127 protein-coding genes, 1 other RNA gene, 5 riboswitches and 1 other annotated feature (1 of these 134 cut by a window edge) are annotated in these 113,032 nt (G+C 42.2%); of the genes, 90 read left to right on the top strand and 38 right to left on the bottom strand.

Annotation, left to right across the window (positions count from 1 at the left end; genetic code table 11):
• Nucleotides 1-243, bottom strand: the beginning of a protein-coding gene (locus HFA01_RS12795; RefSeq protein ID WP_146816810.1) for a GNAT family N-acetyltransferase. The gene continues 624 nt to the left of window position 1, outside the view; only the first 243 of its 867 coding nucleotides appear in the window; it begins with the start codon at nt 241-243; its stop codon lies beyond the left edge, outside the window.
• A gap of 157 nt (nt 244-400) precedes the next feature.
• On the opposite strand from HFA01_RS12795, the gene smpB reads away from it, so the two are divergent.
• From smpB to HFA01_RS12780, 3 genes are all read left to right on the top strand, one after another.
• Nucleotides 401-865 carry an SsrA-binding protein SmpB gene (gene smpB, locus HFA01_RS12790; protein ID WP_089651385.1) on the top strand — a complete coding sequence of 155 codons (465 nt, stop codon included), beginning with the start codon at nt 401-403 and terminating at the stop codon, nt 863-865.
• A gap of 97 nt (nt 866-962) precedes the next feature.
• Nucleotides 963-1,325, top strand: a transfer-messenger RNA (tmRNA) gene (gene ssrA, locus HFA01_RS12785).
• Between the two features lie 237 nt (nt 1,326-1,562).
• Complete coding sequence (locus HFA01_RS12780) at nt 1,563-1,988, top strand: universal stress protein (RefSeq protein ID WP_146816808.1); 426 nt, start codon at nt 1,563-1,565, stop codon at nt 1,986-1,988.
• Nucleotides 1,989-2,130: 142 nt separating this feature from the next.
• Here the strand turns inward: HFA01_RS12780 and HFA01_RS12775 are convergent, their stop codons facing one another.
• Entirely contained in the window at nt 2,131-3,072 is a 942-nt protein-coding gene (locus HFA01_RS12775; protein ID WP_146816806.1) for an arginine deiminase family protein, read from the bottom strand.
• A 118-nt stretch (nt 3,073-3,190) separates the two neighbouring features.
• Between HFA01_RS12775 and HFA01_RS12770 the strand changes: the two genes are divergently transcribed.
• Nucleotides 3,191-4,507 (top strand): amino acid permease, encoded by a 1,317-nt coding sequence (locus HFA01_RS12770; RefSeq protein WP_146816804.1) that lies wholly within the window; start codon nt 3,191-3,193, stop codon nt 4,505-4,507.
• Here HFA01_RS12770 and HFA01_RS12765 read toward each other — a convergent pair.
• The 3 genes from HFA01_RS12765 to HFA01_RS12755 form a co-directional block, all read right to left on the bottom strand.
• Nucleotides 4,496-5,251 (bottom strand): YqcI/YcgG family protein, encoded by a 756-nt coding sequence (locus HFA01_RS12765; protein WP_146816801.1) that lies wholly within the window; start codon nt 5,249-5,251, stop codon nt 4,496-4,498. The genes HFA01_RS12770 and HFA01_RS12765 overlap by 12 nt on opposite strands.
• 62 nt (nt 5,252-5,313) lie before the next feature.
• Nucleotides 5,314-5,931 (bottom strand): LysE family translocator, encoded by a 618-nt coding sequence (locus HFA01_RS12760; RefSeq protein WP_146816799.1) that lies wholly within the window; start codon nt 5,929-5,931, stop codon nt 5,314-5,316.
• A gap of 128 nt (nt 5,932-6,059) precedes the next feature.
• A complete protein-coding gene (locus HFA01_RS12755; RefSeq protein WP_146816797.1) occupies nt 6,060-6,686 on the bottom strand; it encodes a spore coat protein in 627 nt (208 codons plus the stop codon).
• A 328-nt stretch (nt 6,687-7,014) separates the two neighbouring features.
• Between HFA01_RS12755 and HFA01_RS12750 the strand changes: the two genes are divergently transcribed.
• Nucleotides 7,015-7,617 carry a YpjP family protein gene (locus HFA01_RS12750; protein ID WP_146816795.1) on the top strand — a complete coding sequence of 201 codons (603 nt, stop codon included), beginning with the start codon at nt 7,015-7,017 and terminating at the stop codon, nt 7,615-7,617.
• Between the two features lie 14 nt (nt 7,618-7,631).
• On the opposite strand, the gene HFA01_RS12745 is transcribed toward HFA01_RS12750, so the two are convergent.
• Nucleotides 7,632-8,018, bottom strand: coding sequence for a winged helix-turn-helix transcriptional regulator (locus HFA01_RS12745; protein ID WP_146816793.1), 387 nt, complete (start codon nt 8,016-8,018; stop codon nt 7,632-7,634).
• 152 nt (nt 8,019-8,170) lie between these two features.
• Between HFA01_RS12745 and HFA01_RS12740 the strand changes: the two genes are divergently transcribed.
• Nucleotides 8,171-9,151, top strand: coding sequence for a zinc-binding dehydrogenase (locus HFA01_RS12740; protein ID WP_146816791.1), 981 nt, complete (start codon nt 8,171-8,173; stop codon nt 9,149-9,151).
• Between the two features lie 17 nt (nt 9,152-9,168).
• The gene (locus tag HFA01_RS12735) at nt 9,169-9,663 is read left to right on the top strand and encodes a lactoylglutathione lyase family protein (RefSeq protein ID WP_146816789.1); all 495 of its coding nucleotides are present in this window, start codon (nt 9,169-9,171) and stop codon (nt 9,661-9,663) included.
• A gap of 68 nt (nt 9,664-9,731) precedes the next feature.
• Here HFA01_RS12735 and murB read toward each other — a convergent pair whose 3' ends face one another.
• Nucleotides 9,732-10,652, bottom strand: a complete 921-nt coding sequence (gene murB / locus HFA01_RS12730; RefSeq protein ID WP_146816787.1) for a UDP-N-acetylmuramate dehydrogenase — start codon at nt 10,650-10,652, stop codon at nt 9,732-9,734.
• A 256-nt stretch (nt 10,653-10,908) separates the two neighbouring features.
• Here murB and HFA01_RS12725 point away from each other — a divergent pair, with 256 nt between their 5' ends.
• The 3 genes from HFA01_RS12725 to HFA01_RS12715 all read left to right on the top strand — a co-directional run bounded on the left by HFA01_RS12725 (nt 10,909) and on the right by HFA01_RS12715 (nt 13,966).
• Nucleotides 10,909-11,067: a DUF1540 domain-containing protein gene (locus HFA01_RS12725; RefSeq protein WP_089651397.1), complete on the top strand. Its 159-nt coding sequence runs from the start codon at nt 10,909-10,911 to the stop codon at nt 11,065-11,067.
• A 198-nt stretch (nt 11,068-11,265) separates the two neighbouring features.
• Nucleotides 11,266-12,966 carry a dihydroxy-acid dehydratase gene (gene ilvD / locus HFA01_RS12720; protein WP_146816785.1) on the top strand — a complete coding sequence of 567 codons (1,701 nt, stop codon included), beginning with the start codon at nt 11,266-11,268 and terminating at the stop codon, nt 12,964-12,966.
• 427 nt (nt 12,967-13,393) lie between these two features.
• Nucleotides 13,394-13,966 (top strand): histidine phosphatase family protein, encoded by a 573-nt coding sequence (locus HFA01_RS12715; protein ID WP_146816783.1) that lies wholly within the window; start codon nt 13,394-13,396, stop codon nt 13,964-13,966.
• A gap of 30 nt (nt 13,967-13,996) precedes the next feature.
• On the opposite strand, the gene HFA01_RS12710 is transcribed toward HFA01_RS12715, so the two are convergent.
• Both HFA01_RS12710 and HFA01_RS12705 read right to left on the bottom strand, forming a co-directional pair.
• Complete coding sequence (locus HFA01_RS12710) at nt 13,997-14,410, bottom strand: VOC family protein (protein ID WP_146816781.1); 414 nt, start codon at nt 14,408-14,410, stop codon at nt 13,997-13,999.
• An 86-nt stretch (nt 14,411-14,496) separates the two neighbouring features.
• Nucleotides 14,497-15,030: a flavodoxin family protein gene (locus HFA01_RS12705; protein WP_174787829.1), complete on the bottom strand. Its 534-nt coding sequence runs from the start codon at nt 15,028-15,030 to the stop codon at nt 14,497-14,499.
• Nucleotides 15,031-15,144: 114 nt separating this feature from the next.
• Between HFA01_RS12705 and HFA01_RS12700 the strand changes: the two genes are divergently transcribed.
• The 5 genes from HFA01_RS12700 to hpaB all read left to right on the top strand — a co-directional run bounded on the left by HFA01_RS12700 (nt 15,145) and on the right by hpaB (nt 20,946).
• On the top strand, nt 15,145-16,026 hold the full coding sequence (locus tag HFA01_RS12700; protein ID WP_146816777.1) for a LysR family transcriptional regulator: 882 nt from the start codon (nt 15,145-15,147) through the stop codon (nt 16,024-16,026).
• A 251-nt stretch (nt 16,027-16,277) separates the two neighbouring features.
• Nucleotides 16,278-16,388, top strand: coding sequence for a YhfH family protein (locus tag HFA01_RS12695; protein WP_115822687.1), 111 nt, complete (start codon nt 16,278-16,280; stop codon nt 16,386-16,388).
• A gap of 70 nt (nt 16,389-16,458) precedes the next feature.
• Nucleotides 16,459-18,051, top strand: a complete 1,593-nt coding sequence (aceB, locus tag HFA01_RS12690; RefSeq protein WP_146816775.1) for a malate synthase A — start codon at nt 16,459-16,461, stop codon at nt 18,049-18,051.
• A 13-nt stretch (nt 18,052-18,064) separates the two neighbouring features.
• Nucleotides 18,065-19,360, top strand: coding sequence for an isocitrate lyase (gene aceA, locus HFA01_RS12685; protein WP_371860336.1), 1,296 nt, complete (start codon nt 18,065-18,067; stop codon nt 19,358-19,360).
• Between the two features lie 146 nt (nt 19,361-19,506).
• Nucleotides 19,507-20,946 carry a 4-hydroxyphenylacetate 3-monooxygenase, oxygenase component gene (gene hpaB, locus HFA01_RS12680; RefSeq protein WP_146816770.1) on the top strand — a complete coding sequence of 480 codons (1,440 nt, stop codon included), beginning with the start codon at nt 19,507-19,509 and terminating at the stop codon, nt 20,944-20,946.
• Between the two features lie 11 nt (nt 20,947-20,957).
• Here the strand turns inward: hpaB and HFA01_RS18930 are convergent, their stop codons facing one another.
• Nucleotides 20,958-21,095, bottom strand: coding sequence for a hypothetical protein (locus HFA01_RS18930; RefSeq protein ID WP_167356006.1), 138 nt, complete (start codon nt 21,093-21,095; stop codon nt 20,958-20,960).
• Nucleotides 21,096-21,221: 126 nt separating this feature from the next.
• Between HFA01_RS18930 and HFA01_RS12675 the strand changes: the two genes are divergently transcribed.
• Nucleotides 21,222-21,428, top strand: coding sequence for a YozQ family protein (locus tag HFA01_RS12675; RefSeq protein ID WP_146816768.1), 207 nt, complete (start codon nt 21,222-21,224; stop codon nt 21,426-21,428).
• Between the two features lie 2 nt (nt 21,429-21,430).
• Nucleotides 21,431-21,688 (top strand): alpha/beta-type small acid-soluble spore protein, encoded by a 258-nt coding sequence (locus tag HFA01_RS12670; RefSeq protein ID WP_146816766.1) that lies wholly within the window; start codon nt 21,431-21,433, stop codon nt 21,686-21,688.
• A 54-nt stretch (nt 21,689-21,742) separates the two neighbouring features.
• Here HFA01_RS12670 and HFA01_RS12665 read toward each other — a convergent pair whose 3' ends face one another.
• A complete protein-coding gene (locus HFA01_RS12665) occupies nt 21,743-22,129 on the bottom strand; it encodes a hypothetical protein (RefSeq protein ID WP_146816764.1) in 387 nt (128 codons plus the stop codon).
• Between the two features lie 137 nt (nt 22,130-22,266).
• Here HFA01_RS12665 and HFA01_RS12660 point away from each other — a divergent pair, with 137 nt between their 5' ends.
• Complete coding sequence (locus tag HFA01_RS12660) at nt 22,267-22,863, top strand: serine/threonine-protein kinase (protein ID WP_146816762.1); 597 nt, start codon at nt 22,267-22,269, stop codon at nt 22,861-22,863.
• A 66-nt stretch (nt 22,864-22,929) separates the two neighbouring features.
• Nucleotides 22,930-23,169: a hypothetical protein gene (locus HFA01_RS12655; protein WP_146816760.1), complete on the top strand. Its 240-nt coding sequence runs from the start codon at nt 22,930-22,932 to the stop codon at nt 23,167-23,169.
• Nucleotides 23,170-23,210: 41 nt separating this feature from the next.
• Here HFA01_RS12655 and HFA01_RS12650 read toward each other — a convergent pair whose 3' ends face one another.
• A complete protein-coding gene (locus HFA01_RS12650) occupies nt 23,211-23,969 on the bottom strand; it encodes a TrmB family transcriptional regulator (protein ID WP_146816901.1) in 759 nt (252 codons plus the stop codon).
• A gap of 389 nt (nt 23,970-24,358) precedes the next feature.
• Here HFA01_RS12650 and HFA01_RS12645 point away from each other — a divergent pair, with 389 nt between their 5' ends.
• From HFA01_RS12645 to copZ, 12 genes are all read left to right on the top strand, one after another.
• On the top strand, nt 24,359-25,528 hold the full coding sequence (locus HFA01_RS12645) for an MFS transporter (protein WP_146816758.1): 1,170 nt from the start codon (nt 24,359-24,361) through the stop codon (nt 25,526-25,528).
• A 430-nt stretch (nt 25,529-25,958) separates the two neighbouring features.
• Complete coding sequence (locus HFA01_RS12640; RefSeq protein WP_089654190.1) at nt 25,959-26,135, top strand: YfhD family protein; 177 nt, start codon at nt 25,959-25,961, stop codon at nt 26,133-26,135.
• Nucleotides 26,136-26,321: 186 nt separating this feature from the next.
• Complete coding sequence (locus HFA01_RS12635; protein ID WP_146816756.1) at nt 26,322-27,233, top strand: glycine betaine ABC transporter substrate-binding protein; 912 nt, start codon at nt 26,322-26,324, stop codon at nt 27,231-27,233.
• Between the two features lie 309 nt (nt 27,234-27,542).
• On the top strand, nt 27,543-28,490 hold the full coding sequence (locus tag HFA01_RS12630) for an AAA family ATPase (RefSeq protein ID WP_146816754.1): 948 nt from the start codon (nt 27,543-27,545) through the stop codon (nt 28,488-28,490).
• The gene (locus HFA01_RS12625) at nt 28,487-29,695 is read left to right on the top strand and encodes a DUF58 domain-containing protein (protein WP_146816752.1); all 1,209 of its coding nucleotides are present in this window, start codon (nt 28,487-28,489) and stop codon (nt 29,693-29,695) included. The genes HFA01_RS12630 and HFA01_RS12625 overlap by 4 nt, the downstream gene beginning before the upstream one ends.
• A 2-nt stretch (nt 29,696-29,697) precedes the next feature.
• Nucleotides 29,698-30,921: a hypothetical protein gene (locus HFA01_RS12620; RefSeq protein WP_146816750.1), complete on the top strand. Its 1,224-nt coding sequence runs from the start codon at nt 29,698-29,700 to the stop codon at nt 30,919-30,921.
• An 86-nt stretch (nt 30,922-31,007) separates the two neighbouring features.
• The gene (locus tag HFA01_RS12615) at nt 31,008-31,814 is read left to right on the top strand and encodes a VLRF1 family aeRF1-type release factor (protein WP_146816748.1); all 807 of its coding nucleotides are present in this window, start codon (nt 31,008-31,010) and stop codon (nt 31,812-31,814) included.
• 259 nt (nt 31,815-32,073) lie between these two features.
• Complete coding sequence (locus HFA01_RS12610; protein WP_146816746.1) at nt 32,074-32,379, top strand: antibiotic biosynthesis monooxygenase family protein; 306 nt, start codon at nt 32,074-32,076, stop codon at nt 32,377-32,379.
• Complete coding sequence (locus HFA01_RS12605) at nt 32,376-32,744, top strand: hypothetical protein (RefSeq protein WP_146816744.1); 369 nt, start codon at nt 32,376-32,378, stop codon at nt 32,742-32,744. Before HFA01_RS12610 ends, HFA01_RS12605 begins: the two co-directional genes overlap by 4 nt.
• An 11-nt stretch (nt 32,745-32,755) precedes the next feature.
• Complete coding sequence (locus tag HFA01_RS12600; protein WP_246139331.1) at nt 32,756-33,409, top strand: cobalamin B12-binding domain-containing protein; 654 nt, start codon at nt 32,756-32,758, stop codon at nt 33,407-33,409.
• Nucleotides 33,396-34,160 (top strand): STAS domain-containing protein, encoded by a 765-nt coding sequence (locus HFA01_RS12595; protein ID WP_146816740.1) that lies wholly within the window; start codon nt 33,396-33,398, stop codon nt 34,158-34,160. Before HFA01_RS12600 ends, HFA01_RS12595 begins: the two co-directional genes overlap by 14 nt.
• A 130-nt stretch (nt 34,161-34,290) precedes the next feature.
• Entirely contained in the window at nt 34,291-34,497 is a 207-nt protein-coding gene (copZ, locus tag HFA01_RS12590; protein WP_146816738.1) for a copper chaperone CopZ, read from the top strand.
• A gap of 55 nt (nt 34,498-34,552) precedes the next feature.
• Here the strand turns inward: copZ and HFA01_RS12585 are convergent, their stop codons facing one another.
• Both HFA01_RS12585 and HFA01_RS12580 read right to left on the bottom strand, forming a co-directional pair.
• Nucleotides 34,553-34,882 carry a spore coat protein gene (locus HFA01_RS12585; RefSeq protein ID WP_146816736.1) on the bottom strand — a complete coding sequence of 110 codons (330 nt, stop codon included), beginning with the start codon at nt 34,880-34,882 and terminating at the stop codon, nt 34,553-34,555.
• Nucleotides 34,883-34,893: 11 nt separating this feature from the next.
• Entirely contained in the window at nt 34,894-35,151 is a 258-nt protein-coding gene (locus HFA01_RS12580; protein ID WP_146816734.1) for a hypothetical protein, read from the bottom strand.
• A gap of 242 nt (nt 35,152-35,393) precedes the next feature.
• On the opposite strand from HFA01_RS12580, the gene HFA01_RS12575 reads away from it, so the two are divergent.
• The 8 genes from HFA01_RS12575 (at nt 35,394) to HFA01_RS12540 (ending at nt 43,771) form a co-directional block, all read left to right on the top strand.
• Nucleotides 35,394-36,311: a proline dehydrogenase family protein gene (locus HFA01_RS12575; RefSeq protein ID WP_146816732.1), complete on the top strand. Its 918-nt coding sequence runs from the start codon at nt 35,394-35,396 to the stop codon at nt 36,309-36,311.
• 219 nt (nt 36,312-36,530) lie between these two features.
• The gene (locus tag HFA01_RS12570; protein WP_146816729.1) at nt 36,531-38,930 is read left to right on the top strand and encodes a 3-hydroxyacyl-CoA dehydrogenase/enoyl-CoA hydratase family protein; all 2,400 of its coding nucleotides are present in this window, start codon (nt 36,531-36,533) and stop codon (nt 38,928-38,930) included.
• 25 nt (nt 38,931-38,955) lie between these two features.
• Nucleotides 38,956-40,131, top strand: coding sequence for an acetyl-CoA C-acetyltransferase (locus HFA01_RS12565; RefSeq protein WP_146816727.1), 1,176 nt, complete (start codon nt 38,956-38,958; stop codon nt 40,129-40,131).
• Between the two features lie 19 nt (nt 40,132-40,150).
• The gene (locus HFA01_RS12560) at nt 40,151-41,932 is read left to right on the top strand and encodes an acyl-CoA dehydrogenase FadE (protein ID WP_146816725.1); all 1,782 of its coding nucleotides are present in this window, start codon (nt 40,151-40,153) and stop codon (nt 41,930-41,932) included.
• Between the two features lie 220 nt (nt 41,933-42,152).
• Complete coding sequence (locus tag HFA01_RS12555; RefSeq protein ID WP_146816723.1) at nt 42,153-42,512, top strand: arsenate reductase family protein; 360 nt, start codon at nt 42,153-42,155, stop codon at nt 42,510-42,512.
• An 83-nt stretch (nt 42,513-42,595) separates the two neighbouring features.
• The gene (gene gcvH / locus HFA01_RS12550) at nt 42,596-42,979 is read left to right on the top strand and encodes a glycine cleavage system protein GcvH (protein WP_146816721.1); all 384 of its coding nucleotides are present in this window, start codon (nt 42,596-42,598) and stop codon (nt 42,977-42,979) included.
• 122 nt (nt 42,980-43,101) lie between these two features.
• Complete coding sequence (locus tag HFA01_RS12545) at nt 43,102-43,449, top strand: toprim domain-containing protein (RefSeq protein ID WP_146816719.1); 348 nt, start codon at nt 43,102-43,104, stop codon at nt 43,447-43,449.
• A gap of 4 nt (nt 43,450-43,453) precedes the next feature.
• Nucleotides 43,454-43,771, top strand: coding sequence for a thioredoxin family protein (locus HFA01_RS12540; RefSeq protein ID WP_146816717.1), 318 nt, complete (start codon nt 43,454-43,456; stop codon nt 43,769-43,771).
• A gap of 136 nt (nt 43,772-43,907) precedes the next feature.
• Here the strand turns inward: HFA01_RS12540 and HFA01_RS12535 are convergent, their stop codons facing one another.
• Entirely contained in the window at nt 43,908-44,330 is a 423-nt protein-coding gene (locus HFA01_RS12535) for a TlpA family protein disulfide reductase (protein ID WP_371860334.1), read from the bottom strand.
• Between the two features lie 90 nt (nt 44,331-44,420).
• Nucleotides 44,421-44,526: riboswitch (SAM riboswitch) on the top strand.
• A gap of 225 nt (nt 44,527-44,751) precedes the next feature.
• Nucleotides 44,752-44,860, top strand: a riboswitch (SAM riboswitch).
• An 81-nt stretch (nt 44,861-44,941) separates the two neighbouring features.
• Here HFA01_RS12535 and HFA01_RS12530 point away from each other — a divergent pair.
• The 17 genes from HFA01_RS12530 to HFA01_RS12455 all read left to right on the top strand — a co-directional run bounded on the left by HFA01_RS12530 (nt 44,942) and on the right by HFA01_RS12455 (nt 62,118).
• Entirely contained in the window at nt 44,942-45,967 is a 1,026-nt protein-coding gene (locus tag HFA01_RS12530; RefSeq protein ID WP_146816712.1) for a methionine ABC transporter ATP-binding protein, read from the top strand.
• On the top strand, nt 45,960-46,628 hold the full coding sequence (locus HFA01_RS12525; RefSeq protein ID WP_146816710.1) for a methionine ABC transporter permease: 669 nt from the start codon (nt 45,960-45,962) through the stop codon (nt 46,626-46,628). Before HFA01_RS12530 ends, HFA01_RS12525 begins: the two co-directional genes overlap by 8 nt.
• 26 nt (nt 46,629-46,654) lie before the next feature.
• Nucleotides 46,655-47,512 (top strand): MetQ/NlpA family ABC transporter substrate-binding protein, encoded by an 858-nt coding sequence (locus HFA01_RS12520; RefSeq protein WP_146816708.1) that lies wholly within the window; start codon nt 46,655-46,657, stop codon nt 47,510-47,512.
• Between the two features lie 66 nt (nt 47,513-47,578).
• On the top strand, nt 47,579-47,944 hold the full coding sequence (locus tag HFA01_RS12515; RefSeq protein ID WP_089654166.1) for a carboxymuconolactone decarboxylase family protein: 366 nt from the start codon (nt 47,579-47,581) through the stop codon (nt 47,942-47,944).
• Nucleotides 47,945-48,140: 196 nt separating this feature from the next.
• Nucleotides 48,141-48,311: a YuzK family famiily protein gene (locus HFA01_RS18925; protein WP_167506230.1), complete on the top strand. Its 171-nt coding sequence runs from the start codon at nt 48,141-48,143 to the stop codon at nt 48,309-48,311.
• A 243-nt stretch (nt 48,312-48,554) separates the two neighbouring features.
• Entirely contained in the window at nt 48,555-49,334 is a 780-nt protein-coding gene (gene sufC / locus HFA01_RS12510; RefSeq protein ID WP_146816706.1) for a Fe-S cluster assembly ATPase SufC, read from the top strand.
• A gap of 19 nt (nt 49,335-49,353) precedes the next feature.
• On the top strand, nt 49,354-50,661 hold the full coding sequence (sufD, locus tag HFA01_RS12505) for a Fe-S cluster assembly protein SufD (protein ID WP_146816704.1): 1,308 nt from the start codon (nt 49,354-49,356) through the stop codon (nt 50,659-50,661).
• On the top strand, nt 50,661-51,881 hold the full coding sequence (locus HFA01_RS12500; RefSeq protein ID WP_146816702.1) for a cysteine desulfurase: 1,221 nt from the start codon (nt 50,661-50,663) through the stop codon (nt 51,879-51,881). The genes sufD and HFA01_RS12500 overlap by 1 nt, the downstream gene beginning before the upstream one ends.
• The gene (gene sufU, locus HFA01_RS12495; RefSeq protein WP_146816700.1) at nt 51,871-52,314 is read left to right on the top strand and encodes a Fe-S cluster assembly sulfur transfer protein SufU; all 444 of its coding nucleotides are present in this window, start codon (nt 51,871-51,873) and stop codon (nt 52,312-52,314) included. The genes HFA01_RS12500 and sufU overlap by 11 nt, the downstream gene beginning before the upstream one ends.
• Nucleotides 52,315-52,344: 30 nt before the next feature.
• Nucleotides 52,345-53,742: a Fe-S cluster assembly protein SufB gene (gene sufB / locus HFA01_RS12490; RefSeq protein WP_146816698.1), complete on the top strand. Its 1,398-nt coding sequence runs from the start codon at nt 52,345-52,347 to the stop codon at nt 53,740-53,742.
• Between the two features lie 357 nt (nt 53,743-54,099).
• Nucleotides 54,100-54,912 (top strand): sulfite exporter TauE/SafE family protein, encoded by an 813-nt coding sequence (locus HFA01_RS12485; RefSeq protein WP_146816696.1) that lies wholly within the window; start codon nt 54,100-54,102, stop codon nt 54,910-54,912.
• Nucleotides 54,913-54,923: 11 nt separating this feature from the next.
• Nucleotides 54,924-56,309 carry a bifunctional metallophosphatase/5'-nucleotidase gene (locus tag HFA01_RS12480; protein WP_167506231.1) on the top strand — a complete coding sequence of 462 codons (1,386 nt, stop codon included), beginning with the start codon at nt 54,924-54,926 and terminating at the stop codon, nt 56,307-56,309.
• Nucleotides 56,310-56,359: 50 nt separating this feature from the next.
• Nucleotides 56,360-57,445: an HD-GYP domain-containing protein gene (locus HFA01_RS12475; RefSeq protein ID WP_146816692.1), complete on the top strand. Its 1,086-nt coding sequence runs from the start codon at nt 56,360-56,362 to the stop codon at nt 57,443-57,445.
• A 50-nt stretch (nt 57,446-57,495) separates the two neighbouring features.
• Nucleotides 57,496-58,266 (top strand): sporulation protein YunB, encoded by a 771-nt coding sequence (gene yunB, locus HFA01_RS12470; protein ID WP_146816690.1) that lies wholly within the window; start codon nt 57,496-57,498, stop codon nt 58,264-58,266.
• Nucleotides 58,267-58,320: 54 nt separating this feature from the next.
• Nucleotides 58,321-58,504, top strand: a riboswitch (Lysine riboswitch).
• Nucleotides 58,505-58,641: 137 nt separating this feature from the next.
• On the top strand, nt 58,642-60,198 hold the full coding sequence (locus tag HFA01_RS12465) for a Na+/H+ antiporter NhaC family protein (RefSeq protein ID WP_146816688.1): 1,557 nt from the start codon (nt 58,642-58,644) through the stop codon (nt 60,196-60,198).
• Nucleotides 60,199-60,491: 293 nt separating this feature from the next.
• A complete protein-coding gene (locus HFA01_RS12460; protein WP_146816686.1) occupies nt 60,492-62,018 on the top strand; it encodes a sodium-dependent transporter in 1,527 nt (508 codons plus the stop codon).
• 1 nt (nt 62,019) lies between these two features.
• Nucleotides 62,020-62,118, top strand: coding sequence for a methionine/alanine import family NSS transporter small subunit (locus HFA01_RS12455; protein WP_146816684.1), 99 nt, complete (start codon nt 62,020-62,022; stop codon nt 62,116-62,118).
• Between the two features lie 34 nt (nt 62,119-62,152).
• On the opposite strand, the gene HFA01_RS12450 is transcribed toward HFA01_RS12455, so the two are convergent.
• Nucleotides 62,153-63,091, bottom strand: a complete 939-nt coding sequence (locus HFA01_RS12450) for a M23 family metallopeptidase (protein WP_146816682.1) — start codon at nt 63,089-63,091, stop codon at nt 62,153-62,155.
• Nucleotides 63,092-63,169: 78 nt separating this feature from the next.
• Nucleotides 63,170-63,802 (bottom strand): YhcN/YlaJ family sporulation lipoprotein, encoded by a 633-nt coding sequence (locus tag HFA01_RS12445; RefSeq protein WP_146816680.1) that lies wholly within the window; start codon nt 63,800-63,802, stop codon nt 63,170-63,172.
• A gap of 132 nt (nt 63,803-63,934) precedes the next feature.
• Between HFA01_RS12445 and HFA01_RS12440 the strand changes: the two genes are divergently transcribed.
• Nucleotides 63,935-64,210, top strand: coding sequence for a YutD family protein (locus HFA01_RS12440; RefSeq protein ID WP_146816678.1), 276 nt, complete (start codon nt 63,935-63,937; stop codon nt 64,208-64,210).
• Nucleotides 64,211-64,251: 41 nt separating this feature from the next.
• On the opposite strand, the gene HFA01_RS12435 is transcribed toward HFA01_RS12440, so the two are convergent.
• The gene (locus HFA01_RS12435) at nt 64,252-64,539 is read right to left on the bottom strand and encodes a cytosolic protein (RefSeq protein ID WP_146816677.1); all 288 of its coding nucleotides are present in this window, start codon (nt 64,537-64,539) and stop codon (nt 64,252-64,254) included.
• A gap of 55 nt (nt 64,540-64,594) precedes the next feature.
• The gene (locus tag HFA01_RS12430) at nt 64,595-64,861 is read right to left on the bottom strand and encodes a DUF3055 domain-containing protein (protein WP_146816675.1); all 267 of its coding nucleotides are present in this window, start codon (nt 64,859-64,861) and stop codon (nt 64,595-64,597) included.
• Between the two features lie 165 nt (nt 64,862-65,026).
• On the opposite strand from HFA01_RS12430, the gene HFA01_RS12425 reads away from it, so the two are divergent.
• Nucleotides 65,027-65,464, top strand: coding sequence for a DUF86 domain-containing protein (locus HFA01_RS12425; protein ID WP_146816674.1), 438 nt, complete (start codon nt 65,027-65,029; stop codon nt 65,462-65,464).
• A gap of 21 nt (nt 65,465-65,485) precedes the next feature.
• Complete coding sequence (gene nucF / locus HFA01_RS12420; RefSeq protein WP_146816899.1) at nt 65,486-66,277, top strand: 5' nucleotidase NucF; 792 nt, start codon at nt 65,486-65,488, stop codon at nt 66,275-66,277.
• A gap of 34 nt (nt 66,278-66,311) precedes the next feature.
• On the opposite strand, the gene HFA01_RS12415 is transcribed toward nucF, so the two are convergent.
• Both HFA01_RS12415 and HFA01_RS12410 read right to left on the bottom strand, forming a co-directional pair.
• Nucleotides 66,312-67,871 (bottom strand): hypothetical protein, encoded by a 1,560-nt coding sequence (locus HFA01_RS12415; RefSeq protein ID WP_146816673.1) that lies wholly within the window; start codon nt 67,869-67,871, stop codon nt 66,312-66,314.
• Between the two features lie 238 nt (nt 67,872-68,109).
• Nucleotides 68,110-68,616 (bottom strand): phosphatidylglycerophosphatase A family protein, encoded by a 507-nt coding sequence (locus HFA01_RS12410; RefSeq protein ID WP_146816672.1) that lies wholly within the window; start codon nt 68,614-68,616, stop codon nt 68,110-68,112.
• 188 nt (nt 68,617-68,804) lie between these two features.
• On the opposite strand from HFA01_RS12410, the gene HFA01_RS12405 reads away from it, so the two are divergent.
• Nucleotides 68,805-69,770 carry a 2-hydroxyacid dehydrogenase gene (locus HFA01_RS12405; RefSeq protein ID WP_146816671.1) on the top strand — a complete coding sequence of 322 codons (966 nt, stop codon included), beginning with the start codon at nt 68,805-68,807 and terminating at the stop codon, nt 69,768-69,770.
• Between the two features lie 563 nt (nt 69,771-70,333).
• Here the strand turns inward: HFA01_RS12405 and HFA01_RS12400 are convergent.
• Nucleotides 70,334-70,555, bottom strand: a complete 222-nt coding sequence (locus HFA01_RS12400) for a NifU family protein (protein ID WP_035511544.1) — start codon at nt 70,553-70,555, stop codon at nt 70,334-70,336.
• Nucleotides 70,556-70,718: 163 nt separating this feature from the next.
• Here HFA01_RS12400 and HFA01_RS12395 point away from each other — a divergent pair, with 163 nt between their 5' ends.
• The 3 genes from HFA01_RS12395 to HFA01_RS12385 all read left to right on the top strand — a co-directional run bounded on the left by HFA01_RS12395 (nt 70,719) and on the right by HFA01_RS12385 (nt 71,847).
• Entirely contained in the window at nt 70,719-71,057 is a 339-nt protein-coding gene (locus HFA01_RS12395) for a YuzD family protein (protein WP_146816670.1), read from the top strand.
• Between the two features lie 68 nt (nt 71,058-71,125).
• Complete coding sequence (locus HFA01_RS12390) at nt 71,126-71,356, top strand: YuzB family protein (protein WP_146816669.1); 231 nt, start codon at nt 71,126-71,128, stop codon at nt 71,354-71,356.
• A gap of 131 nt (nt 71,357-71,487) precedes the next feature.
• Nucleotides 71,488-71,847 (top strand): HesB/IscA family protein, encoded by a 360-nt coding sequence (locus HFA01_RS12385; RefSeq protein WP_146816668.1) that lies wholly within the window; start codon nt 71,488-71,490, stop codon nt 71,845-71,847.
• A 92-nt stretch (nt 71,848-71,939) separates the two neighbouring features.
• On the opposite strand, the gene HFA01_RS12380 is transcribed toward HFA01_RS12385, so the two are convergent.
• Nucleotides 71,940-72,926, bottom strand: a complete 987-nt coding sequence (locus HFA01_RS12380; protein ID WP_146816667.1) for an NAD(P)/FAD-dependent oxidoreductase — start codon at nt 72,924-72,926, stop codon at nt 71,940-71,942.
• A 295-nt stretch (nt 72,927-73,221) separates the two neighbouring features.
• Here HFA01_RS12380 and HFA01_RS12375 point away from each other — a divergent pair, with 295 nt between their 5' ends.
• The 3 genes from HFA01_RS12375 (at nt 73,222) to spsC (ending at nt 75,877) form a co-directional block, all read left to right on the top strand.
• A complete protein-coding gene (locus HFA01_RS12375; RefSeq protein ID WP_146816666.1) occupies nt 73,222-74,442 on the top strand; it encodes an NAD(P)/FAD-dependent oxidoreductase in 1,221 nt (406 codons plus the stop codon).
• Nucleotides 74,443-74,762: 320 nt separating this feature from the next.
• Nucleotides 74,763-75,080, top strand: a complete 318-nt coding sequence (locus HFA01_RS12370; RefSeq protein ID WP_246139328.1) for a YuiB family protein — start codon at nt 74,763-74,765, stop codon at nt 75,078-75,080.
• Between the two features lie 95 nt (nt 75,081-75,175).
• Nucleotides 75,176-75,877, top strand: a complete 702-nt coding sequence (gene spsC, locus HFA01_RS12365) for a stationary phase survival protein SpsC (protein WP_246139327.1) — start codon at nt 75,176-75,178, stop codon at nt 75,875-75,877.
• Between the two features lie 37 nt (nt 75,878-75,914).
• Here spsC and HFA01_RS12360 read toward each other — a convergent pair whose 3' ends face one another.
• Nucleotides 75,915-76,397, bottom strand: a complete 483-nt coding sequence (locus HFA01_RS12360) for a divergent PAP2 family protein (protein WP_089654136.1) — start codon at nt 76,395-76,397, stop codon at nt 75,915-75,917.
• 270 nt (nt 76,398-76,667) lie between these two features.
• On the opposite strand from HFA01_RS12360, the gene HFA01_RS12355 reads away from it, so the two are divergent.
• Nucleotides 76,668-78,143: a leucyl aminopeptidase gene (locus HFA01_RS12355; protein ID WP_146816665.1), complete on the top strand. Its 1,476-nt coding sequence runs from the start codon at nt 76,668-76,670 to the stop codon at nt 78,141-78,143.
• A gap of 116 nt (nt 78,144-78,259) precedes the next feature.
• Nucleotides 78,260-78,487, top strand: a complete 228-nt coding sequence (locus HFA01_RS12350) for a hypothetical protein (RefSeq protein WP_146816664.1) — start codon at nt 78,260-78,262, stop codon at nt 78,485-78,487.
• A gap of 34 nt (nt 78,488-78,521) precedes the next feature.
• Here HFA01_RS12350 and deoD read toward each other — a convergent pair whose 3' ends face one another.
• Nucleotides 78,522-79,232 carry a purine-nucleoside phosphorylase gene (gene deoD, locus HFA01_RS12345; RefSeq protein ID WP_089654133.1) on the bottom strand — a complete coding sequence of 237 codons (711 nt, stop codon included), beginning with the start codon at nt 79,230-79,232 and terminating at the stop codon, nt 78,522-78,524.
• 92 nt (nt 79,233-79,324) lie between these two features.
• On the bottom strand, nt 79,325-79,705 hold the full coding sequence (gene kapB / locus HFA01_RS12340; protein ID WP_146816662.1) for a kinase-associated lipoprotein KapB: 381 nt from the start codon (nt 79,703-79,705) through the stop codon (nt 79,325-79,327).
• A 124-nt stretch (nt 79,706-79,829) separates the two neighbouring features.
• On the opposite strand from kapB, the gene HFA01_RS12335 reads away from it, so the two are divergent.
• A complete protein-coding gene (locus HFA01_RS12335; RefSeq protein WP_146816660.1) occupies nt 79,830-80,024 on the top strand; it encodes a hypothetical protein in 195 nt (64 codons plus the stop codon).
• An 87-nt stretch (nt 80,025-80,111) separates the two neighbouring features.
• Nucleotides 80,112-80,687, top strand: a complete 576-nt coding sequence (locus tag HFA01_RS12330) for a superoxide dismutase family protein (RefSeq protein WP_146816893.1) — start codon at nt 80,112-80,114, stop codon at nt 80,685-80,687.
• Between the two features lie 27 nt (nt 80,688-80,714).
• On the opposite strand, the gene HFA01_RS12325 is transcribed toward HFA01_RS12330, so the two are convergent.
• Both HFA01_RS12325 and HFA01_RS12320 read right to left on the bottom strand, forming a co-directional pair.
• Nucleotides 80,715-81,893, bottom strand: a complete 1,179-nt coding sequence (locus tag HFA01_RS12325) for a MalY/PatB family protein (RefSeq protein ID WP_146816658.1) — start codon at nt 81,891-81,893, stop codon at nt 80,715-80,717.
• 291 nt (nt 81,894-82,184) lie between these two features.
• Entirely contained in the window at nt 82,185-82,541 is a 357-nt protein-coding gene (locus tag HFA01_RS12320) for a helix-turn-helix domain-containing protein (RefSeq protein WP_146816656.1), read from the bottom strand.
• Nucleotides 82,542-82,706: 165 nt separating this feature from the next.
• Between HFA01_RS12320 and yugI the strand changes: the two genes are divergently transcribed.
• The gene (yugI, locus tag HFA01_RS12315) at nt 82,707-83,090 is read left to right on the top strand and encodes a S1 domain-containing post-transcriptional regulator GSP13 (RefSeq protein WP_146816654.1); all 384 of its coding nucleotides are present in this window, start codon (nt 82,707-82,709) and stop codon (nt 83,088-83,090) included.
• A gap of 70 nt (nt 83,091-83,160) precedes the next feature.
• Here yugI and HFA01_RS12310 read toward each other — a convergent pair whose 3' ends face one another.
• Nucleotides 83,161-83,400 (bottom strand): DUF378 domain-containing protein, encoded by a 240-nt coding sequence (locus HFA01_RS12310; protein ID WP_146816652.1) that lies wholly within the window; start codon nt 83,398-83,400, stop codon nt 83,161-83,163.
• Between the two features lie 138 nt (nt 83,401-83,538).
• On the opposite strand from HFA01_RS12310, the gene HFA01_RS12305 reads away from it, so the two are divergent.
• From HFA01_RS12305 to HFA01_RS12295, 3 genes are all read left to right on the top strand, one after another.
• Nucleotides 83,539-84,705 (top strand): iron-containing alcohol dehydrogenase, encoded by a 1,167-nt coding sequence (locus HFA01_RS12305; RefSeq protein ID WP_146816650.1) that lies wholly within the window; start codon nt 83,539-83,541, stop codon nt 84,703-84,705.
• 395 nt (nt 84,706-85,100) lie between these two features.
• Nucleotides 85,101-86,450 carry a glucose-6-phosphate isomerase gene (locus HFA01_RS12300; RefSeq protein WP_146816648.1) on the top strand — a complete coding sequence of 450 codons (1,350 nt, stop codon included), beginning with the start codon at nt 85,101-85,103 and terminating at the stop codon, nt 86,448-86,450.
• Nucleotides 86,451-86,532: 82 nt separating this feature from the next.
• Entirely contained in the window at nt 86,533-86,949 is a 417-nt protein-coding gene (locus tag HFA01_RS12295) for a YugN-like family protein (RefSeq protein WP_174787828.1), read from the top strand.
• On the opposite strand, the gene HFA01_RS12290 is transcribed toward HFA01_RS12295, so the two are convergent.
• Both HFA01_RS12290 and HFA01_RS12285 read right to left on the bottom strand, forming a co-directional pair.
• Entirely contained in the window at nt 86,932-87,981 is a 1,050-nt protein-coding gene (locus tag HFA01_RS12290) for a potassium channel family protein (RefSeq protein ID WP_246139325.1), read from the bottom strand. The genes HFA01_RS12295 and HFA01_RS12290 overlap by 18 nt on opposite strands.
• 47 nt (nt 87,982-88,028) lie before the next feature.
• Nucleotides 88,029-88,580 (bottom strand): thioredoxin family protein, encoded by a 552-nt coding sequence (locus tag HFA01_RS12285; RefSeq protein WP_146816646.1) that lies wholly within the window; start codon nt 88,578-88,580, stop codon nt 88,029-88,031.
• A 119-nt stretch (nt 88,581-88,699) separates the two neighbouring features.
• Here HFA01_RS12285 and HFA01_RS12280 point away from each other — a divergent pair, with 119 nt between their 5' ends.
• The 3 genes from HFA01_RS12280 to HFA01_RS12270 all read left to right on the top strand — a co-directional run bounded on the left by HFA01_RS12280 (nt 88,700) and on the right by HFA01_RS12270 (nt 91,185).
• A complete protein-coding gene (locus tag HFA01_RS12280) occupies nt 88,700-89,758 on the top strand; it encodes a M20/M25/M40 family metallo-hydrolase (RefSeq protein ID WP_146816644.1) in 1,059 nt (352 codons plus the stop codon).
• Nucleotides 89,759-89,855: 97 nt separating this feature from the next.
• Nucleotides 89,856-90,068, top strand: a complete 213-nt coding sequence (locus HFA01_RS12275; protein WP_146816642.1) for a hypothetical protein — start codon at nt 89,856-89,858, stop codon at nt 90,066-90,068.
• Between the two features lie 222 nt (nt 90,069-90,290).
• Nucleotides 90,291-90,437: riboswitch (FMN riboswitch) on the top strand.
• A gap of 154 nt (nt 90,438-90,591) precedes the next feature.
• Nucleotides 90,592-91,185 carry an ECF transporter S component gene (locus HFA01_RS12270; protein WP_146816887.1) on the top strand — a complete coding sequence of 198 codons (594 nt, stop codon included), beginning with the start codon at nt 90,592-90,594 and terminating at the stop codon, nt 91,183-91,185.
• A 33-nt stretch (nt 91,186-91,218) separates the two neighbouring features.
• Here HFA01_RS12270 and HFA01_RS12265 read toward each other — a convergent pair whose 3' ends face one another.
• From HFA01_RS12265 to HFA01_RS12255, 3 genes are all read right to left on the bottom strand, one after another.
• Complete coding sequence (locus HFA01_RS12265; protein WP_146816640.1) at nt 91,219-91,596, bottom strand: TraR/DksA C4-type zinc finger protein; 378 nt, start codon at nt 91,594-91,596, stop codon at nt 91,219-91,221.
• Nucleotides 91,597-91,630: 34 nt separating this feature from the next.
• Nucleotides 91,631-92,026, bottom strand: coding sequence for a hotdog fold thioesterase (locus HFA01_RS12260; protein ID WP_146816638.1), 396 nt, complete (start codon nt 92,024-92,026; stop codon nt 91,631-91,633).
• A gap of 257 nt (nt 92,027-92,283) precedes the next feature.
• A complete protein-coding gene (locus HFA01_RS12255) occupies nt 92,284-93,228 on the bottom strand; it encodes a 1,4-dihydroxy-2-naphthoate polyprenyltransferase (RefSeq protein WP_146816635.1) in 945 nt (314 codons plus the stop codon).
• Nucleotides 93,229-93,456: 228 nt separating this feature from the next.
• Here HFA01_RS12255 and HFA01_RS12250 point away from each other — a divergent pair, with 228 nt between their 5' ends.
• From HFA01_RS12250 to HFA01_RS12220, 7 genes are all read left to right on the top strand, one after another.
• Nucleotides 93,457-94,860 (top strand): isochorismate synthase, encoded by a 1,404-nt coding sequence (locus HFA01_RS12250; protein WP_146816633.1) that lies wholly within the window; start codon nt 93,457-93,459, stop codon nt 94,858-94,860.
• On the top strand, nt 94,848-96,584 hold the full coding sequence (menD, locus tag HFA01_RS12245; protein ID WP_146816631.1) for a 2-succinyl-5-enolpyruvyl-6-hydroxy-3-cyclohexene-1-carboxylic-acid synthase: 1,737 nt from the start codon (nt 94,848-94,850) through the stop codon (nt 96,582-96,584). The genes HFA01_RS12250 and menD overlap by 13 nt, the downstream gene beginning before the upstream one ends.
• A gap of 2 nt (nt 96,585-96,586) precedes the next feature.
• Nucleotides 96,587-97,378 (top strand): 2-succinyl-6-hydroxy-2,4-cyclohexadiene-1-carboxylate synthase, encoded by a 792-nt coding sequence (menH, locus tag HFA01_RS12240; RefSeq protein ID WP_146816629.1) that lies wholly within the window; start codon nt 96,587-96,589, stop codon nt 97,376-97,378.
• 66 nt (nt 97,379-97,444) lie between these two features.
• Nucleotides 97,445-98,263 (top strand): 1,4-dihydroxy-2-naphthoyl-CoA synthase, encoded by an 819-nt coding sequence (menB, locus tag HFA01_RS12235; RefSeq protein WP_089654878.1) that lies wholly within the window; start codon nt 97,445-97,447, stop codon nt 98,261-98,263.
• A 108-nt stretch (nt 98,264-98,371) separates the two neighbouring features.
• Entirely contained in the window at nt 98,372-99,835 is a 1,464-nt protein-coding gene (locus HFA01_RS12230; protein ID WP_146816627.1) for an o-succinylbenzoate--CoA ligase, read from the top strand.
• Nucleotides 99,832-100,944 (top strand): o-succinylbenzoate synthase, encoded by a 1,113-nt coding sequence (gene menC, locus HFA01_RS12225; protein WP_146816625.1) that lies wholly within the window; start codon nt 99,832-99,834, stop codon nt 100,942-100,944. Before HFA01_RS12230 ends, menC begins: the two co-directional genes overlap by 4 nt.
• Nucleotides 100,945-100,990: 46 nt before the next feature.
• The gene (locus HFA01_RS12220; RefSeq protein ID WP_146816623.1) at nt 100,991-101,302 is read left to right on the top strand and encodes a hydrolase; all 312 of its coding nucleotides are present in this window, start codon (nt 100,991-100,993) and stop codon (nt 101,300-101,302) included.
• 41 nt (nt 101,303-101,343) lie between these two features.
• On the opposite strand, the gene HFA01_RS19165 is transcribed toward HFA01_RS12220, so the two are convergent.
• Entirely contained in the window at nt 101,344-101,478 is a 135-nt protein-coding gene (locus HFA01_RS19165) for a hypothetical protein (RefSeq protein ID WP_281290497.1), read from the bottom strand.
• 368 nt (nt 101,479-101,846) lie between these two features.
• Between HFA01_RS19165 and ytkD the strand changes: the two genes are divergently transcribed.
• Nucleotides 101,847-102,314 carry an RNA deprotection pyrophosphohydrolase gene (ytkD, locus tag HFA01_RS12215; RefSeq protein WP_146816621.1) on the top strand — a complete coding sequence of 156 codons (468 nt, stop codon included), beginning with the start codon at nt 101,847-101,849 and terminating at the stop codon, nt 102,312-102,314.
• 208 nt (nt 102,315-102,522) lie between these two features.
• Here ytkD and pckA read toward each other — a convergent pair whose 3' ends face one another.
• A complete protein-coding gene (gene pckA, locus HFA01_RS12210) occupies nt 102,523-104,115 on the bottom strand; it encodes a phosphoenolpyruvate carboxykinase (ATP) (RefSeq protein ID WP_146816619.1) in 1,593 nt (530 codons plus the stop codon).
• 584 nt (nt 104,116-104,699) lie between these two features.
• Nucleotides 104,700-104,810, top strand: a riboswitch (SAM riboswitch).
• A 277-nt stretch (nt 104,811-105,087) separates the two neighbouring features.
• Between pckA and metK the strand changes: the two genes are divergently transcribed.
• Complete coding sequence (metK, locus tag HFA01_RS12205; RefSeq protein WP_146816617.1) at nt 105,088-106,284, top strand: methionine adenosyltransferase; 1,197 nt, start codon at nt 105,088-105,090, stop codon at nt 106,282-106,284.
• 64 nt (nt 106,285-106,348) lie between these two features.
• On the opposite strand, the gene HFA01_RS12200 is transcribed toward metK, so the two are convergent.
• Nucleotides 106,349-106,864 carry a gamma carbonic anhydrase gene (locus tag HFA01_RS12200; RefSeq protein ID WP_146816615.1) on the bottom strand — a complete coding sequence of 172 codons (516 nt, stop codon included), beginning with the start codon at nt 106,862-106,864 and terminating at the stop codon, nt 106,349-106,351.
• A gap of 59 nt (nt 106,865-106,923) precedes the next feature.
• Here HFA01_RS12200 and HFA01_RS12195 point away from each other — a divergent pair, with 59 nt between their 5' ends.
• Both HFA01_RS12195 and tbcS read left to right on the top strand, forming a co-directional pair.
• Entirely contained in the window at nt 106,924-107,700 is a 777-nt protein-coding gene (locus tag HFA01_RS12195) for an alpha/beta hydrolase (protein WP_146816613.1), read from the top strand.
• 20 nt (nt 107,701-107,720) lie between these two features.
• The gene (gene tbcS, locus HFA01_RS12190; protein WP_146816612.1) at nt 107,721-108,797 is read left to right on the top strand and encodes a tetraprenyl-beta-curcumene synthase; all 1,077 of its coding nucleotides are present in this window, start codon (nt 107,721-107,723) and stop codon (nt 108,795-108,797) included.
• 98 nt (nt 108,798-108,895) lie between these two features.
• Here tbcS and mnmM read toward each other — a convergent pair whose 3' ends face one another.
• Nucleotides 108,896-109,471, bottom strand: a complete 576-nt coding sequence (gene mnmM, locus HFA01_RS12185) for a tRNA 5-(aminomethyl)-2-thiouridylate-methyltransferase MnmM (RefSeq protein ID WP_146816610.1) — start codon at nt 109,469-109,471, stop codon at nt 108,896-108,898.
• 127 nt (nt 109,472-109,598) lie between these two features.
• Nucleotides 109,599-109,813 (top strand) — a binding site (T-box leader).
• A 53-nt stretch (nt 109,814-109,866) separates the two neighbouring features.
• Here mnmM and leuS point away from each other — a divergent pair.
• Entirely contained in the window at nt 109,867-112,281 is a 2,415-nt protein-coding gene (gene leuS / locus HFA01_RS12180) for a leucine--tRNA ligase (protein ID WP_146816608.1), read from the top strand.
• 123 nt (nt 112,282-112,404) lie between these two features.
• Nucleotides 112,405-112,716 (top strand): rhodanese-like domain-containing protein, encoded by a 312-nt coding sequence (locus HFA01_RS12175; protein ID WP_146816606.1) that lies wholly within the window; start codon nt 112,405-112,407, stop codon nt 112,714-112,716.
• Nucleotides 112,717-113,032: the final 316 nt, after the last annotated feature.

Below are 113,032 nucleotides of genomic sequence, written 5' to 3'. Positions count from 1 at the left end.
ATGAAAGCGTCGGTCACTTCGTAATCGGCCGAGCATAGCGAATTTGTTCTGTCCAAATAAGCTGTACCCACCCACAGCCATCATCTGTCCATTTTGAAAAAGCCCGAAAAGCTCATGACTGTCAGAAGTGACCAGCCGTTCAAAAATCCGCACCACATAGTCGTCTTCAATCCCTGTATCCATTTTTTTGAGGGCGGGGTAGTCCGCAATCGTTAATGATTTTACATTCATGACTTGTTCCATACGTACGATCTCCTTTATCAAGCATGTGCAACTTTATATTCTCACACGCTGACAGAAAAAGTCTATTCAGACAAATCCGTTTTCATCCATTTGATATCAATTGGAAATGGCTATGAGTTTTGGTACAATGAAGGGACGCAACAGAGGAGGAAAAGGTATGCCAAGAGGACATGGAAAAACGTTAGCTCAAAATAAAAAAGCCCGTCACGATTTTGCCATAGAAGAAACGTTTGAAGCAGGAATCGTTTTACAGGGAACAGAAATCAAATCGATCCGTAATGGACGTTTGAACTTGAAAGACAGCTTTGCCCGCATCAATAAAGGGGAAGTGTATTTACACAACATGCACATTTCTCCATATGAGCAGGGGAATATTTATAACCATGAACCGACAAGAGCACGTAAGCTGTTGCTGCACCGAAAAGAAATCAACCAGCTGATCGGTCAAACCCAACAGAAAGGTTATTCTTTAGTACCATTGAAAGTGTATATTAAAAATGGTGTGGCTAAAGTGCTTGTTGGAGTTGGGCGAGGCAAGAAGAAATATGATAAGCGAGAAGATCTGAAGCGTAAACAGCAGAAGCGTGAGATCGACCGTGCGATCAAGGATAGCCTTCGCTAATGCTTACCCCTTGAAAAATATTATATTTCTGCTATAATAATATTTGTCGTCAACGCGACATGGATGAACAGCTTGACTGTTATCCCTTAATCCTAACGGGGACGTTACGGATTCGACGGGGATAGGTCGAGCTCGGGTTGCGAGTCGAGCGACGCCTCGTAAAACCGTCATTTGCCTAAATATAACTGGCGAATCTAACGAAAACCTAGCTGTAGCTGCGTAAGTAGTCTATAGCTGATCCTTCCTGGTATCGCCCATGTGCTAGATGAAGGGTCTCAAACTAAAGTGGGCTACGCGTTTTTCCACCGCCTGAGGAAAAACGAAGAGAACAATCAGGCTAGCTCCTCGGAAGCCTGTTGGTAGGCTGAAGAGGCAGTGAAATATAATATATCAACTACGCTCGTAGAAGCCCGAGTGCCGATATCTCCGGACGTGGGTTCGACTCCCACCGTCTCCACCAATACATACATTGGTGGTTTTTTTATGCTTTATTATAGGTGCTATTCATGATTACCCTTTTATTTATTTCAAAAGTAAAGATATAATTCTGTATATATAACAAGATAAATTTGATAAAATACTTATAAGGAAACCTCAGTACAATAAATGAACATGGAGTTAATCTTTTTTTATGTAAATAAATGAAAGCGTTTTCTTATTTTTAAAGTGAAAAATTCTCTGAAGGGGGCAAAAGCTTATGTCACAAAAAATTTTGGTACCGGTTGATGGATCAGATTTTTCGATAAGAGCTTTGCGACATGCAATGGAAATAGCAAAAGCAATGGGGGCAGAAATACTGCTCTTAAATGTACAATATAATTACAATACCCCTAATATTAACCGGTTTGTAAGCAGAGAGGAAGTGCGTAAATACCAACAGGAAAACGCCAAAGAAGTGATTGATTACGCATTAGAAGTCGTTAAAAATTCAGAGATAACCGTACACACAAAAGTCAGAATTGGTTCGCCAGACTTTGAAATAGCTAAGGAAGCAAAAGCATCGAATGCTTATAGTATCGTCATGGGCTCCCGAGGCTTAGGTGCTATTAGAAGTAAGATTTTAGGGAGTGTCAGTTTCAACGTGTTGCATGAAGCTTCCTGTCCGGTAACAATGGTAAAATAATTAAGAATTTCATGCTGAGATCAGCTTCTTTCATTTCTTGTTTCTTTTATACTCGTGAAATTAAAGAACAAAAATTAGACCTGGGTACCTGAATGTTAGGTGACCAGGTCTATTTTTTTCGTTGGATTTTTCAGTACGTTGTCTATCCTCGTTCTATAGGTAAAGTCATACATCGGATTCCGCCGCCACCTGCCTCCAATTCGTCCACATCTACTTCGATCAGACGTTTCTTTTTCAGGCGTTCGTGATGGAAGATTTTTTTGTGGGCTTTTGAGCTGATCAACAACGTATCAGGGTCCAGGTTTAAAAAGTTGATATCCGCTACCGTATGCTTTACTTTATCTGTCCAAATGATTTCATAACCGTGTCGCTTAAGAAATTCATGCATCATGACATAAGACGATCCTGACCTGGTTAAAACTTCGACAGGAAAATAGCGCATATAACTTTTGGCTAAGGCTACCCCTGCTCCTGCGATATTGAAATTCATGTCTAAGTGCATCGTATCTCCGCGACGAGGCAGGTCGATGACACCAATCTCAGAAAACCCGAGAGGAATTAATTTTTCTTTTAACGCTTGAGCGCTCTCATAGCTTGACCTCATTCCTACATTAATAAAGACCGCATCCTTGTTTAAAACAAATACATCGCCATTTTCAAGCGCATTCACCGTGTCATTTTCATGGATCGAATAATGGTCGTCGTCAAACCACTGTTCGAAAATTTTGTGGGCATGAAAATACTCAGGTCTTCTCATGGTAGTTCCCGCTTCCCCTGGAATCACTTTATTACCGAAAACACAGGCCAGGTCTCGGACAAAAACGCGATTGATCAACTGTTCATGGAAAGCTTTCTCTTCTTCCTCGAGGTAAGCGGAATAGTCGACCACTTGGACTCCCTCTTTCCTCATCGCCTCGACCATATGGTTAAAACAGTGCTTCATTTTATCACTGTCCGCTGTCTTTTCCCAACGAATATCTGTTGCGGTTTGTTGATCAGGGACATGGAGAACAGAAGGTGTACAAACCACTACCTTTGTAAGGTCATCGTATTCATTCCAGCAATTAGGGTTCCAATTCATCATGAATGCCACGCTCCTTCTTTATCTCTTGATACTTTCTCCTCATCTACATAAAACATTCTTCGTTTCACACATAATCCTGGCAAATCCTTTCAAACTAAACGCAGAAGGAGGGGTGATCATGGCTGATGTACATAAAAAAGGAAAACTATCATGGTGGCAGCTGTCGTTCATCGGGATCGGATGTATTATTGGAACAGGATTTTTTCTAGGGTCCAGTATCGCTATTGAAAAAGCCGGGCCAGCGGTCTTGTTGGCCTATTTGATCGCAGGAATCGGGACGTATATTGTTTTCCGTTCCTTAGCTGCCATGACAGCGAATCATCCGGAAAAAGGTTCGTTTCGCACCTATGCTAAACAAGCCTTTGGTCCCTGGGCTGGGTTCAGCAATGGCTGGGTTTACTGGTCTTCGGAAATGTTAATTATGGGGAGTCAATTAACAGCCCTCGCCATTTTTGCTCAGTTCTGGTTTGAAAAAATCCCTCTCTGGGTGCTGGCTTGTGTGTTTGCCGTCCTTGGACTTTTGGTCATATGGCTTGGAGTCAAGCAAGTAGAGCGAATGGAGAATGTTTTTGGGCTAATAAAAATTTCTGCGATCATCATGTTCATTCTTATAGCGGTTCTTGCTATGACTGGAAATATAGGGGGAGGAGAATCGAAGGCTATGACAAACCCGCTGTCTTCCTTTTCTGATGGAAAGTGGTCCGGGCTTTGGATTGCCTTGCTTTATGCGTTTTATGCGTTTGGGGGGATTGAAGTCATGGGGCTGATGGCTAATGAATTGAAAGACCCAAAGGACGCACCAAAGTCTGGGACAATGATGCTGATCGTGCTCACTAGTGTTTACGTGGTCGCCTTTTATTTTGTCCTTAAACTTACCTCATGGAAGAGCGTTTCCACAGAGGAAAGTCCTTTTCTCACGGCACTGACGGAATATTCTCTCCCTTGGGTGCCGCATGTATTCAACAGTGTCTTAATCATCGCTGGATTCTCAACAATGGTAGCCTCTCTCTATGCTGTCACAACGATGCTGATGGCCTTGAGTGAAGAAGGGGATGCACCTGGAATATTTACAGAAAAGGAGGAAGGGAAAGTATCGAAGCCAGCCTTTCTTCTAACCATTATCGTTGTCGTTCTCTCGATTATACTTGCTGTGCTGCTTCCTGATCGGATTTTTGAATATGTAACAACGGCAGCAGGATTGATGCTTTTGTACAACTGGGCTTTCATCCTCCTGTCTTATAAAAAGTTGATGGTGAAAGGGAAAAAGGGAACCGTGCTCGTGCTCATTGGGATCAGTCTGATCATTATAGCTGTAACAGGCACGTGGATTGATTCCATGACTCGGATCGGTTTTTTTGTAAGCTTAGCGTTTCTGGTCCTGATTGGCTTCGCAACATGGATGAAGCAAAAGAAAACACCCCATTCAGGGGCGTAAACTTTTCCATTTGTTCTTTAATGCCATAAAAGGACATTTGGATAGGGATGAATCGTCATCTTTCAAGAAGTATTGCTTCCATTCATGGTTATCTTTTTGTCCATACCATTTTAAGGCAGGATGAGTAGGAATACCATCGTATTCCTCTAACCGCTTTCGAATCACCTTTTTGATCTTTCTGCCAAAGGGAGTCGAATCGTTGATTTCATCAAACACCCAGCGTGGCTGGAAAGCAAGCAGCATACAAGGGAAGCTTCGACTGTTCCTGATTTCATGGGCAGGGGTCGCACAAAATGCGAAGTAAGGTTCACCATTGAAACAAAACTCCCATGCAGGGTCCTCAGGGTTCTTTGGTATATCTTCAGGCCAAGGGGATGGATCTTTCGTGTGTGTGACGTTCAGTAAAGTCCAAAAAACCTCTTCATATTCTTCCATCGTCGTTTGTTCATCCAAAAGTGTTCGTGTATCACAGAAGATCACGAGGGATGCGTAGTTCCCTGTGGCTCTCGATATCTCACCATACTCTTTTAATAAAAGAGCTAACTGTTCTGTGCTTTCATCTGTCCCTGGATCTCCCACAAACCCGAACCGCAGCATGTTCTTCATAAATCCTTGTATTCCAGGTACACAAGGATAAGGGTTCTCCCGCTGAGTCATCATGTTGGAGAATTGTTGGTAAACTTCAAGTTGCCAGAATTCGAGGTTATTCGCGTGGTTCTCTATTTCTTCCTTGGTGTACAACATAAAAAATCTCCCTCCTAGGATACATCCATATCCTATTGGAGAGAGCACATATAGGTGACTGTCTACCCAACAAACATCTTGACTGCCTGATATCCAAAATAAACACCGAAACCGATCAGCAATAGGCCTGAAAGTACGGAAACTCCTCTTAACAGCTTCGCCGTCATCCACCTTCTAGCTCCTGATGCTGCTCCAGCCATTGTAAAATCCCATAACATGATTCCAATAAAGATGCCCCCGCTGTAGATAAGCAATTGAGTGTGTTCATATTGAGAAGAAATCTGAGCGAGAATGGAACCATAAATACCGATCCAGAAAAGAATATTCAATGGATTTGATAAAGCCATCAAAAATCCTGTACGGAAGGATTTCATTTTTGACGATGAATAAGACCGATTCGTTTCTTCCGTATGGGAGGCTGTCATGCTTTCAATGCCAGTATAGATCAATACAAAAGCTCCAAAAGACCAAAGGAATGTTTTCACAAGAGGGAGCTCTACGTATTGAGCCAGTCCAAAGTAGATCATCAGCATGAACAAGGCATCCGCGCACATCGCTCCCACACCGACAAGCCAGGCATGCCAAAAGCCATACCGGATCCCCTTGTCCAACTGGGCGGCGTTGATGGGACCGATCGGAGCGGATAATGATAAGCCAAGCAGAATATAACTGAATAGCAAGGCGAAGGACCTCCTTTATAGGTGCTTGTCCCTATACTATATTAAAAGGATGCTTTTTGTATTAACAAAATTACAAATCAAGAGTATATAAAAAAGGACGCCTGTGGAAAAACAGGCGTCCTTTTTATTTAGTGTGGCATGTTGCCTTGTGGAGCGGTTGTATAGCTTTGCAACATTTGGTTCATATCTTGTTGCTGTAATTGTGGGACCTGGTAGTATCCATGCTTGTTCTGATAAAGGAAAATCTCATAACTCATCTCAATGAAGTTTGGAACACTATCTGCAATGACACGGCGCAGGACAGGGTTCGTCATTTCCAGAGCTGTCATGGACAATAAAGTGGCGAGTGTTTTTGTTTGTCCTAACATATAGGCGGAAAGGCCGTTATCTGCAAGTTCACTGACAGACTGGTTCGGTTTCTTCGGTTGCCCGGGTTTGATGCCGTACACGACTTCATTGCTTTGCTGCATTTTATATTGTTGTGTCGCTTGAGTTGGATCCTGTCCGGTACTGAAACTCTGTACAATTGTATTGTACATCTGCGTCACAAACGCATGTTGGCGCTGCTGTATGCTTTGAAGCTCAGGGTCCTGGATATGCTGAGCATACATCTGGTACTGATCGAGCATATTGATTAAGCTTGCGATAACTTCATGTGCATCAAATAACTCGTGGCCACCATGGTTCTGATTCATCATGTTTTGGGGCATTTGCTGCCCTTGCTGGTTTTGATTTTGTCCTTGGTTTGGGTTCATAATCCTTCCTCCTCCTTTTACATCTTTAAGTTTTCCTTATTTTTTGGATTCATGTACAGGGAAAGAAAACCACATGGTAAACGAAAAAAGAAGGGAGAGTTTTATGTGAATATAGCGGAAATAAGAGGTATTTAATGAAAATGTTTGGGTCTTAACATAGGATGGAAGGTGGCTGGAATTTTGGCAATTAGGAGAGAGCGAGCCGCTAATGACTATTCCATAAAGGGTTAAGAATTGAGGTGATGGAAACGGTTTCTTTTTGCTTATGGACAACCTCTGTGAAAGTGGTAAAATGAAGACAGCCTGAAGCAAAGGGAGATTGTCTGAAATGAAGCCGCTAATGAGAAAAGTATTTGTTGTACTTATATCTGTCATGACTTTAGGTCTTTACGTACCACCGATGCAGATCGACACCGATGCAGCTGATAAGAATGAGCTGTCCGATCGGCATGTGGAAGAGTCATCCCTTTCCACTGATACTGAAGAACTCGATATAAGTCCGCCTGCATCTGTAGCGCCTCTGACGACAGATGATTGGATTGAAACCATAACGGAGCAAGCGAAAACACAGACCCTTGCAAAGATGGGGCCGCGAATTATTGAAAAAGTAGATGAAGATATGACTAAAACGATTTTTCCGAAGATCGAAGAGGTCATGGAAGAGATCCTTACATCTGCGGATGAGAACGAAGTTCCGTATTATGAAATTACTGAAGATCCGTCTCCAGGATACGGTGAAAGAATTTTTAATATCAAAAACAAACATACAGACGAAGAAATTGCTCGTTTCCACGTGAGAAGAGATAAGCGTCCTGGCGAAGGGTACTGGTTTAACTTCCATTATCACCTGCAAGAGGATAACTTCATGAAACACCATGAACTTGGCGAGATTTATTGGGAAAAAAACACGCCACCCAAATGGATGTCCTAACAAAGAAAGCGACCTTATGAAAGGTCGCTTTTATTTTTCATAAAATCCCGGCCTGTCCAACAACTGTTCATTTGAATCCCTTCTTTTTCTGCGTAGTCATCTCCCCATTGACACATTCCATAAAGAACAGGTTGAAGCCTGTGTCCGAAGTCGGTTGTAGAGTACACCACCCTTGGAGGAACCTCCTCAAAAACTGTCCGCTTCACGAGTCCATGTCCCTCAAGTTCTCTTAATTGTTGTGTGAGCATTTTTTTAGTGATCTCTGGAATGGTTCTCCTCAATTCATTGAACCTCTTGTCCCCTTCATTCAAATGCCAGAGTAATAAGACTTTCCATTTTCCCCCGATTAAATCAATCACTAAATTGATGGCACACTGGTATTCTGATTGCAGTTCTTTCATTGTGTTTCCCTCATTTCTAACCATGGATAGGTTACCCTTTAGTAACTCAGTTACTGAAAAGTGCCTTCTTGTTTCTGTCTTTAACACTCGTTAGTATATAGTATATCGTTTCACTTGTTGAAGGAAACTGTTTAAAGAGGAGATGAAGACGGATGAAAGCTCTGCTATTAAAAGGTGAAAATCAATGGAAAGAAATGAAACTGCAGGAAGTAGAAAAGCCTCACCCTCAAAAAGGAGAAGTTCTCATTGAGGTACATGCGGCTGGATTGAACCCTGTCGATTATAAAACCGCAACGAATGGTAACCCCAATTGGACGTATCCTCATATCCTCGGTCTGGATGCTGCAGGTGCAATTGCCGAGGTTGGAGAGGGTGTGAGTGAGTGGAAGAAGGGCGATCGTGTGGTCTACCATGGTGATTTGTTTAAAAGAGGGGCTTATGCACAATATGCTGTAACCACAGCCCATACGATCTCACGGATTCCAGATGAAATCAGTTTTGAAGAGGCGGCTGCATTACCGACAGCTGGTTACACGGCTTACCAGGCAATCCACCGTAAGCTTCCGTTGGATCAAGTCGAAACCATTTTGATTCACGCGGGAGCAGGAGGTGTCGGAGGTTTCGGTATACAACTTGCAAAAGCTGCAGGAAAGACGGTTATTAGCACAGCTTCTGCTCATAATCACGATCATGTCCGCCAGTTAGGCGCAGACTTCGTTATTGATTATCGTAATGAAGATGTTCACCAAAGAGTTAAAGAAATCACCGAAGGTAAAGGTGTCGATGCAGTCGTTGACGCAGTAAGCCGTGACAATGCTACCGCATCATTGGACTTCCTTGCCTTTATGGGCCATTTGGTATATATCGCTGGTGCTCCTGATTTCACTAAAGTAAAACCCTTTACTACCGTTGTTTCGTACCATGAAATTGCCCTTGCAGCGGCACATAGAGCGGATGTAGAGTCCCAAAAAGACCTTGCTGTTATCGGGGATGAGATGCTTGAGATGATGGGGGATGGTAAACTTTCTTCTCTACTTGAAGAGACCATTTCATTGGAGGAGGTTCCTCAGGCTCTTGAGCGTCTGTCCGAACGCCATGTGAAAGGTAAAATCGTAGCGAAAATTAAATCATAAAGAAGGAGTTTTTAATGATGTATCCATATCCAAGAAGTTTTTCACATATCGGTCTGTCCGTACCAAATTTAGAAAAAGCGATTGAGTTTTATACCGAATTATTCGGATGGTATGTCATTATGGAGCCATCAGACGTCCATAATGATGATACACCAGTCGGTCAGATGTGCCGGGATGTTTTCGGCAATGATTGGGAGACATTTAGAATTGCTCACCTATCAACAGGTGATAAGATAGGCATTGAGCTTTTTGAATTCCCACATCAGGAAGAGCCGGAAAATAACTTCGAATATTGGAAAACAGGCATCTTCCATTTCTGTATTCAAGACCCGAATATTGAAGACGTTGTCGAGAAAGTGAAGGCAATGGGTGGGAAACAACGCATGCCTATACGTGAATATTACCCTGGCAAAAAACCATATAAGATGGTTTATGTTGAAGATCCCTTCGGCAATGTTTTTGAAATCTACACCCATAGTTATGAATTGACTTATTCCAAAGGTGCCTATTAAGGAACCACTACGAGAACAAGAAGCTTAGATGGAGAAAAAAGAGCCTGCGCAGCGCGCAGGCTCTTTTTTTAGTCTTGATCATCACCAATGATTCGTACTTCTCTTTCCAAGTCGACCCCGAATTTTTCTTTTACCGTTTTTTGAACGTGCTCAATCAAAGAGATGTAATCAGATGTCGTTGCATTATCTTTGTTAATGATAAACCCGGCATGTTTTTTCGATACTTCTGCACCACCGATATTGGTCCCTTGAAGATCACTATCTTGAATCAGCTTTCCAGCGAAATATCCTGGAGGTCGTTTAAACACACTTCCACAGGAAGGATATTCAAGCGGTTGTTTAGATTCACGCTTGTACGTCAAGTCGTCCATCACTTCTTTTATATCTTCATGTTGGGCCGGTTTCAGATGGAAGGTAGCCTCCACTACAATATCACCATTGTCAGGGATGTTACTTGTTCGATAATCAAGATCAAGTTCAGATGCAAGGCGCTTTACGAGATTTCCATGTTTATCTACCACGTATGCGTAATCAAGAACATCTTTGATCTCTCCACCATAAGCACCTGCATTCATGTATAACGCTCCCCCGACTGTGCCAGGGATTCCGCAGGCAAACTCTAATCCAGATAAATTCTTATCAAGAGCATAACGAGAGGCATCGATGATACGGGCACCGCTTTGGGCGACCACGGTGTTGCCTTCAGAATAAATGGTATCCAGATGCTTTAAGTTGATGACGATTCCGCGAATGCCGCCGTCTTTAATAATTAAGTTCGATCCATTTCCAAGCAAAGTGAAAGGGATATTGTCTTCATTCGAAAGCTTAACAACACTCTGAATTTCTTCGTAAGATGTTGGAGTAATAAAAAAGTCGGCTTTTCCGCCAAGTTTTGTGTACAAGTGGTCTTTCAACATTTCATCCACTTTCACATTTTCCTCTTTCACAAGCTCCAACAATTTATTATAGATCTCTTGCTTCTTATTCATAAACACCAGTCCTATTATAAGTTGATTATATTCTGATTGGACCTCAATCAGTTTTTCCAGCGATTTCTTTTAATACAATTTATGAAATACCGGAGGAAAAGTTCATTTTGGCTTTTTATAATCACGCTTCCTATTCTATCACAAATCGTTGGGGTCGTTGTGTAAGGATTTTACACTAGACCTTGATGGGGAGGACTGACACGAATATTCAAAGCCTGATCAGTAGAAAATAACCGCTATAGGGAGGTGTTAGAGGATGGCGCTGGATGTAAAATGTGAAGTCCGAAACTGTGTTCATAACAATGACGGAATTTCCTGCGGAGCGGATGAGATTTTCGTTGTCAGTCACAAAGGTAAAAAAGCGAGTCACAGTGAAGAAACGGATTGTAAAACATTTGAACCTGCAAATGTATAAGATTCCCCCTATAAATCAAGGTCTGCTTTTTTGGCAGGCCTTTTTTTTCATTTTTTTCTCTTAATGAAAGCGTTTTAATTGTAGGGAATGTTTATTATATTCAGAAAAATCATTGCTATGCTCCTTACTTGTTAGTATCATCATGGTAAGTTATTTCATTTACGAAATGATTCGACCATTTAAAAAGGGGTGTTAGGGATGGAGAAAACGAAAAAAGATCTAAGAATAAGAAGTAAAGACATCAGTGAAGGCGTCAATCGAGTCCCGAACCGCTCGATGTTGAGAGCTGTTGGATTTACAGATGAAGATTTCAAAAAACCGATGATTGGAATTGCGAGTACATGGAGTGAGGTTACTCCTTGTAATGTACATATCGATAAGCTTGCACAAGAAGCGAAAAGTGGAGCTGGTGAAAATGGTGGAGCACCGATGATCTTCAATACGATTACAGTAGCTGATGGGATTGCAATGGGGCATGAGGGCATGTTTTATTCCCTTCCAAGTCGTGAAGTGATTGCGGATTCCATCGAAACGGTTACAAATGCTGAACGATTGGATGGTCTGGTGGCGATTGGAGGCTGCGACAAAACAACGCCAGGCTGTTTAATATCCATTGGCCGTTTGAACATTCCTTCCGTGTACGTTTATGGAGGAACGATACAACCAGGAAAGTTGGATGGAGAGGATATCGATATTGTTTCGTCCTTTGAAGCTGTAGGAAAGTACCATGAAGGACAAATTGATGATGAACAGCTGCACAGAGTTGAATGTCATGCATGTCCTGGAGCGGGTGCTTGTGGTGGGATGTACACAGCGAATACAATGGCTTCAGCTGTAGAAGCGTTAGGGATGAGTATTCCCGGGTCTTCCTCTACACCAGCAGTTAACGATTATAAAGAAACAGAATGTAAACAGGCGGGTGAGCTTGTCATCGAGCTGCTCGAAAAAGAGATTTACCCTCGCGATATCATGACAAAGGAAGCATTTGAAAATGCCATCACTGTTGTTATGGCCTTAGGTGGATCCACAAATGCGTTCCTTCACCTCCTTGCCATGGCCCATTCTGCAGGAGTGGACCTTGATCTTGATGACTTTGAGCGTATCAGACAGGAAGTTCCTCACATTGCTGATATGAAGCCGAGTGGAAAATACGTGATGCAGGACTTGTATGAAAGTGGCGGCGTACCGGCTGTTATGAAATTGCTCCTTGAAGAAGGTTTATTACACGGAGACTGCCTTACGGTCACTGGGAAGACGGTCGCTGAAAACCTGGCAGAAGTCCCTTCTCTCAAAGAGGGCCAGAAGGTCATTGTTCCGTTTGACCAGCCAATTAAAGAAAAAGGACCACTCGTCGTTCTGAAAGGAAACCTGGCTCCAGAAGGCGCTGTAGCTAAAATGTCCGGACAGACAATCAGCCGCTTTGAAGGACCTGCCCGTGTCTACAACAGTGAAGATGAAGCGACGGAAGCCATCGTCAACGATGAAATTAAAGAAGGGGATGTTCTCGTTGTACGAAACGTAGGTCCAAAAGGAGGACCTGGCATGCCAGAAATGCTTTCCATTACAGCTATGATCGTAGGAAAAGGACTGGGTGGAAAGGTCGCCCTGCTTACGGATGGTCGTTTCTCAGGTGGATCACACGGCTTCGTAATTGGTCATGTCGCGCCGGAAGCAGTCGTTGGAGGTCCGATTGGGCTGCTTCAAGAAGGGGATACCATCACGATTGATAGTGATACACAGCAAATTAACTTTGAAGTTAGTGATGAAGAATATGAGCGCAGAAAACGTGAATGGAAACGCCCAGAACCTAAGCATAAGAGAGGTGTCCTAGCGAAGTACGCGAGACTCGTGTCTTCCTCTTCCAAAGGTGCCGTAACTGATTTGGATCTGAATGAATAAAAGCATATGCCTCCTGAAAAGCCCGGGTTCCGCTCCGGGCTTTTTTATTTACCACACAATAATCTTCCACGAAAGTCCTCTTTACGTGAAGAATCAGTTTCGAGATGTTTTAGGGGTTCGTTACTCAGGTTGAGCGTTAGGGTGGCTGGGAAGCTACTCGTCCAGCTCCATCGCCCAGTCATGTCTACCAGGGCGATACCGCATTAGAACACTTTCCTGTGGGGGAGCGCCGAGCTTCCTGGGACTGTGTCCTGCGGGATCTCGCCTATCTCCTTCTCCCAAGGAAAGCGACTCATTTCCCGTAGCTCCATCTACTCAACAAACGTCTCGAAACAGAGTCTTCAACAATCCTGCCTTTATGTACGATATGTATTTAAAGGATATGAACATCTTGTTGTAGAAAAAGAAGGAGGGAGGTGGAGCAATAATGACGAAGGTTGCATTGATTAGACATGGCAGTACACCATGGAATAAAGAAAAAAGGGCGCAGGGAAGCTCTGATATTCCTTTAGATGAAGAGGGCATGGCGGATGCTCGGAAATTGGCTGAACGCTTACATAAGGAAACATGGGATGTGCTTTATTCAAGTCCTTTGAAGAGGGCCAAGCAGACAGCAGAATTCATCAGTGAAAAAGTAGGATTGCCCATCCAATTTGACTCTCGAATAGAAGAAGCGAGTGGTGGTCAGATTGAAGGTACGACAGAAATTGAGAGAATCGAAAAATGGGGCAAAGACTGGCGGGCTTTGGACTTAGGCATGGAAACCCCTGAGAGTGTAGTTTTAAGAGGGATGTCGTTTATGGAGGATGTTTTAAAAAGACACGAAGGGAAAAAAGTCATCGTTGTTAGTCATGGTGCTTTGATCAGTCATTTATTGAGAGAGCTGGATAGTGAAAATGTTAGGGATGAACATATGAAAAACACTTCTTTATCTGAAGTTCATCTTAGAGACGAACAATGGTATTGTGAGCGATTTAATTGTACTATCCATTTAGATTGAGAGAAGCGGCTCAGAAATGAGCCGCTTTATTTATTGTTCTTTTGTGTAATTTAAATCCCAAGTTATTCCGAAAGGGTCTTTCACTTTCGCATATAAAGCGCCCCAAAAAGTATCCTGTAGTTCCATCACTACATTTCCACCATCTTTTAAACAGTCGTAATAAGTTTGGATCTCATCGGAACTTTCACATTCTAATACGAGGGCAATATTGCTACCGGCAGTAACGCTTTGTTCTGTAAATGAATCGGAGACCATAAAGAATAAGGCATCTTTTTTGAATTGTGCATGCATGACGCGCTCGTCCATTTCCTTTGGAGTTTCAAAATCTGCTTCTCCAAAGGTTTGAAGATTGAGAATCTCGCCATGAAAGACTTGCTTATAATAGTCCAGTGCTTCTTTTGCCTTACCGTTAAAAGTAAAATAAGGGGTCGCTTGATGCTTCATTACAGGGAACACTCCTTTTGGAATTTTATTTATCCACATAACCATTGTATATCTTAGATAAAGATAAAACAAGAACATTTGTTCGTTTATTTTTTGAAGGTATTATTCCAAGCCTTCATTTTATCTAAAGCAAGAAAATCATTTTTAATTTCTCCAGGTTTGACCGCATTCCCTATCACATAATCTTCGAATGTCATCCCTACAAAATCAAAAATATGGCCGAACTGCTGGATCAAAGGCAATCCGGTGACATAAGGATTACTTCCGCCTGTAGTAATGACATAGGCTTTCTTTCCGCGCACTTGCTCTTTAAAATTATAACGGTCATCACGCATATATTGAGACCAGCGGTCGAAGAACAATTTCATGTGGGAAGTCATTCCAAACCAGTAAATAGGAGTGGCAAAAATGATAAGATCATGAGCTAAAAACTCAGCTAGAACGGCTTCATAATCATCATCGACAGGTGAAAAGCCTTCATCCGTATGGCGCATATCAGTTATCGGGTGTATTTTATAATCACTAAGGCGTAATTGTGTATGCTCAATTCCTTCCATTGCTTGTTTGACAAGGTATTCAGAATTGCCGTTTTCTCTAGAACTCCCTAAAATGGTCAATATTTTCATTCAATGCTGCCTCCTTTGCTTTTAGAAAGAGTATATCATTGAACATGACATCATTGTTATCTATACTTATCGATAATAACTATTGTAAAAAATGATTGAGGTGTGCTTATGGATCTATCCTATTTTTATACATTTAAAGAAGTGGCTAAGTGGGGGAGCTATACCCGTACGGGGATAGAGCTTGGTTATGCCCAGTCCAGTGTGACGACACAAATAAAGAAACTCGAAGATTACTATGGGGTGAGGCTTTTTGAGCGTGCTGGACAGATCATGCGTTTAACCCAGTCTGGCGAACAGCTCCTCTATTATGTCGATCAGGTTATCGATTTAATGGAAGAAGCGGAAACAAAGCTTTCAGATCGTGTTCAAATGCGAGGAACAGTGAGAATCGGAGCTGTCGAATCCTTAGCGGCTTATTTCATTTCCAAATCATTGAAAGCCTTTAAAGAACAAAATCCTGACTTACGAATTCAGTTAGAATCCGGACTCTGTCCAAATCTCAAGGAGGGTGTGTTAGAAAGCCATTATGACCTCGCTGTGGTTCTGGATGAAGAAGTGAAACATCCTCATTTGAAAACTTACCTTCTCCGAAAAGAAAGATTGGTCATGGTTGCTGCTAAGGAGCACCCGCTTGTTGGTGAGAACGGAATAGACTTGCGATGTATAGAGGATGAAACACTCATTCTGACAGAAAAAGATTGCTCCTATAGAAATATGCTGGAGAGACTTTTAAAAAAACGTGCAGTCCAACCCCGCTCTGTGATTTCATTTACAAGTCTTGAAGCAATCAAGCAATGTGTGATTGACGAACTGGGGATTGCAATGCTTCCGGAAATGACAGTAGACAAGGAAATTGAGAATGGGAGTCTTTCTGTCTTGGATTTTGATCATGAAGAATTGACTTTTTATATCCAAGTCATTCATCACCAAAAGAAGTGGTTATCTCCCTCGTTGGAGAAGTTCATCGAGCTTCTTGATGAGAAAAAATGAGGAAATCCCAACTGTATTAAAACAGTTTATTTAGACAAAACAGTGTGAATGACCTTTTTTAGGGATCAAACAAAAGGAAATTCAATGATAAAGAAGGCGCTGAACCCTTATGACAGCGCCTTTTTTGTATCCGGCAAATGCCTAAATTTAAAAAACTTTCAGAAAACGGTTGCAATTTTGTGGTTCTCACAGTAAACTGTACCATAACAGATAAACAAAATAAGTTCTGTTATAACAAAGGAGGAGCTAAAATGAAAAAACAACAAAATGTCCCTTGTCCGCAGTGTGGTTCTAAAATCGAAGGTCATACTTACAATTACATGATGGAATGTGATCGTTGCCTTTCCAAAAAAGACGAATAATTTTTTGGGTTAACTGTTATATATCAGTGGTTTTTATTTCTTATTAGTATACAACAGAGGTGGCGATTCAATGGAAACCAAATTGTCTGGAATACAAATTCATGGAACGATGCACGACGGATTTGCAGAGATTTTAACAGACGAGGCATTATCCTTTATCGTTCAATTGCATGAAAAATTCAATGATAAAAGAAAACAGTTACTTGCAGATCGGATCGAGACCCAAAAGATAATCGATCAAGGAGAGCGGCCTGATTTCTTAAAAGAAACAGAACATATCAGGAATTCTGACTGGACGATATCATCCATACCTGACGATCTTAAAGATCGTCGGGTGGAGATTACAGGGCCTGTGGATCGGAAAATGGTGATCAATGGCCTGAATTCCGGGGCGAAGGTATTCATGGCTGACTTTGAGGATGCGAATTCTCCGACCTGGTTGAATACGATTCACGGCCAGATTAATTTGAGAGATGCGATTCGAAGAGACATTCGTTTTGAAAATCGAAACGGGAAAGTATATGAGTTAAACGAAAAGACCGCTGTACTCAAAGTACGTCCACGTGGATGGCATTTAGATGAAAAGCATATGACATACAATCAGGAACGGCTCTCAGGTAGTCTCGTGGACTTTGGTCTCTACTTTTTCCATAATGCAAAAAAACTTATAGAAAATGGTTCAGGGCCGTATTTTTACTTACCGAAGCTTGAAAATCATCGAGAGGCGAAGTTGTGGAACGATGTGTTTGTTTTTGCTCAAGACTATCTGAACATCCCACAAGGTACAGTGAAAGCGACTGTCTTGATTGAAACGATTTTAGCTGCATTTGAGATGGATGAAATCCTTTATGAATTAAGGAATCATTCCGCTGGATTAAACTGTGGCCGCTGGGATTATATTTTCAGCTACTTGAAAAAATTCCGTCATGATGAAAACTTTTTACTGCCTGACCGTGCAGATGTGACGATGACTGTTCCATTTATGAGAGCTTATTCGAGGTTAACGATTCAAACCTGTCACAAGCGAAACGCTCATGCTATGGGCGGGATGGCGGCGCAAATACCAGTGAAAAATGATAAAGAGAAAAACGACGCTGCTTTTGAAAAGGTACGTGCAGATAAGGAGCGGGAAGTGAAAGATGGGCATGATGGGACGTGGGTCGCCCACCCGGCCATGGTAGAGACAGCGATGGATATCTTTAACAAACATATGCGTGATGAAAACCAAATTCAAAAAGATCAAGCGACCGTCTCTTACCGTGCAGAACAATTGCTCGAAGTACCTGAAGGATCTATTACAGAGCAGGGCTTAAGAACAAATATTAATGTTGGTATTCAATATATGGCATCGTGGCTGGATGGCAGAGGTGCAGCACCGATCCATCATTTGATGGAGGATGCGGCAACTGCTGAAATCTCGAGAGCCCAAGTATGGCAGTGGATTAGACATCCGAAAGGCATCTTAAAAGATGGCCGGGAGATCACGATCGAGCTTTACGCATCGTTAAAAGAAGAAGAGATGGAAGCGATACGCTGGGAAGTTGGAGAGAGTGCTTTTGAAAAAGGTTCCTATATGGAAGCCGCTCAGTTGTTTGACCAACTGATTCGAAACGATGAGTTTGCTGAGTTTTTAACTTTAGAAGCTTATAACCATTTATCTTAAGGGGGATTTCATAATGAATGAGCGTATAGAAAAGTTGCGTCACCAATGGCAGGATGAGAGTCGATGGAGCGGGGTGCAAAGACCATATGAAGCCGAAGAGGTCATTCGGTTAAGAGGATCCATGGATATTCAACATACCTTAGCGGAAAAAGGTGCTGAAAAGCTCTGGAAGTTAATGAACGAGGAAGATTATGTCCACGCGTTAGGTGCTTTGACAGGGAACCAAGCGATGCAGCAGGTGAAAGCGGGACTGAAGGCTATCTATTTGAGTGGCTGGCAAGTGGCGGCTGATGCCAACCTTTCAGGGCACATGTATCCTGATCAAAGTTTGTACCCGGCTAACAGTGTACCGCAAGTGGTGAAAAGGATAAATCAAGCTTTGCAAAGAGCGGATCAAATTCACCATATGGAAGGCAAAGACGATATCGACTGGTTTGCGCCTATTGTGGCAGACGCCGAAGCTGGTTTTGGTGGGCAGTTGAATGTGTTTGAGTTGATGAAAGGAATGATTGAAGCGGGGGCTGCAGCCGTTCACTTTGAAGATCAGCTTTCTTCGGAGAAAAAATGTGGTCACCTTGGAGGAAAAGTCCTTTTGCCGACACAGACGGCGGTTCGAAATTTGATTTCCGCAAGGTTTGCTGCGGATGTTATGGGGACACCGACGATTATCATTGCAAGAACCGATGCGAATGCAGCGGATCTGATTACGAGCGACGTCGACCCATATGATGCGTCATTCATTACTGGTGAGAGAACGGCTGAAGGTTTCTTCAAAACGAGGTCTGGATTGGATCAGGCGATTGCACGTGGTTTGGCTTATGCGCCATATGCTGATCTTGTTTGGTGTGAAACATCGGAGCCTAACCTGGATGAGGCCCGTCGTTTTGCAGAAGCCATTCACGAACAATACCCAGGGAAGCTATTGGCTTATAACTGCTCTCCTTCTTTCAACTGGAAGAAGAAGCTGGATGATGAAACAATTGCAAACTTCCAGCGGGAATTAGGAAAAATGGGATACAAGTTCCAATTTGTCACATTGGCAGGGTTCCATGCCTTGAACCACGGCATGTTTGAACTTGCTCGTCAGTATAAAGATCGTGGTATGGAAGCTTATTCAGAACTACAGCAGGCAGAGTTTTCGAGCGAAATTCATGGATATTCAGCGACACGACATCAGCGTGAGGTTGGAACAGGATATTTTGATGAAGTCGCTCAAGTGATCTCAGGTGGAACATCTTCTACAACTGCATTGAAAGGGTCCACAGAAACCGAACAATTCAACACGGAAACCGTTAGCCCTTCTTCCTAACTGGATCCAATGAATGAGTGAGAAACGTCGGGAGTGTGAGCCCTCCAGGCGTTTCTTTTTCTTGTCTATAAAGCACAATTCCCCGCCAAATTAATATGGTATGATATCAGTTATTTTCAGTGATTGCGAAAATCAGGAGTGATATCATGCCGGTGATTTCAGGAAAAGATTATATAAAACGGATTGACGCGATACACGCAGAAGTGTGGGTGGCCGGTGATAAAGTGACGGGAAAGATTTCTGAACACCCTGCTTTTAAAGGGATCATCAGCAGCCAGTCGGAACTCTACGATCTTCAATATGATAATCAAGATGATATGACTTTTTCCTCGGAAACGACAGGGAACCGTTTGGGGCTGTCTTACTTAATTCCAAGAACGAAAGGGGATTTAGAAAGAAGGAGGAAGATGATTCAACGGTGGGCTCTTCATTCTGGTGGAGTGATGGGGAGAAGCCCGGATTACATGAACACCGTACTCGCTGCCTTTGCCGCATCCATTGATGTTTTGGACGGAGAAGCGAATTGTTACCCTGAACGGCTTTTGCAATTTTATGAATATGCTCGAGAGAATGATTTATCGTTCACCCATACATTTGTTAACCCTCAAAGTAACCGTTCAAAGTTAGCTTTTTTAGAAGAGGATGTCACCAATGCTCGGATCATGGACCGGACCGACAAAGGTTTGATTATTAAAGGAGCTAAGCTTCTGGCAACACAAGGAGGAATAACGGATGAGATCATTGTCTTTTCCGCCCCTGGTGCACAGGATAATGCGCACGCCTACTGCTTTTCTATTCCGAGCGATACGAAAGGGTTAAAGTTTATATGTAGAGAATCGTTCGCCAACCCTGGTCCATCTTATGATTATCCTTTATCCTCACGATTTGAAGAGATGGACACGATCGTCATTTTTGATGATGTACTCGTTCCATGGGAGCGTGTCTTCATCCACGACAATATCCGAGCAGCGACCCGTCTGTATGTGCAGGGGAAATTTGTTCCTTTTACGCTACATCAAATTGTTTCAAGACAGATCATTAAGACTGAATTTCTCTTAGGAATCGCTCAGGGAATTGTGGACACCATTCAAATCGGTGATTATCAACATGTTCAAAGTAAAGTAGTGGAAATAGTCAAAGGGTTGGAAGTTATGAAGGCCCTTGCCATCAAGTCCGAACAGGAAGCGTCTGTTGATGCTTCAGGGATTATGGTTCCTGCAAAGCAACCGCTATATGTGGCTGTAAATCAATACCAAGAATCCTATCCGAGATTTGCTGAGATCCTTCAAATCCTTGGTGCAAGCGGGATGATGTCAATTCCACAAAAGGCGGATTTTGAAGGAGAGGTCGGAAAGCAACTTGACCATTTTTTGCAAGGGGTCGATGTGAGCGGGAAAGATCGAGTTTCCCTTTTTCGGTTAGCCTGGGATTTGACGATGAGCAGTTTTGGTTCAAGACAAACGCTTTACGAACGATTTTTCTTCGGAGATCCTGTCCGGCTTTCACAAACCATTTATCAGAATTATGATGACAATCATGCGTTGGAAACCATTCAACCGTTCTTATCAAAAAAAGCTGACAAGTAAATGTCAGCTTTTTAGCGTTTAGCATTCGCTTTTTTTGCTTTTTGTTCTAACTGAGAGCGAGGTTGCTGATCGGCGACATCTTCAGAAAGTCCCTGTGGGTTTACCGTATTGCCGGCATTTCTTTTGAATGCGTTACTTTTCTTACTCATAAGCACACCTCCTATTGCTTATTTTGGAATGATGCTCGGTTTTTATCCATCTTTTCAACAGGCAAAAGCTTACAACGAATGGGTTGTTCAAACATGCAAAAGCTAAGCGCAAAGGAGGAGTTATGTATGAAACAAAAACAAAATAACCCCCGGCGTAATCCTAGACAAAACACGGACGACTTCAGTTCACAGGGCTTATCCATTACACAGGAGCAGGTATCCGACACGCTCACTGAAGGTACGTACGACGCAAAGATTGATGAAGTGGATGAAAACGGACAGTTGATCAGCCATAAGGGTGAGGATATCAAAAAAGGAAAGCAGCGTGACTGAGGATGGCTCGAAAAAATAAACTGCTTGTTCCGGAAGCAAGAGTAGGGCTCGATCAAATGAAAGCTGAACTCCTTCAGTCATCCTCTCCAGATCAAACGAAATATGAAGTGGCAGAGGAACAGGGAATCCCCTTGAAAAAAGGCAACAATGGTGATTTGTCTACAAGGGATGCAGGTAGAATCGGCGGTCAGATCGGCGGGCGGATGGTAAAAGAATTAATTCGCAGAGCTCAACAACAAATGGAACAAAGTCAAAAGTAAGAGGCGCTGTCCGGCGCCTCTTTTTCTCAATATCGTAACTTATTTGGGAAACGCTTAAAGCTGATTAGCTAACATATCTCTTGGATGCATCATCTTTAAACGATCAAGTTCTTTTTTATGGTAAAGGAAATCCGATTTATTCTTATAGACAAGGGACTGATCGATTTGGTGCTGATGCACAAGGATCGCTAATTCAAGGTCCATTTCTGTATAGAGGGAACGGTCTTCATACTTTTCATCAATAAAAGGGATGGACATATAAAAAGGGTCAGCATCATTTTTTCTGACAGCAATATACCAGCCTGCATGATCTACATAAAAGGGGTCTTCGAGGATGTGAAGGTGATCGCCTTGGACAAACTCAATGATTTCATAACATGTACAATCTTGGTTGCCTTTTTCATATGTGAACGTTTGTAGAACGGTTAAGGTATTCTCCATAGCCATTCTCCTTTCAAGGTGTTAAAACAATAATAATTGATAATGATTATCAATGTCAAACAAAAATACGCTTCTTTTTCTGATAATTTTGGTATAATGATATAAATAAAACGGCTTTTTCATAGAGGAGAATCTTTATGGGGAATATCAAAGATTTGGTTGGAAAAGTACAGTTCGATGGGGATCGTCCCATCGTCGTCCCTCAAGAATTAAAGTGGATTGGTCAGGGAAGAAGTGCCGTGGTCTACCGATTGAAGGGGACAGACATAGCGGTTAAGATTTTTTATCCAGGTTACGAGGACCTCGCCCATATTGAAGGGGAAGTTTATGAAAAGTTGAACAACCATGAGTTTTTTCCAGCTTTTCATGAAAAAGGAGAAGGTTATTTGACGATGCAGTACGTGGAAGGCATCACTTTTTATGACTGTCTCGTCAGTGGAGTTGCCATTACAGAAGAGATGGTCCGACGTGTAGACGAGGCGCTTGAGTTTGCGTGCCGGTTAGGTTTCAACCCTTCTGATACTCATTTAAAGAATATCCTGCTTACTACCGATGGTGAAGTGAAAGTGATTGATGTGGTTCGCTTTACACAGGAGTTTGATTGTCCGCATTGGCGTGATTTGAAAAAAGCGTATGAAACCTTTTATCAGCGCCGTTATGTCCCGAAAAAATTCCCTCGATTTTTTATAGAATTTATCATACGTTTGTATCGCAAAAGGCTGCTGCCGATTTAGACGATTGTGTTGTTTGGTCATCCATTTTTCTGGGAAAACCCTGAACTAGAAAGGTGGAATGTAATCATGACACAATATCGTTTAAGCGATGTAGAAGTCGGTAAAAATTACAAGGCAAAAGAGTTAGACAGTTTTGTATCCACAACAGATGTGCTTGTTCTTTCTAACAACGATTCACAACTATTCACAGAACCTGAAAGGGAGTATAAAGTGGTCGATTCATTCGAAGGTTTTTTTGAACATTCCTCTGAAGATGGAGAAAAGTATTTTCGTGAAAAGAAAGCCTATGTGGTAGAAAAGGTATAGAAAAAAGGCGTCCTTATTGGATGCCTTTTTTTGATGGAAAATCAGTACCTTAATTTCATTAAAATGTCCTTGATTTCTTCATCGGCCATGAGTATTCCTTCGTATTTCTTCGTAATTTCAGTCAAAGCGACATCATGATAGAAGAATTCAGTAAAGAACTTCACTAATGGCTTGGATAAAGTATGAATGCCTTGGAAGGCATCACCCTCCACACCGGCAAATAAAATCTCCTCGTGATCAATGATCATAAGCTTGTGCCTTTCGAGGGCTTCGTGTTTTTCATCGGGAAGGAGGACATGGGCATGCAGTTTTCCTGAATCCAGTTCCCCGACAGAAAGAAGCTCTACTTTTATTCCCTCTTTCTTTTTTTCTTCCAGAAGGGGAAGTAGGGGAGCCAATTCATCACTCCATCCAGTCACGAGGATTTCCTCCGTTGCGGTTTGGATCCGCTCTTTTAATAAAGCGTTGATGGAAGCATCATTTTGGATGGTCCACACACGTTCATCCGAATCATGAAGTTTAAAAGTTGAATTTCTTATTTCATCTATGTTGGATTGAAATTCAGTCGTCAGCTTTTCAATCGTTGTGTCCAGTGAAAGGGCGGTGTAAAGTTTTTTTCTTTCTTGAAAAGAAGTGAGAATTAGCCCTTTCTCTACAAGGCGCTGCAGGACTTCATAGATCTTTGATTTTGGAACTTGTGAATATTTGACGATGGATGTGGCATCCATAGGCTCTTCACTTGCTGTAAGAACTTCAAAAACTTGGCTTTCATACTGAGTGAATCCGAATTTCTGTAACATCATGTACCTCGCTTTTTGTGAACAATTTTAGATTAATTGTAGAATAACCTTATTTTAAATAATGGCACGATTGCTGAAGGCTCAGTTTCAAGACTTTTGTTGTGTGGAGGAGGCTGTGGGAATGACTCGCTTTCCGCTAGAACGCGTTGGGCTGCGTCCTGTAGGGTCTCACAAGCACTCTTTTCCTCCGCTTAACTAGGTAAACGAAGTCCGGTGATTTTTGAACTGAGTCCACCATAATCGGTAGCTCTAGTGAAATAAAAGTTTTTTATCAATGCTTTAAATTTAGAATACATGGAGGAATGAAAAACGTAAACATTTCCTCTTGTTTTATCCTTCTCTAATGGTTACCATTGTAGTGGTAACCTAATAGAGAGGGTCATGCAATCATGAATAAAAAAGTTTATTTGTTAGCACTTGTTGCGTTTGTTGTCGGAACCGTTGAATTGATTATCGGCGGGATTTTAGACCTAGTTGCTGATGATCTTGGTATTACTCTTGGTCAAGCAGGCCTATTGATCACTATTTTTTCCTTAGTATTTGCGGTGGCATCACCAATTTTACTAACAGCAACCGCCCGGTTTGACCGAAAAAAATTGATGCTTGTCACGTTGGTTATTTTCTTTCTAGGAAACATGCTCGCCTATTTGAGTCCGAATTACTCTACAATCATGTTGGCAAGGGTATTAACAGCCGCGAGTGGATCATTGCTTGTGGTGCTGGCTGTGACGATTGCTTCTGCAATTGTTACTAAAGAATATAGAGGAAGAGCGATTGGTACCATTTTTATGGGAATCAGTGGTTCCCTTGTTCTTGGAGTACCTATCGGGTTGACGATTGGGAACAGCTTTGGATGGAGGGCACCATTCTTACTAATTAGTGTACTGACTCTGCTCTCTTTTGCGGCTGTTTGGATTTCATTAGGGAAAATTGATCCGAAACCCGTTATTTCTATTAAGGAGCAATTGAGAACGTTGAAAGATAAAAAGATTTTCTCTGCACAGCTGACCTCATTTTTGTTTTTAACAGGTCACCTTGCTCTGTATGCTTATCTGACTCCATTTCTTAAGTCAGAAATGGGGATGAACGGGACTTGGGTGAGTATCGTTTACTTCATCTTCGGCGTTGCTGCCGTTATGGGGGGAGGAGTAGGAGGATTCTTATCAGATAAATTTGGGTCTGAGAGAAGTATTCTCGGGATTATTCTCGTCTTTGCAGTTGCTATTTTCACGATTCCACATGTCACGTTCTCTCTCCCATTATTTTTAATGGTGATGGTGATTTGGAGTGCATTAAGCTGGGCGGTCACACCTGCACAGCAAAATTACCTGATTTCCTCAGCACCTGAAACTTCAGATATTCAGCAAAGCCTGAACAACTCTGCCCTGCATTTCGGGATTGCTTTTGGTTCTTCTATCGGTGGCATTGTCATCGAGCAGACTTCGGTTATTCATAATGCAACCGTTGGAGGATTTTTTGTGCTTATTGCACTGGCCACTGCTTACTTCTCCATTACTCGTGGCAGACAAACGTATGAACAGCAACTCATGCAGCAATAGCAGAAAACTCCACTGAATTATAGAGTCACCTAATAAAACACCTTCAAAGTTGTAATATAACTTACACTTGGAGGTGTTTTTCTTTCCTTTTTATTTAATGGAAACAACTTCCGTTTATTCCAAGTGGAAAAAGGTGAAGGAGAGTCAACAATCGGTTTGCATAAATTCAATAGGAACACTTTTTTAATATATTGAAGCCACCCACATTTTCTCTAATGTAGGTGGATTAATTTGAATGGAGGTACTTTTTCCCATCGCCCTGTTGATCGTGCCAATTCCTATTTTTGAGTTCTTTTGATGGGAGTAGTATATACCTTCGCTAAGTGAACATTCGAACCAAATTATTCAGACACTAGAGCCCATTCTAAAGAATATTTTTGTTGATTCGAAAAATACTATCCTTGTTCCAATTAAAAAGGAGGGGATGAACATGGGTAGAGACGAACACCGTAAGAACAAAGGAAAACAAAAACGTAAGTTACCTCAAACTCCTAAAAATCAGAAGAACATTGATGTAGAGTTCTCTGAAGAATTAGCGGATCGCGAAGATAAAATCGCACAACAAAGAGCAGAAGCTGCAGACCGCCGCGCGCACAAAAAACAATAATTGGTAAATAAAACCACACCAGGTCATCCATTATATGGATGACCTGGTGTGGAATATTCATGCATTAATACATTTTGTACAGTTTAAATTGTTTTAACTTAAATTTCTTTATGGTATAATCTCAAATTGTGTTTAAGTCCTGAATCACATAATAATGCAATGAATACTTAGAGGAGGTCATTTGTTATGAAACAATGGCGTAAATGGTTACCGGCTGTATTGCTTGGAATTCTCTTAACTTTAGCTGCTTGTGGCGGCGAGTCAGGTGAAGATGCATCAAATGGTAACGAAAACGAAGGCGAAAATGCCGAAACTTCTGAAGAAAAAGGAACCGTCCGAATTGGTATGAACAACTGGGCGGAGAATGTTGCCGTATCAAATATGTGGAAACTTGTCCTTGAAGAGAAGGGCTACACTGTAGAGCTGGAACAAGTAGAAAAAGGTTTCCTATATGAAGCTTTATCTAGCGGGGATCTAGATATTGGTATGGAAATCTGGCTTCCGAACACGGACAAAGCGTTTTATGAAAAATATAAAGAAGATATCGACTGGCGTGAAACTTGGTATGAAGGAACAAAATTAGGACTTGCGGTACCAAGTTATATGGAAGATGTGAATTCAATCGAAGATTTAAAAGGTTCTGATGCCTTTCCTGACAAGCAGATTGTAGGGATTGATGCAGGGGCAAGTATCATGTCTCTGACAGAAGAAGTCATTAACGAATATGACTTGGATTATACTCTTGCAGCATCCTCAGAGCCGACGATGATTACAGAGTTGAAGAGTTCCATGGAAAGTGAAGAACCTATTGTCGCGACCCTATGGAAGCCACACTGGGTATTCTCTGAAATGGACCTGAAGTTCTTGGAAGACCCTAAAAATGTTTATGGTGATTCCGAAAATATCTCTTACGCTGCACGTAAAGGTTTAGAAGAGGATCAACCTCAAGTGGTCAAGTGGTTTGACAACTTTATGTTAAATGATGACGAGCTTGGCAGTCTTATGGCTAGCATAAATGAAGCTGGCGATGCCCAGGAAGGGGCTCAAAAGTGGGTGGATGAGCACCAAGACCTTATCGATGAATGGACAAAAGAATAATAGCACTAAAGACCTGCTCTTCTTTGAGCAGGTCTTTTATGTTCTTGGAGCAAACATAAAGATCTACACATTAAATTTTACGATTTTTGTTGGCGCGTTCAGCAACTTTGTTGAGTGTTTTTTCATATACACATTTCCGAGAAGGCATGTATAAGTTTAAAGCCTGTAAATAGGGAGCTACTTTCTCCCACACCCAGCTGAGCACCCACTACCCTTCTTAAAACTGGAAACATCTGAATTGAGAGAGTTGTCTAACATATTTTGGTATAATGGGGAACTGAAGATTTAGTACAAGGGAGTTTTTACATAATGAGTATAGAAAAAATAAGAAAAGCGAAAGAGGCAATCGGTCGAGTCATACTCGGTAAAGATGAGGTTGTAGAGCTTCTGTTTGTCTCGATCATTGCAGATGGACACGCACTTCTTGAAAGTGTGCCTGGTTCTGGAAAGACGAAATTAGCGAAAAGCTTCGCTAAAGTGATGGATGGTCATTTTTCAAGAGTTCAATTCACTCCAGACGTCCTTCCCAGTGATGTTACAGGCATTCAATTCTTCAACCCTAAAACACAAGAATTCGAATTGCGTGAAGGGCCGGTCATGACCAATGTCCTTCTTGCCGATGAAATCAACCGGGCGACTCCGAAGACACAATCCAGTTTGCTTGAGGTCATGGAAGAAAAACAAACGACCGTGGATGGGGAAACATTGAAAATTGCCCCACCACTCTTTGTGATAGCCACTCAGAACCCTGTGGAGGGAAACCAAGGCACATTTCCTCTACCTGAAGCCCAATTGGATCGGTTTTTATTTAAAATCGATCTCGGATACCCGACAGAACAGGAAGAGAAGAATATTTTAAGGACGTATCAAAAGAATGAACCTTTTGATACTTTGACTCCACAAATTTCATTAGAAGAAATCTTGGAAATTCGAGCAAAATCAAAAGAGATTGCCATAGCCGAAGATACGATGAACTATCTTTTGGACCTCGTTCGTTTGACGCGGAAAAGTGAAGATATTGAGTTGGGAGTCAGTACCAGGGGAGCTCTCGCTTTTATGAGAGCGACTCAGGCGCGGGCGTTACTAGCTGGGAATGATTTTGTACGCCCGGAGGATGTGAAATCCTTAGCCCCTTATGTGTTAGAACACCGCATTGTGCTTTCTATGGAGGGAGCAATAAGGAAAACAAAAGAACAGGTGACCCGCGAAGTGATTCAGGAAGTTCCTGTTCCCGTTGAAGCAGGTTCGATCCAGTGACTCATTGGGAAAAACAACTGGGATTGGGAAGAAGGTTTTACGATAGGGTTTTAGCCGCGGTCATCCTCACTGGATTAGTGGGCGTAATCGTCAACCAGCCGATTTTCTATTTTCCTACAGGTCTTCTCCTTATATTTTTAATTGGAAGTAAGATTTTCGATCATTACAGTGGTTCAGATTTTGAACTGCAAAATGTTAAACGTTCGATTCGATTGTTTCCGGGGGATAAAGCTGAATGGAAGCTCCATGTGAACAATTATTCACGGGTGCCTATGTTGAATGGAACATTGTCTTTTGAAACAGGGAAAACGGTGAGTAGTAACAGTGAGATGATGAACGAATTGAACCATTCCTATTCTTACAAATTGCCCTTTTCATTAGTGAGTCGTGGGGAGTCCGTTGTGCATATTCCAGTGAGAGCTGAAAAACGCGGGGTAACAAAAGTAAAGAATATGTCGTTCCGATTTCCCCATTTACTGAATTTCACTCCTATAAAAATGTGGTACAAAAAACCGTATCGAACAGAGTTTATTGTTTACCCGACTCCGGAACCTGTTCGGGGTGTCAAAGAATACATTCATCCGTCCATCGGGGAACAACGCACGAGTTTTTCCCCCTATGAAGATGTTCTAACTCCTGTCGGTACGCGTGATTATGAACAGGGGGACGCTTTTCATAAAATTCACTGGAAAGCGAGTGCGAAATCACAATCTTTGAAGACGAAGGTGTTGGAGCGCGAGGTGAATGGGAGTTGGACGATCATCGTCAACGTAGTGGAACAAACGAGACTAGGAAATGAACGTTTGTCTCCTCGCCTTGAGTCATTATTATCCTACGCATGCTATTTATGCTATACGGCTACAGAACGCGGTAAACCATATGAGATGATCATTAATATGCGCAAACCTCAAAGAAATCCGTATTTTTACCAACAAAAAGGAGAGGGAAGCGTTCATTTACGACAATCCCTGGAAATGCTGGCTCGCATTGATAAACAACATCGGCTGCTGCCTATGGAACAACTGTTTCACTGGTTTGGACCGCGCGGCTTAAACAGTAAAGTTGTTCTTATTGTTGGAGAGATTCCTGATGGAACTTTAGATAAGATCAGAGACTGGCAATCACAAGGTATTGTTGTACTTCAGGTGCAGATGGATAATTCATCTGCCTATTTACGCCCCGCTTTACAAAGAGGGGGTGCTTGAATATGGTGGAAGGTAAAAAGAATATCACTTTTGTTTATCAGACCTTAGGGGAAGCGGTGCTTTTCTTCGTGCTTCTTTTCCCTTTGATTCAATGGACGTCCCAATCCCTTTCCTATGTTCTGTATAGCACGTATGTGATCGTTAGTATCGCTCTGTTTTTTCTATTAAAAAAGTGGTTGCCAGGCCTTTTTCCTTATCTGATTAGTTTAGCAGGGGTCATAGCGACTGCCTATTTTGTAGAAGGCGGTATATTACCAGGGTTCATTGTCGGGTCATTTTTAGCATGGAGATATTATCGTCATGAAAGAGAGCCTGATTTGAATCATGAAATATACTTAATCTTGTGCACATCGATTATAGCTTTTATCATGATTTTCTTTTTCCATTCCTGGGACGTGGTCTATGCACTGATTTCCTTATATGTTGTAACGTGGGGAGGGTATGCGTTCTCCCATTATTACAACGTAGGCAAAAGGGAAAGAAAAGGGGGCGGGATAAGTCTTTTTGTCCTCTTTCTCTCCATAATCACGGGGACCTCTGTGTTGTTGCTTCTTTTTCCATATCTACGTTCAATGATTGGAACACTCTGGAGTGGGATTTCATACACATTTCTCATAGGAGTCAACGGAATTTTGACACTCCTTGCAAAGATAGGTCTGGATGTTTCTAAAATAGAGCCTATGGAAGAGGGCTCTTTGCCGCGAATGGAGATTTCATCTCAAGAAAGACAAGAAGAACTGCAGCGAATGAATGATAGCACTCAAGAAACTACCCAGAAAGTAGTAGAAGCAATTGAAACAGGAACCATCATCTTTATAGTTGTTGCACTTCTTTTGGGCTTGGTCATCCTTTTCTTTTTAAGAAAAAAAGCGAACATGGATATGGAAACCGTCTCTAATCCTCTCAACTATCAGTATCATGTGTATGAGGAAGGGGAGGGCAGGAGGTCATCTTCTTCTTTTCTTTTTCATAGGTCGTGGCGGGCAGAAGGTCAGGTAAGAAAACAGTTCCTCACATTTGAACGTTTTGCCGCTCGTAATGGATTGGGCAGATTTACAAATGAATCACTTGAGGACTGGTTTCATAGGATTGGACTTGATATTGACTCAACCTTCCTTTATCAAAAAGTACGGTATGGCAGTCAAATGTTAACGCCGGAGGAAAAAGAAAAATTTGAGATTGAATTAAAAGAATTGAAACTAAAAATCATCGAGAAAAAGCAATGACCTCTAGAAATGAGTTTAAGCACTTCTTTTTCAGGAAACATACAGAATAGATTCGAATTACAATTCTTGAAAGGAGTCGCTGTTTTATGGACTTAAATAAAGAAATAAAGAAACTAGAGGCAGTACATTTAGAAAAACCACAAAAAGTATTTACGATGTATTTAAACACCGACCCTTCCGACCCTGATCAACAAGGGGGAGAATGGAAGATTCATTTAAAAAATGGATTGAATAATTTCGAATCCTATCTTCAGGAAGATGGCGATTCGGACGAGAAGAGAAACTATTGGGCAGTAAAAGAAAAAGTGGAGCAATTCATAGAAGAAAATGAACAACACTTTGCTAAGAGTGTTGTCCTCTTCGTCACTGGCGATGAGACGGTATGGTTTGCGGAGCGTTTCCAAATGCCTGTGAAAACAGAATTCTACTGGGAAGAAACTCCTGTCCTCGATCAATTGAAAGAAATGCAGAATACGTTCCCTAAGACAGGAATCATCTTAACTCAGAAAAATCAAATTAAATTGATTGATGCAGAGCTTGGAACGTTGAATGATACTCAGTTGTTTGAACTTGATCTGGATACGGAAGATTGGAGACAGCATCAAGGGCCGCACCGTGCTCAGCCTTCTATGGGATCTGGTGGTGCCAAAACTTCCAAGAGGGATCAATTTCAAGAGCGCTTTGAAGCCAATCGTTACCGTTGGTACAAGAGTGTAGCTCCTAAGATTGATAAACTAGCTAAAGAATATGGCTGGGAGCGCTTCTACCTTGTCGGTGATAAAGAAGAGCTGAAAGACCTGCAGGATAACATGAATAAAGAAGCGGATGATATGATCAACAAAAATCTTCTGGACCATGAAGAGATGCATGTACTTGAGGAAGTTGTACAATAGTAGGAGAAAGTAAGAAGGTGCTGGTGTGATAGCCGGCACCTTTTTTAATGTATGGAGAGTTCTGGACTACAAAAGAGGCGTTCCTTCGTTTCGAATAGGAGCAACCTGCGGCTGTACATTCTAGGTCTTAATTTATATATCCCCAAGAGGTTTATGTGCATTTATTGGACAGCTTAAGGAGAATCTTAACATTATACATAGAAGAAAAAGGTATGATAAAATATTATTTAATGAAAATAAATAGATTGGGGAATGACACATGTTCGTCGTAGATTCTATGGTGCAGGTACCAGACCATAAAGCAGATGATTTAATTGATATATATAGAAAACGATCCCGTCTTGTAGACCAGGCGGATGGTTTTATTTCCTTTCAACTCCTGCAGAACGACAGGAAACCTGGGGAACTAACGGTACACTTGGAATGGGAATCTAAAGAGGCATACCTCAATTGGGCCCGTAGTGAACAATTCAAGAAAATCCATGAATTAGAAAAGCAATATCCCGATCAGGAACTTCAGGGGATCGTGCCGAAGGTTTCTAAATATGAGGTGGTCGCAACGTGAACAAGTCCGAGCAAAGCCGCTTAGTTCAATTGGTAGCCGATGAAATTTACGAGGCTTATCCATACCTTTGGGAAAAATTTGGCCAGAACGGAAGAGACCGGACCGAAGAAGATAACTTCCATCATTTAGATCATTTGCAGGCGGCCTATGAGATGGAGAGTGTCGATTTTTTTATTGATTATACGAAGTGGCTGAATACAGTCCTTACCTCGAGGGAAGTTCCTACTTCACTGATCATTGATAATTATGAACGCCTGGTACGCCTTCTTAAAGACATGGAGGTTGTGGACGAGGTCGAAAAACAGTGTTATATCAAATATTTGGACGAGGCCTTACAACATTTGCATACACTTTCAAAGAGGTGAATACTTTGGACGTGCAACACGAAATTTTAGCCCATCATTTCCTTCAAGGGGATGAACAAGGGGCAGAAGAATATATTAAAACTTTATTAGAAAAACATCCGAGAGCATATTTGTATGAAGATATTATTACTCCCGCCATGTATTATATTGGCGAACTTTGGGAGAGAAATGAAATATCCGTTGCTGACGAACACCTGGCTACAGCCATCTGCGACTTCGTGCTTTCAAAACTTCACTCAGAAAGCGGTCTTGTAAGTAGAAGACATCAAAAAAACTTCAAAGCTATGTTATTCGGTGTAGAAGAAGAACAGCATTACATAGGTTTGAAAATGGTGGCGGATACGTTTAAAAATCATGGATGGAGAGTGCGTTATTTGGGACCGGACCTTCCTTTAGAACACTCTTTCACCCAAATCCAAAAATACAGACCTGATGTCATTGGAATATCAGCAGCCTTGCCTTATCGTCTCAAAACAATTAAGAGGTTGTTGGAGCGGTTTTCTCAATTAGAATGGAATCCGCTGATTATGATTGGCGGAAGAATAGTAAAGAAGTACGACTTGAAAGAATTTGAATCTGAACACGTGATGGTTGTCAAGGATATGGATCATCTTAAACGTTGGTTCAATGAAGGAAGGGAAGAAACGATCAATGAAACGAGTTGAACGCAGCTTTCCTTTGCCACACTTTATCATCAATAAAAACTTTAAGATTGAATCCTTATCGGATGAGGCTGTTGAGATGTTCGGCGAAATAAACAATCTTTTAAATGTTATGGACGAAGGAAGCCTCACCAAGATTGAGAAATGGGTCACCCCGGATGTTCATAAACTTTCTGTAGAAATTGCAATCAAGCCTTCTGATGAAAAGCAGAACCCTATTACATCCGATATGCATGTGAAGTGGAAAAATGATTTGTATGCAGAAGTGTTGATCATACCAAAAGATGAACAGTTATCGAAAGTTACCAAAACCATGGATCAATTGCGGTCCCGTTTGAATGATACAAACTTTCAACTGCTTGAAGAAAAAGAGAAATTGGAAGACGCAATCCAACATGGGAATCGACTCTCGGCTCCGTTTATACGCCTAACGGAAGAAACCGCCTTAGTTCCGCTCTTTGGTCATATTACGGCTGATAAAATGTACTCAGTGGAAGAGCCATTGCTGCAAGCCACACAGAACGGGGATACAGAGAGGGTTCTTTTTGATTTTACGGCAGTAGGACAAATCGACGAGGATGGAGCCCAACTATTGAAAAATTTAATGACATCCTTATGTTACATGGGCTCACAAGTCATCATCACCGGAGTTCGTCCAGAGCAGGTGAAACGGATCCAAATGATACATTTTTCTTCGGAAATTACTTTTATGAATTCTCTGCATCAGGCATTAAAGAAATATTGCAGTGATTAAAACTACCCGCTCCTTAAATGAGGAAGCGGGTTTTTAAGTATTCAAAGGTCATGATAAAAAAATATGTTAAAAAATCATTCCTTTGTGGAATAGTTCAATATGAGCTTAGATTCAGAAAGGGTGTAAGAACATGGAGATGACTTTAGAAGTAAATGGTATGACTTGTAATCACTGCGAGAAGTCCGTGAAGGGTGCCCTTCAAGAATTGGAAGGCGTCCATGGTGTTGAAGTTGACCTAGACAGTGGGAAAGTAAATATCACATATGATGAAGCTTTTGTAAGCAAAAAGTTGATGAAGGAAGCCGTAGAAGCTCAAGGATATGAGCCAGTAGGGTAAACAAAGAGAAGCCCGGAATACCGGGCTTCTTTTTTAGCTCTACAATCGGTATTAACTACTGTACGTTGTATGGCAATTGGGTCTTGTACCCTGTGAATTGTTGATACGTCTGATCGATTTTTTGTTTTTCCGCCTGCTCAAGGGCGTACCATCCGTTTTTAAACATGAGGTTATATAAGTTGCGTTGACAGTCCTGGGTTTCTTTGAAGATTGTAGCAAGATCTTGATAAAGGTTTTGATTGCTAGCTTCATTCAACGCGATGTTGTAAGAAGCGGTCATGTACTTTTCGGTTGTCAGCTGATCATTAACAAAATCTCTTTCATTCATTTGTGGAGTTTTAGGGACGTTTGTTTCAGGATTTTGTATCTTTTGAGTTTGATTCATAGTGCTCCTCCTCAGTTGGTTGTTTGGGATTGAGAATTTAAATGATTAAGCAGCTTATCATAATGACGCTGATGCATTTGACCTGCTTCCTCTAAAGCGGCTTGTATTTCCGGTGTTTGGCAATTTTGAGCAAAGAAGTGAGCTTTCTTACAGGCATTCAAATTCCAGGACAGCATATCCGCAAGGTAAAGCTGATCTTTTGTGCTTACGATGTTGGGAACTTGAGACATAGGCTGGGATTGTTGCATGGATTGGTTTTGTTGTTGCATCACGATTCCTCCTTCTTTTTTCATTTTTATTATGACCTTCATCTTCATTTCTATAAGAAAAAATCACGTCGCTAATTCTAGGTAGTAAATCTCTTCGTGAAAGAGCGGAGGATTTGTCGAAGCAAACATTATTTTTACCCATTTCATCTAATAAATGATAAAATAGTAGTATGTTAACGATTACATGACAGAAAAATCAAAATGTATTTTGTGAGCGGGAACAAGGTTTAGGGGGTTGGAGAATGGAACGGATACTCAGAAACTTTTTTCTTTTTTTATCAAAGAATCGCTTTTTTACAAAGTTAGCAAAAAAATATGGTCTTCGCTTTGGTGCAGGGAAGTTCGTAGCAGGAGAAACTGTTCCTGATGCCGTTGAAACAATCAAAGGATTAAATAAGAAAGGGATGGCTGTGACCATCGATCATCTAGGGGAATTTATTGATAGTGAAGCAGAAGCAAGGGAGGCAGCAGAAGGCTGCGTAGAAGCGATCGAGGCGATTGCAGAACATCAGTTGGACTCCCAGCTTTCTTTAAAGTTAACGTCTATGGGTCTTGATATATCGGAAGACCTTGTCATGGAGAATATGCGCAGAATCCTGGATGTCGCTGAAGAAAAAGATGTGTTTGTCACCATTGACATGGAGGATTACGAAAGATGTAAAAAAACGCTTGAAATATTTAAGAAGCTGCGTGAGGACTATGAGCACATCGGAACCGTATTACAGTCCTACTTATACCGCACTGTAGAGGATATAAAAGAACTCGACAAGTATAGCCCCAATTTAAGACTTGTGAAAGGTGCTTATAAAGAGTCGCCGAAGGTCGCTTTTCCTGACAAAAAAGATGTAGATGAAAATTTGAAAAAAATCATTCGTATCCATTTGCTGAATGGAAATTATACGGCTGTAGCCAGTCACGATGATCGAATGATTGAATATACGAAATCTCTTGTTGAAGAAAAGGATATATCAAAGGAACATTTCGAATTTCAAATGCTTTATGGAATCAGGGTGGAAAGACAAGAGGAGTTAGTAAAAGAAGGATATAAAATGCGGGTTTATGTCCCTTATGGGAATGACTGGTATGGATATTTTATGAGAAGGCTTGCAGAGAGACCGGCGAACGTTGCCTTTGTGTTAAAAGGTGTGTTCGGAAAATAATCAATTGCCCGCAGATCTGCGGGCAACCTATGTGACGGTCATGCATAGAATATATGAACCATTAAAAACTTCAAAGGAAAATTTTACAGAATTATGTGGAAAAGGATTGCGAAATGTCTGAAAATATTTTATATTATACATAGATACGAATTAGCCGTACTTATTTTTTTGGCTGTAAAATGAATGAGTATTCATTCAAATGAGATAGGGGGAAATGAAATGAATCACAAAATCAAGCGGGCAGCCGTCCTTGGATCAGGAGTAATGGGCGCAGGGATCGCCGCACACTTAGCAAATGTAGGAATACCTACATTAATGATGGATATCGTCCCTCGCGAATTGACGGATGCAGAAGCAAAAAAGGGGCTCACGTTAGAAGATAAAGCTGTGAGGAACCGAATTGCTGCTGAAAATAAAAAAGCACTTCTTAAACAAAAACCTTCACCACTTACAAGTAAACAAAATCTCGATCTTATTGAAGTAGGAAACTTTACCGATGATATGGAACGTTTATCTGACGTCGATTGGATCATTGAAGTAGTTGTTGAGAACCTTGATATCAAGAAAAAAGTTTTAGCAGATGTTGATCGTCATCGTAAGAAAGGCGCATTTGTAAGTTCCAATACTTCAGGAATTTCCATTGAAGCCATGTCCGAAGACTGCAGCGAGGATTTCAAAGCTCATTTCTTAGGCACACACTTCTTCAACCCGCCACGTTATTTGAAGTTATTAGAAGTAATTCCGACGAAGCACACGAGTCCAGAAGTTCTTCAATTCATGAAAGCATTTGGAGAAGATGTTCTTGGCAAGGGTGTGGTCGAAGCGAAAGACACGCCGAACTTCATTGCTAACCGAATTGGAACATACGGTCTTTTAGTGACTGTTCAACAAATGCTTGAAAAAGGGTACTCCGTCGGTGAAGTGGATTCTGTCACCGGACCCATGATTGGCCGGCCAAAAAGCGCCACCTTCCGTACGCTGGATGTTGTTGGATTGGATACGTTTATTCATGTGGCGAACAACGTGTACGATCAAGTAGAAGGGGAAGAAAAAAAGGCTTTCGAAACCCCTGACTTCATGAAAAACATGCTTGAAAAAGGATGGTTGGGATCGAAGAGCGGGCAAGGGTTCTTCCTTAAGCAGAAAGGGGAAAAGGGAAGCGAAATCCTTCAGCTTAATCCTGAGACCCTTGAATATGAAAAACGAGGCAAGTTGAAAACCAAGGCCACTGAGATGGCGAAACAGGAAAAAGGTCCACAGCGGAAATTGAAAACCCTTATAAACGCTGAAGGAGACCGTGCTGGAGACTTGGTCTGGTCTGTTGTAAAACCTGTTCTCCTCTATTCAGCAGAATTGTATGGTGAAATTGCTGATGATGTACCATCTATTGATGATGCCATGCGATGGGGATTCGGATGGGAGCTCGGTCCATTTGAAATGTGGGACAGCATCGGAGTGAAAGCGTCTGTTGAGCGTATGAAGAAAGAAGGAGAGACGATTCCAACATGGGTGGAGAAGATGTTGGATCAAGGAATCGAAACGTTTTATAAAAAGGAAAATGGAAACGTTTACTTCTATCATGCAGGAGAATACAGACAGCAGTCCTTTAATGACAAGGTCATCAACCTTAAACGCTTGAAAGAAGAGCGGGAGGTTATCAAGAAAAATGCTGGTGCGAGCTTAATCGACCTTGGCGATGGGGTTGCAGGATTAGAGTTTCATTCCAGAAGTAATGCCATTGGGCTTGATATCATTCAAATGATTAATTTTGCCATCGATCATGTAGATGAGAACTTTGAAGGTCTTGTCATCGGAAACCAGGCGAAGAACTTCTGTGTGGGTGCAAATCTTGGAATGATTCTTATGGAAGCGCAAGACTTTAACTTCTTTGAAATCGAAATGGTCGTGAAAAGTTTCCAGGATAGTATGATGAAAATGAAATATTCGGATAAGCCAGTTGTGGCCGCACCTTTCGGAATGACCCTTGGAGGTGGAGCCGAAGTTTGTCTGCCTGCTGATGCCATTCAGGCTTCGCAGGAAACCTATATGGGTCTGGTGGAAGCTGGTGTCGGTCTCATCCCTGGTGGCGGTGGAAATAAAGAGCTTTATATCAAACACTTGAGAAACGTACCTGAAGGCATTGATTTTGACCTTCAAAAGGTAGCGAACAGTGTGTTTGAGAAAATCGCTATGGCGAAAGTATCTACTTCAGGGGAGGAAGCGAAGGAGAATGGTTTCTTAGATTCACGCGATGCAATTAGTGTCAACGGTGATCACCTCCTTCATGATGCGAAACAGAAAGTGCTCGGGTTAGCTAGGTCAGGCTACCAGGCACCTAAACGGACAAAAATACCTGTAGTTGGCGAGCAGGGCTATGCAACGATGGTTCTGGGAGCTAAATCACTTGCGCTAAGTGGATATGCGAGTGAACACGACCTTAAAATCGCTGAAAAACTAGCTTTTGTCCTGTCCGGAGGAAAGTTAAAAGAAGGAACACTCGTGGATGAACAGTATTTATTAGATCTTGAACGGGAAGCCTTTTTAAGTCTAGTAGGTGAGCCGAAGTCACAAGCTCGTATGCAGCACATGCTTATGAAAGGCAAACCGCTACGCAATTAATTCAATTTAAAGAGGGGGAAGAGTCGTGAAAGAAGCAGTTATCGTATCAGGAGCCCGTACACCAGTCGGTCGGGCGAAAAAAGGTTCACTTGCATATACACGGCCCGATGATCTGGCCGCTTTGACAATAAAAGAAACGTTAAAAAGAGCGAACAATTATGAAGGAAATATTGATGATGTCATTATTGGGTGCGCGATGCCGGAAGCAGAACAAGGAATGAACATGGCAAGGAACATCGCAGGCCTTGCCGGACTTCATCATAAAGTGCCAGCGATTACCGTTAACCGTTATTGTTCTTCTGGATTGCAAAGTATCGCTTATGCCGCAGAAAAAATCATGCTCGGCCACAGTGACACCGCCATTGCAGGGGGAGCGGAGTCCATGAGCCTCATCCCTATGGGGGGGCATGTGATTAAGCCGAATATCCAGTTGGTCGAAAACGCTCCTGAGTACTATATGTCGATGGGTCATACCGCTGAAGAAGTGGCGAATCGCTTTGAGATATCCAGAGCCGATCAAGATGCTTTTGCGGTCCAGAGTCACGAGCGTGCAGCTCGAGCGATTCAGGAAGGGAAATTTGAAGATGAGATCGTCCCAGTTGAGGTGACCAACCGTGAGCTGGGGAAAGACAACAAAGTAAAAGAAACGAAAACTCTATTCTCAATGGATGAAGGAGTTCGAGCAGGTACTACGCCTGATGTACTTGGTAAGCTGAAGCCTGCCTTTTCAACAAAAGGTTCTGTAACCGCAGGGAACTCTTCACAAATGAGTGACGGGGCAGCAGCTGTTATGGTGATGGACCGGGAAAAAGCAGAAGCGGAAGGACTTACTCCGCTAGTCAAATTCCGCTCCTTTGCAGTGGCCGGAGTTGAGCCGGAGATCATGGGGGTTGGACCGATTGAAGCCGTACCTAAGGCACTAAGAATGGCCGGTCTTTCTTTATCCGACATTGGACTCTTCGAGTTGAACGAAGCGTTTGCTTCTCAATCCCTTCGAGTCATACGCGAACTTGGATTAGATGAAGATAAAGTAAACGTGAACGGTGGGGCCATTGCTTTAGGGCACCCGTTAGGATGTACAGGAACAAAGCTTACCTTAAGCTTGATCCATGAAATGAAACGCAGAAATGAGCAATTCGGTGTAGTGACGATGTGTATTGGTGGCGGTATGGGAGCCGCAGGAGTATTTGAACTAATTTAACTTGGGGAGGAACAGAAAGATGAGCGATTTAAAAGAGATGATTAAAGGTGGAGGCTTTATTGTTGAAGATTTGACTGCAGAGGATGTTATTACTCCAGAAGACTTCACTGATGAACATTTAATGATTGCCAAAACGGCGGAAGATTTTGTTCTTGGTGAGGTTGTTCCAAAGATCGAAAATCTCGAAAACCATGAGTTCGAGCATTCCGTTGCCCTACTTAAACAGGCAGGTGAGTTGGGATTGCTGGGGGCCGATGTACCAGAAGAATATGGCGGGTTACAGTTAGATAAGATCAGCTCATCACTAATCACTGAAAAGTTTTCTCGTGCGGGAGGCTTTTCCGTTACTCATGGTGCTCACGTTGGGATTGGGTCCCTGCCAATTGTTTTCTTTGGTAATGAAGATCAGAAGCAAAAATATCTTCCATTGCTCTCTACGGGTGAAAAAATTGCAGCTTATGCGCTGACAGAGCCTGGTTCAGGATCTGATGCACTTGGAGCGAAAACGACAGCCAAGTTAAATGAAGCCGGTACTCATTATGTGCTAAATGGTGAAAAACAGTGGATTACGAACTCTGCGTTTGCTGACGTCTTTGTCGTGTACGCGAAGATCGATGGGGATAAGTTTACGGCCTTTATTGTGGAACGTGATTATCCAGGTGTTTCTACAGGTCCCGAAGAGAAGAAAATGGGAATTAAGAGTTCTTCCACTCGTACTTTGATTCTAGAGGATGCTGAAGTACCCATTGAGAATGTTCTTGGAGAAGTTGGCCGAGGCCATGTCATCGCATTTAACATTCTGAATGTCGGGCGTTATAAATTGGCCATTGGGGGAGTAGGTGGATCTAAACGAGCCATTGAACTTTCTGTCAAGTATGCGAAGGAACGCAAGCAGTTCAAGACTCCAATTGCAAGTTTTCCATTAATCCAGGAAAAGATCGGTTCTGTAGCCGCCAACACTTATGCTAATGAAAGCTCCGTATATCGTACGGTAGGTTTATTTGAACAAAGCATGGGTAAATTATCTGACGAAGAGCTGAAAGATGGCGCTGCCGTGGCTAAAGTTATCGCAGAATATGCGATTGAATGCTCACTGAACAAAGTGTTCGGAACAGAGCTCCTTGATTTTGCCGTTGACGAAGCGGTACAAATCCATGGTGGATACGGATTCATGGCTGAATACGAAGTGGAAAGAATGTACCGTGACTCCCGAATCAATAGAATCTTTGAAGGAACGAACGAAATCAACCGTATGATCGTTCCAGGCACACTGTTGAAGAAAGCAATGAAAGGCGAGTTGCCTCTTCTTCAGAAAGCTCAAGCCCTTCAAGAAGAAATCATGATGATGATGCCGGAAGAACCGGGCGTAGAAGTTCTGGAACAGGAAAAATATTTATTGAAAAATGCGAAGAAGATTGGTCTCCTTGCTGCTGGCCTTGCTGCTCAAAAATACGGAGAGAAACTGGAAAATGAACAAGAACTCCTTGTGAATATTGCGGATATGGTAGGCGAGATTTATAACATGGAATCTGCTGTTCTTCGAACTGAAAAAGCGATTAACAAGACAGGTGAAGAGAAGAACAAACAGAAACTTCTTTATACACAAGTGTATGTTCAGGAAGCCTTCAACCGAATTGAAGGGCATGCTAAAGAAACATTGATTGCAGCAGAATCCGGGGATTCTTTAAGAATGATGCTGGGTGCTCTTCGTAAATTGACTCGTCATACACCAACGAATGTCATTCCTAAAAAACGTGAGATTGCTAAAGCATTGATTGAAACCGAAAAATATACAGTCTAACAAATAGGATGAATGTGACCCAGGGCCTGCACTTTCGAAAACGCGAAGGTGCAGGCCTTCGTTTTGCCCCTCTTTTTAAACAATAGGAGAGTCTTCAGGAAAAGGTAGCTATGATGGAAGAGTTTTATGTAAGGATTGTAAAGACAATAATAGAAATAAATGAAATCTTTACCTTCGTTATGATAAAATATTAGACAACAAGAAGAAGGAGGGTGTGTAGATGTCTTTAACCTTCTATTGGTACCCAAATTGCGGAACCTGTAAAAAAGCAAAAAAATGGTTGGATGAGGAAGGGATTGACTACAAATCTGTACATATTGTCAATAACCCCCCTTCAAAAGATCAGTTACAAAGCTTCATTACTACTAGTGATAAGCCAGCAAAAAAATTCTTCAACACTAGTGGGAAAAAGTATAGAGAACTGAACATGAAGGACAAGCTAAAAGAAGCAGAAGAAGCCGAAATGCTTGAGTGGCTTGCATCTGATGGTATGTTGATTAAAAGGCCTATCCTAACTGATGGGGAGAAAACAACGGTAGGGTTTAAGCAAGAAGAGTTTGAGAACGTTTGGTCTCAGTGAGCACATTATTGGGAATAGAAGCATATAGCTTTTATGTTTATATTTGATGTTGAACTATAATTATTATTTTGGAGGTAATGGAAATGAGCGTACCTAAAGATCTGCGTTATTCTGAAGAACACGAATGGGTGAAAGAAGAAGGAGAAAAAGTAAGGGTCGGTATTACTGAATTTGCGCAATCAGAACTTGGGGATATCGTATTCGTAGAACTTCCAGAAGTTGGAGATGAACTGGAAGCGGATGAGCCATTTGGCAGCGTGGAATCTGTAAAGACCGTCTCTGAACTTTATGCTCCTCTCAGTGGTAAGGTTGTAGAAGTAAATGAAGACTTGGAAGACAGTCCAGAGTTTGTTAACGAATCTCCTTACGATAAGGCATGGATGGTTGTCGTTGAACCTAGTGACAACTCTAAAATCAACGACTTGATGACACCGGAAGAATATGAAGCAATGATTGATGAAGACTAAGAATAGTGCATTGGACAGGCAGGGCTTTAAGAAACCTTGTCTGACATGATCACGTTTGATCTTAATCATGTTCAGACCATGCCTGATTGGCATGGTCTGTTTCTATATAGTAGGTGATGAAGATGGATGGAGAACGAATCGTCATTGTTGAAGGAATCACAGATAAAAAGAAGTTGAATAAAGTTCTTGATGAAGAAATTGAAATCATCTGCACCCATGGCACTTTAGGAATTGAGCGGATGGAAGAAATGATTCTTGATCATAACTTAGATGATCGAACCGTGTATATTCTAGTGGATGAAGATGACTCTGGCTATAAATTAAGAAAACAATTGACGGAAGAGCTTCCTCACGCCGAGCATATCTATATAGATAAGGCTTTCAGGGAAGTGGCAGCTACGCCGGAACCTGAATTGGCAAGAGCCTTACTCAGTAGACATTTCAATGTGAAGTCGATTTATTTAATATAGGAGGATGAATGTGGAGGAAATAAAAACAACAGAAGCAAAGAAGCACTTTAACGCTCCACAAACCACCCTCACCTTCGTCCATAGCCCTTTTTGCGGAACTTGTCATTTAGCTCGTCAAATGCTTACAACACTCGAGTCTGTATTTGAAAGAGAAGTCTTTAAGGAAATGAATGCTTCCTTGCACCCGGAATGGATGCAACGATATAAAATTAAAAGTGTTCCATGTCTGCTTGTGACGAGTGGCGGGCAGGTGAAAGAAAAGATTTATGCTTTTCAATCTGTCTCCTATATGTATGAAAAAGTGATTGGTTTTGTTGAATAGTGTATGTATTTCCCAGGAAATGACCAATTCTGTAGAACTTAATCATTTTCTTATTATTTAGGTGTGGAATTTATTCAATAATGGAAAAGACAGCAGTGACCCTGGAATGTCATTGCTGTCTTTTTTGTTTTGAATATCAAACGATTTCTCCTAATTTGCTTACAATATCTAAAAAGGAGGATTGATCACCAAAATTCGCATGAATATCACCTTCCTGATCTATGATGATGGTGGAAGGAACACCATCACAATTATAGAGGTCATAGACATAGCGACCTTTATCAGCAAGGGTAGGCTGGGTTAAAAACTTTTCGGTGAATTCAATGCCTTCCTCTCTATTCCGCTCCCTCCCGGTTACATTAATTGTCAATAATTTTACTTTGTCATGGTCCATTGTTTTGAATAGTTGTTCTTTCATAGGTAAGTCTTTTCCACAATCGGGACACCAGGAAGCCCAAAAGGTCAAGACGATCACTTTCCCTAAATCGTCCTCAAGTTTATAAATGGAAGAGTGGTCGTTAATATAAGGTAATTCAAACAAAGGGGCTTGTTTACTCAAGGTCATTCTCCTTTTATTTAGCGAAGGTTATGGATTGACGCTCATCTATCCCTCATGCTAACATAATTTATAATTTCATATCGACATCTTCACTTATCCAGAGCGGCGGAGGGACTGGCCCGACGATGCCCGGCAACCGGCAGGTACACTGTACGGTGCTAATTCCTGCGAAGTCTTTGACTTTGATAGATGAGAAATGTAAAAACGACGAATCTCTTCTATTTAAAGAAGGGATTTTTTATTTTACCAATGGAATATATAGTAGATGTTTCCTAAGGAAGATGTGTACATTTTATGGATTTGAATGAATTTATTTTTCTGAAGAATCTGTTTATGAGTTGACACAAAATTCTTACGGTGCTAAAATCCTTTTTGTACCACTTAAACGAGTTAAAGCAATAATAATTTAATAAATTAAAATCTCTTATCCAGAGTGGCGGAGGGACTGGCCCGATGATGCCCGGCAACCGGCAAAACTGTTTTGCTCAGGTGCCAAATCCTGCAAAGTATAAAGCTTTGACAGATGAGAGAACAGATTTTTAGGTATGATTATAAACGCCATTCTGTTCTCGAGACAGAGTGGCGTTTTTTTGAAGTGGAGGGAAAACAACATGATTACAATTAAAGGACTATCTAAGATATTCCACACGAAAGATCAGGATGTACGCGCAGTGGATGATTTAAGTCTAAATATCAATAAAGGAGAAATTTATGGAGTCATCGGCTACAGCGGTGCAGGTAAAAGTACATTCATTCGGTTGCTGAATCGCTTGGAAGACCCAACAGAAGGCAGCATTCTAGTAAATGATCAGGAACTTACTTCATTAAGCAAAGGAAAATTAAGATTGGCCAGACAAGAAATCGGGATGATCTTCCAGCATTTCAATTTGCTCTGGTCACGAACCGTTCATGATAATATCGCTTTTCCTTTGGAAATTGCAGGGGTCCCAAAAGCAGAAAGGCAAAAACGTGTCGATGAATTGATTGATTTGGTCGGGTTAAAAGGCCGGGGAGGTTCGTATCCATCCCAATTGAGTGGTGGGCAAAAGCAGAGAGTAGGGATAGCCAGAGCGCTTGCAAACAACCCGAAAGTTCTTTTATGTGATGAGGCCACATCGGCCCTGGACCCTGAAACCACAGATTCCATCCTGGATCTTCTTGTGGATATTAACGAAAAGCTTGGCCTTACAATCGTTCTGATTACACATGAAATGCACGTCATCCGCAAAATTTGTCATCAGGTGGCGGTTATGGAAGAAGGAAAAGTTGTTGAACAAGGGGAAGTATTGGACGTCTTTCTTCATCCTAAAAAACCTGTAACGAAGAAGTTTGTGGATCAAGTGATGGGGGACCCTGAAAAAGAGACGTCCCTGCAGTTAATCAAAGATAATTATCGGTCCGGAGAAATCATACGTCTTCATTTTGTCGGAGAAAGTACAAACCAGGCATTAATCAGTGATCTATCAAGGAAGTTTGAAGTAGACGTCAATATTCTTCATGGAAAGATCACCCAAACACAAAAGGGTGCGTATGGGACAATGTTTGTTCAGTTTGACGGAGATCAAACTGAAGTTCAACGGGCCATTGAATATATTGAGTCAACATCTGTAGAAGTGGAGGTGAATCCACATGTTTAATCAATGGTTCCCGAACGTAAGAATGGAAGACATGATTACAGCTACAAACGAAACCCTGTATATGACGCTGGTTTCTGTCGCTGGGACATTCGTTTTGGGTTTACTTTTGGGTCTGCTCCTTTATTTGACAGGACCCGGGGGTCTTTGGGCAAACAAAACGTTGAATTGGATCACAGCTTCCGTCGTTAACATATTTAGAGCGATTCCCTTTATCATTCTTATATTACTATTGTTCCCGTTTACCGATTTTCTGTTAGGGACCATTCGAGGACCGCAAGCAGCATTACCTGCACTGATTATAGGCGGAGCACCATTTTATGCCCGATTAGTGGAAATTGCTTTGAAAGAAGTGGACAAAGGTGTCGTGGAAGCAGCGAAATCTATGGGAGCTAAGTATTCAACGATTATATTTAAAGTATTACTTCCGGAATCGATGCCAGCTCTGATATCAGGGATTACCGTAACTGCCATCGCATTGATTGGTTACACCGCAGTAGCCGGTGCTATTGGATCTGGTGGTCTCGGCGATTTTGCCTATTTCTACGGGTTCCAACGAAGTAACTTTGATGTTGTATTCATTTGTACCATTTTAATCATATTAATTGTGTTTATATTCCAATTCATCGGAGATGCCATCTCACGTAAATTGGATAAAAGATAAAATAAAGAAAAGGGAGAGAATGAAAAATGAAAAAAATCTGGACGAGTTTAATTGCCGTATTGCTTATCCTTGTTCTCGCAGCTTGCGGGTCCTCTAGTGAGGATGAAAATACATCAGGATCTGAAGGTGAAGAAGGTGGAACAAAAGAGATTAAGGTAGGAGCTACCAGTGTGCCACATGCTGAAGTTCTTGAAGAAGCAAAACCTATGCTTGAAGAAGAAGGAATTACATTAACTATTGAAGAGTATCAGGATTACATTTTACCGAACCAAGACTTAGATGAAGGTCGTATTGACGCAAACTATTTCCAAACGATCCCTTATATGGAGATTCAAGAGGAAGAGAAAGGGTACGACTTTGCAAACCTCGGGGGGATCCACATTGAGCCCATCGGAGTTTATTCTCAAAAGTATGAAAGCCTGGAAGACGTTGAAGAAGGTACAACGCTGGTCATGAGTCGTTCTGTCTCCACACACGGTCGAATCCTTTCTCTCTTAGAGAAAGAGGGACTGATCAAGTTGGATGAAAGTGTTGAAAAAGTAGATGCCACTGTGCAGGATGTTGTAGAAAACCCTAAAAACATTGAATTTGATACAGGAGTAGATGCAGCCAACCTTCCACAAGTTTACCAACGTGAAGAAGATGTGCTTGTAGCGATTAACACGAACTATGCCATTGAAGCGGGACTGTCTCCTAGTGAGGATTCAATTATCCTGGAGGAATCTGATTCTCCTTATGTGAACGTTGTTGCTGCTAATAGTGATGATAAAGACAATGAAGCATTGAATAAACTTGTAGAAGTTCTTCGTTCTGAAGAGATCGTGAACTTCATAAAAGAAGAATATGACGGTGCTGTTGTGCCGGTATCAAGTGATGCTGAATAACGGATAAAATGGGTGGCTGCGGTTTATACTAACCGCAGTCACTTATTTTTATTGGGAGGTTTTCATATGCAGGAGCAAAATATGACGTGGACGCAAACGTATTTACATGATTATAAAGAAGGAATGGGAGCCTTCAGAGAGCACATGCCGGAAGTTTCTCATAAGTTCGATGAATTTACACAAGAATGTTTTAAAGCTGGAGAACTATCTAAAAAAGAAAAGCAATTGATGGCATTAGGAATCAGTATTGTTGCACAGGATGAGTATTGTATGATTTATCACACGAAAGGCTGTGTCGATCAGGGCGCAACAGAAAAGGAAATACTAGAAGCTTGTGGTGTTGCAGCTGCATTTGGAGGGGGAGCGGCTTTAAGTCAGGCCGTAACACTTGTACAGGATGCATACATGGATTTGACAACAACAGTTAATTAATGAAGTTATTAGAAAATTCAAGGAAATCAGATGTATTCTAGACGTTCGGTTGTGGTAAACGCTTACATTGGAGCTGAAGATTTGTTTTGCATGAATTTAAAGTTTCAAGGGGTTTTATTTGGATATAGGATCTATGGTACTTTAAATTATGTAAATAATCTGAAAGGGTTGATTCGTTATTAGTGACGATCTGAAAATGAATTATACTGCTGATATGGAGAAGGCCATGCATCAATCCCATAACATGAGTTATGCGGAATACAGCAGAAAGTTGGATACACGCTTGAAAGTAGAAGAAAAACGCCAACGTGAATTCGAAGAGAGTCAGAAAATGATTGCCCAGGTCGACCGTCAATTGCATAAATAAATCCTTACATTAAACGAAAAAATCAGGTGTGTTTAGTCACCTGATTTTTTCATGTTATAATACACATGAAATATGTAGAAATATGTTCTTTGCATGTCCAGCCCTTCTGGTTTCAGGTAAAGGGAAAAAGTTGATAACAAGCACTAAATGATATAAGATTGTAATGAGAATAAATTGAGAATAGTTCTTTGTTTCCAACTAACTTGGACATTCGATAATAATAGATACTGGAGGTATTCATTTATGGCAGGATCAACTTTAGAAATCAAAGATCTTCACGTAGAAATTGAAGGTCAAGAAATCCTTAAAGGTGTAAATTTAACAATCAACGGTGGGGAATTCCACGCTGTTATGGGACCGAACGGAACTGGTAAATCCACACTGGCTTCCGCAATCATGGGTCATCCTAAATATGAAGTAACAAAAGGTGAAGTATTGCTTGACGGCGAAAACGTTCTTGAAATGGAAGTGGACGAGCGAGCTCAAGCTGGGCTATTCCTTGCGATGCAATATCCTAGCGAAATCAGTGGCGTAACAAATTCTGATTTCCTGCGTTCTTCTGTTAACGCTCACCGTGAAGAAGGCGATGAAATCTCCCTAATGAAATTCATCAAAGAGATGGATGCGAAAATGGATACGCTTGATATGGATAAAAACATGGCACAGCGTTATCTTAACGAAGGTTTCTCCGGCGGTGAGAAAAAACGTAACGAAATCCTACAATTAATGATGATCCAACCAGCCATTGCTATTTTGGATGAAATCGATTCAGGGCTTGATATCGATGCATTGAAGGTTGTTGCTAAAGGAATTAACGAAATGCGCAACGATGCTTTCGGTTGCTTGATCATTACTCACTACCAGCGTCTATTGAACTACATTACTCCTGATAAAGTACACGTTATGATGCAAGGACGTGTTGTTAAATCTGGTGGACCAGAACTTTCCCAGCGTCTTGAAGCGGAAGGCTATGACTGGATTAAACAGGAACTTGGCATCGAAGACGAAACCGTTAACGCGTAATTAAGATAGGAGGGTAACCATGACAGTAGAAGTCTCACTACCATATGACAAAGAGTACATCTCACAATTCTCCCAAGGGCAGAATGAGCCTGAATGGATGAAGAACCTTCGTCTTAGCGCCCTGGAGAAATCGGAATCTTTACCGCTTCCGAAACCGGATAAAACGAATATCTCCAAATGGAACTTCACAGAGTTCGACCATCATGTAACGGGTGATCGTATTGAATCTCTTGATGAACTTCCAGTTGAAATCAAAGATTTTTTAGATGAAGAGAAAGAACAGCAAAACCTGGTCATCCAGCGTAACCATACTGTGGCTTACGGAACCATTGATCAAAAATTGAAAGACCAAGGTGTCATTTTCACAGATATCGGCACAGCACTTAGAGAGCATAGTGAATTGGTAGAGAAGTATTACATGAACGATGCCGTTCACATGGATGAGCACCGTTTGACTGCTCTTCACGCAGCTCTTATGAACGGAGGAATTTTCCTTTACGTTCCAAAGAATGTGCAAATAGAAGATCCTATTCAGGCGATTTTCTGGCAGGAAAATCCAAAGGCTTCCTTGATCAACCACATTTTAGTCGTGGCCGAAGAGAATAGTTCCGTGACATATGTAGAGAACCATATTTCTCACAATAAAGAAGAGAAGACTTCCGCGAACATTGTGACAGAAGTTATCGCTAAAGATGGAGCAAAAGTATCCTTCGGTGCGGTCGACAACTTTGAAGCAGGCACGACAGTTTATGCCAATCGCCGTGGAGTTGCTTATCGTGATTCCGTTATTGAATGGGCGCTTGGACAAATGAACGAAGGCGACACCGTTTCTGAGAACATCACACACTTGATTGGTGACAACTCACACTCCAATGCGAAAACAGTTGCTATTGGACGTGGAAAACAGAAACAAAACTTTACAGCTAACATCACGCACTTCGGAAAAGGCTCTGACGGTTACATTCTTCAACACGGGGTGATGAAGGATAAAGCGTCTGCTATTTTCAACGGAATCGGTAAGATTGAACATGGGGCAAGCAAGTCTAATGCCGAACAGGAATCACGGGTTCTTATGCTGAGCAGTGACGCACGTGGTGACGCGAACCCAATCCTTCTCATTGATGAAGATGATGTAACAGCGGGACACGCCGCTTCGGTTGGACGTGTTGACCCGATTCAATTGTATTACTTGATGAGCCGTGGAATTTCCAAGTTCGAAGCAGAGCGATTAATCATTCACGGATTCCTTGCTCCAGTAGTAAACCAATTGCCTGTTGAAGCTGTTAAACGCCAGTTGAAACAAGTGATTGAAAGGAAAGTATATTAATGGATGTAAAAGCGGTACGCGACGAATTTCCTATTCTACACCAGGAAGTAAATGGACATCCGCTCGTGTATTTGGATTCATCAGCGACTTCTCAGAAACCGATCAAGGTGATCGAGAAGCTTGATGAATACTATCGCGGATACAACTCTAATGTCCATAGAGGTGTTCACACGCTTGGCACAAAAGCGACAGACGAGTATGAAGGCGCGCGTGAAAAAGTAAGACGCTTCATTAATGCGTCCAGTACGCAAGAAGTGATTTTCACACGTGGTACAACGACAGCCATCAATACCGTTGCGGCGAGCTATGGCCGTGCGAACTTGAGTGAAGGTGATGAAGTTGTCATCACTCCAATGGAACACCACAGCAACATTATTCCATGGCAGCAGATTGTTAAGGAAACAGGAGCGACTCTGAAGTATCTTCCATTGCAGTCTGATGGTACAATTCTTTTGGATGACGTGAAGAAGACCGTCACATCCAAAACGAAAATTGTAGCCATCATGCATGTCTCCAATGTTCTCGGCACAATCAATCCGGTGAAAGAGATTGCTCAAATCGCCCATAACCATGGTGCAGTTATGCTTGTTGATGGTGCTCAAAGTGCGCCTCACATGAAAATTGATGTTCAAGACTTGGACGCTGATTTCTATGCGTTTTCAGGACATAAAATGTGCGGTCCGACAGGTATTGGCGTTCTTTATGGTAAAAAGGCGCTTCTTGAGAAAATGGAGCCCGTTGAGTTTGGTGGAGAGATGATTGATTTCGTTAACCTCTATGACTCGACATGGAAGGAGTTGCCTTGGAAGTTTGAGGGTGGTACTCCAATCATTGCTGGTGCTGTCGGACTAGGAGCGGCCATCGATTTCCTTACAGATATCGGTTTGGATGAGATCAAACAACATGAAGAAAAACTTGCCTCTTACGCCATGCAAGAGATGAACAAGGTCGATGGCATGACCATTTATGGTCCTGAACATCGAGCAGGTCTTGTCACTTTCAACTTATCAGATGTCCATCCTCACGATCTTGCAACGGTTTTGGACGCTGAGGGAATTGCTGTACGTGCAGGGCATCACTGTGCACAGCCGTTGATGCGTTGGTTGGAAGTTTCAGCTACGGCAAGGGCAAGCTTTTATTTGTATAATACGGAACAAGAAATTGACAAACTTGTTGCAGGATTAAAAACGACAAAGGAGTATTTCGGCGATGTCTTTTAATAACCTGGATACACTTTATCGTCAAGTCATCATGGATCATTATAAAAATCCGCGCAACCGTGGTTCCATCGAAGGAAACCCTATGACTGTAGATATGAACAATCCTACATGTGGGGATCGCATTCAGCTACAATTGTTGGTCGAAGATGGCATTGTGAAGGATGCTAAGTTCGATGGTGAGGGCTGTTCCATCAGTCTATCCTCAGCCTCCATGATGACACAGGCAATCAAAGGAAAGCCAGTTGACGAAGCACTGAAAATGTCTGAGCTCTTTTCTGACCTCATGCAGGGGAAAGATATCGACGAAGGCGACATAGACCTTGGAGATATTGAAGCCCTACAGGGAGTTTCCAAGTTCCCTGCCCGTATTAAATGTGCGACGCTAGCTTGGAAAGCAATGGAAAAGGGTGTAGATGTAGAGAAGGAAGACTAAGCTTTTCTATACCAAAAGGAGGTATATAACATGGCCAAAAAAGCGCCAGAAGTGGGAGAGTATCAATACGGTTTCCACGAAAAAGATGTTTCGATTTTCCGTACGCAAAAAGGTTTGACGAAAGAAGTCGTTGAACAAATCTCCAACTATAAGGAAGAACCGAAATGGATGCTGGACTTCCGTTTGAAGTCTTTGGAGCAATTCTATAAAATGCCGATGCCTCAGTGGGGCGGCGATCTATCTGAACTAAATTTTGATGACATCACATATTATGTGAAGCCATCTGAACGTTCAGAGCGTTCATGGGATGAAGTACCTGAAGAAATTAAAAACACATTCGACCGTCTTGGAATTCCTGAAGCCGAGCAGAAGTACCTTGCTGGTGTATCCGCTCAGTATGAATCCGAGGTCGTTTATCACAACATGGAAAAAGACCTTGAAGATTTGGGTGTTATTTTCAAGGACACGGACTCTGCGCTTAAAGAGAACGAAGATCTTTTCAAAGAGTACTTCGGTAAAGTTATTCCACCGTCTGATAACAAATTCGCAGCCTTGAACTCTGCGGTTTGGTCCGGAGGTTCCTTCATTTATGTACCGAAAGATACGAAAGTAGAGACGCCTTTGCAAGCATACTTCCGTATCAACTCTGAAAATATGGGTCAATTTGAGCGTACGTTGATCATTGCTGACGAAGGGTCTTCTGTTCACTACGTAGAAGGTTGTACAGCACCAACGTATTCTTCAAGCTCTCTGCATAGTGCCGTTGTAGAAATCTTTGTTAAAGATAACGCTTATTGCCGTTATACAACGATCCAAAACTGGGCGAACAACGTATACAACCTTGTAACAAAACGCGCGGTTGCAGAGTCAAACGCTACGATGGAATGGGTCGATGGAAACCTTGGTTCCAAATTGACGATGAAGTATCCAGCTGTGCTTCTTAAAGGTGAAGGAGCGCGTGGCATGACGCTTTCCATCGCTCTAGCTGGTAAAGGACAGCACCAGGATGCTGGTGCTAAAATGCACCACTTGGCACCGAATACTTCTTCTACGATCGTTTCTAAATCCATCTCTAAACATGGTGGTAAAGTAACGTATCGCGGAATTGTTCAATTCGGTCGTAAAGCTGAAGGTGCTCGTTCCAACGTTGAGTGCGATACGCTCATCATGGATAACGAGTCTACATCAGATACGATTCCTTACAATGAAATCATGAACGAGAACATCTCTCTTGAACACGAAGCGAAAGTTTCTAAAGTGTCTGAAGAGCAGTTGTTCTACTTGATGAGCCGTGGTCTTTCTGAAGAAGAAGCTACAGAAATGATCGTCATGGGCTTCATTGAGCCGTTCACTAAAGAGCTCCCAATGGAGTATGCCGTAGAAATGAACCGCCTGATCAAATTCGAGATGGAAGGTTCCATCGGTTAATAAAAGATATAAAGCCGTGCAGATCTCATCTGCACGGCTTTTTCATCGTGGACTGGTTATTCTATGCTGATTAGTGGTTATTAAGGTATATGGCAAGGTTGAGGAAGACTCAGTTTTGAGATGTTTCCGGGGTTCGTTGCCTTGTTGGGAGTCAGGGGTGGCTGGGAAGCTACTCGCTTTCCGGTGCGGGAGGGGCGAGCTTCTCCCACGGGAGTCTCCCAGCTTCCCAACCACCCCTTTCGATGCAAAAGAGCTTGTTTTTTGGGCGTATTTGATACTCCAATGGAAGCAAGATGTTTTATGAATACAAAACATGATACTATAATATTATCTATTAAGAGTTAAGGAAGATTCGATATGTTTTTGATTATGTTTGTAATCGGTTTAATTACAGCGGTGGTCGGCAGTGTGGCAGGCCTTGGGGGAGGCGTTATTTTAGTTCCTGTTCTCCTGTTCTTAGGTGATCATTTTGCTTCCTTCGATTGGGTTAACCCACAGGCAATCGTAGGGATTTCTTTGGTTGTGATGATTTTTACAGGGATGTCTTCAGCCATCTCGTACATGAAGCATAACCGTGTGGATAGAGGTATTGGATTAATTTTTTTGTATGGCAGCATTCCAGGAGGTATTCTAGGTTCCTGGCTGAATCAATTCTTTGAAACGGATGGTTTCTCTCTATTCTTCGGAATTGTTATGATTGCAGTTTCTTTGCTATTCTTCATTCCAAGAAGACCACCAGGTGATTCCTTATTCAAAACAGGGAAGTTAAGAGAGAAAGCAGTGGACGGGAAAGTTTATAAGTATCGGATGCCTTTTTGGGTTGGTTTTATTTTATCGTTTTGCGTAGGAATGTTATCTGGTTTATTAGGCATAGGTGGAGGTTCTTTGATGGTTCCAGCTATGATTTTACTATTGAACATCCCCCCTCATATCGCGACAGCGACTTCTATGTTTATGATTTTCTTTGCCAGCATAACAAGCTCTGCGACGCATGTTCTTTTGGGACATGTGGACTGGAGTCACACACTCTGGTTTATTCCAGGAGCTTATGTAGGAGGAACGCTCGGGGCATGGGTCAACCGCCGGCTTGATGGACAAGTAGTAGAAAGATTCCTGAGAGGGCTGCTCATATTGATTGGGATACGTTTAATATGGCAAGGTTTAGGGTGAGGAGACTGATGATGAAGGAAAAATTATACTTTTACTATACAAGCGATCTGCACAGTCACTTTGAAAATTGGCCACAAATTGTCGGTTATTTTAATGAGCAGAAAAAGAAACACGACAAAAAAGGCGAAGAGTACTGGCTCTTTGATAATGGAGACCATGTCGATCGTTTCCATCCGATTGCGGAAGGCTTGATGGGAAAAGGCAATGTTGAACTATTGAATGACGCCGGGTATGATGTGGCAACGATCGGGAATAATGAAGGCATTACTTTAGCGAGTGAAGATCTTCATTCCTTATACGATCAGGCGACATTTCGTGTCGTTTGTGCCAATTTGGATTGTAAGAGCTCCTCTTCACCTGCTTGGTTAAAGCCCTACCACATTCTTGAGTCTAAATATGGCACCAAAATCGGCGTATTAGGTCTGACTGCACCATTTCAAGCGTTCTACCAGCAGCTTGGGTGGGATGTGCTTTCCCCATTTGATGTATTGGATGGGATCATTGAAGAGATGAGAAATCAAACCGATATCATCATCTTACTTTCACACCTTGGTATAAATGAAGACGAAGAAATTGCAAGACGTTATTCAGACATTGATATTATTATCGGGGGACACACGCACCATCTTTTCAAGAATGGGGAATATATTGACGGGGCCTTATTGACTGCAGCAGGTAAACACGGGACGCATCTCGGGGAAGTTGCTGTGGAATGGAACATTGATACTCGCCATCTGGAAAAGAAAGAGGCCTATGCGGTACCAACGGAACAACTGAAGAAAGATGATGGAGTAACAAAAAAAGTGAAAGAGATACGTTCTAAAGCCGTTCATGAACTAGGCACTCCCGTGACTTATCTCAGGGAACCTCTGCACATTGCATGGTTTCAAGACACTCCGCTTATGAACCGCTTGACTGAACAATTACGCTTATGGACATCGGCGGATATAGCGATGCTAAATGCAGGTGTGCTCCTCGACCATTTATCCGCTGGTGAAATTACTTATGAGGATATCCATCGCATATGTCCGCACCCGATGAACCCCTGTCTGGTACAACTGAGAGGGGATGAGCTGATGGAAGTGATAAGGGCGGCTCATACTAAAGAATTAACGGAAATCAGATTAAAAGGTTTTGGCTTCAGAGGCGAAGTGATCGGTAAGATGGTTTTTGCAGGTATTGATATAGAAGTGGGAACGGATGAAGATGGATGTGAACATGTGCAGCATGTCACCTTTGATGGTGAACCCATTGATTATGAGAGGATCTATCAATTTGCTACCGCTGATACATTTACGTTTGGCCGATTCTTTCCTGAAATCGCTTATGCTAAGTCTAAGAAATATTTTATGCCGGAATTATTGCGAGATCTTTTATCCGAAGCGTTAAAGTCATAGCATCTAGAGCTACCCTCATAGGTAGCTCTCTTAATCGTTAGGAGCTTATTATGAGAGTTGTTGCAACTAGCTCTTTAGTACCAGGGGCTGTATTAGCTAAAACCATTTATAATGAAAGTGGTCGAGCGCTTCTCCAAAATGGGATCGCTTTTACCCCACGGATCATTGAAAGGTTAAAAAGTTTTGATATTACTTATGTGTATGTTGAAGATGGACGAACCTCAGATATCATCGCAAACTCTCCTCTTTCTGAAAAGACACGAATGCATGCGATTCATTTTATTAAGCAGTCTTTTTCGACCATTCACCAGTCTGTTTTATCTAACCACCGCTATGTTTTAGAGGAAACAGGCCAAGAAATGCATGGGATTGTAAGTTCTCTCATTAAAGAATTACAAAATCATGGAGAAGTCATGTCTCTGTTGTCGGATGTTTTTACTCATGATGATTATATCTTTACCCACTCTTTAAACGTTACGATGTACGCTCTTGCTTTAGGGAAAGAACTGAACCTCCCATCTTCGAAAATGGAGGCACTTGGACTCGGGGCTATCCTTCATGACGTAGGGAAAGTGAACGTACCACGAGAGGTCCTTTTGAAACCAGGGAAATTAACAGAAGAAGAATTTAAATGTATTCAAACCCATACCGAATCCGGATTTGAAATTCTGCGTCAGTCATCCAACATTCCTCTTTTAGCGGCTCATTGCGCTTATCAACATCACGAGAGGCTTGATGGATCAGGGTATCCGCGAGGAATTAAGAGTGAGGATATCCATCTATTTGGAAAGATTCTTGCTATTGCTGATGTATTTGATGCTGTGACAAGTAATCGTGTATATCGAGACGCTATGCTGCCTCATGGAGGCTTAGAAATCCTGTATTCTGGATCAGGTTCTTTATTTGATCAAAGCCTGGTAGAAGCTTTTAGGCGTTGTATTGCCGTTTATCCGAACGGCTTATCTGTTCAACTGGACGATGGCCGTGAAGCAATCGTCGTTAAACAGAACCCAAATTTGTGTGATCGTCCTATAGTAAGGGAAATAAAAGGAGACGGTACAACCGGGCGAGACATCGACTTGTCTAAAGAATTGAATATCATGATTTCGAATTGTCATCTGACATCGGCAAGTTAATGCTTAAACCCTTCTTTTCTTTCATATAGATAGATGAGGAGGGTTGTTCTATGCCAAAAAAGAGTGCGACTACTGGTTCCACGATCGGAAAAAGGATTGTGCTTAGTCTACTGTTTTTCGCCCTTTTCACAGCGTTAAGCCTTTGGTTCATCAACCGAGGTGTAACTCCGGCGCTCGTTGAAATTGCTGAAACGAAAGCTCAACAGTTGGCTAGGGATGCCATTAATGAAGCCGTCAGTAAAACGATCGCAGAAGATCTGCAATTTAATGACCTTGTGAATATGGAAAAAGATAACCAAGGAAACATCGTTTATATGGGGTGGAACTCTGTTGTTGTTAACCGGGCACTTCGTGATACGACCATAAGAGTTCAAAACTTCTTAAAAAGGATGGAGCTTGGCGAGCTTCCTATGGAAGATACGTCTTTAGAGCCGAATATTGATCCCGATCGTACACAGGAAGAACTAGGAGAACAGCCGGCCACTCTAATTGAACTTCCTATCGGGGTAGCGACGAACAACAGTTTACTTGCGAACCTTGGGCCAAAAGTTCCTGTTCAACTTAGAGTAATTGGAGACGTTCAATCGGAAGTCGATATTAAGATGACCGAGTATGGGATTAATGCGGCTCTGTTTGAATTGACCATTCATTTTGAAGTGAATGTCCGGATTGTTATTCCGTTTTCTACAGAAACGACTGTCGTTACGAATAATATTCCAATTGATCAAGCCACCATCCTTGGTAAGGTACCTAATTTTTATGGTGGAATGGGTGGAGAAGGAGATCCATCATTTTCCTATCCAATGGACCCCTTGCAATAAATGCTTGGAATTGTTAAACTTACTGAGAATTGAATATGCGTGACCTTATCAGATCGGTGAGGTAGAGGTGCAAACACCATCAGTAATCAATTGGAGCGAGACAAGCGACGATGATTGATGGAAGGGGATGTTTGCCGAAGTGTTTTGTAGTTCGTCAAGCTATAAGACGCTGGTGTATATCTGAACAAGAGATACACTGTCATGCATGCTTTTGGGTGCATGGGGCGCTACTGATCGAAATGGAGGATAATCAAATTGCCACTTACAAAGGCAATGGTAGGTTATTTTCTATCATTGTCTTTTTTTATTCCTCATTTTTTCATCCGCAGTAGCCTTCCATTCCCGTTACATCAAGATTTTCGGAGGGGAAACACTATGGAAGGAACCATCTATTCTTTAATTCCAGCAGTATTAATGTTAATCCTTGTTCTGCTGACAAGGAAAGTCATCCTATCCTTAGGGATTGGGATCATCGTAGGAGCGTTCTTGCTCACACAAATGGATATTGGCGGAGGAGTATCGTTAATCTGGTCGATTTTCGCAAGCATCTTCGTCAGTGAAGGCGCACCAAATATGGGCAACATTTATTTGTTATCATTTTTATTCCTACTAGGAATCACCACTGCCTTCATGACAGCTTCTGGAGGAAGCCGCGCTTTTGGTCGCTGGGCTGTCGAACGTATTCGTACTAGAAAAGGAGCAACACTTGTTCCGGCTCTTCTTGGAATCATCATTTTCATTGATGACTACTTCAATGCGCTAGCCGTAGGACAAGTAGCGCGTCCAGTAACCGATCGATACAAAGTATCCCGGGCGAAATTGGCGTATTATATCGACTCCACTTCGGCTCCGATTACTGTCATTTCACCCATTTCCAGCTGGGGAGCTTATATTATCGGAACAATCGGTAGTATCCTCGCTGCTAATGAAATCACACAATACCAAGCTTTTGAAGCATTTGTGTTAATGATTCCGGCAAACTTTTATGTATTTGCAGCGTTATTACTCGTATTTCTAACGATTTATTTGAGGTTGGACCTTGGTCCGATGAAAGTTCATGAAAAACGAGCCCTTGAAACAGGAGAATTGAACAACCCTGAAAAAGGGGATGTTCCTGGTGATTTGAATGATGAATTCAAAGAGCATAACCACGGCAAGATCTCTCATCTGATTTGGCCGATTGTAGCTCTTGTCGTCGGAACTGTTTTAACAATGATCATTACAGGAATGCGAAACACAGAAGGCGATGTTGATCTTCTATCCATCTTTGCCAACACAAATGTAAACATCTCGTTGTTCACAGGTGGAGTCGTTTCTGTTGTGATTGCCCTTGTACTGTATATCAGTCAACCCAAGCCTAAATCAGGAATTCCTCTTGTCTTTGGTCAAGGGATGAAAGCTATGTTACCAGCGATTTATATCCTGGTTTTCGCCTGGATGATCGGTGACATTATAGGCCAGCTTCAAACCGGTGAATATTTAGCCCAGCAGTTCACACAAGCAGATATCAACCTTGCTTATCTGCCTTTGATTATTTTCCTGCTGTCTGGTTTCATGGCTTTATCTACAGGTACATCTTGGGGAACATTCGGGATTATGCTTCCAATTGCAGGAGAAATCGCAGCAGTATCCGATCCTACACTGATTTTACCGGCGCTTTCAGCGGTACTCGCTGGGTCAGTCTTTGGTGACCACTGTTCACCGATATCCGATACGACAATTCTCTCCTCGACAGGGGCAGGATCGAACCATATCGACCACGTACTCACACAGCTTCCTTATGCGCTTATTGCTGCAGTAGCTGCTTCGATCGGTTATGTCATCTTAGGTCTATCTGGCGGTGTTTGGCTGCCGTTGCTCCTGACGTTAATCATTGTTGCCGTTATTGCGGTTATCATTCACAAGTTTAATCATAGCCAACCAACGGAGTAAAAGGAAAAAAATGTAGTAAAAGAGAGTATGGACCGTTCAATGTCCATGCTCTCTTTTTATTTCCATTCCACCTATTCAAAAAAGTATTTGCGCAGGGCCTGCTTTTTAAAAGTCCATACATATATTAGGTGGTTCATTTTTTATAGGCCTTTCCGCTCACCTTCCAATTTCTGAAAATTTTAAAATTATTTTGACAAGCTGTGTATTGCTAGTTATAATTTAAAGCAGAATAATCAGAAAAATAAAAATTTAAAAACATCTTTAAAGGTGTTTAACTCAGGGAGGTCTTTCGCATGGAAAATCGTGCACAATGGGGAACACGAGCCGGTTTTATACTGGCTGCTGTAGGTTCAGCCATCGGTTTAGGTAACATTTGGCGTTTCCCAGCAGTAGCTTATGAAAATGGTGGTGGGGCATTTTTTATTCCTTATTTATTTGCTTTGTTAACAGCAGGTATTCCGCTACTTGTCATGGAATTCACTATCGGTCACAAATTTAGAGGATCAGCACCACTTTCATTCTTCAGAATGAATCGTAAAACAGAATGGCTTGGCTGGTGGGCAGTCCTTGTATCCTTTGTTATCTCGACATATTATGCTGTCATTATTGCCTGGGCAATTTCATACAGTATCTTCGCATTCAACCTTTCTTGGGGTGATGACACAGAAGGCTTTTTGTTTAGTGATTATTTGCAATTATCCGTAGATCCTGGTCAGACAGGAAGCCTTGTACCTGGTGTTCTTATTCCGCTTCTTATCGTTTGGTTGATTACCCTAGGCGTACTCTTTAAAGGAGTCAAAAAGGGTATTGAAGCGGCAAATAAAATCTTTATCCCGACATTGATTGTCCTTTTCATGATTATTGTCATCAGGGCGATCACTCTTCCGGGGGCGGCAGAAGGTCTTCAGACATTCTTTGCTCCAGATTTTAGTGCTATTACCGATAGTTCTGTATGGGTAGCCGCTTATGGACAAATTTTCTTCAGTTTATCCATCGCCTTTGCGATTATGATTACGTACTCCAGTTACCTGCCGAAGAAATCGGACTTAACGAACAATGCTTTCATTGCTGGCTTTGGTAACTCAAGTTTCGAATTACTTGCTGGTATCGGTGTTTTCGGAGCTTTAGGATTCATGGCTTCTCAAAGTGGCGTTCCAGTTAACGAAGTCGTAAGTGGTGGCGTGGGACTTGCGTTTGTCGTGTTCCCACAAATCATTAATGAGTTTCCAGCATTGAATGGATTATTTGGTTTCTTATTCTTTGCATCATTAGTACTTGCCGGACTATCCTCGTTAATTTCAATTTCTGAAACTTATGTAGCTGCCTTGAGTGAAAAATTTGGAATATCAAGGAAAGCTGCTGTAGGACTTGGGGGAGGATTAGCTGCCGTCATTTCCCTGCTTTTCGCAACACAAGGTGGACTCTATCTCCTAGATGCCGCTGATTACTTCATTAACCAGTTCGGAGTGGCTTTCGTTGGACTTGTAGAAGTTCTTGTCATAGCATGGTTCTTACGTAATCTTAATGATTTTCAGGCTCATGCTAACGGTATTTCTGATATCCATCTTGGAGGATGGTGGAAGATTTGCCTTGGTGTAATCACGCCAATCGTCCTTGGATTTATGATGTTTGATCTATTCAAGACGAACCTTCTTCAACAATTCGATACAGAAACAGGGAACTATGCAGGATATACAGATGGTTTCATTTTATTCGGGGGTTGGTTTGTAGCAGCATTTGCCATTGTAGCCGGCTTCTTGATGACATTGAAACGCTGGGATTCAAAGGCCGTTGAAGAAGTCAAGAAGGAGGTAAGCTAATATGTCAGCTGGTGCAGTAACAATGATGATTATCGGAATGGTCGTTATATGGGGTGGCCTGGCTGCCAGTATTACGAATGCCGTTAAAAAATCCAAATAATAAGAAAAGCGTCGCACAATAAAGTGCGGCGCTTTTAATTTTTTGTCATTCTTTCCCACTTTCGCAAAAATGGATAGGGGTCAAAGGACCATTCATTTTTTCCATTATCTTGATACATGCCGTAATGAAGGTGGGGAGGGAATTTACCGGATGTTCCTGGAGGGCCATATCCTGAAGCCCCTACAGCACCAATGACATCACCGGGCTGTACAATGTCACCCACTTTAATATCTTCTGAAAAGCTGTGCAAATGAGCGTAATAGTGGTAGATATTATAGATGTCCCGGATTCCAATCCGCCAACCCCCGAACTTGTTCCATCCTTTCATCTCTACAACTCCATAGGTTGTAGATTTAACGGGAACGCCGTAATTGGCGAAAATATCCGTTCCTTCATGGATACGTCTTCCTCCAAAGCCTCTTGCATCTCCCCATGTGCTTCTATAGCTGTAATTTGCCTGAAGGGGAAGTGGAAAGTCCCGGTTTGTTAAATTAACGGTTTGAAATTTCTGGAATACTCTCGCTGTGTTCATAATGGTTTGGACAGTGAGGTCTCGTTTGTAATAGTTCCACAACGCAATTTTTATGTCGTCACTCGTAGTACCGTAGGACTTCATGAATGTGCCTATGGAATATAACACGTCTTCATCATTGTCCAACTGAACCTTTTGATCACCATTTCCATCTGAACCCCAGCCTTCTGGGAAAAATGTAGAGGGCATTTTTCCTTCAGAACCGGCCCAGAACATTGGATCCACTTCAATCGCAGTCACACGTCCCTCTTTTGGGTCGTCATGAACCTGCCTCTCATATTGATCGATAGCCGCAAGATACTCCCAGGGAATATCTGTGACAGCTGAAGTTTTCTTATATAATGCCATTCGTGCATCGCTTTCTTCATCTGCATGTATGGAGCCCGCAGAGAAAAGTACGCACATGCTAAGACATAAGATCATTGAACCGATGTATTTCATAAACTCACCTTCAATGTTTTGATATCTATAGCATGAGGCAGGCGTGCTTTTGTTATGAATGGAAAAATAGGGGTGAGCTTAGTTCTCCATTCCTGTTTCTTCTTCTGTATTCATATTGGGACCAACATCTGGTTGGTTCGGATTCGATTCATCGACTTTCCCTTGTGGGGATTTCTTCATTTTCTTAATAATGCTGTCGATCGTATCATTATAGCCTTGATCATACACGGTGGAGTTACTTAAACTCTGAATATCCCCAAAGGAAGCAGGGTTGTCAGAGACATACACATGGTAAAAGCTCGGAACTAAAGAATAAGCTGTCTTCTGAACCATATCGGCTGCTAATTCCCGGTCTGTATCCTCTGCTTTTTTGTATGCGACAAGAACCTCATTATCCGTAACGACTGTGGCTACGTCATCAAATTGATCATAGCGGAGAATCATCCGTGAGATCATATCTGCCATTTCTTCACGGTTCACTTTGATTTCGCGATGTTCTTCAGTATCTTGATTCAATTGATCTTTGTTAAAGCGTACATAACCGACTTGCCCATCTTTTGGCTTTTCATTATATCCATCCATGGCATTCCCATTCAACGTGTCATCATCCATCATATTTTTTGCTTGCTCATCTTTCGATTCCTGACAACCCGCTACGATGAATGTAACAAGGCATAGCAGGGTGAATACTTTCCATATTTTTTTCAACATAGTTCCTCCTTCATGTAACTGTTTATAATTATTAGATTGAACAGTTTTATGGGAAACATACTTTTTGCCTTTGTTGTATTTCCTAACATATGAAAAAATGTGATACACTAAAAAAGGATAGAGGTGATACCAATGATGGAGCTTGCTGGGAAAACATATGAGATCCTGGAGGACTATCAAGAAGGCTTTCAACAAGAAGAAGTGGAGAGTCGGTTTAGTGATATTCTAAATAAATATGATTTTATCGTTGGAGATTGGGGTTATGGTCAATTACGTTTAAAAGGCTTTTATGATGATCAAAATTCCAAAGCAACGTTTGATACAAAAATCAGTACGCTGGAAGATTATTTGTATGAATACTGTAATTTTGGCTGTTCTTACTTTGTGCTGAAAAGAATCCGTCAATAAAAACGGCGCGCAAATCATTGCACGCCGTTTTTTATTTGATTTTAATGTGTTTCCTCAGAAGGCTTTACATTTTCATCTTTTTCATCATGAGTAGGGTGAGCACCATCTTCTTGACGAGGAAGATCCTGGTGAAGCCCTTTGTTTTCATAATTAAAAGCGCTGTAATATCGCTGCTCCTCTGTCCATGGTGCACTTTTATCATTCGTTACAGGTTCATATTTGTTTCTCGGTGCACCATAAGGCCCTTCAGGAAGTTGTTCGGGAGTCAAGTAATTACGCTGGGCTTCGACATTGGCAAAATCCGAATACTTACGTTTTTCCTTTCCCATAAAAAAACCTCCTTCGACATTATTTTTTGTCGAAGGAGGTTTTTTATGCCTGTTCTCACAGAAGGTCAGGAAGATAATTTCTTAATTCTTCTGCTTCCATGGCACTGAGTTGAAACATATGTTCCAGATGACCGATTTTATTTATGTTTTCATGGTCAAGCAAAGCTTGACGGTTTTTAGGTAAGTTGATGACCATTGTTTGGTTTTGAAAGTAATCGGCCTTCATCAGAGCAAGTTCAAAACGGTGACTGCCAGCTGTAAATGAAACAAATCGAGTGCTTGTATTTTGAGTGACGTCTTCTAGAAGCGGACGTAGTGTCATGGTGTGATCATCTCCTATTCGTTGAATTTTATAATCCGCTGCGAAAAACTTTAGCATTAGTATGCCCGGTTTTATAAAAATCAGACACAAGAAAATCAGGAAGCGTGAGAAAAAGCCTTTTATGGTATCATGGATGATAAAGATTCTTTGTAGGAGGGGAACAAGGTGTATTTTGTGAATCGGGAAAAAATTGAAGAGATTCTATTATATATGGAAAAGATACAAGAGGAATTGGCGGAACATTCTTATCAGCGTTTCGCGGACAAGCTTCTCTTAGAGCGGATGACACACTTGAACATAGAAGCCATTATTGATGTAGGCAACATGATGATCGATGGGTTTATTATGAGAGATCCAGGAAGTTATGAAGACATTATTGACATTCTTACCGATGAAAAGGTATTACCTGAGGATGAGCAGGATGCATACAAGCAATTTGTTCAACTTAGAAAAATGATTGTTCAACAATACACGGGAATTAATCATGAGCAGATTTTGAAAGTGTGGCAGGATCATAAACAATCGTTACAAGCTTTTCCAAGTCGTGTTCGTGAATATTTGGATAATGAGCTTGGCCCTGTGTCCGCCTTTTCGAAAAGCTGAGGGGTGGTTAAAGATATGAGCATGAAGGAATACAAAGGCTATCTCATTGATTTGGACGGAACCATGTACAAAGGCGCAGAAAGAATTGAAGGTGCGTCAGAATTCGTCGAGCATTTAAAATTAAAGAATATTCCATTTATGTATTTGACAAATAATTCTTCAAAAACCGTTGATCAAATTGCAAAGAAACTCAATCAAATTGGAGTACGCGCTACTCCAGAGCAAGTTTATACAAGCAGTCTTGCTACTGCTGAGTATATTAGCAGCCAAATGGACAAAGCCCGGGTATTTGCCATCGGGGAAGAAGGACTATTCGACGCATTACGCCATGAGGGTTTGGAATTAGTGGAAGAAAATGCAGATTTCGTGGTCATCGGTATTGACCGGGAAATAAACTATGAGAAGTTAGCTATGGCCTGTTTGGAAGTAAGGAATGGAGCTACTCTTATAAGTACAAATGGAGACATTGCCATTCCTACGGAGCGTGGGCTTGTGCCGGGCAATGGAGCTTTGACATCCGTGATTTCTGTGAGTACTGGAGTTGCTCCACTATTTGTAGGAAAACCTGAACCCTTAATCATGTCCCGGGCACTTAAACGGTTAGGTCATAATAAAGAGGATGTTTTAATGGTTGGGGACAATTACAACACGGATATTAAAGCCGGAATGACAGCTGGCATAGATACGTTAATGGTAGAAACGGGGTTGAGTACATTCGAAGAGATTGAGGATCAGGAACACCAGCCCACATACAAAAGCAAAGATCTTTTCCAGTGGATCCAGCAGTTGAATTCTATTGATGAAAATAGATAAACGACCAGAGCCTAGCTCTGGTCGTTTGTTTTTTCTACATCAGGTAGGGACCAAAAAATACGGTAATGAAAAGGATATGCATCCCTATGAAATAAGTCAATTGGATAGGGTTGGACCAGTCCTTGGAACGTGCTCCAGTTTTTAATATTCCGTAAGCAATTCCTGCAAACCCAAGTAGGAACAATATAGGACTACCTGGAAAACTTAAATAATCGGGTGCTCTAGCGAGAAGAGCATCTGAAAACATCGGGTCTCTTGCAACAATGGCTGCGACTAAATAAATGAGTATCCCTGTATAAAGAACCCAGGAACGATCTTGGTCAAGAGCGTCGGCTTTAGAGAACATGATAAAAATCATGAATAGCAAAGGCCATAGGAACCAGAATGTAGAGATGATTAGAGCGAACAATCCTGACGAAAGCATACCAATTGTCTTTCCAGAAGCAAGCAACAGACCTTGTTTTGTTATTTGGTCGGCCCGCTCGATCACTTCAATTTTACTTGAAGTTAATAACAAATTATGATCTTTGCCGCCATGATCAACCCACAAAACCGTTTGGTCATTTATTCTAACCGGAAAATTGGAGAATGATGGTGTATTGCTTAAGCGCGTGATTGTAGTAGAAGTACCCTCACTGATGGTTGCTTGGTATATGTTAAATTGTGGACCAGGCCTGAAGAGTGTGTCAGTCCAACCATTTGCTTTAAAGAGGAGTACTGGCCCGTTATCTGTATTATGAATGCTGAGATCTGATATTTCTTTCAGCTCATCTGTGGAGTAAGGATCTTTAAAATTCACTTTGTTAAGATTAGGGTTTTCTCCAAAGGGAGCTTCTGCATAGTAGTAGTGATTCTGTATTTTTCCGGACTGACTTTGTTTTTGTATCGTAGTAACAAGTAATTGGTAACTGTCTTCTTTGGTCGCGAATTGGATATCATTGACTTGTTCAGATTCTTTAACAGAGAACGTTGCTTCACCGAGTGGGTTTATGTTGTTGTTTTCCACCTGGTAGTAACTCAGTAAATTGCCTGATGATGTTACTTCATCTGTCAATAAATAAGTACCTGCCTCCGTCTCTGTCATATGGACAGAGGCTTTTGGGTTTTCCAGTGGTAAGAGCTCTTCACTATTGGATTCCTCTACGTCAAAGCTATATATTTTATCCTCATTCCTGTAAAAAGCCATGGTTTCAAGAGGGTAAAAAGCTTGAAGATCGGTAATTTTATTTCCTGTTTCTTGATCATACATGCTGTAATAATCGGTATAAATGACCTTGTTTTCACCTAAGTAAAATTGAGTAAATTTATCAACAGGAATATCATAGGAGTTTTGCTCCTTCACCTCAAATTGCTCATTGTATATGTTTTGTTGGATGCCCTCTTTGGTAAGAAAAGAAACGGACGGGCTTCCTTCGCCGATGCCTACAGAAGGGGCTCTCAAAACAGGGGTGGTACCAATATCCAGGGCGCGGCTCCAATTTTCATCCGGCTGTTCTGTAACTTCTTGATAATTATGAGAAAACAGCAAGCTAACAGCGACCAGAACAACAATCGTAGGAAGCACCCAAACGAACTTTCCTCTCCAACTTTTCATTTTATGTATCTCCTTCCTTTTTCTGTCTCTTCATGTAGTACGTAGATAAGATTATAAAGGTTTCAGAAAAATAAAAATACGATATGAAAAGAAGTCTGAAAAATAATGTTAAGCTTGCTTTTTATCATGCTCCTTATTAATTGATCTGGCGCAGAAAATAAAAAAGTAGTTCAATGGGAAAGTACGGAATGGCGTACACTTCATTGAACTACTTTTCTTTTACTTCATTCATTTTTTGTTATACCTCATTGTCTCCAGCGATGGTGTGGGCCAGTCTGCTGGATGCGGCGGCAGCGATGGCACCGACAATGTCATCCAAAAATGTATGGCATTCGCCTGAAGATTTATCATTCAGTTTCTGTAGAATTCCTGGTTTCTGTTTATCGATATAACCGTAATTGGTAAATCCGATGGATCCGTAAACGTTTACTATGGAAAAGGCAATAATTTCATCAATTCCATAAAGGCTTTCGTCTACTTCAATGGTCGACTGTAATGGTTCTTCAAGCATTTTCTTTTCTGCTAGCCGATCCATTTGAATCCCAGTAATGACTGCATTCTGAACTTCACGCTTTGTGAGCACTTTATTTACATTGAAGCGGCAGTCATCCATAGATAAGTCTTCATGATATTTAGACTGTAGGTAATAGACAAGGTCAGCAATGTCATCAATTGTGACCCCTCTTTCCACCAGCCAATCCCTTGCTGTTTTTTCAAGAGTGGATACTTTTCTGTCTTCTGCCATAGTGAAAAACCTCCCTGCTCATCATGACTTGCACTGTACCATACCCGCGTTTATTATTGCACAAACGAGCGGGGTTATGTTCATTATATCAAAACTTCCCCTTGATGGTGCAAAAGTGTAGAAGGTTGGAAAGTTTCAGCTATCCTTTGCTATGATAAAATCATAAAAAATGAATGGAGGTTTGACTATTGACCAAACCAAAAGTTTTTATTACCCGAAGGCTTCCTGATGAAATTGTGGACCCTTATAAAGAACATTTGGATATTCATATGTGGCAAAGTGAAGAAGAACCTGTCGGACGCCAAATGTTGATGGAGAAAGCCCGATCTTCTCATGGTTTATTGACGATGTTGACGGAGAAAATAGATGAAGGAATACTTCGACAGGCGAATGATCTTTCCATCGTAGCCAATATGGCAGTAGGATATGACAACGTCGATGTGAAAACAGCCGAGAATTTAGGTATTGCTATAACCCACACTCCTGATGTGCTTACAGAAACAACAGCTGATCTCACCTTTGGCTTATTAATGGCCACAGCAAGGAGAATGATAGAGGCAAGCCAATACATAAAGGATAACAAGTGGGAGCATTGGTCTCCATTGATGTTAGCGGGTACGGATATTCACGGGAAAACAATAGGAATCGTTGGGATGGGGAGAATTGGTGAAGCGGTTGCAAAGCGAGCGAAAGGCTTTGGTATGAACATATTGTATTATAATCGTTCTCGAAAACCCGAAGCGGAAGAGTCTATTGGTGCGAGCTATGCTGACTTTGAAGTGTTGCTCGAACAAGCCGACTATGTCGTGTGTTTGACTCCTTTGACAGATCAAACCAAGCACATGTTCAATAAGGATGCTTTCCAAAAGATGAAAAAGGAGGCTTTCTTCATCAATGCTTCCAGAGGGGCCACGGTAGATGAAGAAGCACTGTATGAGGCAATTGTAAATAAAAATATCGCTGGAGCTGGGCTTGATGTATTTGAACAAGAACCAATCTCCTCTCAACACCCATTGCTTGCATGCCCTGAAGTGGTCTGTTTACCGCATATCGGCTCAGCTACAAAGGAAACAAGATATAAAATGATGCAGCTCAGTCTCGAAAACCTCGTCAATCACTTCCAAGGAAAACCTTTACTCACACCTGTCCCATAATTTTTATAGTTATTTATGTTTCTGGCAGGATTGTAGAAGACTCAGTTTCGAGACTTTTGTTGAGTGGATGGGGGCGGAGGGGAATAGCTCGCTTTCCGCGGGAGCGCGATGAGCCTCCTCAGGCTGACGCCTTGCGGGGTCTCACCTAGCACTCTTTTCCCGCAGGAGTCTCGCCATTCCCCTCCGCCCCTTTGCTATATCAGTGTCTCGAAACCACTTCCCGAATATCAGCTATTCCGTTTGATAGGAGTATAAGGTTAAAACTACCCTGCCAAAGTATTTGAACCCTGAAATCTTGATATAGAGAGTTTTATACTTTTAACAATCGGGATACTGGAATACAATCTAACTTGGTAAAGGGGTTCTATTTCAAATACGTCGAGAGGGGTGGTTGGGAAGCGAGTAGCTTCCCAGCCACCCCTGACGCTCAACATGTGCAAAGAAGCCCGAAAACATCTCGAAACTGAGTCTTCAAGTAAAGGGAGCTTATGTTGAATTAAAACAAGGGATGAGTATAACAAAAAAAGAGCCGCTCATGTGAGTGGCTCTTTCGGTTAGGTGTATTAAAATACTTGCTCGACTTCGTAAATTCCTGGTACTTCTTGTGCAAGAGCTCTTTCGATTCCTGCTTTTAGAGTGATTGTGGAACTAGGGCAGTTTCCGCAAGCACCCATAAGTCTCAGGCGGACGATTCCGTCTTCAACATCGACAAGCTCGACGTCCCCACCGTCACGTAGTAAAAATGGGCGAAGTTTATTGAGTACCTCTTGAACCTGTTCATGCATGTTCAATCTTCCCCTTTCTTAAGTATCATTATAAAACGAAATGACTAAAAAATCTATGGTTGTCTAAGTCTCTGTATATTAATATTGAGAACTATTATCATTTTATCTTTTTTCTTTTCTTTTGTAAAATGGAAAAAACGTAACACAAAGGGAGAGGGTACGGATGGGGGAACAGCAAAGAGTTCGTGTAGAGGTTTATGGTGCCGATGTGAAATGTGCCAGCTGTGTCAATGCACCGGGTTCGAGGGAGACATATGAATGGCTACAGGCGGCTATAGGGAGAAAGTATAACGATTCAATGGTTACCTACAATTACTATGACATTTCTCAAGAAGGCCAGGATGGAGCTGACTTCTCCATTATTCAACAACTATTAGATGACGAACTGTTTTATCCTCTCGTCCTTATTGAGAATGAAATTGTAGGCGAGGGTGATCCTAGATTGAAAAAAATTTACAAGGCCCTGGATAAGTATGGCCTTCAACCAAAGGAAAATTCATAGCAGATTTATCGGGCGGTATGATATGATTAGGTGCAGATAGGGTTTCATCCAATACAGAGGTGAAGCGGATGAATCCATTAATTGAATTTTGTGTTAATAACCTGATCAGTGGATCGCAAGAAGCAAAAGAAAGGCTTGAGAAGGATCCTGATCTTGATGTTGTCGAATATGGTTGTTTAAGAAACTGTGGACTATGTTCCCAGACGTTATATGCCGTTGTAGAAGGAGATCGTGTCATGGCTGATACACCTGATGAATTAGTCGATAAGATTTATGAACATCTGGACGAAACCCTATAAGACGGTGTAGCCATGAAAGTAAAAAGGTATCCTTAAACAAGGGTGCCTTTTACTTTGCGAATACAGGATGTTTGATAAAAAGTTCTGCCATTTAGTATACTGACGATAAGAAGAGAAAGGAGAGGCTTGGTATGATTCTGAATATCACAGAAGCCGCAAGTCACCAAATCAAAGAGATGATGAAAGAAGAAGAAGGAGAAGTTCGTCTTCGCTTCGGTGTTAAAGGTGGAGGCTGCAGTGGATTGTCTTATGCCATGGGCTTCGAAGATGAAATCAATGAAGAACTTGATCTTGTAGAGGAGTCCAGTGGAATTCCGGTAGTCATTAATCGTCAAGACGCCGCAATCGTGGAAGGTACGACCATCGATTTCAAACAGAATATGATGGGTGGCGGGTTCACTATTGATAACCCGAACGCGATTGTTTCTTGTGGATGTGGATCCTCGTTCAAAACAGCAACAAATGCTGGAACACCAGATCCGAATTGTTAATATAAAACCTTTCTGTGTCTACAGAAAGGTTTTTCTTATCCCGGAATTTAAAAAGGAAGAAGCCCGCTTAAGCGGGCTTCTTCCTTTTGTTTTTAAGAAAACATGCTAGTCGAGTGTTTAGGTTGAACACGTGCGCCTGGATCGATATAGGCTTTCGCATTGTTGACGGCTGTTGGACCTTCACCAAATCCTGAAGCAATTAGCTTCACTTTACCAGGGTAGGTGCAAATATCTCCTGCCGCATAAATACCTTTGATATTGGTTTCCATCTTGGAATTAACGACAATGCTATTCTTTTCAATTTCCAGCTCCCAATTTTTTATTGGACCAAGAGAGGAGATGAAACCATAGTTCACAATCACATCGTCGACGTCGATGGTTTCTACTCGATCCCCTTTCACTTCTTTCAATTCCACCTGTTCAATGCGCTCATCGCCAATCATTTTTTCAGGAGTGAATGGCGTCATAATTCTTACATTGGACTCATTAAGCTGTGACACACTATGTTCATGTGCTCTGAATTTATCTCTTCTATGGACGAGTGTCACTTGTTCAGCGATTGGTTCAAGCATAAGGGCCCAGTCCACAGCAGAGTCACCGCCGCCGGCAATCATAACTTTTTTGTCACGGAACTGGTCCATATTGCTAACGTGGTAATGGAGGTTTGTTTCTTCAAAACGTTCCGTATCTTCAATTTTCAGTTTCCTTGGTTGGAAGGCTCCGTTTCCTGCTGTGATGATAATGGTCTTCGTATAATGAACATCTTTGTCTGTTGTCAGTTTGATGATTTCATCATCCATTCTTTCAACTGAAACCACTTCCTGGTTCAAGGAGATCGTAGGATTGAACATCATGGCTTGTTCCTCTAAGTTATCGACAAGCTCTTGTGCTCGTACTTTTGGGAATCCGGCTACATCAAAAATGTATTTTTCAGGGTAGAGAGCTGTCAGCTGGCCTCCCAGGTGGGGAAGACTTTCAATGATATTTACACTAGCTTCGCGCATTCCACCATAGAATGCTGTGAATAAACCGACTGGTCCACCGCCGATTACCGTTATATCGTATATTTTTTCACTCATAATAAACCTCCTGATGAAAATTTCACTAAAATACATTCTATCATAAAAAAATTTCTGATGGGAACAATGGGGGGATGTAAACCTTTGCAAGCGGATAATTGTTGTATAATTCCGATAAAGGCTTTATGGGTTGAAAATGGTTAGAAAAAGGTCTAAGATAAAATCATAATAAATAGTAAGAATTTGTGACAATTTTCACCTGAAACCGACTCAGGTTTTTTTATGTATTCATTTGTGAAAATGGTCACAAGCCTTAGTCAATGGATCATTATTACGAGATGGAAGTGATTAAATCATGAGAAACCCTAACATTGTGATTCTCGGTGCCGGTTATGGCGGGATCATGACAGCAGTGAAGCTACAGAAAAGCCTAGGTGCAAATGATGCAAATGTGACACTTGTTAATAAACATAGTTACCATTATCAAACGACATGGTTGCATGAAAATGCTGCAGGTACTTTACACCACGACCGCACACGTATTCAAATTAAAGATGTCATCAATACGAGTAAGGTGAATTTCGTACAGGATACCGTTACAGATATCAAGCCTGAAGTTAAAAAGGTGCTGTTAGAGGGCGGAGAACTCTCTTATGACTACCTTGTGATCGGACTTGGTTTCGAGGCGGCCACATTTGGGATTTCTGGTTTGAAGGAGAACGCCTTCACTATTAACAGCATCAATAGTGCGCGGATGATTCGTCAGCACATTGAATATAACTTCGCAAAATATAACAATGAAGCGGAGAAGAAGCAGGAACGCTTGAACATCGTTGTAGGTGGTGCTGGCTTCACAGGAATCGAATTCGTAGGTGAGCTTGCTAACCGTATTCCTGAACTTTGTAAAGAATACGATATTCCACGTGAAAAAGTGCGTATCATCAACGTAGAAGCTGCTCCAACGGCACTCCCAGGGTTCGACCCTGAACTTGTAGAATACGCAATGAACTCCCTGGAAGCACGAGGCGTCGAATTCAAAATCGGAGCGATGATTAAAGAAGTTACAGAGAACAAGCTCGTGTTTGAAAAAGACGAGCAGCGAGAAGAGATTGAAACGAACACCGTTGTTTGGGCGGCTGGTGTGCGTGGAAACTCTCTTGTTGAAAAAGCAGGCTTTGAAGCGAACCGTGGTCGTATCCCAGTAGGAGAGGACTTACGACCAGAAGGTTATGACGATGTCTTTATTGTCGGGGATTGTGCTTTAATTATGAACGAGGAAACGGACCGTCCTTATCCTCCAACGGCGCAAATTGCCATCCAGCAAGCCGAGCAAACAGCAGCGAACCTTACTCGTCTAATTAGAGGCGAAGATCACCTGGAACCATTCGAGCCAGACTTAAAAGGGACCGTAGCCTCTCTTGGTCACAATGACGCGATTGGCGTCGTCTTCGATGATAAGAAATTGTTCGGATGGTCAGCGACAGCGATGAAAAAAATCATCGATAACCGCTACCTGCTAAAACTTGGCGGCGTACCACTTGTTCTTAAAAAAGGAAAACTGAATTTCTTTCATTAATCATTACTAAAAGCGAAAGCAGATCAACTGCTTTCGCTTTTTTATTAAAAAAATCAACCGTCCTTCTCCTAAAATGGCTCCCGATTGTGGAAGACTTGGTTTTGAGATGTTTTAGGGGTTCGTTACCGAGGGAAGCAAGCTATTCCCCGTAGCCCACCCACTCAATAAAAGTCTCGAAGCTGAGCCTTCAACAATCCTGCCCGTTTGTTTAATAACAAACTTTATCGCCATGTAGAGCTCTTGCGCTTTTTATGTAACCGTTATAAAATGAGGTTTGGATTCGTTTGTGTTTCGTTGAACATACATAGGGGGAAACGTTAGTGAATATTGTGCAGTTCATCGTGTCAATGTTGTTATTTTTCGTGTTATTCTTCGGAATTTCTTTCTTATTAAATATGATTTTGCGTTCTTCATGGTTGATGGCCTTTGTTTATCCTGTTATCGTGCTTTTCATCGTGGATGACTTTTCGTGGACAAATTATTTATCAGCTCCAGGGACAGCGTTTCCTGCAGTCTTTGAACAGTTATTTAACCTAAAGCTTGTGGATATCGTGATCTTAGCAAGTGGATTCGTAGGAACCATAGTGGCTGGAATTGTTATTAAAAAATTACGGAAAAGTGGATATCAAATGTTTTAAAACGAAAAGGCTAACGGCACAGTGTGCTGCTAGCTTTTTTTATGTTCTTGGTGGAGTGGGGATGAAGATTCTGAATAAAAAAGTGGTGCTTGGACATGATTACACCTAGAGGTGATTTCATGAAGAAGCGGACGAAGTCTATCTTTTTTATTCTACTGTTCAGCTTTGCTCTTTATAGTACTTTTACAAATGTAACAAACCTATCGCTCTCAGATTTTGACGATTGGATGGCGGCTAAGTTTAGAGGGGAGTCCTTGGATGGGGAAACACTTCTTCAAAAAAACCAGGATCTTTCCGAGAAAAGTTTAAAAATAAAAAATGCTCCACAGACCTATGTATCCAGTGCGGTCATAGAAGCGGTAGAACTGTTGGAAGATACGATTGATTTCAGTCAATATCCAAGCCATGAAGTTGTAGCTACCGGTTACACGGCCGGATATGAATCGACGGGAAAAACTCCTGAGCACCCTGGATATGGAATTACGTATTCAGGTGTAAATGTAAAGAGGGATTTATATTCGACCATTGCTGCAGATTTAGAAATGTTTCCGCTGGGGACTGTACTGTTTATTCCAGGTTATGGGTATGGAGTGGTTGCGGATATTGGCGGGGCCATCAAAGGGAATAAGCTCGATCTATATTTTCCAACCGTAAATGATGTTTATAATTACTGGGGGAAACAAACGCTTGACGTTTATGTCGTTGAAGAGGGGAACGGCCAACTCTCTGAAGAGGACTTAAACCAATTGAATGAGGATGAATCCTTACAGGTGTTCCGTTCCCAAATGACTCAATAAAAAATCTCTTCCGTAAAATAAAGCGGAAGAGATTTTTTTAGTAAATCAAGGAATGAAGAAGGAAAGTGAGTAGAATACCTGTCAGTCCACCGAAGAACACTTCAATTGGCTGGTGACCTAATAATTCTTTTAGTTCTTCTTTCTTTTGGTAGCCCTCTTTTTGCTGCCAGCTTTTGGCTTCACTTACGAAACGGTTGAAGTCATTGAGTAAGATGTTTAACATGATGGCTTGTTCGCCAGTTTGTCTTCTGACTCCAGTACTGTCGAACATTACGATGATACTGAAGACGCAGGCAATAGCAAAAACAGATGATCCGAATCCTTGTTCAATTCCGACGCCAGTGGCAAGTGCGGTTACAGCTGCCGAGTGACTGCTGGGCATACCACCTGTACTGAAGGCGAGACTGGTATTCAACTGTCGGGATGCTATGAATTGAATTGGAATTTTAATCACTTGGGCGAAAAGAATAGCAGCGATCGACGCCCAAAGGGGGAAGTTTTGCACTAAATCTAATAGCATGATTACATCCTTTCTGATCTTCCGGGGAATAGAAGTGACAATCTATGTAGTTGTTCTTTCATACCATATAGCATGGATGCATGAATCAAGTGCAACCGTTAAATGGTATGGTCTATGAGAGTGTTGATATGGTGATGGAGCAAAATCATTATACCATATGTTCCATGGAGCGAGATAGTTATAATCATGTTAAGTTAAGGTAGTAAAACGGACCATATCTGAAGGAAAACCTCGGGAGATTGTGTATACTTGATATGGAGGTGTATCAATATGTTTACTGTAACAAACGAATGGAAAGACACGGGATCCTTGCTTGTGGGTCTTTTCGAGGAAAGAGAGAGGAACAAGCCTACGATCGATAAGGTGAAAGAGTCATGTGGAGTCGATCTTGAAGCGTACATAGAAGCTGGTCATTTGTCTACGGAAAGCAAAAAACTCGATAAGGTTTTAGTCATGAATGAAAGTGACCTGAAGAATATCTATGTCGTTGGTCTCGGGTCATCACATAAATTTGAGGAAAACAAGTACCGCAAGACGCTTGGTCGCGTTTTTCAAAGTTTAATCAAGGACAAAGTTTCGTCTGTGACTATTTTACTGGAAAGTTTTATTCCGGAAGGGAAAGACGTAAATCAATACTCTGCTCTTCTTTCAGAGACTCTACTCACGTCGACGTATCGTCTCCCTTCTTTTAAAACCAATCAAAAAGAACCGGTCGACATCAACGAACTTACCGTTTGGACAGAACGTGAGGAGAAAACGGTCCTTGAGTCTTTATTTAAAGGACAGGCCTTTGGTGATGGGGTAAACACAGCCAGGTATCTGGTGCATCTGCCTGCGAATATACTGACAGCATCTGAAATGGCTGAGTTCGCTACAACGATGGCAGAAGACTATCAGTTCGAGTTGAGCATTCTAGAGAAAGAAGACATGGAAGAGCTAGGGATGGGAGCTTTGTTGGCTGTCAATCAAGGTTCTGTAGAACCACCCAAAATGATTGTGCTTAAATATCAAGGGTTGGAAGAATGGAAAGATGTTACGGCCCTCGTTGGAAAAGGAATCACATATGATACAGGTGGCTATTCGATTAAACCGAAAACCGGAATGCCAGGTATGAAGGGGGATATGGGGGGAGCGGCAGCTGTTCTTGGCGCTATGGAAACCATCGGCCAATTAAAGCCCAAAAAGAACGTCATTGCTGTCATTCCTTCCTCTGACAATATGATATCAGGAGATGCCTTCAAACCGGATGATGTGATTACATCGATGAGTGGCTTGACGATTGAAGTGTTGAATACAGATGCAGAAGGTCGGCTTGCCCTTGCTGATGGGGTCACCTACGCTCAGAGCCAGGGAGCGGATCGAGTAATTGATGTCGCAACTTTAACTGGGGGTGTCGTAACGGCGCTAGGGTCCTGGATGACAGGTGCTATGACAAATGATGAACATTTTTACAAAGCGGTTGAAGGCGCAGGGAAATCTGTAGGAGAGCCCATTTGGCTTTTACCTTACAATGATGATTATAAGGCACAAGTGAGAAAAAGCGCGATTGCTGATTTGAACAACTCACCAACGAGAAAAGCCCATCCAATTATGGGAGGAGCATTTGTGGGTGCCTTCGTGGAAAAAGTGCCTTGGGTTCATTTGGATATCGCCGGCACATCGATTGCTGAAAGTGCTCATGATTTGGGTCCTAAAGGTCCAACAGGCGTCATGTCTAAAACGTTAGCTCAATATATAATGGAATAGTTGAAAAAACCTCCCAAAAACGGGAGGTTTTTTATGTTTTTATAGGCCTTGACCTCGCACCCCCAGATCGCAGACGTATAACATATAGAAAGGGAGATGAGCGGGGAGGCAGGGAGATGTTCCAACTGACATCGTTGTGGCGGAAAATCCGCCCCTCGTCACGCAGGCGTACCATCCTAAAGATGATAAAAAAGAATCTAGGGACTTTCTTGTTCGTTCATACAGCGGATGGTCAATATTTCGGCAAGATGGAAAGAGTCTGGGGGGAGAACGTTTTTATCAGTATTGGCGACCGAATCTATGTTGTCCATGTAAACGATATAGAGGAAATTACACCAAAATGAAAGCACCCACTACATTTGTAGGGGTGCTTGTTTATTAATCTTGAATCGCTGCTTCTAGAGCGACTTCGATCATTTCATTGAATGTCGTTTGGCGTTCTTCCGCGGTTGTTTCTTCACCTGTAAGGATATGGTCACTTACCGTCAATACCGATAGAGCCTGACGATTGTATTTCGCTGCCAGCGTGTAAAGAGCTGTTGTTTCCATTTCTACTGCCAGCACATTGTACTTAGCAAGCAGGTTGAAAAGGTCCATGGCTTGATCACGGTAAAAGCTGTCGCTGGTAAATACGTTTCCGACTTTAAGCTTCAAACCTTTTTCTGTTCCCGCATCATACGCATTTTTCAAGAGGTTAAAATCAGCGGTTGGTGCAAAGTCAATGCCGCCGAAGACCATACGGTTCATCTGTGAATCTGTTGTGGAAGTAGAAGCAAGGATGACATCACGAACTTTAACATCGCTTTGCAATGCCCCACAAGAGCCGACCCGGATCAGTTTTTGAACACCGTAACTTTCCATCAATTCATTGATATAGATAGAGATGGATGGCACGCCCATGCCTGTTCCCTGGACGGAAATTCTTTCACCTTTATAAGTACCTGTATAACCGTACATGCCTCGTACTTCGTTATAGCATGTCGCGTCTTCTAAAAAGTTTTCTGCAATGTATTTCGCTCGTAGCGGATCACCAGGAAGAAGGATCTTGTCTGCAATGTCTCCAGGTTTCGCTCCAATATGTGTTGTCATGGATATGACCTCCTCCATTACTTTTGACTATATAAAATTACCATACCCTTGATTAGAAAACAAATACGAAAAAAGCGCTGTCATCTTTCCATTTATCCGAAGTACTGCTTCTCCAGATCATCCAGCTGGTTTTTCGCACTCTTATTGAATTCTGTTTCTCTTCTTTCGAGCTTTGTCTTAAGAGCATCCACTGCTTCTTTTAAAGACACTTCATAGGAAGGAATATCCCCTTCAAAAGGCTTGACGGCTTCTTTTTGGACATTGGCTTTTTCGTTGTAGCTTAAAGCTTTCCGCTGATGGAAAAAGACCTCTTCGGTTTTGCCGGGGTTGTGAAGGTCTCCTTGCATCGGGTGTTTTTCGACGGCCAGTACTTTCACAAGGTAAAAACGATTGCGATCTTCGATGACTTCTCCGATATAAATACCCGTTTTATAATGTGCTGTTACGATTGAACCGTTCGGAAACTCTGACATCTACTCACTCCTCTCATTTTCTCCATCCATTGTAACAAAAATTGAAATTGTGAAGATATCGTGAAGCTCTTCAATGAGGAGGTGAATCTTTGATATACTTCTAGTTAGAAGGATGTGTTGCCCTATGATGGAATTTCTTTATTTTCCTCAAGATAAATCAGAGTATATTCCTGCGATCGTTATGTTGATGCTTTTTATCGTATTTGCCGCAGTCACAATGATTTGGTTCATAAAAATTTCTCAAAAAGAAGAGCAGAAAGTTGACCAAGCCTACAGGTTAGATGAACATGCAAATAAAGAGAATGAAAAGCCACGTTAGGGCCTGAGCCTGACGTGGCTTTTGTTATATTTTTATAAATCGATGGAGATACTATCCATGGAGTATTTCATGGAACGGAGGATTTATATGAGAGTCTTAATCGGTTTTTTGATTGCATTTGTGTTCATTCTTGCTGGCTGTTCGGGGGAAGAGCGTTCTCCTTTGAAAACGTCCATCTATAATCCTGACAACGATAAAATAGGCACGGCAACACTGACAGAGCAGCCGGAAGGAGTAGAAGTCCAATTAAAAGTAGAGGGTCTTGAACCGGGCATGCATGCTGTGCATATCCATGAGTTTCCGAAATGTGAAGCCCCTGACTTCAAAAGTGCGGGGAATCACTTCAACCCCCTTTCTAAGGATCATGGGTTGATGAATCCGAAGGGAGCTCACGTCGGGGACATGCCGAATGTGGAAGCAGATCAAAGTGGTATGGTGGACACTAAATTAATGCTGCCGGAAGCCAAGCTAAAAGAAGGGCAGAAATCTTTACTTAGAGATGAGGGGACATCCATCGTCTTGCATAGCGGTCAGGATGATGGAATGACGCAGCCGGCGGGTGATTCAGGAGATCGTATCGCTTGTGGGAGAATTACTCTAAAAGCGGATGAAGACGAAACGAGTGATCCTACAGAGCCAGATAAGAAGCAGGAAAGTAATTAAAAAAAAGTCTCCCAGTGGGAGACTTTTTTATTGTTCTCTCTTCTTTACAGCGGTGATGATACGGCTGACACCGTCTTCGATGATTGATTTCGGGGCGGCTATGTTCAGGCGCATGAATCCTTCCCCTTCCTCACCAAAGGAAGCCCCATCGTTCAATCCTACTTTCGCTTCTTTTTGCATGAATCGCTTCAATTCTGCTTGGTCCATCTTCAGTTCTCTACAGTCCAACCAAAGGAGATAAGTCCCTTCTGCTGGAAGAACGCGGATGGAAGATGTTTCGTTATGAAATCGATCAGTGACATAATCGCGATGAGTTTCCAAAACATGCATTAATTGACTTAGCCACTCTTCGCCATGGTCATAGGCCGCTTCCATTGCTGTCAGGCCTAATGTATTCAACATCAACATGCCTTGGTTTTTAAAGTGACGGTCGATTCTTTTCTTAGCCGCTCCATCAGGAATGACGACGTATGAAGCCTGCAGACCTGCTAGGTTGAACGTCTTTGTTGGTGATAAGCAAGTGATGGTTTGCTTGGAAGCTTTTTCAGACAAGCTCGCTGCAGGAATATGAACATTCCCATGATAGATCAAATCTGCGTGAATCTCATCTGATACCACTTTGACATCATGCTTTAAGCAGATGTCCATCATCTTTTGCAATTCTTCTTTCTTCCAAACGCGTCCGACTGGATTGTGAGGATTGCAAAGGATGAACATGGAGACGTTATGATCTTTAATTTTCTTTTCAAAATCAGCAAAGTCAATTTCGTATTGTTCTTCTTTCAACTGAAGAGGATTCTGTACTACATGCCTCCCGTGATCTTTAATGACACTGTAAAAGGGAGGGTAGACAGGAGTTTGAATAATGATATGGTCACCAATTTCCGTGAGCGATTGAATGATCATATGCAAGGAGGGGATAACCCCTGGGCTATACGTGATCCACTCTGGATCTATTTTCCATTGATGTTGGTTTTCGAGCCAATGAGTGATGCTTGCTTTGACTTTGTCATCCGGAATCGTGTATCCGAAAATTCCGTGTTCGGCTCGTTCTTTTATGGCATTCGTAACAGCTGATGGAGTTTTGAAGTCCATATCAGCGACCCACATCGGCAGTACTTCTTTATCCTGGTAAAGATCCTCCGCCATATCCCATTTGACGGACCGTGTTCCTTTTCTTGAAACGACTTCTTCAAAACGTTCCATAACGTTTTCCTCCAATACTCCATTTTGTTATCTATCTTACCCGAATCAGTCAGTTGAATGAAAATATGTTGTTTGGGTGCAAGGAGTCCTTGTATATCAAAAAGTTCATGGTAGGTATGGGGGAGCAATAGGGATATCTTTAGGGGAAAAACGTAGATGTTCTAGGTATGTATTTAATAAAAGGCAAAAAAAAAGCAAAGCGAACGTTCGCTCTGCTTACACAGGGGGAATACGAGAAAGTCTTACGTTATTTAATATAACCATCTTTCATAGTTTATAAACCTACTTTTTTTAATTTTTTTGTTGATTTAAATCATAGAGGAGATTCATTGCGCGAAGGACGTCCTGTTCTGAGAAGTCACGGGCTTTTTTAAGTAGGAGTTTCGAACGTTTCACGCCGATTTCCTGTATGAGGTTTTGCAATTCTTCATCAATTTCTGATGAGTTTTCCTCATGGTTCTCTAACAATTCAGAGGCAGGGATATCAAGGACGGTTGAAATCTTAAGGATGGTATCTAATTCAGGTGTACGTTCGTCAGTTTCATAACTTTCCAGAGTATGAACCCCTATTCTTGCTTTCATTGCCAGATCTTCCTTTGAGAAGTTCTTCAACTCGCGGTATTTGCGGATATTGTTACCAGTGGACATAAACATACCTCCTCTGTTCTTTCCTATATTATACCACTTTATTGGATAGGAAATTTCAAACCTTTTGAGAAGTTTAAGTTTACTTTGCTAAATGATCGCTTTTATGGTAAAATCATTTATTGCGTGAAAAGAAGCGAATAATAATTAAATCAGGAGTTGTATAGCATGTCAGATAAGTTTCAAGAAGGTCAAGTTTTAGAAGGTAAAGTTACAGGAATTCAGCCATACGGTGCGTTCGTTGCTCTAGACGAGCAGGTACAAGGTCTTGTACACATTTCAGAAGTTACTCACGGCTACGTGAAGGATATCAACGAACACCTTTCTGAAGGTGACGAAGTACAAGTTAAAATCCTAAACATCGATGAAAAGAGCAATAAATATTCTCTTTCTATCCGTGCGACGCAAGAAGCTCCAAAGGCAGCAACACGTCGTCCTCGTAAACAAGCAGCACCTAAACAAGAAGAGTCTACAGCTGGTTTCAACACGCTGAAAGACAAGCTTGAAGATTGGATCAAACAATCCGACGACCGTGAAAAATTCCGTAAGTAAGAAAGATATGAAAAGGACCTGTTCCATGGAACAGGTCCTTTTTTTTTTATGGGGATGCCGTTTAGGATTTCTATTCCACCGGATCAGCTTCCGGGGACTCCTCATGTTCGGCTACCGGTGAGAAATAAAGAGATATGACGATAAGTCCGCTAATACCGACAAGTGTATAGATGACCCGTGCCAGCCATGCTCCTTGTTCACCACCTCCGAAAAGCCCAGCGACAAGATCATATTGAAATAAACCAATCAACCCCCAGTTGATAGCTCCAACAATGACTAGAAGAAGTGCCACACGATTCAACCAATTCATTAAAACACCTCCTTTTTGTTATTCTTTATTAGCTTAAACGCAGGAAAAAAATTTATACGAATTGCATATCTTTTGAGAATACCTTGGAATTCGGGGATAATATCATCGTACGCTCAGTTTAGAAAGGGGAACTTCATTATGGATGCTTTTACGTTTCATAATCCGACGAAATTAATTTTTGGTAAAGACCAAATTAGTCAATTACCTTCCCTAATACCGGACGGTACTAAAAAAGTGCTTGTTGTGTATGGCGGAGGGAGTATAAAGAAGAATGGTGTTTATGACCAAGTGATGAGTCAGTTGAACGAAGCCGGTGTGGAAGTCCAGGAACTTTCTGGAGTAGAACCCAATCCAAAACTGACCACGGTGGAAAAAGGAGTTCAGATTTGTAAAGAAGAAAACATTGATTTCCTTCTTGCTGTAGGCGGGGGCAGTGTCATTGACTGTACCAAGACGATTGCAGCTGGGGCGAATTACGATGGAGCTCCATGGGATCTCGTTACAAGAAAAGCGAAACCTGAATCAGCTCTCCCATTCGGAACCGTATTGACCCTGGCAGCTACAGGATCTGAAATGAATGCAGGTGCTGTTATAACCAATTGGGAAACGAATGAGAAGTATGGATGGGGAGCAGCTCCTCTAACGAACCCGACTTTCTCTATTCTTGATCCTGCTTACACAGTAAGTGTTCCGAGAGACCAAACGATCTATGGAATTGTTGATATGATGACACACTTGTTTGAACAATACTTCCATAACCCAACACAGTCTCCTGTACAGGATGAGATGGTCGAAGGTGTTTTAAGAGCTGTCATTGAAACAGCCCCTAAGCTGCTTGACAACCTGGAGTCACTTGAGCATAGAGAAACTATTTTGTATGCAGGGACCGTTGCACTCAATGGCATGCTTCAAATGGGATACCGAGGCGATTGGGCAAGCCACAATATCGAACATGCGGTATCTGCTGTCTATGACATCCCACACGCGGGCGGACTGGCGATTCTATTCCCGAACTGGATGAAACACAATTTGGAGGTCAACGAACAACGATTTGCTCGTTTGGCTACGAAAGTCTTCGGTGTCAACCCTGAAGGGAAAGGCGATAAAGAAGTTGCTGAAGAGGGCATAAAAGCCTTGCGTTCTTTCTGGAGTTCAATCGGTGCGCCGGAAACATTGGCTGATTACGAAATTGGTGACGACAAATTCGATATTATCGTCGACCGGGCAATGAAACGAGGACCATTCGGAAACTTCAATCAACTGCATGAAGAAGACGTTCAGAGAATCTTGGAGATGTCCAAGTAAATATGTGAAAATCGGAGGGTTCCCCTCCGATTTTTTTATCCATTTATTTAACTAACTGGCATAAGAGGAACAGCAAAGGAATGTGCTTTTCATTCCTTTGCTGTTCTGCTTATGACGCGAGTGTCTGGGCGATGGAGCTGGACGAGTAGCTTCCCAGCCACCCCTGACGCTCAACCTAGGTAACGAACCCCAGGTCTCCAAACTGAGTCTTCAAGTAAAGCGAGCGTTTGTGGAGTTGGTTGGTTATTCTTGGATAAGGGATCTTCCATTATTTTTACAGATGTATAAAAGTTTTATATGTATCCGTTTACAATTTTACGTTTGCTTGATTTGGAGGTAAGGTTTCGATAAAGTGAAATTGGTCAAGCAAAAAATGACGATTTGGAGGGTCATCAATGACACATGTTCGTTTTGATTACGAAAAAGCTTTGCCTTTCTTTGGTGAGCACGAACTAGAATATATGCAAGGAGCTGTATCCCTTGCCCATCAATCCCTGCACGAAAAAACAGGAGCAGGAAATGACTTTTTAGGATGGTTGGATTTACCTGAAGATTACGATAAAGAGGAATTCGCGCGTATAAAAAAATCCGCTGAAAAGATCAAGTCGGACTCGGATGTTTTGTTAGTCATCGGAATCGGTGGATCATACTTAGGGGCACGTGCTGCGCTTGAAATGTTGAATCACAGTTTTTACAATGCGTTGTCTTCTGAAGACAGAAAAACACCACAAGTGTTCTTCGTTGGTAACAGCATCAGTGCACCATACATGAATGAACTTTTTGATGTACTTAAGAACAAAGATGTTTCCATCAATGTCATCTCTAAGAGTGGAACGACGACAGAACCGGCGATTGCATTCCGCATCTTCCGTAAATTCCTTGAAGAGAAATATGGCGTTGAAGAGGCACGTAAACGAATCTATGCAACGACAGATAAAGAAAAAGGGGCCCTTAAGACTCTGGCTAGTGAACAAGGTTATGAATCCTTCGTTGTACCAGATGATGTCGGCGGTCGTTACTCCGTTTTAACTGCGGTTGGACTTCTTCCAATTGCTGCAAGCGGTATCGATATTGATGAAATGATGAAAGGGGCTCAGGCGGCGCAAAGCGAATTGAGCACGGATAAACTGTCTGAAAACCCTGCGTATCAGTATGCTGCTGTTAGAAACGTCCTTTACAACAAAGGGAAGACAATCGAGATGCTCGTGAACTATGAGCCATCCCTTCAATATTTTGCTGAGTGGTGGAAGCAGCTGTTTGGCGAGAGTGAAGGAAAAGACCAAAAAGGAATTTTCCCTGCTTCGGCAAACTTCTCCACAGATTTGCACTCTCTTGGACAGTATGTACAGGAAGGGCGCCGTGACTTGTTTGAAACGGTGTTGAACGTCGAAACACCTTCTTCAGACATTACGATTGAAGAGGATAGCCAGAACCTGGACGGACTGAACTACCTTGCAGGGGGCACCGTGGACGAGGTAAATGAAAAAGCTTACCTTGGAACTATGCTTGCCCACACAGATGGTGATGTGCCGAACTTGATTTTGCACCTGCCAAAACGCGATGCGTACACATTTGGATATCTCGTGTACTTCTTTGAGAAAGCATGTGCCATCAGTGGATATCTATTGGGTGTGAATCCGTTCGACCAGCCAGGTGTAGAGGCATACAAAGTCAACATGTTTGCGCTACTTGGTAAACCAGGATTTGAAAAAGAAAAAGAAGAACTTGAAAAACGCTTGAAATAAAAGAAAAGCTCGGGTCCTCCAGAAAATGGATGACCTGAGCTTTTTTTGTTTGGGCATAGTAAGGAATAAAGGAGTGATGACAGTGATTCCATTATCTTCACCAATTACAGGGCAAGTTTACACATATAACGATGTGGAGAGTGAACTGAAGGAGCTCGGATTTAAACTTTCCGATAACTGGGATTATGAGCATGGATATTTTGATTACAAAATTGACGATCATGTTGGATATCAATTTATTCGTCTCCCGTTCGTCGTAACCTCAGGCTCTTTGGATGCACCCGGTGACTATGCGATGATTGAAATGAAAGAACCGTTCCTGCTCTCGCATAAATACAATCCAGGCCTCGATGATAACGTCAAAGAAGGGAACTTCCGTGCAATTTTCGATCAGTTCCAAGAGCCGGTGGATAAAGACGCTACTTTTCCTGAAGAACATATAAATAAGGGAAGAGAGTTGCTTGCACAAGTGGAACAGGTATTACTTTCGAAGGGGTGAAAAAACAACAAGTACGTCCCCTTCTTCCAATACAATATCAGGGTGAAGGTCGAAGGATAGATCTTCGCCTTTTTTTATGCCGATGATTTGGTAGTGGTCTTTTAAGAAGTGTTGGAAAGCATTCATAATGGATTTTCCCGCAAGATCTTCTTTAATTTTTTCTTCATGGAATTGCCGTTCTGTTAACAAACCTAATAGAAGCTCAAATGGCTTAACAGGATCATTGCGGTACAACTCCTGGTAAAACAAGCTACTCATAAAGTCATTGGAACGAATAACTGTATTGGCCCCAGCACGTTCTGCATTAATTTTTTGCCTTTCCGTCAAGACCTCAGCAATAATAAATAATCCCGGGTGATGACCTTTCAAGGATACAATTTGGTGAATCACCGCCTGGTCAGAGTGTTCTTCTTCCAAGGAGGGGTCTGCGGTGATAATAGCCATTCTTGCTTCATTAAGGTTTGCCTGTTCTAAAATCTCTTCATTTGTGGCACTTCCACGAACGAAGTGGACACTTGAATGATTATCCAATAGTTGGTTCATACTTTGATCGATAAGTACAATACGTTCGTGGAGATTTTGCGCGTCAAGCATATTGATTAAATGTCTTGTCCGTTCATTCCAACCAATAATGACGAGATGATCGCTTCCTTTGAAAGCAACTTTACCTTCGGATAAATCGTGCTCATGCTTTACAGTGGAAGCAGATACAGTTGCCATATAAAAGGTTAATAGTCCTCCACCTGATAGAATAAGAAGGATTGCGATGATTTTGCCTGTTGCACTCAAAGGGACATAATCACCATACCCAACGGTAGCCCCTGTCACAAATGCCCACCAGAGACCATCAAAGAAAGTAGGGAAGTTTTGCGGCTCTATGATATGGATGATCAACCCAAATAATGACATGGTAAATAGTACGGTCGTTAATAACCGCAAAAACAGCGGCATTTGGAAGTATAGGCGGATTAAGGATTGCATGCCATACGCCCCTTTTTTATCCTCAGTATGGCTGTTACGGTCTCGATTCAAACATAAAAGGACTTCCTTTATTTAAGGAGATCCTTTTGGAAATGAAGTTATGAAATTTTTTCTTTCAAGTCTTTATAGACGCAAGCCCAGAAGTCTCGATTATCTCGGTAGGCTTTTGTAATAAACGTAAGCATTTCTTTTCGTTTTTCGTTGAAATCTTCATCGTTATGATTAGGTAGATTGGCCATTGAATCATCGATGAATGCTTGGATTTCAGGAGCCCTTGGACCCCAGGTTCCCACTTCATCCCCTTTAGTGTCGATGAATATAATTTTAGGTATGGACCTTGATTGTCCGTTCGTCAAGTATTGATCCATTAGTTCTAGATTCTCGTCCCGCAGAAGGAAATGGACCGGGATATGCCCATGCTCTGCCATTTTTAAGAAAATCGGCAGGTTTAACATCGCATCCCCGCACCAATCCTCTGTAAGGACAATCGCACGTAGTTTTTTATTTTGTACTTTTTCAAATACGGGCTCATCTTCAACGGGGATCGGGAAGTTTTCATATATATAAATAAAGTCTTTCTGGTGTGTTTGCATGTGATCGACGTAGGTCTGTGCTGTCATTCCTTTGTTAAACCAGTTTTCTAAATTCATTCTAATTCCTCCTCTAAAAACTCCGTACAAGATCATGTTCCCTCATTAGGATCAGAATAAGCGTCTAATTATAATGGTATTCCCCTTTTTTGGTATGATAAAAGAAAAGGGGGATGATTATGGATAAAGAACGATTGAATTACTTAATGGAATTGCTAAACACACCTTCTCCATCCAGCATGGAAATGGCGATACAAAAAAGGTGGATCAAAGAGGTGCGCCCGTTTGCTGACGAAATCAAAACCGATCATGCGGGAAATGCCATCGCTGTATTGAATCCTGAGGCAGAATTCAAAATCCTTTTAGCCGGTCACTGTGATGAAATTGCGCTCGTCATCAACCGTATTGATGACCAAGGGTATCTTCACTTTGACAAAATGGGGGGCATCAATCCGAAAGCAGCCGTAGGAATGAAGGTTCACATTCTTGGCTATGCAAAAGAATTGACAGGAGTCATTGGAGTGAACGCTCAACACCATGGTGGGTTGAAAGGTGATTTTGGTTTAGATGATCTTTTTATTGACTGTGGTGCGAAATCAAAAGAAGAGATGGAACAATTTGTTCAAATAGGAGATCTAGCTGTTTATAAAAGAGAGCCGGAACTGTTGATGGATCGATACATAGCTGGACGCGGTTTGGATAATCGCACCGGACAATTTATCGTAGGAGAAGTATTGAGGAGGCTTTCTAAGGAGGACATTCAAGTCGGGGTCTATGCGGCAAGCACTGTCAATGAAGAAACCAACATGGGCGGAGCGTATTTCGCTGCGGCTGGTATTGAACCAACGATGGCTATTGCCTGCGATGTCACGTTTGCTACCGATTATCCCGGGGTCAACAAAAATAAACATGGGGACATCCGCTTAGACGGAGGGCCTGTACTAGCAAAAGGTGCTCCAATCAACCGGAAGATTAACAAGCTTCTGGAGAAGACAGCGAAAGCTCTCGAAATGGATGTGCAGTATGAGCTGACACCTAGAATGACTGGGACAGATGCCGATAAGATGAGACTTACCGGAAAAGGCGTTCCAGTCAGTCTCGTTTCCCTGCCGCTCCGTTATATGCATTCTCCTGTAGAAACCGTAAGCGTTCAGGACATCGAAGAAGAGATCTGCTTAATGGTAGAAATGATTAAGAATATGACAGGAAACGAAAGTCTGAATCCGCTAGATGAATAATCCTTCAAGCACCGAGGAGCTCCTCGGTGTTTTGTTTATTTAAAGCATAATTGGAAAGAATAGCAGATATAATCTTCTATATTAAGGAGTGATCTGCATGGATCGGGAATTACTGCATCAACAAATTATGACGTTGAAAGGGAAGATTTGCGCCGGACAGCTGCAGTTGCATGGGTATGATGAATACATTCTTATGCAGCTCGATAAAGTGAAAGATAGTGAAGATGGTCTCGTCGATGTATCCACAGTTTCTTCAACTCTCCGTCTGTTTATCGATGCTACAGATAAAATGCAGTCTCCATCAGCATAAACTTCATAAAAGTTCCCTGATTTGGGGCATTGAGGAAAATACCTTTATAGTATTTTCCTTTTTTTATGCACTGGGTTTCAGGGACGGGAAATGGATTACAAATTATCATTTAATATCAAATGATGCGCAAATCTATGAAAAGAACAGAAAAAATAGTCACAAAATATTAAACTTGCGATATCACAGCGTTTTGTATAAAATAAATCTACAACAACATATCGATTCCATCTTCGGGGCAGGGTGCAATTCCCGACCGACGGTAAGAAGAACTTGAGTTCTTTAAGTCCGTGACCCGTATGGTTTGACCATACGGTGGACCTGGTGAAAGTCCGGGACCGACAGTTAAAGTCTGGATGGGAGAAGATGTCGAACGGATTAGGTAGATTAAACGCTACCTCTATTTTCCTATGGACACGACTACCCTTAGCCCTAAATGCTACAGGGTTATTTTTATGTGTTTTTATAGGCCGTTCACCTTCATCTGGGATGTGAATCGATGAAAAGATGAAGGAGGAGATCGATGATGAACTCTTATACGGGGCAATCATCAAAACTGCAAAAGTTAGTCATTTTAGCGTTACTTGGTACGATATCAATGGTGTTAATGTTTTTGAAATTTCCGCTTCCCTTTTTACCTCCATATTTAAAAGTGGATGTTAGTGATATTCCAGCACTTCTAGCTGCAATTTTATTTTCGCCGTTCGCAGGTATTGTAGTGGAAGCATTGAAAAATGGTCTATATATGATTTTTACCGGCGTTTCTGATCCTATCGGGGTCGCTGCGAATTTCTTTGCCGGCGTACTCTTTATTGTTCCAGTGGCCATGATCTATCGCAAAGGAAAGACGGTGAAATCCCTTATTCTAGGTTTGGTTTTTGGTTCCGTCTTTATGGCATTGACGATGAGTGTGCTTAATTACTTCCTTATTCTTCCTGCTTATAGCTGGTTTATGGGGTGGGAGACAATGAGTGCAGATGTGAAATGGATGACGATCGTAGCGGGGATCCTTCCTTTTAATGTGATTAAAGGAGCGATTGCTGGATCCTTATTCATTATGTTATTCGTTAAAATGAAAGACTGGATCGAACAAAAAAGTGTGCGACAGTCAGCCGCATAAAAAAGCGAGGGGAACCTTCCCCTCGCTTTTCTTTTAATTATTTCGTTCGTTTTCGATTTCTTCCACTTTAAAACGTGCTGTGGGCATCGCTTCCAAACGCTCAATGGGTATCGGCTCACCTGATTTTTCACTCAGACCATATCTTCCCTCCTCCATTCGCTGGAGGGCATCTTCTACTTCCATTAATTTTTCCCGCGCCTGCTCATAGAAAGTCTGTTCTTTCGCTCTCTCAAATTGATCCGTACCCTGATCACCCGGGTGATCAGCCACGCTTGATATTTCACCGGTTCGGTCGTTTTCATAATCTTCTTTTGCTTGATCTTCTTTGTATTCTTCCATTTGTGCTTCAGCTTCTTCTTTCATTTCTAGAAGGCGGTCCTTGAATTTTTGTTGTTGTTTATCATTTAACATGCGAAAAGTGGCTCCTTTCAACTATACCGTTCGGTTATTTTTTTAATGGAACGACTCCTACAGTGCACCGGGATACGCACAACAACTCTCCCACTTCATTAACAATTTGTATTTCCCATACCATCGTATTCTTCCCAATATGGGCTGGAGTTGCTGTTCCTTCTACATGTCCATTCCGGGCACCTTTGATATGGTTGGCATTGATTTCTATACCAAAAACCTGTTGATGATCAGGGTCAATGTTTAAAAACGCCCCAATGCTCGCAGCGCTCTCAGCTAATGCCACACTTGCTCCGCCATGGAGAAACCCCATGGGCTGATGAGTACGGTGATCGACAGGCATGCGTATTTTTACCTTTGTCGCTTCTGCCGTTATCACTTCCATCCCTAGTGCTTCCATCAATGTATTCTTCATCATAGAGTTGTTCATATTCATCCCGTCCTTTTTGTATTATTCCCATTGTAAAAATGGTCAAACCTTCATGTTATATACTTAAATCATAACTCACTTACTCAACCATTTGGCAGGATTGTCGAATACAAACCAGCCCTGAGCCCTAATAAGGCAACGGACCCCGGCTGGCTCTAAACGGAGTCTTGAAGAAAAAAGAGCTTTAGGAAAAACAAAAAGGATGGTGGGGACCATCCTTTTTGTTTCTCCTGATGTGTTTTTTCTGGTTCTCTCTCTTAGAAAAGAGGGAAGTTAAGGTGTAATAGTAAGGATAGACCTAGAAGGAAACCATAAATGGTGTTCGTCTGCGCCGTAGCTTTCATGGCAGGCATCATTTCCAAGGGTTGAGTTTTTCCTATAAATCCCTGAATGGCTTTCTTTGCTTTTATCACACTAATGAAGGTAATGCACGACCATATAGGTAGTATGCCTACGATGATCAATACACCTGTCCAGATAAAGGCTGTTGCGAAAAGTGAACTTATAAAAACGATGGATCCTTTGTGACCGAAAAGTATAGCCAGCGTTTTCCTTCCGTTTTCGGCATCCCCGACACGGTCCCTGATATTGTTGGCTAACAAAATGGTACCGACAAAGATGGCCACAGGAATGGAAACGATGATCACTTCAGCTGTAATCGAAAGGGTTTGAATGAAATAACTGATCCCAATGATGATGGTGCCCATGAAAAAACCAGCTGTTACTTCACCGAAAGGCGTGTACGCGATCGGCAATGGACCGCCTGTGTAAAGATAGCCGAATAGCATGGAAACCAACCCGATGACAGCAATCCACCAGCTTGAAGCAGCGCAAATGTAGACACCTAGTAATCCTGCGAATAAAAAGAATAGATAGGCTAAAAAAAGTACGGTCTTAGGGTTGATTCCGTCACGGACAATCGTCCCTCCGATACCGACTGAATTTTCATTATCTAAGCCTCGCTTGTAATCATAATACTCATTAAACATATTGGTAGCTGCTTGAATGAGGATGGAAGCGAGCAACATCGCGGCAAATAACCAGAAGTTGATCGTTTGTTCCGTAGCCGCAAGCATTGTCCCGACGAAAACTGGGACAAAGGCAGCCGTCAGTGTATGTGGACGTAACAACCGCCACCATACTTGGAAACCTTCGCGTTCATTCAAGGAAGCTTTTATGTTTTGGTTTTGAACAGAGCTCATTGGTGTTCTCTCCCTTGTAACAATACTCTTGTTATGATAACAGTTTAATTTTAGGGAAAGCGTACTGGAGTGTCAATCAATGTAAGAAAATGTTGGTTTTAGAGCAAGATTCCTTGAGTCAAGAGAAAAAAGAGAATAAAATAGAGAGTGATGCATGCACACAGAAGTATCCGTTTGCTTTGTGTGTAGAGAGTAGATAACGTCCCTTAAAGAATGGGAGGAATATATATGCTTCACACGAAGGCCCCTCAAATAGAGGAAGTGGTAGGGGAAGCTCTTCAGAAAGCACATCATCTTGGGGAACCTCTTTTTATTAGTATAGTTGAACATATAGATGATCAAGATCCCTTTCAATTTTTTGAAACGGGTCAGCATATTGATCAGCATCGCTCGTTTTGGCAGAGCGCTGAAAATGATTTGACCATGGTCGGAATAGGAAAGGCCAGTCAATTGTATGCAAAAAGTAAACAACGTTTTCGCGAAGTCCAATCTCTATGGACGCAGCTGCAGGAAAATGCGATGGTGCATGATGATTATAATAAAAAAGGAACAGGAATGGTGGCACTTGGCGGATTCAGTTTCGATCCTGAACAAAAAGAGGACACACCTTGGGAATCCTTTCCTGACAGTCAATTGACGATTCCTGCTTTTTTGTTAACCAAAGTGGAAGGGGAAACGTATTTAACTATTAACGCACTCATTTTCCCGGAAGACCATCAGCAACAGATTGCCAACCAAATTCAGAATCACCGGGATTCTCTTCTTAAGAAAGGAGAGGTGACTGGTTCTTTGCCTGTCATTGAACAGACCTTTGAGGTTGCTCCTGAAGCTTGGAAAGAATCGGTGAAAAAAGCGACGGAAGATATTACAGCAGGATTGATGGAGAAAGTCGTTCTAGCAAGAGAACTCCGCATTACATTCAAAGAAAATGTACAGATTACCGCTGTTTTGAAAGCATTAGCCGATACACAGCCAAACAGTTATATTTTCTGCTATGAAAGTGAAGGAGATCACTTTATTGGTGCGACCCCTGAAAGGCTTGCGAAAGTGGAAGAAAGGGAGCTTGTGTCCACCTGTCTTGCAGGAACAGTGCCACGTGGCAGGACCGAGGAGGAAGATTTCAAGCTGGGAGAAGAATTGCTTGGTGACCCTAAAAACCGTCAAGAGCATCAGTTTGTAGTCGAAATGATCAAAGAAGCGGTGGAGGCATGCAGCAGTCAAGTCGAAGTACCGAATGGACCTGTCCTTTATCCGCTCCGGAATCTGCAGCATTTGTACACTCCAGTGAAAGCTGTATTGGATCAAGGGTACACCCTGCTTGATGTGATCGAGAAACTCCATCCGACACCGGCTCTCGGCGGAATGCCGCAGCAGGTTTCGGTAGAGTACATCCGAACACATGAAACGTTGAATAGAGGCTGGTATGCAGGACCAATTGGTTGGTTTGATGCACAGGATAACGGGGAGTTTGCTGTGGCCATCCGTTCCGCGCTCATTCAGCAAAAGGAAGCCTCTTTGTTTGCTGGTTGTGGTGTAGTCGAAGATTCCGATCCTGAAGCGGAATTTGCAGAAACGGCTGTCAAACTAAAACCGATGATGAATGTATTGGGAGGATCAGAATGGGACATGTAGAAGCCTTATCAAAATATGTGACTCATTTTGTAGACCAACTCGTATACTCTGGTGTCGAGCATGTCGTCCTATCACCAGGTTCAAGGTCTACTCCATTAGCTATGACTTTTGCTGAGCATTCAGAGGTGAACCATTGGGTTCACCTTGATGAACGCTCAGCTGCTTTTTTTGCTTTGGGGATCGCGAAGCAGGAACAAAAGCCAGTAGCGCTTGTTTGTACATCCGGAACGGCAGCTGCCAACTATTATCCGGCCATTGTCGAGGCTTTCTACAGTCGGGTACCCCTTGTTGTCTTAACTGCAGACAGGCCGCATGAGTTGAGAGAAGTCGGTGCACCTCAAGCCATTAATCAAATACAGATGTATGGCAGCTATGTGAAATGGTATCAGGACCTAGCGTTGCCGGAAGAAAATAACTTCTATTATGCAAGGCAACAGGCGGCGAGAGCAGTGGAAGAATCGATTACTGGGCAAGGTCCCGTGCATCTGAATATTCCCTTCCGCGAACCATTAATCCCAGACTTTGAGTTGGAAGAGGCATGGCGCGGTGGTGTCCAGCCAATTTCAAGAGCTCAGAGAGGGAGTTTAGTGATGCCGGACGATCAGGTCAAGCAATTATTTGAACGGCTGGCTCAAGGAGAGAAGGGTTTACTGGTCGTAGGGCCACAAACGGAGCCTCGTTTAGCTGAGGCAGTGACAAATCTCGGCTCCCGACTCGGGGTCCCTGTATTTGCCGACCCTTTATCGCAACTTCGTACAGGGAGTCACGATAAAAGGAATATCATTGAGAATTATGATGCTCTGCTTAAGTCTCAAACTGTTAAAGGTCAAGTCGTGCCCGATTACATCGTCCGTTTTGGCGCAATGCCTGTTTCCAAAGCGTACTTGAAATGGGTCAAGGAGTATAAAGAAAAGATTGATCACTATGTTGTGGATGATCAGCATGAGTTTCGGGAGCCTGCGGGTATCGGGGCGACTTTCATTTGGAGTGAACCTGTCCAATTGTGTGAAAGGTTGTCCAGTTTTATGCCTGATGGAAATGTAGAGACCTCATGGCTTTCCATGTGGCAGCAGATGAATGTTTTAGCGAAGAATGAAATGCTGTTGGAACCTGAGCATTCGCTCAATGAAGGACACGCGGTCGTCTATTTGTCAGAAACAATGCCGGATGATTCTAACTTCTTTATAGGTAACAGTATGCCGATCAGGGATGTCGACAGTTTCTTCATGGCTTCACCCAAAAATATTCAGCTGATGGCAAACAGAGGAGCAAATGGAATTGATGGTGTGGTCAGTACAGCGATTGGTACAGCCGCTACAGGCAAACCTACCACGCTTTTGTTAGGTGATATTTCTTTCTTTCATGACTTGAATGGGCTATGGATGGCAAAGAATAAAAAGATTCCACTGACCATCGTTGTGATTAACAATGATGGAGGAGGGATATTTTCCTACCTGCCTCAATCCAAGCATCCCGATCACTTTGAAGAGCTCTTTGGCACACCTTTAGGCCTAGACCTCGGTCCTGTCATCGGAATGTATGGAGGCACACACAGACTGGTGACAAATTGGGAGTCTTATAAACGAGCCCTGTCAGAAAGTTATGCAAGCCTGGGGTTGAATGTCATTGAAGTGGTGACAAATCGTGAAGATCATGTAGCCTTTCACAGGGAGCGTTGGTCCAATGTAGAAAAAGTGGTTTTGGACTGGAGTGAAGGATTTTGAGAATGAAGGTAAACGAAAGAGAATATTGGGTCGAGGATGAAGGAGAAGGCGAAGTCCTCGTCCTGCTCCACGGGTTCACAGGCCGCACCTCAACTTTTGACTCCATCACTTCCCGTTTTGAAAATTCCTATCGCTTTTTAAAAGTAGATTTGCCAGGTCACGGTAAGACAGGGGCGATTGGTGTGGTAACGATGGAACGCTTTTGTCGGGATCTCAAAGCTATGCTGGATCAGCTGGGATTAGAAAAGGTTTCCCTGCTTGGATATTCCCTGGGGGGGAGAACAGCTCTATCGTTTGCTATGCTTTACCCTGAATACGTAATTCGATTAATACTTGAAAGTGCCTCTCCAGGTTTACCTACAACCGAAGAACAGCTGTCACGACAAGCGAAAGATAAAGGGTTGTCGGAAAAATTGATGGAAGAAGGAATCGAATCTTTCGTAAACCTTTGGGAAAGCCTCCCTCTTTTTGAGACACAGCAATTCCTTCCTGATGATGTGGCAAAAACTTTAAGAGAAGAACGCCTCAGTCAGACGGCTGAAGGTCTTTCTGAATCGCTTCTCGGTATGGGTACAGGTCACCAACCGTCCTGGTGGGATCAGTTACCTTCCCTCAAATGCCCCGTCTTATTAGTGACAGGAGAGGAAGACGAGAAGTTCCAAAGAATCAATAAGGATATGGCTGAACATTTCTCTCAGGCTGCCCATCGAGTGGTAAAAGGAGCTGGTCACACCGTCCACCTTGAGAATCCTGGGATTTTTGCTAAAATTGTAGATGGCTTCATGATAAAATGAATAGTGTAGGAAAGCGTTTTTTCATGAGGAATATAGAAAATGTATGTAGAAAAAGGAGGAAATACTATGTCTTTTGATTGGGTTAGTGAACGCGAATATGAAGATATTATGTATGAGAGATTTGAAGGGATCGCTAAAATTACGATTAACCGCCCGGAAGTTCGTAATGCCTTCCGTCCGCAGACGGTACATGAGTTAATTGATGCTTTTGCTTATGCTCGTGATGACTCTAGAATAGGAGTTATTGTTCTTGCAGGAGCCGGCGACGATGCATTCTGTGCTGGTGGAGACCAGAAAGTACGTGGCCACGGTGGTTATGTTGGGGATGACCATATTCCTCGTTTGAATGTACTTGATTTGCAACGTTTGATCCGTGTCATTCCAAAGCCAGTGGTAGCTATGGTCTCTGGTTACGCAATCGGTGGTGGACATGTATTACATATCGTCTGCGATTTAACGATTGCTGCTGATAATGCTATCTTCGGTCAAACCGGACCAAAAGTGGGAAGTTTCGATGCTGGTTACGGAGCAGGATTGCTTGCTCGTATCGTAGGTCATAAGAAAGCCCGTGAAATTTGGTATCTGTGCCGTCAGTACTCCGCGAGAGAAGCAGAGGAAATGGGTCTGGTGAATACGGTTGTACCATTGGAAGATCTTGAAGCTGAAACCGTACAATGGGGTCGTGAAATGCTTGAGAAGTCACCGACTGCTTTGCGTTTCCTGAAGGCTTCCTTCAATGCCGATACAGACGGTCTAGCTGGTCTGCAACAAATGGGTGGAGACGCCACATTGTTGTATTACACAACAGAGGAAGCAAAAGAAGGACGAGATGCCTTCAAGGAGAAAAGAAAGCCTGACTTCGATCAGTTCCCACGTTTCCCTTGATCCGTCTCTATATATGAAACCACTTGTGAAGGGGCATCCTGTAGAAAGGATAGCCCCTTTTATGATTCGAGCGTCAGTTTAACAGAACTAGGTAAAGGAAGGGTTAAAATGGGCGAACGCATTCCGCATTGGTTAGATAAACAGGCGGCATTACATCCGCAACGTACGGCGATTGAAACACCAGATGGTGAAAGGATCAGTTTTTCTGAACTAAGGGATAAAAGCCGGAAGGTGGCTTTTGCTCTTATAGAAAATGGGGTGAAACGGGGCGAGCATGTGGCTTTGTTAGCGAGCAACAGTACGATGTACGCAGTTTTCATTCATGCAGTAAGTTATGTCGGCGCGGTAGCTGTTCTTTTGAACACGAGACTGACTTCAGCGGAAATTGCATATCAGATTGAGGATGCGAACGTTTCACATGTGTATGCTGATGGACGCCATGTGCAAGTAGCTGCAGATTCGGTATTAGAGATGAATCTTGATGTGCATAGGCTTGAACATTTAACGGAGAGAAAGGAAAATCTCTATGAACTTCAAACGGACCTCGATCTCGATGACGTTTATACGATGATGTACACTTCAGGGACAACCGGCAATCCGAAAGCCGTCATGCATACGTATGGAAACCATTGGCACAGTGCCGTCGCGTCCGCATTAAATTTAGGTGTCCATGCGAAGGACAAGTGGCTGAATTGTTTACCTTTGTTTCATGTCGGAGGCTTTTCCATTTTGATGAAGAGTGTTGTTTACGGCATGCCGCTCATGCTTTTTGAAAAGTTCGATGCCAGAGGAGTTCATGAAGCCATTATGGATAAAGCCATTACCCATGTATCTGTCGTGACCGTTATGCTGCAGCGCTTACTCGAGAAGCTTGAAGACGGGACGTATCCAGACGACTTCCGCTGCATGTTGCTGGGGGGCGGACCTGTTCCTGAGGTTATACTGAAAAAGACATCTGCAAAAGAGATACCCGTTTTCCAAACCTACGGGATGACAGAGACTTCCTCTCAAATCGCCACCCTCAGTCCGGAATTCGCTTTCTCAAAACTAGGTTCAGCAGGTAAAGCCCTAACCCCTGCGCATTTGTATATAGACGGCAAAGAAAGAGGAGAAGTTGGTGAAATCATCGTCCGGGGCCCAATGGTCTCGAAAGGATATTATAATCGTCCAAAAAGAGAAGGCGAGTACTTGCGGACAGGAGATCTAGGATTTGAAGATGAAGATGGATTTTTGTATGTCGTTGACCGAGTGAAAGACTTGATCATCTCAGGAGGGGAAAACATTTACCCAGCAGAGGTGGAGAGCGTGCTATCCTCTTTGCCAGGGGTACGGGAAGCAGGTGTGACTGGACGTCCTGATGAACGCTGGGGAGAAGTGCCTGTGGCATACATTGTAGTTGAAAATGGAGCCAGCCTCACGGAAAAAGAAGTGATGGACTGGTGCAGGAAGCGGTTGGCGAAATATAAGTGTCCAAGAGAGGTTCATTGGATCGATGAACTTCCCAGAAATGCGTCAAACAAACTACTACGGAGACGTCTGTCCTCCTTTTCTATGCAAGGAGGAGAGGGATGAGAATACAATCGGTTCGTTTAAGAAAAGTTTCTCTCCCACTCAAAGCCCCATTCGTTACTCACCAGGCGGAATTGAAGGAACGTCCGCTTATCATTATAGAGGTAAGGGATGATGCAGGACGTATAGGGTACGGGGAAGTGACAGCATTTCCTGATCCTTTTTACACTTATGAAACGTTAGATACAGCTTGGCATATTCTTGAGGACTACTTAATTCCTTCTCTCCTTAAAAATGGAGCAGAGCACCCATCTGATTGTGCAGAACAGAGTGAAGGAGTGCAAGGTCATCCGATGGCAAAAGCAGGGTTGGAAGGCTCTCTGTGGGACTTGTATGGAAAACAAACCGGGCAAAGTCTAGCAGATCTCATTGGAGGAACCCGCTCATCTGTCGGTGCAGGGGCAGTGATCAGCTTAGGAGGTTCATTAGAAAATGACGTGGACAGATTGAAGGCAGAAGGTTTTCAACGATATAAATTGAAAGTGGTTAAAGGAAGGGAAAGGGAAGCGATAACAACCATTCAAGAAATCGACCCGGACCTTCCGATTATGATTGATGCGAATGGTCAATACCATCCTGAGGATATGGACCATTTATGTTCTTTAGATGATCATGGTCTGACAATGATAGAGCAACCTTTTGCTGCAGGGGACTTTTATTGGCATAAAAGGCTCCAAAAGGAAATGAAGACCCCTATTTGTTTGGATGAGTCCATTATGTCTTTTCAAGATGCCGTCCAAGCGGTTGAACTGGGAAGTTGCCGGATTATCAACATAAAAATCAGTCGTGTCGGAGGGTTAACAGCAGCTGTGAAAATTCACGACTTCTGTCGATCGCGTGGAGTTCCTGTATGGTGCGGCGGGATGGTAGAATCGGGTATTTCCAAAGCGCATAACCTTGCCCTGGCTTCCCTGCCAAACTTTACGATTCCAGGTGATTTGTCCGGTTCTACCAGGTATTTTCATAAAGACCTCGTACACCCTGAGATTGTAATGAACCGAGGATCCATCGAGGTTCCAAAGAAATCAGGAATAGGAATACAAGTAGATGAAGAGTACCTGAATGAGGTAACTCTTGCTCATAAGACGTTTGATGAATCCACTCCTCTGTAATAGGTTTCCCTTTGATGGTTCACACTAGAGAAGAGGAGGGTGAATAATGGATAAGAATAAGTATTATATCAATATGGGAACAAGGGAAATATCTTTGAATCACGATGCAAACAATGATGATTTTACAATTTACGCCACGGAAGAAGAAGTAAAAGCGCTAAGGGAAGTATTTGATGAGATTTATAATGCAGACGCTGAGTCTTTCTGGAGGTCTCACGTTCCATTTAATCCCTATCATAATGATCATGCGAACGATGAAGTAGATCTTGATATGAAAAAAGCGTTTCAAAAGATTTATGATCTTGGAGATGAAACGACTAGACATCATATTATGGATATGGGTGTGCTGAATGAGTAATTGAACCGCTTCTTGGAAAGAAGCGGTTCAATTATGCCACATCAAAATATTCCAGGCATATCTTCCATTTCCTCAGCTTGATTAAGAATTTTCTTCGGTATGACAATCTCTTCAATTTCAAGGTTCATATCCATATAGAACATTTCCGGGTAGTACGTGTCTTGCTCAATTTTCATCGTGTATTCAATGGCATTTAGTCAATCCTTCTAATGTGTAAGTCTTTATTAGCTTTAGAGGCTTCAGACATAATTTTTTCGATTTTGCTGCCTTCTGCACTGCCACAAGCACTTAGCAAAAGAATTAGAAGCAGAGTACCCATTGCTACATAGGTTCGCTTCGCCAATTGTTCTCCTCTCTTTTTGCTTTCTTTCTTGTACGAATCATAAGAATCCATCGTTTCATGTTTCTGTATATTTTTACAATTTATTCAGGAAAGAGTGAAGTTTGTCTGCTGACCGGTTTGTATTTAGCGTGGCTTGTGGTACGATTTAAACAGGTGAAAGACAGAACGTATATATCAAGGATTAAAGGCAGTTGAGCAGACATGAAAACATTTTATGATTATTACCACAACCCTGTCCGGTTATCTTTTGAGGATCATCCTTTTTCCGAGACACCGAAACACGTGTGGGTGATATGCCGATACAAGGATCAATGGCTGCTCACCAAACACAAAGATCGTGGTCTAGAATTTCCAGGTGGAAAAGTGGAAGAGGGAGAATCGGCGGAAGATGCCGCTGTCCGGGAAGTCAAAGAAGAGACAGGGGCCGATATTTCCCACCTATTCTACATCGGTCAGTACCATGTAGAAGGTAAAGGGGGGACGGTCATTAAGAACGTGTATTTTGCGATAATTGACTCGATTGATGATCAGGATCATTATTTTGAGACGCACGGACCAGTATTGTTCCGTCACCTTCCGCGTAATTTAAAATCGAATGATCGTTTCAGTTTCATGATGAAGGATGAAGTGCTGCCAGAGTGCTTGAAAAAAGTAGAAAAGTTCAGTTGAACTTTTCTACTTTTTTTGATCTAAGGGTATGGGGCTGCGGGTAATGGTTTCTTTTCCGAGCCAGCCCGGAAGCTCAGTACGGCAAAAGAACCCCCGTTATCTCGCAAATGAGTCTGCCACAATGGGGAGCTTTTAATGGGTATAGAGAAGGCCCCGCTGGAATTCCAGCGGGGCCTTCTTTTTATATGAGGAGATGAGGAAACAATGATTATGACCTGTGGTAGGTCGGTCCTGCTTTTTTGATTTCTTCACTTGCATATGTGAATTTCTTGAAGTTCTCATGAAATTTGTTTGCCAGAGACTTTGCACTCTGGTCATATGCATCAGCGTCTGCCCAGGTTCTCCTAGGAGATAATACTTCGTCTGGAACACCAGGGCAGTGTGTAGGAATATTCAAGCCGAAAAATGGATCCTGGTAAGTGTCAGCAGAGCTTAGCTCTCCTTCCAATGCGGCATGGATCATGGATCTTGTATAGGACAATTTAATTCGTTGCCCTTCCCCGTATGAACCTCCTGACCAGCCGGTGTTGACCAAATAAACATCTGCATTGAATTGGTCAATCTTTTCCCCGAGCATTTCTGCATAGGTGGAAGGTGGGAGAGGGAGGAAGGGTGAGCCGAAGCAAGCTGAAAAGGTAGCTTGTGGTTCTGTTATTCCTCGTTCAGTTCCTGCTAGTTTACTAGTGTATCCACTCAAGAAATGGTACATGGCCTGCTCTTTTGTCAACTTACTGATAGGTGGAAGGACACCTGTGGCATCAGCCGTTAAAAAGATGATGGCGTTCGGATGTCCGGCAATACTCGGTTGTACAGTATTATCAATATGCTCTAATGGATAAGCTGCTCGTGTATTTTCAGTGAGACTTGTGTCATTATAGTCGGGCTGGTGAGTTTGTGGATCAAGCACTACGTTTTCCAGGACAGATCCGAAGTGAATAGCATCGAATATCTGGGGTTCCTTTTCTTGAGAAAGGTTGATACATTTTGCGTAACACCCACCCTCAATATTAAAGATCCCGTAATTTGACCATGCATGTTCATCATCACCAATCAACCGACGTTGTGGGTCCGCTGATAATGTTGTCTTCCCAGTTCCGGAAAGGCCGAAGAATAAAGCCACATCTCCCTCTTTACCTACGTTTGCTGAGCAGTGCATAGGGAGAACGTTCTTCTCGGGAAGAATGTAGTTCATGACGGAGAAGATGGACTTTTTAATTTCACCGGCATATTCCGTGCCACCGATTAAAACGATTCGGTGTTTAAAAGAGATCATGATGAATGCTTCTGAGTTCGTTCCATCAACCTCCGGATCAGCTTTGAAGGTTGGAGCAGATATGACAGTGAACTCGGCTTCATGATCCTCTATTTCTTGTTCATCGGGTCGAATGAACATTTGCTGTGCGAATAAGTTGTGCCATGCGAACTCTGTAAGTACTTGAAGAGGAAGGCGATGCTTTTCATCTGCCCCAGCAAAACCTTTAAAGACAAACAGTTCGTTCCGTTCTTTTAAATATTCCAATACTTTATGATAGAGTTTTACAAACGTTTGATCATCTATGGGCTGATTGACAGCTCCCCAGTGAACTTTATCTTGTGTGACATCATCCTGTACGATAAATTTATCTTTCGGAGATCTACCAGTATAAGTACCCGTCGTTGCCTGGATGGCCCCTTTTTCTGTCAGGGTACCTTCGTTACGGTATAAAATCTTTTCCACTAAGTGTGGAACAGATAGCTGGTGGTGGACATGTTCTTGGGCAAGTAAAAGATTCAGTTCAGACATTTGATTTATGGTACTCATATGTGTCGACCCGCCTTTGCATTTAATTATGATCAACCTAATGTGAGATTAGTATAACACATTGAATTCTTTAGTCCATACTATACGTGAAAAAGCTTACATTTTATTTATTCTGAAAAGTCAAACTTCAGAGGTGTTCATTTGTTACACAATATGGAGGGATTGTTGAAAACTCAGTTACGAGATTTTTTCCTCAATCTAGGGGCTGCGGGAATAAGGTTTGCTTTCTGTGTGCGAGTGATGGGTTTCATCGATTACCTCCACCGTTCAATGCTGTTAAAGTGCCGTTTTAACCAGATCCTGTATGAATAAGGCGTTGGACCAATACGGGGGTAGGGAAAAGACCATATGCAGTATTTTGGATCAGTTAGTATAAAAACACTCACCCCGTGCCTCCATTCGCTTTTTATGAGGACGTTTCCCAGACCCTGTAATAGTGAGTTTTGTTCTTTCTTGAAAAAAAGTGTTCTAATAATATATGTGAATTTCTTTCAAACGTTTACTATGGACGAATACGTTTAAAAGAGGTGGAATTCAATTGACAATAAATAAGGTTTTCGATACGATAGCGAAGAACGGATACTCTCTTATCCAGAGTTGGTGGAGGGACAGGCCCTTTGAAACCCAGCAACCGTCATGGACATGACACGGTGCTAACCTGAAGCAAGGAGGACATGCTCCTTGGACGATAAGAGCGAAAGGAAGCAGCCCCTTTCCTCGAATAGGAAAGGTTTTTTCTTTTTATAAGGCTTTTTACAAACAGAGGGATGAAATTGATTCACACCTCGATCAACATAGCCTTTAATGAAGAAATATTCGAACAGGATAACCTGTAGATATTCCTATGTAATTGCTCCATTGGTTGTGAAAAGAGGCAACATGAACATATATGAAACTTATGAAAGTTTCTGCACATACTGGTAAAGAGTTCCGTCTAATACTTTGTACTTACAGAAGGAGGAGTTTTTAAGAATGCCTGCAAACCGCCGGTTATTCACATCAGAATCCGTCACGGAGGGCCATCCGGACAAAATTTGTGACCAGATCTCTGATGCGATTTTAGATGAAATTTTAAAAAACGACCCTAACGCGAGGGTTGCATGTGAGACAACAGTGACAACGGGACTTGTACTGGTTTCTGGTGAGATTAGTACAAATACTTACGTGGATATTCCATCCATCGTTCGTCAAACAATCAAAGATATCGGTTATACTCGTGCGAAATACGGGTTTGATGCGGATACATGTGCTGTTCTGACAGCGATTGATGAGCAATCTCCTGATATAGCTGGAGGCGTGGACGTTGCCCTTGAATCACGTGAAGGGAAAATGAGCGATGATGAAATAGAGTCGATCGGGGCAGGGGACCAGGGATTGATGTTTGGCTTTGCTAACAATGAAACCAAAGAATTGATGCCTTTACCAATCTCCTTGGCTCATAAACTATCGAAACGTCTATCAGACGTTAGAAATGATGGGACACTTGATTACCTCCGTCCAGATGGGAAAACACAAGTGACAGTGGAGTACGACGAAAACGATCAGCCTGTACGTGTAGATACGATCGTTATTTCCACACAACATGCGGAAGAAGTGACTCTGAAGCAGATTCAGGAAGATTTGAAAAAACATGTGATTGAACCGATTGTTCCTGACGGATATATTGATGAACAAACGAAATACTTTATTAACCCGACCGGACGCTTCGTCATTGGAGGTCCACAAGGTGACGCTGGATTAACCGGAAGAAAAATTATTGTCGACACGTATGGAGGGTATGCTCGCCATGGGGGAGGAGCTTTTAGTGGTAAAGACGCGACGAAAGTGGACCGCTCTGCTGCTTATGCTGCCCGTTATGTTGCGAAAAATATCGTAGCTGCAGGACTTGCGGATTCTGTTGAAGTTCAGCTTGCTTATGCGATTGGTGTTGCGCAGCCTGTTTCTATTGCCATTAACACAAATGGAACAGGTACGGTTTCTGAGGAGCAGCTGGTGGAAGCTGTCCGTGAACTGTTCGACCTTCGCCCAGCAGGCATCATTAAGATGTTGGACCTGCGTCGTCCAATTTATCGTCAAACGGCTGCTTACGGTCATTTCGGACGTACGGATGTGGAGTTCCCATGGGAGCGCACAGATAAAGCGGAAGAATTGAAGGCACGCTGCCAATAAAGAAAAAACCGTTCCAAACAAAAGTTTGGAACGGTTTTTTTGTTCAAGTCATCCATTTGTGGACTCATGATTCTCGTATTTTTTTATAATACTGCCCTTTTTCCACATAACTCTTCCGTATCCTGTTCAGTTCTTTTATGTCTTCTTCATTTAGCTCTCTTATGACTTTGGCCGGGCGACCGAAAGCAAGCGTGTTTGGTGGAATCACTTTTCCAGGGGGGACAAGGCTCCCAGCCCCTATGAAAGCTTGTTCTCCAATAACAGCTCCATCCAGAATAAGAGACCCCATACCGATCAGCGCATTTTCTTTAATATGGGCGGAATGGAGAGTGACTTGATGGCCGACAGTTACACCGTCTTCAATAATTAGAGGTTTGTCTGGGCTTTGATGTAAGAGGCTTAAATCTTGAATGTTCGTATTCTTTCCAATATGTACGGGAGCCACATCTCCTCTGATCACAGTCTTGAACCAAATACTGGCCTTTTCTTGAATGGTTACATCCCCTGTAATCACGGCATCTTCGGCAACATAGGCGCTTGGATGTATGTCAGGTACCCTTCCTTTATATTCGCAAATCATGAAAAACCCCCTTATACTAATACTATTGATAGTATAGCAGAAGAAAAGAGGTGGATGCTGTGAAGAAAGTAGAATCAGTTAATGATCGTGCTACGGTTGTGCTCGTTCATGGAGCCTTTGAACATTCAGGGCGGTATCATGAACTAGTCGACCAACTTCAAGAAGATGGGTATTCCGTTATTTATGGGGACCTTCCAGGGCAGGGGCGTTCTTCAGGGAAGAGTGGACATATCCGCTCTTTTCATGACTATATCAACACCATTATGATGTGGATTCAACACGCGGACCCCGATAAGAAAGTATTTTTAATGGGGCATAGCATGGGAGGGCTTGCAGTTGTTCGTACGATGGAGGTCGCTCAACCAAAGGTAGATGGTGTTATTCTTTCTTCTCCTGCGCTAGGGCTCCTGAAAAAAGCGAGCCTCCCCTTGGAAGCCGTGTCCTATATTTTAAATACTTTTATTCCATCATTAAGAATCAAAGCTCCTCAAGATCCCGAATATATTACCCGTAATAAGGACAAAATTATAGAGTTTCAACAAGATCCTTTGATTATTGATAAAGTCTCTGTTCGCTGGTACCGTGAATTTCAAAAAGCGACGAGAGAAGCGTTTTCTGATATTAAACGATTTCCTGATATCCCACTGCTACTGATGCAGGCCGAAGAGGATTATATGGTGAGAATAGAGAAGACAGCTGAATGGTTTGACCGGGTTCAGGTAAAAGAAAAAAGATACAAACAGTGGCCAGGCCTATATCATGAAATATATAATGAACCTGAATGGAAAGACGTCTATGAACATACGCAATCCTTTATAGAGGATCATTTAAAGTAAATCGGCAAGGAGGATTTCTCTTGACACGTGCAGTCCCAGGCAACGCCGTCCTTTTGATGTATAGAGTTTATCGGAATATTTTTCCTGCTGTTCATAATGAATTGTCTTACTGGATTGAAAGGGCGAAATCAATTCCCGACGAAGAACTTAGAAGTCAAGCTTTGGCGAGCATTGAAGAAAAGACGTTTCACTGTGAAGGGGGATCGATTTACTCTGTTCTCTCCCGCGGCAGTGATAAACAGGCCATTCGATTCATCGTTGCTTATCAAACCATCAGTGACTACTTGGACAACCTTTGTGACCGTAGCACCTCTATGGATCCTGACGATTTCCGCATGTTGCATGAATCTATGATCGACGCTTTGACACCAGGTAACCCACTACAGGATTATTACCAATATCGTGACGAGCAGGATGATGGGGGATACCTCCATGATCTTGTGTACACGTGCCAGCAAGTCCTTTCCGAGGCGGAAGACTATCAAATGGTCAAGAAGCAGGCGGTAAGGTTAGGTAAGTTGTACGGTGATTTGCAAGTTCATAAGCATGTGATCGAAAATGAGAGGATTCCAAGGCTTCAAAATTGGTTTAAGCACTACCAAAAAGAATGGCCGGAGCTCAGTTGGTATGAATTTTCCGCATGTACAGGATCTACATTGGGGATCTTCTGCCTTGTTTCCTATACGCTTAGTGGAAAGATGGATGCAACGTTATCTAATCAAATTGAAAGAAGTTATTTTCCGTATATGCAGGGATTACATATCTTGCTTGATTATTACATTGATCAAGAGGAAGATGAGAAAGAGGGAGATTTGAACTTCTGTGCTTACTACGACCATGAGGAAGAAATGAAGAACCGCTTCCGGTATTTTGTTGAAAGGGCCCATGAGGAAATTCAAAGGCTCCCGGATGCAGCGTTTCACCAAATGATACATGAAGGTCTGGTTGGCATGTACTTAGCGGATCGTAAAGTAGGAAGGCTTTCAAATGCTCAAAGCTTTGTGAAAGAGATGTTGAAAGTAAGTGGGAAGAAAGCCACGTTTTTTTATTACAATACAAAGATGTATCATAAATTAAAGCCTGGTCGTGAGATTTGAACGACCAGGCTTTTTCCCTTTTCCCATACTGGATATATAAGAAGTTACGCGGTTTCGGTTTGCCTTTTATATCCTCCTGCTGGATTTCATCTTCATTCTTAGGAAAGTTTTTCAATGGCTAAGATAAAGGGAGGTGTTCTCTTTTTATTGATAAATCCGTAATGGAGGACCTGGTAGTGCTTGGAATTTAACTCTGATACATATTCCATGATGGCATCTTTCTCTTCGGCTCCCCCAGGGTGTCCATGATAGACAACTAAGACCACCAGCCCTCCTACCTTAAGAGTAGCCAGTACGTTTTCAACCGACTGAATCGTGCCTTCAGCCTTGGTCACCACACTTTTATCACTGCCTGGCAGATAACCTAAATTGTAAATGGCTGCAGATATGTTGTTTTGATGTTGGTTTTGCAGGTATTTTTGAACGTGTGCATGGGAATCATGGATAAGACTGGTATGGTTTGCAAGCCCATGTTCTAATAAACGCTCTTGGGTGTTTGTAATGGCTTTTTCCTGAACATCAAAGGCATACACATGTCCTTGCTCTCCGACAAGTTCGGCGAGAAAAGCTGTATCGTGACCGTTGCCGCACGTTCCATCTATAACGGCATCTCCAGGTTCTATCGTTTTTTTCATTAATGAATGGGCATAGTCTAAAATTCGTTCAATCGTCATGGTGCATCCTCCAATTGTATTGTTCTTTAGTATTGTAGCACGAATGGACCTTTCATGTAGATGGACAATCAGTTGGGCGGATGCTGCTTGACAAAGCTGTTTTCATTCATTAATATACGGTTATAATAGTATGACGTAGAAAAGGAGTAGTAGTGATTCTTTCAAGTGATAGAGAGGCAGCGGCTGGTGGAAGCTGTCCTTGAAAATCATGAACTCGCCTTGGATGTCGCAGAAGTGAACAGAAGTAGTTTCTGCCGGTGTGGTCGCCGTTATCGACGTCAAGTTGAACACAGATGTGTTAATTTGGGTGGTACCGCGGGAATCAAGCCTCTCGTCCCATATTGGGATGAGGGGCTTTTTATATTTTTTTAGAGAGATTATGAGGAGGCAATGAAATGGCTTTTGATCATAAAACCATTGAAAAGAAATGGCAAAAATACTGGCTTGAAGAAAAGACATTCAAGACAGACAGTTATTCAGACAAAAAGAAATTCTATGCATTGGATATGTTCCCTTATCCATCAGGTGCGGGTCTACACGTTGGACACCCGGAAGGATACACAGCTACAGACATTCTTTCCCGCATGAAGCGGATGCAAGGATATGAAGTGCTTCATCCGATTGGCTGGGACGCGTTCGGGCTTCCGGCAGAACAATATGCATTGGATACAGGGAATGATCCTGAAGAATTCACGAAACAAAACATTGACACCTTCCGCAGGCAAATACAAGAACTTGGTTTCTCTTATGATTGGGATCGAGAAGTGAATACGACAGATCCTGATTATTATAAATGGACACAATGGATCTTTTTGAAACTATATGAAAAAGGTCTGGCCTATATCGATGAAGTTGCCGTGAACTGGTGTCCGGCTCTTGGCACAGTACTTGCGAACGAAGAAGTTATCGATGGTCGAAGTGAACGAGGAGATCACCCCGTAGAACGTCGTCCGATGAAACAGTGGATGCTGAAGATTACAGCTTATGCGGATCGTCTTCTTGAAGACTTGGAAGAATTGGATTGGCCGGAAAGCATTAAAGATATGCAAAGAAATTGGATCGGGAAGTCAGAAGGGGCAGAGGTCACTTTTGAAATTGATGGCTTTGACCAATCCTTTGACGTGTTTACCACTCGTCCAGATACGTTATTCGGTGCAACTTATGCCGTCGTGGCTCCAGAACATCCACTAGTCGATGAAATCGTAACAGCTGAACAGAAAGAAGCCGTATCCACGTATATTGAGAAAGCGCAAAACAAGAGTGATCTTGAGCGTACGGACTTGGCTAAGGATAAATCAGGGGTATTCACTGGTTCTTATGCGATCAATCCGATCAATGGTGAAAAGCTTCCAATCTGGGTGGCTGATTATGTATTGATGAGCTACGGCAGCGGTGCCATTATGGCGGTCCCTGCGCATGATGAAAGAGACTTTGAATTCGCTCAAAAATTTGACCTTTCAATCATTCCTGTCGTAGAGGGAGGAAATGTTGAGGAAGAAGCGTACACAGGAGATGGTCCACACATCAACTCAGACTTCTTGAATGGTCTTGGGAAAGATGAAGCGATCGAAAAAGCGATCCAATGGCTTGAAGAAAACGGGAAAGGTAAGAAGCAAACGACTTACCGCCTTCGTGACTGGCTCTTCAGCCGTCAGCGCTATTGGGGTGAACCAATCCCTGTCATCCACTGGGAAGACGGTTCGATTACTGCAGTCAAAGAAGAAGAACTACCTGTCAAACTTCCGAAAACGACGGAAATTAAACCATCAGGCACAGGGGAATCCCCGCTTGCTAATATTGATGAATGGGTTAATGTCGTAGATCCTGAAACTGGCATGAAGGGGCGCAGGGAAACGAACACAATGCCTCAATGGGCAGGTAGCTGCTGGTATTACCTGCGTTATATTGATGCTAATAATGAGGAAACGTTCGCTGATTATGAAGCATTGAAAAAATGGCTTCCGGTAGATGTGTATATTGGTGGCGCGGAGCACGCGGTTCTTCACTTGTTGTATGCACGTTTCTGGCACAAAGTCCTTTACGATGCGGGAGTCGTTCCAACGAAAGAACCATTTCAAAAGCTATTCAACCAAGGCATGATCCTTGGAGAGAATAATGAAAAAATGAGTAAATCTAAAGGGAATGTTGTCAATCCTGATGACATCGTCTACTCTCACGGGGCAGACACTTTGAGACTTTATGAAATGTTTATGGGGCCGCTTGATGCTTCAGTAGCATGGTCTGAGAATGGCTTGGATGGGGCTCGTCGTTTCCTTGACCGTGTATGGCGACTATTTGTTACCGAAGGCGAATTGTCTGATGCGGTTAAAGAAAATACAGGGGATACAACATTGGAGAAGGTTTACCATGAAACCGTTAAAAAAGTGACCGAAAACTTTGAAGCCCTTCGCTTCAATACAGGAATCTCTCAAATGATGGTCTTTATCAATGAAGGGTATAAAGCAGACGTTTTACCAAAAGAGTATGTAGAAGGTTTTGTTAAACTCCTTTCTCCAGTGGCTCCACACCTTGCAGAAGAACTTTGGCAGAAGCTTGGCCACTCTGAAACGATCAGCTACCAGCCTTGGCCGGAGTTCGACGAATCCAAACTCGTTGAAGATGAAGTGGAAATCGTTGTTCAGGTTATGGGGAAAGTTCGTGCGAAAATGATGGTGAGTAAAGAAGCTTCCAAAGAGGATCTTGAGAAGCAAGCACTTGAAAATGATGACGTTAAGCAGTGGCTGGAAGGAAAGACAGTTAGAAAAGTCATTGCCGTACCAGGAAAGCTTGTTAACATCGTAGCCAATTAAATGACGTGTAAGCCCCCTGTTTTTTATGAACAGGGGGCTTTGTTTGTCAGCGGCCTTATGCCTTGACTTTAACGAACAGTAAATTAGAATAAATGTGCAAACGATTAATATGGAGGGATAAAAATGAGTCAAATTAAAGAAATCACGCCTCAACAAGTAGAAGACAAAATGAACAATAATGATGACTTTACAATAATCGATGTAAGAGAAGATGAGGAAGTTTCCCAGGGAATGGTGCCGAATGCAAAGCACATACGCCTTGGGGATATTCCCGAAAAAATTGAGAGCCTGCCTAAAGATCAAGAGTATGTGATGATCTGCCGTTCTGGTCGCCGCAGCATGAATGCTGCCGAATTCATGAAAGAACGTGGATTTGGGAACGTGCAAAACATGGAAGGTGGAATGTTGAAGTGGCAAGGTGAGCTCGTTTTTTAACACTAGAGGTGTTAAGTGATCATTGCCACAAATAATCTAATACGTTGAGTCAGGTGGCAACTGCACACTTTTGATCGCCCCTTTCATATAGAAAGGGGCTTTTTTACTCTCTAAATAATAGTTTCAATTGAATCAAAGAAATTCTATAAAACTATTGACGTGGGAAAGTTCACCATGTATTATAGGTTACGTTGCTTATTCAGCAGCACAGAAAACATCTCAATAAGAGATTTATTTCAACAAATTCTATTAAAACTATTGACGATACACAGTCGATTATGCTAGAATTTGATTACTGTCGGGTGAGGCAGTACTT

It is taken from the genome of Halobacillus faecis (assembly GCF_007991335.1).
Classification (GTDB): Bacteria; Bacillota; Bacilli; order Bacillales; family Halobacillaceae; genus Halobacillus; species Halobacillus faecis.
Note: the sequence above shows the minus strand (reverse complement) of the source record. Positions and strands in the feature narration are given on the sequence as shown.

Coding starts and splice junctions, on each gene's coding strand:
- HFA01_RS12735 (WP_146816789.1), top strand. CDS start 9,169: ATGTATCCATATCCAAGAAGTTTTTCACATATCGGTCTGTCCGTACCA.
- HFA01_RS12520 (WP_146816708.1), top strand. CDS start 46,655: ATGAAAAAAATCTGGACGAGTTTAATTGCCGTATTGCTTATCCTTGTT.
- HFA01_RS12770 (WP_146816804.1), top strand. CDS start 3,191: ATGGCTGATGTACATAAAAAAGGAAAACTATCATGGTGGCAGCTGTCG.
- HFA01_RS12650 (WP_146816901.1), bottom strand. CDS start 23,969: ATGTTACAGAAATTCGGATTCACTCAGTATGAAAGCCAAGTTTTTGAA.
- HFA01_RS12530 (WP_146816712.1), top strand. CDS start 44,942: ATGATTACAATTAAAGGACTATCTAAGATATTCCACACGAAAGATCAG.
- HFA01_RS12645 (WP_146816758.1), top strand. CDS start 24,359: ATGAATAAAAAAGTTTATTTGTTAGCACTTGTTGCGTTTGTTGTCGGA.
- HFA01_RS12260 (WP_146816638.1), bottom strand. CDS start 92,026: ATGAACAACTCTATGATGAAGAATACATTGATGGAAGCACTAGGGATG.
- deoD (WP_089654133.1), bottom strand. CDS start 79,232: ATGACAACACATATTGGAGCGAAACCTGGAGACATTGCAGACAAGATC.
- HFA01_RS12460 (WP_146816686.1), top strand. CDS start 60,492: ATGGAAAATCGTGCACAATGGGGAACACGAGCCGGTTTTATACTGGCT.
- HFA01_RS12555 (WP_146816723.1), top strand. CDS start 42,153: ATGTCTTTAACCTTCTATTGGTACCCAAATTGCGGAACCTGTAAAAAA.
- HFA01_RS12485 (WP_146816696.1), top strand. CDS start 54,100: ATGTTTTTGATTATGTTTGTAATCGGTTTAATTACAGCGGTGGTCGGC.
- yugI (WP_146816654.1), top strand. CDS start 82,707: ATGTCAGATAAGTTTCAAGAAGGTCAAGTTTTAGAAGGTAAAGTTACA.
- HFA01_RS12515 (WP_089654166.1), top strand. CDS start 47,579: ATGCAGGAGCAAAATATGACGTGGACGCAAACGTATTTACATGATTAT.
- HFA01_RS12740 (WP_146816791.1), top strand. CDS start 8,171: ATGAAAGCTCTGCTATTAAAAGGTGAAAATCAATGGAAAGAAATGAAA.
- sufC (WP_146816706.1), top strand. CDS start 48,555: ATGGCAGGATCAACTTTAGAAATCAAAGATCTTCACGTAGAAATTGAA.
- menH (WP_146816629.1), top strand. CDS start 96,587: ATGAAGGTAAACGAAAGAGAATATTGGGTCGAGGATGAAGGAGAAGGC.
- HFA01_RS12725 (WP_089651397.1), top strand. CDS start 10,909: ATGGCGCTGGATGTAAAATGTGAAGTCCGAAACTGTGTTCATAACAAT.
- HFA01_RS12440 (WP_146816678.1), top strand. CDS start 63,935: ATGATGGAGCTTGCTGGGAAAACATATGAGATCCTGGAGGACTATCAA.
- HFA01_RS12710 (WP_146816781.1), bottom strand. CDS start 14,410: ATGAAGCATCAAGCGACCCCTTATTTTACTTTTAACGGTAAGGCAAAA.
- HFA01_RS12635 (WP_146816756.1), top strand. CDS start 26,322: ATGAAACAATGGCGTAAATGGTTACCGGCTGTATTGCTTGGAATTCTC.
- HFA01_RS12265 (WP_146816640.1), bottom strand. CDS start 91,596: ATGTTAAATGATAAACAACAACAAAAATTCAAGGACCGCCTTCTAGAA.
- HFA01_RS12750 (WP_146816795.1), top strand. CDS start 7,015: ATGAAGCCGCTAATGAGAAAAGTATTTGTTGTACTTATATCTGTCATG.
- HFA01_RS12285 (WP_146816646.1), bottom strand. CDS start 88,580: ATGAATTTAGAAAACTGGTTTAACAAAGGAATGACAGCACAGACCTAC.
- leuS (WP_146816608.1), top strand. CDS start 109,867: ATGGCTTTTGATCATAAAACCATTGAAAAGAAATGGCAAAAATACTGG.
- HFA01_RS12755 (WP_146816797.1), bottom strand. CDS start 6,686: ATGAACCCAAACCAAGGACAAAATCAAAACCAGCAAGGGCAGCAAATG.
- aceB (WP_146816775.1), top strand. CDS start 16,459: ATGGAAACCAAATTGTCTGGAATACAAATTCATGGAACGATGCACGAC.
- HFA01_RS12300 (WP_146816648.1), top strand. CDS start 85,101: ATGACACATGTTCGTTTTGATTACGAAAAAGCTTTGCCTTTCTTTGGT.
- HFA01_RS12200 (WP_146816615.1), bottom strand. CDS start 106,864: ATGATTTGCGAATATAAAGGAAGGGTACCTGACATACATCCAAGCGCC.
- sufD (WP_146816704.1), top strand. CDS start 49,354: ATGACAGTAGAAGTCTCACTACCATATGACAAAGAGTACATCTCACAA.
- HFA01_RS12320 (WP_146816656.1), bottom strand. CDS start 82,541: ATGTCCACTGGTAACAATATCCGCAAATACCGCGAGTTGAAGAACTTC.
- HFA01_RS12400 (WP_035511544.1), bottom strand. CDS start 70,555: ATGCATGAACAGGTTCAAGAGGTACTCAATAAACTTCGCCCATTTTTA.
- HFA01_RS12280 (WP_146816644.1), top strand. CDS start 88,700: ATGGATAAAGAACGATTGAATTACTTAATGGAATTGCTAAACACACCT.
- HFA01_RS12570 (WP_146816729.1), top strand. CDS start 36,531: ATGAATCACAAAATCAAGCGGGCAGCCGTCCTTGGATCAGGAGTAATG.
- pckA (WP_146816619.1), bottom strand. CDS start 104,115: ATGAGTACCATAAATCAAATGTCTGAACTGAATCTTTTACTTGCCCAA.
- HFA01_RS18930 (WP_167356006.1), bottom strand. CDS start 21,095: ATGAGTAAGAAAAGTAACGCATTCAAAAGAAATGCCGGCAATACGGTA.
- HFA01_RS12610 (WP_146816746.1), top strand. CDS start 32,074: ATGTTCGTCGTAGATTCTATGGTGCAGGTACCAGACCATAAAGCAGAT.
- HFA01_RS12385 (WP_146816668.1), top strand. CDS start 71,488: ATGATTCTGAATATCACAGAAGCCGCAAGTCACCAAATCAAAGAGATG.
- HFA01_RS12630 (WP_146816754.1), top strand. CDS start 27,543: ATGAGTATAGAAAAAATAAGAAAAGCGAAAGAGGCAATCGGTCGAGTC.
- HFA01_RS12780 (WP_146816808.1), top strand. CDS start 1,563: ATGTCACAAAAAATTTTGGTACCGGTTGATGGATCAGATTTTTCGATA.
- HFA01_RS12715 (WP_146816783.1), top strand. CDS start 13,394: ATGACGAAGGTTGCATTGATTAGACATGGCAGTACACCATGGAATAAA.
- hpaB (WP_146816770.1), top strand. CDS start 19,507: ATGCCGGTGATTTCAGGAAAAGATTATATAAAACGGATTGACGCGATA.
- ytkD (WP_146816621.1), top strand. CDS start 101,847: ATGAAAACATTTTATGATTATTACCACAACCCTGTCCGGTTATCTTTT.
- HFA01_RS12665 (WP_146816764.1), bottom strand. CDS start 22,129: ATGGAGAATACCTTAACCGTTCTACAAACGTTCACATATGAAAAAGGC.
- HFA01_RS12480 (WP_167506231.1), top strand. CDS start 54,924: ATGAAGGAAAAATTATACTTTTACTATACAAGCGATCTGCACAGTCAC.
- HFA01_RS12310 (WP_146816652.1), bottom strand. CDS start 83,400: ATGAATTGGTTGAATCGTGTGGCACTTCTTCTAGTCATTGTTGGAGCT.
- menB (WP_089654878.1), top strand. CDS start 97,445: ATGTCTTTTGATTGGGTTAGTGAACGCGAATATGAAGATATTATGTAT.
- HFA01_RS12390 (WP_146816669.1), top strand. CDS start 71,126: ATGAATCCATTAATTGAATTTTGTGTTAATAACCTGATCAGTGGATCG.
- ilvD (WP_146816785.1), top strand. CDS start 11,266: ATGGAGAAAACGAAAAAAGATCTAAGAATAAGAAGTAAAGACATCAGT.
- mnmM (WP_146816610.1), bottom strand. CDS start 109,471: ATGACGATTGAACGAATTTTAGACTATGCCCATTCATTAATGAAAAAA.
- HFA01_RS12465 (WP_146816688.1), top strand. CDS start 58,642: ATGGAAGGAACCATCTATTCTTTAATTCCAGCAGTATTAATGTTAATC.
- HFA01_RS12450 (WP_146816682.1), bottom strand. CDS start 63,091: ATGAAATACATCGGTTCAATGATCTTATGTCTTAGCATGTGCGTACTT.
- HFA01_RS12330 (WP_146816893.1), top strand. CDS start 80,112: ATGAGAGTCTTAATCGGTTTTTTGATTGCATTTGTGTTCATTCTTGCT.
- HFA01_RS12525 (WP_146816710.1), top strand. CDS start 45,960: ATGTTTAATCAATGGTTCCCGAACGTAAGAATGGAAGACATGATTACA.
- smpB (WP_089651385.1), top strand. CDS start 401: ATGCCAAGAGGACATGGAAAAACGTTAGCTCAAAATAAAAAAGCCCGT.
- HFA01_RS12615 (WP_146816748.1), top strand. CDS start 31,008: ATGGACTTAAATAAAGAAATAAAGAAACTAGAGGCAGTACATTTAGAA.
- HFA01_RS12255 (WP_146816635.1), bottom strand. CDS start 93,228: ATGAGCTCTGTTCAAAACCAAAACATAAAAGCTTCCTTGAATGAACGC.
- HFA01_RS12595 (WP_146816740.1), top strand. CDS start 33,396: ATGAAACGAGTTGAACGCAGCTTTCCTTTGCCACACTTTATCATCAAT.
- HFA01_RS12660 (WP_146816762.1), top strand. CDS start 22,267: ATGGGGAATATCAAAGATTTGGTTGGAAAAGTACAGTTCGATGGGGAT.
- aceA (WP_371860336.1), top strand. CDS start 18,065: ATGAATGAGCGTATAGAAAAGTTGCGTCACCAATGGCAGGATGAGAGT.
- HFA01_RS12175 (WP_146816606.1), top strand. CDS start 112,405: ATGAGTCAAATTAAAGAAATCACGCCTCAACAAGTAGAAGACAAAATG.
- HFA01_RS19165 (WP_281290497.1), bottom strand. CDS start 101,478: ATGAAAATTGAGCAAGACACGTACTACCCGGAAATGTTCTATATGGAT.
- HFA01_RS12620 (WP_146816750.1), top strand. CDS start 29,698: ATGGTGGAAGGTAAAAAGAATATCACTTTTGTTTATCAGACCTTAGGG.
- HFA01_RS12435 (WP_146816677.1), bottom strand. CDS start 64,539: ATGGGAAAGGAAAAACGTAAGTATTCGGATTTTGCCAATGTCGAAGCC.
- HFA01_RS12375 (WP_146816666.1), top strand. CDS start 73,222: ATGAGAAACCCTAACATTGTGATTCTCGGTGCCGGTTATGGCGGGATC.
- HFA01_RS12575 (WP_146816732.1), top strand. CDS start 35,394: ATGGAACGGATACTCAGAAACTTTTTTCTTTTTTTATCAAAGAATCGC.
- HFA01_RS12350 (WP_146816664.1), top strand. CDS start 78,260: ATGTTCCAACTGACATCGTTGTGGCGGAAAATCCGCCCCTCGTCACGC.
- HFA01_RS12335 (WP_146816660.1), top strand. CDS start 79,830: ATGATGGAATTTCTTTATTTTCCTCAAGATAAATCAGAGTATATTCCT.
- nucF (WP_146816899.1), top strand. CDS start 65,486: ATGAAGGAATACAAAGGCTATCTCATTGATTTGGACGGAACCATGTAC.
- HFA01_RS12560 (WP_146816725.1), top strand. CDS start 40,151: ATGAGCGATTTAAAAGAGATGATTAAAGGTGGAGGCTTTATTGTTGAA.
- HFA01_RS12220 (WP_146816623.1), top strand. CDS start 100,991: ATGGATAAGAATAAGTATTATATCAATATGGGAACAAGGGAAATATCT.
- gcvH (WP_146816721.1), top strand. CDS start 42,596: ATGAGCGTACCTAAAGATCTGCGTTATTCTGAAGAACACGAATGGGTG.
- HFA01_RS12445 (WP_146816680.1), bottom strand. CDS start 63,802: ATGTTGAAAAAAATATGGAAAGTATTCACCCTGCTATGCCTTGTTACA.
- HFA01_RS12355 (WP_146816665.1), top strand. CDS start 76,668: ATGTTTACTGTAACAAACGAATGGAAAGACACGGGATCCTTGCTTGTG.
- HFA01_RS12585 (WP_146816736.1), bottom strand. CDS start 34,882: ATGAATCAAACTCAAAAGATACAAAATCCTGAAACAAACGTCCCTAAA.
- HFA01_RS12455 (WP_146816684.1), top strand. CDS start 62,020: ATGTCAGCTGGTGCAGTAACAATGATGATTATCGGAATGGTCGTTATA.
- HFA01_RS12270 (WP_146816887.1), top strand. CDS start 90,592: ATGAACTCTTATACGGGGCAATCATCAAAACTGCAAAAGTTAGTCATT.
- murB (WP_146816787.1), bottom strand. CDS start 10,652: ATGAATAAGAAGCAAGAGATCTATAATAAATTGTTGGAGCTTGTGAAA.
- menC (WP_146816625.1), top strand. CDS start 99,832: ATGAGAATACAATCGGTTCGTTTAAGAAAAGTTTCTCTCCCACTCAAA.
- HFA01_RS12430 (WP_146816675.1), bottom strand. CDS start 64,861: ATGACACTACGTCCGCTTCTAGAAGACGTCACTCAAAATACAAGCACT.
- HFA01_RS12410 (WP_146816672.1), bottom strand. CDS start 68,616: ATGGCAGAAGACAGAAAAGTATCCACTCTTGAAAAAACAGCAAGGGAT.
- HFA01_RS12775 (WP_146816806.1), bottom strand. CDS start 3,072: ATGATGAATTGGAACCCTAATTGCTGGAATGAATACGATGACCTTACA.
- HFA01_RS12675 (WP_146816768.1), top strand. CDS start 21,222: ATGAAACAAAAACAAAATAACCCCCGGCGTAATCCTAGACAAAACACG.
- HFA01_RS12395 (WP_146816670.1), top strand. CDS start 70,719: ATGGGGGAACAGCAAAGAGTTCGTGTAGAGGTTTATGGTGCCGATGTG.
- HFA01_RS12670 (WP_146816766.1), top strand. CDS start 21,431: ATGGCTCGAAAAAATAAACTGCTTGTTCCGGAAGCAAGAGTAGGGCTC.
- HFA01_RS12415 (WP_146816673.1), bottom strand. CDS start 67,871: ATGAAAAGTTGGAGAGGAAAGTTCGTTTGGGTGCTTCCTACGATTGTT.
- sufB (WP_146816698.1), top strand. CDS start 52,345: ATGGCCAAAAAAGCGCCAGAAGTGGGAGAGTATCAATACGGTTTCCAC.
- HFA01_RS12380 (WP_146816667.1), bottom strand. CDS start 72,926: ATGAGTGAAAAAATATACGATATAACGGTAATCGGCGGTGGACCAGTC.
- HFA01_RS12640 (WP_089654190.1), top strand. CDS start 25,959: ATGGGTAGAGACGAACACCGTAAGAACAAAGGAAAACAAAAACGTAAG.
- HFA01_RS12655 (WP_146816760.1), top strand. CDS start 22,930: ATGACACAATATCGTTTAAGCGATGTAGAAGTCGGTAAAAATTACAAG.
- HFA01_RS12540 (WP_146816717.1), top strand. CDS start 43,454: ATGAATGTGGAGGAAATAAAAACAACAGAAGCAAAGAAGCACTTTAAC.
- HFA01_RS12695 (WP_115822687.1), top strand. CDS start 16,278: ATGAAAAAACAACAAAATGTCCCTTGTCCGCAGTGTGGTTCTAAAATC.
- HFA01_RS12305 (WP_146816650.1), top strand. CDS start 83,539: ATGGATGCTTTTACGTTTCATAATCCGACGAAATTAATTTTTGGTAAA.
- HFA01_RS12360 (WP_089654136.1), bottom strand. CDS start 76,397: ATGCTATTAGATTTAGTGCAAAACTTCCCCCTTTGGGCGTCGATCGCT.
- HFA01_RS12765 (WP_146816801.1), bottom strand. CDS start 5,251: ATGTTGTACACCAAGGAAGAAATAGAGAACCACGCGAATAACCTCGAA.
- HFA01_RS12230 (WP_146816627.1), top strand. CDS start 98,372: ATGGGCGAACGCATTCCGCATTGGTTAGATAAACAGGCGGCATTACAT.
- HFA01_RS12250 (WP_146816633.1), top strand. CDS start 93,457: ATGCTTCACACGAAGGCCCCTCAAATAGAGGAAGTGGTAGGGGAAGCT.
- HFA01_RS12745 (WP_146816793.1), bottom strand. CDS start 8,018: ATGAAAGAACTGCAATCAGAATACCAGTGTGCCATCAATTTAGTGATT.
- copZ (WP_146816738.1), top strand. CDS start 34,291: ATGGAGATGACTTTAGAAGTAAATGGTATGACTTGTAATCACTGCGAG.
- HFA01_RS12475 (WP_146816692.1), top strand. CDS start 56,360: ATGAGAGTTGTTGCAACTAGCTCTTTAGTACCAGGGGCTGTATTAGCT.
- HFA01_RS12325 (WP_146816658.1), bottom strand. CDS start 81,893: ATGGAACGTTTTGAAGAAGTCGTTTCAAGAAAAGGAACACGGTCCGTC.
- HFA01_RS12580 (WP_146816734.1), bottom strand. CDS start 35,151: ATGCAACAACAAAACCAATCCATGCAACAATCCCAGCCTATGTCTCAA.
- sufU (WP_146816700.1), top strand. CDS start 51,871: ATGTCTTTTAATAACCTGGATACACTTTATCGTCAAGTCATCATGGAT.
- HFA01_RS12545 (WP_146816719.1), top strand. CDS start 43,102: ATGGATGGAGAACGAATCGTCATTGTTGAAGGAATCACAGATAAAAAG.
- HFA01_RS12700 (WP_146816777.1), top strand. CDS start 15,145: ATGGATCTATCCTATTTTTATACATTTAAAGAAGTGGCTAAGTGGGGG.
- HFA01_RS12500 (WP_146816702.1), top strand. CDS start 50,661: ATGGATGTAAAAGCGGTACGCGACGAATTTCCTATTCTACACCAGGAA.
- yunB (WP_146816690.1), top strand. CDS start 57,496: ATGCCAAAAAAGAGTGCGACTACTGGTTCCACGATCGGAAAAAGGATT.
- metK (WP_146816617.1), top strand. CDS start 105,088: ATGCCTGCAAACCGCCGGTTATTCACATCAGAATCCGTCACGGAGGGC.
- kapB (WP_146816662.1), bottom strand. CDS start 79,705: ATGTCAGAGTTTCCGAACGGTTCAATCGTAACAGCACATTATAAAACG.
- HFA01_RS18925 (WP_167506230.1), top strand. CDS start 48,141: ATGAATTATACTGCTGATATGGAGAAGGCCATGCATCAATCCCATAAC.
- HFA01_RS12275 (WP_146816642.1), top strand. CDS start 89,856: ATGGATCGGGAATTACTGCATCAACAAATTATGACGTTGAAAGGGAAG.
- menD (WP_146816631.1), top strand. CDS start 94,848: ATGGGACATGTAGAAGCCTTATCAAAATATGTGACTCATTTTGTAGAC.
- spsC (WP_246139327.1), top strand. CDS start 75,176: ATGATTACACCTAGAGGTGATTTCATGAAGAAGCGGACGAAGTCTATC.